75 protein-coding genes, 2 pseudogenes and 3 riboswitches (1 of these 80 cut by a window edge) are annotated in these 94,269 nt (G+C 51.9%); of the genes and pseudogenes, 59 read left to right on the plus strand and 18 right to left on the minus strand.

Annotation, left to right across the window (positions count from 1 at the left end; all coding sequences use genetic code 11):
• Together ACAN56_RS25990 and ACAN56_RS25995 are read left to right on the plus strand one after the other, a co-directional pair.
• Positions 1-1,220, plus strand: partial view of a SulP family inorganic anion transporter gene (locus ACAN56_RS25990; RefSeq protein WP_379146534.1) — the 3' portion only. The gene continues 556 nt to the left of window position 1, outside the view; 1,220 of the gene's 1,776 nt are visible here — the last part of the coding sequence; its start codon lies beyond the left edge, outside the window; it ends in the stop codon at positions 1,218-1,220.
• A gap of 204 nt (positions 1,221-1,424) precedes the next feature.
• Positions 1,425-2,126 (plus strand): DUF1361 domain-containing protein, encoded by a 702-nt coding sequence (locus ACAN56_RS25995; RefSeq protein WP_038585481.1) that lies wholly within the window; start codon positions 1,425-1,427, stop codon positions 2,124-2,126.
• On the opposite strand, the gene ACAN56_RS26000 is transcribed toward ACAN56_RS25995, so the two are convergent.
• Entirely contained in the window at positions 2,102-2,440 is a 339-nt protein-coding gene (locus ACAN56_RS26000) for an MGMT family protein (RefSeq protein ID WP_379146435.1), read from the minus strand. The two genes, ACAN56_RS25995 and ACAN56_RS26000, sit on opposite strands and share 25 nt — an antisense overlap.
• Before the next feature lie 78 nt (positions 2,441-2,518).
• On the opposite strand from ACAN56_RS26000, the gene ACAN56_RS26005 reads away from it, so the two are divergent.
• The 12 genes and pseudogenes from ACAN56_RS26005 to galU all read left to right on the plus strand — a co-directional run bounded on the left by ACAN56_RS26005 (position 2,519) and on the right by galU (position 14,737).
• Positions 2,519-3,028, plus strand: a complete 510-nt coding sequence (locus tag ACAN56_RS26005) for a DUF2569 domain-containing protein (protein WP_038585486.1) — start codon at positions 2,519-2,521, stop codon at positions 3,026-3,028.
• Positions 3,029-3,284: 256 nt separating this feature from the next.
• Complete coding sequence (locus ACAN56_RS26010) at positions 3,285-4,835, plus strand: spore germination protein (protein ID WP_379146437.1); 1,551 nt, start codon at positions 3,285-3,287, stop codon at positions 4,833-4,835.
• Positions 4,832-5,986 (plus strand): Ger(x)C family spore germination protein, encoded by a 1,155-nt coding sequence (locus tag ACAN56_RS26015; protein WP_379146439.1) that lies wholly within the window; start codon positions 4,832-4,834, stop codon positions 5,984-5,986. Before ACAN56_RS26010 ends, ACAN56_RS26015 begins: the two co-directional genes overlap by 4 nt.
• A gap of 1 nt (position 5,987) precedes the next feature.
• Complete coding sequence (locus ACAN56_RS26020; RefSeq protein WP_379146441.1) at positions 5,988-6,191, plus strand: hypothetical protein; 204 nt, start codon at positions 5,988-5,990, stop codon at positions 6,189-6,191.
• A gap of 27 nt (positions 6,192-6,218) precedes the next feature.
• Positions 6,219-7,325 carry a GerAB/ArcD/ProY family transporter gene (locus ACAN56_RS26025; RefSeq protein WP_038585495.1) on the plus strand — a complete coding sequence of 369 codons (1,107 nt, stop codon included), beginning with the start codon at positions 6,219-6,221 and terminating at the stop codon, positions 7,323-7,325.
• Positions 7,326-7,409: 84 nt separating this feature from the next.
• On the plus strand, positions 7,410-8,042 hold the full coding sequence (locus ACAN56_RS26030) for a DJ-1/PfpI family protein (RefSeq protein ID WP_197073648.1): 633 nt from the start codon (positions 7,410-7,412) through the stop codon (positions 8,040-8,042).
• A 37-nt stretch (positions 8,043-8,079) separates the two neighbouring features.
• Positions 8,080-8,712, plus strand: coding sequence for a hypothetical protein (locus tag ACAN56_RS26035; RefSeq protein WP_379146444.1), 633 nt, complete (start codon positions 8,080-8,082; stop codon positions 8,710-8,712).
• A 94-nt stretch (positions 8,713-8,806) separates the two neighbouring features.
• Positions 8,807-9,619: a phosphotransferase family protein gene (locus ACAN56_RS26040; RefSeq protein WP_379146447.1), complete on the plus strand. Its 813-nt coding sequence runs from the start codon at positions 8,807-8,809 to the stop codon at positions 9,617-9,619.
• Between the two features lie 24 nt (positions 9,620-9,643).
• Positions 9,644-10,189, plus strand: a complete 546-nt coding sequence (locus ACAN56_RS26045; RefSeq protein ID WP_379146449.1) for a DUF1697 domain-containing protein — start codon at positions 9,644-9,646, stop codon at positions 10,187-10,189.
• Between the two features lie 364 nt (positions 10,190-10,553).
• Positions 10,554-12,719: a glycosyltransferase family 39 protein gene (locus ACAN56_RS26050; RefSeq protein WP_379146451.1), complete on the plus strand. Its 2,166-nt coding sequence runs from the start codon at positions 10,554-10,556 to the stop codon at positions 12,717-12,719.
• Between the two features lie 81 nt (positions 12,720-12,800).
• The gene (locus ACAN56_RS26055) at positions 12,801-13,784 is read left to right on the plus strand and encodes a glycosyltransferase family 2 protein (protein ID WP_038585510.1); all 984 of its coding nucleotides are present in this window, start codon (positions 12,801-12,803) and stop codon (positions 13,782-13,784) included.
• A gap of 18 nt (positions 13,785-13,802) precedes the next feature.
• Positions 13,803-14,737: pseudogene (gene galU / locus ACAN56_RS26060) on the plus strand (UTP--glucose-1-phosphate uridylyltransferase GalU).
• Positions 14,738-15,393: 656 nt separating this feature from the next.
• Here galU and ACAN56_RS26065 read toward each other — a convergent pair.
• From ACAN56_RS26065 to ACAN56_RS26075, 3 genes are all read right to left on the minus strand, one after another.
• Positions 15,394-15,960 carry an FAD-dependent oxidoreductase gene (locus ACAN56_RS26065; protein ID WP_342481017.1) on the minus strand — a complete coding sequence of 189 codons (567 nt, stop codon included), beginning with the start codon at positions 15,958-15,960 and terminating at the stop codon, positions 15,394-15,396.
• Between the two features lie 207 nt (positions 15,961-16,167).
• Positions 16,168-17,802, minus strand: a complete 1,635-nt coding sequence (locus ACAN56_RS26070; RefSeq protein ID WP_379146456.1) for a sensor histidine kinase — start codon at positions 17,800-17,802, stop codon at positions 16,168-16,170.
• Positions 17,799-18,485, minus strand: coding sequence for a response regulator transcription factor (locus ACAN56_RS26075; protein WP_379146459.1), 687 nt, complete (start codon positions 18,483-18,485; stop codon positions 17,799-17,801). The genes ACAN56_RS26070 and ACAN56_RS26075 overlap by 4 nt, the downstream gene beginning before the upstream one ends.
• Positions 18,486-18,963: 478 nt before the next feature.
• On the opposite strand from ACAN56_RS26075, the gene ACAN56_RS26080 reads away from it, so the two are divergent.
• The 3 genes from ACAN56_RS26080 to ACAN56_RS26090 all read left to right on the plus strand — a co-directional run bounded on the left by ACAN56_RS26080 (position 18,964) and on the right by ACAN56_RS26090 (position 23,788).
• Positions 18,964-20,127 carry a glucose-1-phosphate adenylyltransferase gene (locus tag ACAN56_RS26080; protein ID WP_038585522.1) on the plus strand — a complete coding sequence of 388 codons (1,164 nt, stop codon included), beginning with the start codon at positions 18,964-18,966 and terminating at the stop codon, positions 20,125-20,127.
• 23 nt (positions 20,128-20,150) lie between these two features.
• Entirely contained in the window at positions 20,151-21,254 is a 1,104-nt protein-coding gene (gene glgD, locus ACAN56_RS26085) for a glucose-1-phosphate adenylyltransferase subunit GlgD (protein ID WP_379146462.1), read from the plus strand.
• A gap of 101 nt (positions 21,255-21,355) precedes the next feature.
• Positions 21,356-23,788, plus strand: coding sequence for a glycogen/starch/alpha-glucan phosphorylase (locus tag ACAN56_RS26090; protein ID WP_379146464.1), 2,433 nt, complete (start codon positions 21,356-21,358; stop codon positions 23,786-23,788).
• 102 nt (positions 23,789-23,890) lie between these two features.
• Here ACAN56_RS26090 and ACAN56_RS26095 read toward each other — a convergent pair whose 3' ends face one another.
• Positions 23,891-24,370 (minus strand): GAF domain-containing protein, encoded by a 480-nt coding sequence (locus ACAN56_RS26095; RefSeq protein ID WP_379146467.1) that lies wholly within the window; start codon positions 24,368-24,370, stop codon positions 23,891-23,893.
• A gap of 238 nt (positions 24,371-24,608) precedes the next feature.
• Between ACAN56_RS26095 and ACAN56_RS26100 the strand changes: the two genes are divergently transcribed.
• The 3 genes from ACAN56_RS26100 (at position 24,609) to ACAN56_RS26110 (ending at position 27,244) form a co-directional block, all read left to right on the plus strand.
• The gene (locus tag ACAN56_RS26100; RefSeq protein WP_038585534.1) at positions 24,609-24,908 is read left to right on the plus strand and encodes a hypothetical protein; all 300 of its coding nucleotides are present in this window, start codon (positions 24,609-24,611) and stop codon (positions 24,906-24,908) included.
• 274 nt (positions 24,909-25,182) lie between these two features.
• A complete protein-coding gene (locus tag ACAN56_RS26105) occupies positions 25,183-25,710 on the plus strand; it encodes a GNAT family N-acetyltransferase (RefSeq protein ID WP_379146470.1) in 528 nt (175 codons plus the stop codon).
• Positions 25,711-25,735: 25 nt separating this feature from the next.
• Positions 25,736-27,244 (plus strand): MDR family MFS transporter, encoded by a 1,509-nt coding sequence (locus tag ACAN56_RS26110; RefSeq protein WP_379146472.1) that lies wholly within the window; start codon positions 25,736-25,738, stop codon positions 27,242-27,244.
• Between the two features lie 146 nt (positions 27,245-27,390).
• Here the strand turns inward: ACAN56_RS26110 and ACAN56_RS26115 are convergent, their stop codons facing one another.
• Positions 27,391-27,858, minus strand: coding sequence for a MarR family winged helix-turn-helix transcriptional regulator (locus ACAN56_RS26115; protein ID WP_038585538.1), 468 nt, complete (start codon positions 27,856-27,858; stop codon positions 27,391-27,393).
• Between the two features lie 533 nt (positions 27,859-28,391).
• Between ACAN56_RS26115 and ACAN56_RS26120 the strand changes: the two genes are divergently transcribed.
• Entirely contained in the window at positions 28,392-29,159 is a 768-nt protein-coding gene (locus ACAN56_RS26120) for an ABC transporter ATP-binding protein (protein ID WP_081965661.1), read from the plus strand.
• Positions 29,138-30,448, plus strand: a complete 1,311-nt coding sequence (locus ACAN56_RS26125) for an ABC transporter permease (protein WP_156130800.1) — start codon at positions 29,138-29,140, stop codon at positions 30,446-30,448. Before ACAN56_RS26120 ends, ACAN56_RS26125 begins: the two co-directional genes overlap by 22 nt.
• Positions 30,449-30,576: 128 nt before the next feature.
• Here ACAN56_RS26125 and ACAN56_RS26130 read toward each other — a convergent pair whose 3' ends face one another.
• Complete coding sequence (locus ACAN56_RS26130; protein ID WP_038585542.1) at positions 30,577-31,839, minus strand: BaiN/RdsA family NAD(P)/FAD-dependent oxidoreductase; 1,263 nt, start codon at positions 31,837-31,839, stop codon at positions 30,577-30,579.
• A gap of 398 nt (positions 31,840-32,237) precedes the next feature.
• Here ACAN56_RS26130 and ACAN56_RS26135 point away from each other — a divergent pair, with 398 nt between their 5' ends.
• The 3 genes from ACAN56_RS26135 (at position 32,238) to nadE (ending at position 35,256) form a co-directional block, all read left to right on the plus strand.
• The gene (locus ACAN56_RS26135) at positions 32,238-33,746 is read left to right on the plus strand and encodes a two-component system sensor histidine kinase NtrB (RefSeq protein ID WP_379146476.1); all 1,509 of its coding nucleotides are present in this window, start codon (positions 32,238-32,240) and stop codon (positions 33,744-33,746) included.
• A gap of 160 nt (positions 33,747-33,906) precedes the next feature.
• The gene (locus ACAN56_RS26140) at positions 33,907-34,341 is read left to right on the plus strand and encodes a BrxA/BrxB family bacilliredoxin (protein WP_038585544.1); all 435 of its coding nucleotides are present in this window, start codon (positions 33,907-33,909) and stop codon (positions 34,339-34,341) included.
• A 105-nt stretch (positions 34,342-34,446) separates the two neighbouring features.
• Complete coding sequence (nadE, locus tag ACAN56_RS26145) at positions 34,447-35,256, plus strand: NAD(+) synthase (RefSeq protein ID WP_038585547.1); 810 nt, start codon at positions 34,447-34,449, stop codon at positions 35,254-35,256.
• Between the two features lie 115 nt (positions 35,257-35,371).
• Here the strand turns inward: nadE and ACAN56_RS26150 are convergent, their stop codons facing one another.
• Positions 35,372-36,190 (minus strand): alpha/beta hydrolase family protein, encoded by an 819-nt coding sequence (locus tag ACAN56_RS26150; protein ID WP_379146478.1) that lies wholly within the window; start codon positions 36,188-36,190, stop codon positions 35,372-35,374.
• A 268-nt stretch (positions 36,191-36,458) separates the two neighbouring features.
• On the opposite strand from ACAN56_RS26150, the gene acpS reads away from it, so the two are divergent.
• The gene (acpS, locus tag ACAN56_RS26155; protein ID WP_076112806.1) at positions 36,459-36,851 is read left to right on the plus strand and encodes a holo-ACP synthase; all 393 of its coding nucleotides are present in this window, start codon (positions 36,459-36,461) and stop codon (positions 36,849-36,851) included.
• 108 nt (positions 36,852-36,959) lie between these two features.
• Positions 36,960-38,351, plus strand: a complete 1,392-nt coding sequence (mutY, locus tag ACAN56_RS26160) for an A/G-specific adenine glycosylase (RefSeq protein WP_379146537.1) — start codon at positions 36,960-36,962, stop codon at positions 38,349-38,351.
• A 701-nt stretch (positions 38,352-39,052) separates the two neighbouring features.
• Here mutY and ACAN56_RS26165 read toward each other — a convergent pair.
• Positions 39,053-39,661: a superoxide dismutase gene (locus ACAN56_RS26165; RefSeq protein WP_340895018.1), complete on the minus strand. Its 609-nt coding sequence runs from the start codon at positions 39,659-39,661 to the stop codon at positions 39,053-39,055.
• Positions 39,662-40,258: 597 nt separating this feature from the next.
• Between ACAN56_RS26165 and ACAN56_RS26170 the strand changes: the two genes are divergently transcribed.
• From ACAN56_RS26170 to folE, 5 genes and pseudogenes are all read left to right on the plus strand, one after another.
• Positions 40,259-40,678 (plus strand): GNAT family N-acetyltransferase, encoded by a 420-nt coding sequence (locus ACAN56_RS26170; RefSeq protein WP_038585559.1) that lies wholly within the window; start codon positions 40,259-40,261, stop codon positions 40,676-40,678.
• A gap of 181 nt (positions 40,679-40,859) precedes the next feature.
• Complete coding sequence (gene lepB / locus ACAN56_RS26175; RefSeq protein ID WP_379146481.1) at positions 40,860-41,477, plus strand: signal peptidase I; 618 nt, start codon at positions 40,860-40,862, stop codon at positions 41,475-41,477.
• Positions 41,478-41,495: 18 nt separating this feature from the next.
• Positions 41,496-43,263, plus strand: a pseudogene (gene queG, locus ACAN56_RS26180) (tRNA epoxyqueuosine(34) reductase QueG).
• 103 nt (positions 43,264-43,366) lie between these two features.
• Complete coding sequence (locus ACAN56_RS26185; protein ID WP_038585565.1) at positions 43,367-43,618, plus strand: YneF family protein; 252 nt, start codon at positions 43,367-43,369, stop codon at positions 43,616-43,618.
• A gap of 50 nt (positions 43,619-43,668) precedes the next feature.
• Positions 43,669-44,262 carry a GTP cyclohydrolase I FolE gene (folE, locus tag ACAN56_RS26190; RefSeq protein WP_038585568.1) on the plus strand — a complete coding sequence of 198 codons (594 nt, stop codon included), beginning with the start codon at positions 43,669-43,671 and terminating at the stop codon, positions 44,260-44,262.
• A gap of 90 nt (positions 44,263-44,352) precedes the next feature.
• Here folE and ACAN56_RS26195 read toward each other — a convergent pair whose 3' ends face one another.
• Both ACAN56_RS26195 and ACAN56_RS26200 read right to left on the minus strand, forming a co-directional pair.
• On the minus strand, positions 44,353-45,528 hold the full coding sequence (locus tag ACAN56_RS26195) for a Fe-Mn family superoxide dismutase (protein ID WP_379146484.1): 1,176 nt from the start codon (positions 45,526-45,528) through the stop codon (positions 44,353-44,355).
• A 207-nt stretch (positions 45,529-45,735) separates the two neighbouring features.
• A complete protein-coding gene (locus tag ACAN56_RS26200) occupies positions 45,736-46,776 on the minus strand; it encodes an alpha/beta hydrolase (protein WP_379146487.1) in 1,041 nt (346 codons plus the stop codon).
• A 288-nt stretch (positions 46,777-47,064) separates the two neighbouring features.
• Here ACAN56_RS26200 and ACAN56_RS26205 point away from each other — a divergent pair, with 288 nt between their 5' ends.
• Positions 47,065-47,811, plus strand: a complete 747-nt coding sequence (locus tag ACAN56_RS26205; RefSeq protein ID WP_340895011.1) for an IclR family transcriptional regulator — start codon at positions 47,065-47,067, stop codon at positions 47,809-47,811.
• Between the two features lie 163 nt (positions 47,812-47,974).
• Positions 47,975-50,206 carry a response regulator transcription factor gene (locus tag ACAN56_RS26210; RefSeq protein ID WP_379146489.1) on the plus strand — a complete coding sequence of 744 codons (2,232 nt, stop codon included), beginning with the start codon at positions 47,975-47,977 and terminating at the stop codon, positions 50,204-50,206.
• A gap of 173 nt (positions 50,207-50,379) precedes the next feature.
• On the opposite strand, the gene acnA is transcribed toward ACAN56_RS26210, so the two are convergent.
• On the minus strand, positions 50,380-53,124 hold the full coding sequence (gene acnA, locus ACAN56_RS26215) for an aconitate hydratase AcnA (protein ID WP_341119433.1): 2,745 nt from the start codon (positions 53,122-53,124) through the stop codon (positions 50,380-50,382).
• Positions 53,125-53,390: 266 nt separating this feature from the next.
• On the opposite strand from acnA, the gene ACAN56_RS26220 reads away from it, so the two are divergent.
• The 9 genes from ACAN56_RS26220 to ACAN56_RS26260 all read left to right on the plus strand — a co-directional run bounded on the left by ACAN56_RS26220 (position 53,391) and on the right by ACAN56_RS26260 (position 61,138).
• Positions 53,391-54,419: an amidase domain-containing protein gene (locus ACAN56_RS26220; protein WP_379146491.1), complete on the plus strand. Its 1,029-nt coding sequence runs from the start codon at positions 53,391-53,393 to the stop codon at positions 54,417-54,419.
• A 19-nt stretch (positions 54,420-54,438) separates the two neighbouring features.
• Positions 54,439-55,530, plus strand: a complete 1,092-nt coding sequence (locus ACAN56_RS26225; protein WP_038585584.1) for a D-alanine--D-alanine ligase — start codon at positions 54,439-54,441, stop codon at positions 55,528-55,530.
• A gap of 49 nt (positions 55,531-55,579) precedes the next feature.
• Complete coding sequence (locus ACAN56_RS26230; RefSeq protein WP_038585586.1) at positions 55,580-55,897, plus strand: hypothetical protein; 318 nt, start codon at positions 55,580-55,582, stop codon at positions 55,895-55,897.
• Positions 55,894-56,901 carry a UV DNA damage repair endonuclease UvsE gene (gene uvsE, locus ACAN56_RS26235; RefSeq protein ID WP_341119435.1) on the plus strand — a complete coding sequence of 336 codons (1,008 nt, stop codon included), beginning with the start codon at positions 55,894-55,896 and terminating at the stop codon, positions 56,899-56,901. The genes ACAN56_RS26230 and uvsE overlap by 4 nt, the downstream gene beginning before the upstream one ends.
• A gap of 162 nt (positions 56,902-57,063) precedes the next feature.
• The gene (locus ACAN56_RS26240) at positions 57,064-57,942 is read left to right on the plus strand and encodes an inositol monophosphatase family protein (RefSeq protein ID WP_340895002.1); all 879 of its coding nucleotides are present in this window, start codon (positions 57,064-57,066) and stop codon (positions 57,940-57,942) included.
• A 22-nt stretch (positions 57,943-57,964) separates the two neighbouring features.
• Positions 57,965-58,255, plus strand: coding sequence for a hypothetical protein (locus ACAN56_RS26245; protein WP_052091784.1), 291 nt, complete (start codon positions 57,965-57,967; stop codon positions 58,253-58,255).
• Between the two features lie 106 nt (positions 58,256-58,361).
• Positions 58,362-59,648: a stalk domain-containing protein gene (locus ACAN56_RS26250; protein ID WP_379146495.1), complete on the plus strand. Its 1,287-nt coding sequence runs from the start codon at positions 58,362-58,364 to the stop codon at positions 59,646-59,648.
• 151 nt (positions 59,649-59,799) lie between these two features.
• Complete coding sequence (gene def / locus ACAN56_RS26255) at positions 59,800-60,363, plus strand: peptide deformylase (protein WP_038598485.1); 564 nt, start codon at positions 59,800-59,802, stop codon at positions 60,361-60,363.
• A 154-nt stretch (positions 60,364-60,517) separates the two neighbouring features.
• Positions 60,518-61,138 carry a hypothetical protein gene (locus tag ACAN56_RS26260; RefSeq protein ID WP_379146498.1) on the plus strand — a complete coding sequence of 207 codons (621 nt, stop codon included), beginning with the start codon at positions 60,518-60,520 and terminating at the stop codon, positions 61,136-61,138.
• A gap of 140 nt (positions 61,139-61,278) precedes the next feature.
• Here the strand turns inward: ACAN56_RS26260 and ACAN56_RS26265 are convergent, their stop codons facing one another.
• Positions 61,279-62,595, minus strand: a complete 1,317-nt coding sequence (locus tag ACAN56_RS26265; RefSeq protein WP_341119437.1) for a glutamate-1-semialdehyde 2,1-aminomutase — start codon at positions 62,593-62,595, stop codon at positions 61,279-61,281.
• A 197-nt stretch (positions 62,596-62,792) separates the two neighbouring features.
• Positions 62,793-63,845 (minus strand): LCP family protein, encoded by a 1,053-nt coding sequence (locus ACAN56_RS26270; protein ID WP_379146501.1) that lies wholly within the window; start codon positions 63,843-63,845, stop codon positions 62,793-62,795.
• Between the two features lie 102 nt (positions 63,846-63,947).
• Between ACAN56_RS26270 and bcp the strand changes: the two genes are divergently transcribed.
• Entirely contained in the window at positions 63,948-64,412 is a 465-nt protein-coding gene (bcp, locus tag ACAN56_RS26275) for a thioredoxin-dependent thiol peroxidase (protein WP_076112786.1), read from the plus strand.
• Positions 64,413-64,531: 119 nt separating this feature from the next.
• Positions 64,532-68,821 (plus strand): acyl-CoA dehydratase activase-related protein, encoded by a 4,290-nt coding sequence (locus ACAN56_RS26280; RefSeq protein WP_379146503.1) that lies wholly within the window; start codon positions 64,532-64,534, stop codon positions 68,819-68,821.
• A gap of 97 nt (positions 68,822-68,918) precedes the next feature.
• Here ACAN56_RS26280 and ACAN56_RS26285 read toward each other — a convergent pair whose 3' ends face one another.
• Positions 68,919-69,605 (minus strand): hypothetical protein, encoded by a 687-nt coding sequence (locus ACAN56_RS26285; protein ID WP_038585606.1) that lies wholly within the window; start codon positions 69,603-69,605, stop codon positions 68,919-68,921.
• 242 nt (positions 69,606-69,847) lie between these two features.
• On the opposite strand from ACAN56_RS26285, the gene ACAN56_RS26290 reads away from it, so the two are divergent.
• Entirely contained in the window at positions 69,848-70,294 is a 447-nt protein-coding gene (locus ACAN56_RS26290) for a MarR family winged helix-turn-helix transcriptional regulator (RefSeq protein WP_038585609.1), read from the plus strand.
• Positions 70,295-70,296: 2 nt separating this feature from the next.
• Complete coding sequence (locus ACAN56_RS26295; RefSeq protein WP_379146507.1) at positions 70,297-71,826, plus strand: DHA2 family efflux MFS transporter permease subunit; 1,530 nt, start codon at positions 70,297-70,299, stop codon at positions 71,824-71,826.
• A 79-nt stretch (positions 71,827-71,905) separates the two neighbouring features.
• On the opposite strand, the gene ACAN56_RS26300 is transcribed toward ACAN56_RS26295, so the two are convergent.
• Both ACAN56_RS26300 and ACAN56_RS26305 read right to left on the minus strand, forming a co-directional pair.
• The gene (locus tag ACAN56_RS26300) at positions 71,906-72,208 is read right to left on the minus strand and encodes a zinc ribbon domain-containing protein (protein WP_379146510.1); all 303 of its coding nucleotides are present in this window, start codon (positions 72,206-72,208) and stop codon (positions 71,906-71,908) included.
• Positions 72,209-72,326: 118 nt separating this feature from the next.
• Entirely contained in the window at positions 72,327-73,259 is a 933-nt protein-coding gene (locus tag ACAN56_RS26305; protein ID WP_038585614.1) for a helix-turn-helix transcriptional regulator, read from the minus strand.
• Positions 73,260-73,409: 150 nt separating this feature from the next.
• Here ACAN56_RS26305 and ACAN56_RS26310 point away from each other — a divergent pair, with 150 nt between their 5' ends.
• A complete protein-coding gene (locus ACAN56_RS26310; RefSeq protein ID WP_379146513.1) occupies positions 73,410-74,672 on the plus strand; it encodes an MFS transporter in 1,263 nt (420 codons plus the stop codon).
• Between the two features lie 155 nt (positions 74,673-74,827).
• Here ACAN56_RS26310 and ACAN56_RS26315 read toward each other — a convergent pair whose 3' ends face one another.
• On the minus strand, positions 74,828-75,457 hold the full coding sequence (locus ACAN56_RS26315; protein WP_038585622.1) for a DedA family protein: 630 nt from the start codon (positions 75,455-75,457) through the stop codon (positions 74,828-74,830).
• A 108-nt stretch (positions 75,458-75,565) separates the two neighbouring features.
• Between ACAN56_RS26315 and ACAN56_RS26320 the strand changes: the two genes are divergently transcribed.
• From ACAN56_RS26320 to ACAN56_RS26370, 11 genes are all read left to right on the plus strand, one after another.
• Positions 75,566-76,996: a polysaccharide deacetylase family protein gene (locus ACAN56_RS26320; protein WP_379146517.1), complete on the plus strand. Its 1,431-nt coding sequence runs from the start codon at positions 75,566-75,568 to the stop codon at positions 76,994-76,996.
• Positions 76,997-77,159: 163 nt separating this feature from the next.
• Positions 77,160-78,566, plus strand: a complete 1,407-nt coding sequence (locus tag ACAN56_RS26325; RefSeq protein WP_379146519.1) for a DUF58 domain-containing protein — start codon at positions 77,160-77,162, stop codon at positions 78,564-78,566.
• A complete protein-coding gene (locus ACAN56_RS26330; protein WP_379146521.1) occupies positions 78,535-80,916 on the plus strand; it encodes a DUF4129 domain-containing transglutaminase family protein in 2,382 nt (793 codons plus the stop codon). The genes ACAN56_RS26325 and ACAN56_RS26330 overlap by 32 nt, the downstream gene beginning before the upstream one ends.
• A gap of 218 nt (positions 80,917-81,134) precedes the next feature.
• On the plus strand, positions 81,135-82,673 hold the full coding sequence (guaA, locus tag ACAN56_RS26335; RefSeq protein WP_038585625.1) for a glutamine-hydrolyzing GMP synthase: 1,539 nt from the start codon (positions 81,135-81,137) through the stop codon (positions 82,671-82,673).
• Between the two features lie 378 nt (positions 82,674-83,051).
• Positions 83,052-83,151, plus strand: a riboswitch (purine riboswitch).
• A gap of 127 nt (positions 83,152-83,278) precedes the next feature.
• Positions 83,279-84,679, plus strand: coding sequence for an NCS2 family permease (locus ACAN56_RS26340; protein ID WP_038585630.1), 1,401 nt, complete (start codon positions 83,279-83,281; stop codon positions 84,677-84,679).
• A 175-nt stretch (positions 84,680-84,854) separates the two neighbouring features.
• Positions 84,855-86,858, plus strand: coding sequence for a glycosyltransferase family 39 protein (locus ACAN56_RS26345; protein WP_379146524.1), 2,004 nt, complete (start codon positions 84,855-84,857; stop codon positions 86,856-86,858).
• Positions 86,855-90,679 carry a glycosyltransferase family 39 protein gene (locus ACAN56_RS26350; protein WP_379146525.1) on the plus strand — a complete coding sequence of 1,275 codons (3,825 nt, stop codon included), beginning with the start codon at positions 86,855-86,857 and terminating at the stop codon, positions 90,677-90,679. Before ACAN56_RS26345 ends, ACAN56_RS26350 begins: the two co-directional genes overlap by 4 nt.
• 43 nt (positions 90,680-90,722) lie before the next feature.
• Positions 90,723-91,703: a glycosyltransferase family 2 protein gene (locus tag ACAN56_RS26355; protein ID WP_038585635.1), complete on the plus strand. Its 981-nt coding sequence runs from the start codon at positions 90,723-90,725 to the stop codon at positions 91,701-91,703.
• Positions 91,693-92,097, plus strand: a complete 405-nt coding sequence (locus tag ACAN56_RS26360; RefSeq protein WP_340894984.1) for a GtrA family protein — start codon at positions 91,693-91,695, stop codon at positions 92,095-92,097. The genes ACAN56_RS26355 and ACAN56_RS26360 overlap by 11 nt, the downstream gene beginning before the upstream one ends.
• A gap of 96 nt (positions 92,098-92,193) precedes the next feature.
• Positions 92,194-92,799: a class D sortase gene (locus ACAN56_RS26365; RefSeq protein ID WP_231578372.1), complete on the plus strand. Its 606-nt coding sequence runs from the start codon at positions 92,194-92,196 to the stop codon at positions 92,797-92,799.
• Between the two features lie 121 nt (positions 92,800-92,920).
• A riboswitch (cyclic di-GMP riboswitch) is annotated at positions 92,921-93,002 on the plus strand.
• Positions 93,003-93,075: 73 nt separating this feature from the next.
• Positions 93,076-93,158, plus strand: a riboswitch (cyclic di-GMP riboswitch).
• A gap of 13 nt (positions 93,159-93,171) precedes the next feature.
• A complete protein-coding gene (locus ACAN56_RS26370; RefSeq protein WP_340894981.1) occupies positions 93,172-93,978 on the plus strand; it encodes a transglutaminase-like domain-containing protein in 807 nt (268 codons plus the stop codon).
• Positions 93,979-94,269: the final 291 nt, after the last annotated feature.

Here is a 94,269-nt window from a genome sequence, read left to right on the forward strand (position 1 = left end):
TGCGTTTTGCACCCAAGGTGCCGGGATCGCTGATCGGGTTGTTGTTTGCAACGTTAGTTGCAGTGCTGTTCTTCAGCGGCAAGGTGACTACGATCGGCTCCGCATACGGCGATATTCCAAACACGCTGCCGAGTTTTCACTTTCCGGTGATCACCTGGGAGCGGATTAGGCAGCTGCTTCGTCCGGCGTTTATCATCGCCATACTGGGGGCGATTGAGTCGCTGCTGTCGGCAGTGGTAGCCGACGGGATGACTGGCAGCCGCCATAACAGCAACCGTGAGCTGATCGGCCAGGGTATCGCGAATATAGCCGCACCTATGTTTGGCGGAATCCCGGCCACAGGTGCTATTGCCAGAACCGCCACCAACATTCGCAGCGGGGCCGCATCCCCGCTGTCGGGAGTGATTCACGGTGTCGTAGTGTTCCTTATTCTTCTGCTGTTTGCGCCTTATGCTTCCAGCATTCCGCTTGCGGCCATGGCGCCAATCCTGATGGTGGTCGCCTGGAATATGAGCGAACGCAAGGAATTTCTGCACCTGCTGAAGCTCAAAACCGGGGATTCCCTGGTGTTGTTCCTTACCTTCCTCTTAACGATATTTGCGGATTTAACGATTGCGGTAGAGGCCGGGCTGGTGCTTGCAGTAATCCTGTTTGTGAAACGGATGGGTGAAGGGCATCTCGTATCTAAGGTGCTGCCCGACCCCTCATCGGTCAAGGTAGAGGCGCACATGGTAACGGAGAACCATGATTGCCCGCAAATCGGAATTTATAATGTGGAAGGCCCGCTGTTTTTTGGAGCAGCCTACAGATTCGAGTCAACGATGCCGGAGCTTGGACCGGACCTTGCAAAAATTATATTGTTGCGTATGGGCAAGGTGCCGTTTATGGATACCACCGGGGAGGCCAATCTGTCTGGGCTGGTGAAGCAGCTGCAGGCAGACGGAGGAAGGCTGATGATCTCCGGCATTCAGCCGCAGCCGCTTGATCTGCTGAAGAAGACGGGACTGTACGATAGAATTGGGGCCGCGCAGTTTTTTGACCATACTGGAGAAGCGATCAATGAAGCGCTGGAACTGATCAATCCGGACCGCTGCGCCGGCTGCAGGCATGGGGCGTTCCGGGAATGCGGCGCGTTGTGTGGCCTTGAAGAATCGCCGGGCCGCAGCGTCTTTAGAGCCCGCAAACCGGCAGTGGCGGGTAAACTGGGCAGCGAAGTTTAAGCACGCACTGCCGAACCAGCGGGAACAGCATGGGGCCCATCCCTGTGTTGCTAAATTTCATTATAATATAACAGCCCGGGTGCATTTTGCCCGGGCTGTTATATTATAATGGACTAATGACTGCCAGATTTGTACAATTACCGTAATGAATCTGTTCTATACTGGAACAGATCTCACTACGATTGATAAGGAGACCGCACCCTAATGAAGGAATTGAATTATCCTAAAGTATTCATGCTTTTGGCAGGACTGTCACTGGCGACGCTGGCTGTCTACCGTGTGGTTTCGCTGCGGACCGATACGTTTTTTGCTTTTTTGCTCTGGAACTTCTTTCTGGCCTGGATTCCCTTTTTATTCTCCATGGCCGCTTACGGCCTGGATAAGCGTAAGGTTTCCGGGCTGCTGCTGCTGCCGCTTGGCATAGCATGGCTGCTGTTTTTTCCGAATGCGCCCTACCTGATGACCGACCTGCTGCATTTGACGATCAGAAAAAACATATATTTCGTAGACGGAGTTGTTCAGAGCCGGTATTGGTACGATTTAATCACCTTGCTGCTGTTCACATGGAGTGGCTGGCTGACCGGTTTTTTCTCCCTGTACCAATTTCAAAGCGTCATCTTCCGCAGAAGCAATCTGCTGCTCTCCTGGATTTTTGTCCTCGCAGCCTGTGCGCTGGGCGGATATGGCGTATTGCTCGGCCGGGTATACCGGCTCAACAGCTGGGATGTTCTGACCGACCGGCATCAGCTCTACCAGCTGGTGGTTGACAGCCTGAACCGGCAATCGCTCTTCTTCAGCCTGTTCGTCGCAGCTGTTCTGCTGGTCATCTATGCTACGCTGTATTTCCTGCTGAATGGACTGGGCACAGGGAGTGTGCAGGCTTATTCCAAAGGCGGAAAAAGATAATCGTCCTGCTCCGGATGGAACTGAAACAACTCCAGGTCGATCACGCCATGATCATCAAAAAGAACGCCTTCTCCCAGCAGATACAATCTTTGTGTAGAGACCGCCTCGTCTTCGGCAAGAGCAATTTTGCCCTGGGAATTAACAACTCTATGCCAAGGCAGCTTGTATTTGCGGCTCATGGAATGGAGAATGCGCACGACCTGCCGGGCCGCCCGGGGGCTTCCTGCAGCACGGGCGATCCCGCCATAGGTCATAACCTTCCCCTCGGGGATGGATTGAATAATGCAAATAACCTTCTCTGTAAATGGTGTCATAAGGGCTCCTTAAGCTTAACGTAGGCAGTAGTATCTTTAGTATCAATACAATGAATTATAACAGAGGGGGCACGTGGTTTGGGAACATTGATACCCGATAAACGCGGGATGAAGCTGATGTCCAATGAGCCGAAAGGGATTGGCGGCTGGCTGGTGCTTGTACAGCTTGGACTTTTTCTTACTATTTTTACTTTGACTTTATCCGTCATCCATTTTTTCTTCACAACGCTTGGCGGAGAGGTTTGGGATACACTTACTTCACCGGATTCTAACGTTTATGATCAGCTATGGAAGCCGACACTGATTTTCGAATTGGCTGGCAACGTTGTCTTTCTTTTGTTTGCAGCTTTTCTGGTCGTGTTGATGTACCGCAAGAAAGCTTCTTTTCCGCGCTGGATAATCCTTTTTTATGCCGCCAATACGCTGTTTCATATCGTTGATTACGTGCTGCTCACCAATATTCCGCTGCTTGCCGAGTTCGGAGAGGATCCGGACGTGCAAAGTATTGCCAGAAGCCTGGTTCCGCTCATCATATGGATTCCTTACTTTATACGGTCGCGCAGAGTACACAACACATTTATCAATTAAGTACATAACACACTTTTTCAGAAGGAGCCGCAGCCGCGGCTTCTTTTTTGTGCAAATATAAGAATTTATATGCTTCACGCTATAAATTATCCTTCTATTTCTCGCTGAAACGGATACCGTCCTTTTGAGGACGGCGAAGCCGTTTCCACTTGTGAGAGGCAAGCTCATAATTTCCTCTACAGCAAAAAGTTGGGGAATAGGAGTTAGAGTGTCGGGGGATAATCAGATCAAAAGAATAGTGACGGGAGTGAATACTGTGAAGAATACAGAGGCTGTGGAAACAAGCGACCGTTCTTCCGGCAAAATATCTTCTTCCCGGCCGCTCAGTCCCTCATTGGATGAGACGGTGGCTCTATTCCGGCGTATCTTCAGCAACGACGGGACACTGAGAGTACGGATAATTGAGAATACACATAACACGCGGATCCGCTGTGGCCTGATTTATGTGGATGGGATGATCGACCGGAATTTGATTCAGAATGGCATTACCAAACCGCTGATGACCTACGAATTCCTGGACAAGGATCTGGGAACCCCGGCAGAGCTTATGGAACTTATCCGCCTTCAGATTATCAATATCAGTGACATTATGGTCTCTACGGATTTGGATGAATTAATAGGGGCCATAGTGGGAGGGAAAACGGTATTTCTGCTGGACGGATACGCCGGTGCGCTGAATATTAATGCCCAAGGCTGGCAGACCCGCGCCATTGAAGAACCTACGACCGACAAAGCGGTCCGGGGCCCAAGGGAAGGCTTCAATGAATCGCTGATGACCAACCTGACGCTGATCCGCCGCAGAGTGCAGAATTCCGATTTGAAGTTTGTATTTACCGACATCGGTACCCGGTCAAAAACCCAGGCCTGTATCTGCTATATGGAAAGCCTTGCTTCACCGGATATTCTCAAGGAGCTGCATGGAAGGCTTGCAAGGGTACAGCTCGACCATTTGCTGGATACCGGCTATCTGGCCGAGCTGATCCGTGATGAACCTTATTCGCCTTTTGAGATGATCGGCAGTACGGAACGGCCGGATTCGGTAGTGGGCAAAATCATGGAGGGCAGAATTGCCCTGCTGATTGAAGGAAGTCCGTTTGTTCTGACGCTGCCCTATGTTTTTGTGGAGAATTTTCAGGCCAGTGAGGATTATTATATCGGTTATATGTTCGCTACTTTCAACCGTGTGCTCAGAGTGATGGGAGCCTTCATGTCCATCAGTATTCCTGCGCTTTATGTCGCACTTGTTACTTACAGCCAGGAGATGGTTCCTACATTACTGCTGCTAAGCATTGCCACGGCACGATTATCGGTTCCCTTTCCCACAGTAGTCGAGGCAATTCTTATGCTGACCATCTTTGAGATTCTGCGTGAAGCGGGGGCGCGGATTCCCAATTCCATTGGCCAGGCGGTCAGCATTGTAGGCGCGCTGGTGCTGGGCCAGGCTGCGGTGGATGCACGGATCGTCAGTGCCCCGATGGTCATTGTTGTGGGTCTTACCGGGATTACTACCCTGCTGAATCCCCGGCTCACCGGACCGTTAATTGTAGTACGGATCCTTTTGCTGCTGATGAGTTTCTTTTTTGGAATCTACGGCTATTTCTTCGGCTTGCTCGGTTTGGTCATCCATTTGATGAGCCTGCGCTCCTTCGGAGTTCCCTATATGCTCGGGGTGGGCTCGATCCGGCCGCAGGATATCAAGGATACCGCCATCCGTGCACCTTGGTGGGACATGTATCTGCGTCCGGCGATCATCGGGGCGCGCAACATGAAGCGGAAGCCGCCCAAGAAACCGGTTAAGCGGTTATGAACAGGGGACAAAAAATACTGTCTGCGCTGCTCTCCGCAGTGCTGCTGTTTGTCATCTCCGGCTGCTGGAATTATTCCGAGGTGGATGATATGTCCATCGTGGCCGGCGTAGCCATCGACAGGAACAAGGCGGACGGCAAGCTGCAGATGACAGTGGAAATGGTGGACACCCAGGGTGGACTTCAGGAGAATCAGGCAGGCTTCAAGACGCTTAGTTTTACAGGAGATACTATATTTGAAATCGCCCGCGACATGATATCGATGACCGGCAAGAAGCTCTTCTGGAGTCACGCCAAGGTGATTATTTTCAGTGAAGAGGTTGCCCGGGAAGGCTTGATCAAAGCAATAGACTGGTACAGCAGGGATACAGAGACCCGATCCGATGTCTTTATTTTTGTATCAGAACAGAAAAATGCACGGGATGTAGTTAACCAGAACAGTAAAACAGAAGCGATTATGTCCTTTGAACTGGCACAGATGATGCGTGATGAGAAGTATGTCAGCAGCGCTCCGGTTGTGGAAATCTGGGATTTCATCGACAAGCTGGAGACCTCAGGTTATAATGCCGTCGCACCGCTGGTGTATATCAATGAGGAGAACGGGCAGAAAAATGAGCGTGTGGATGGAGCAGCAGTATTTGTAAAGGATAAAATGGTCGGGAAATTGACCGGGAAAGAGGCAAAAAGCATGCTTTTCGCCAAAAATGATATAAAAGGTGGTGTACTGGAGGTGAATAATGCGCAGGGGACTCCCGCTTATTCCCTTGAAATATTATCAAGCAGGACGAAAGTCAAACCTGCAATGATAGATGGTAAAGTTCATATACAGATCAATACAGTGACGCATACCGGGCTGGACGAAGTGATGACTGCAGCGGGTTTATCCAGCAACGAGAACATAGCGGCTATTGAAAAACGCGCAGGCGAGGAATTGCAAAAGGAGATACTCTCCTTAATCCATAAGGTGCAGCAGGAATACCATGCCGATATCTTTGGCTTTGGTGAAGCTGTTCATGAGAATCTGCCCAAGACGTGGACCAGGCTCCGCGAGCAATGGCCGGATGAATTTGTCAATCTGGATGTGGACGTCAGCTCCAAGGTGATTATTCAGAGCACTGCCAAAACAACGCGGGCGATTAAGCTGGGGGATTAGCATGGTCATTTATGTAGTGCTTATGTATGCCATTGTCGTGCTGGTTGACCCCTATGGTCTGCTCAAGCAAGGGAAGAAGCGGGACTTTTACGTTTGTTCCGCGCTGTGCCTGATCTCCTTCTCCCTGGCTTTTGCCTTGTCGATGCATTGGGGAATTCCCAGTCCCTCAGAGCCGATCGTTTATTTGATTAAAAAGCTGTTCTAGAATGCACTCCTGAAAGGAGGGGAAGACATGAGCAAAGAAATCGTACCGGCGGGACAGTCGATTAGCATAGCGATCCTGTTTATTATCGGCAGTTCACTGTTCATGGGAGTCTCGGGGCAATCCGGCAACAGCAGCTGGATCGGGCTGATTTTTGCCATTGTGCTCGCGGTTCCGCTCATGCTCCTCTACGCGAGGCTCCATGCGTTGTTTCCGGGCAAGGATCTGTATGATATGCTGCATGCGGTGTTCGGCCCTATTCTCGGGAGGCTGTTCTCCTGCCTGTATATCTGGTATTCATTGCATCTGGGATCGCTTGTGCTGCGGAATTTCGGGGAATTCAGCAAGACGGTAGCCTTAACCGCGACACCGATGTTTGCACCGATGCTGATCATCGGCCTCCTCTGCATTTGGGTAGTGAATGCGGGACTTGAGGTGCTTGGGAGAAGCGCCAAATTTCTGCTGCTGTTTACAATATTGGCGACTGCCTTAGCACAGCTGCTTTCCATTCCCAAGTATGAGTTCCATTATTTGAAACCGCTGCTGGAAAGCGGCTGGGGACCTGTCTTTACGGATGCAATAGGCTCCTTTACCTTTCCGTTTGGCGAAATTGTTGTTTTTCTCGGCGCGTTTAGTGTGCTCCCGAAGAAAGGTTCAGCGTTTCGGGTGCTGCTCAGCAGCCTGCTGATTGCAGGAATCATTATGATCTTCGTTACCTTGCGGAATTTGCTGGTGCTGGGTCCCGAGATTTTATCCAGCCTGTATTTTCCCTCCTATGTCGCGGTGAGCAGAATTAATGTGGGGGATTTTCTCACCAGAATCGAAGGTTCCTCCTCCATTACTTTTGTAACCGCGCTGTTCATTAAAACGAGTTTATGTCTGTATGTAACCAGTAATGGAGTAGCTAAAGTGTTCAAGCTGAAGAGCTACCGTTCCGTTGTGATGCAGATGGGCCTGATCATGGTCTACATGTCTGTCTTTATCTACAAGGATATTCTTCAAATGCAATACTTTGCCTATCATATCTACAAAATTTATGCCCTGCCGTTTCAGGTGGCCATTCCGCTGCTCTTATGGATTGTTGCCGAGTTTATGTCCAGAAAAGCGAGCCGCAGGCAGACAGCCCCGCAGCCGTAGTGCCGGATCTGAGAAGCTTAAACTCCACCACCTCCCGGGCCAGGCTTTTTTTGTGATTTCCCAGCTGCAGGGAAGATAGCTATAATGATAGTCATAGAGAATAGGATGTTTGAGACTGTAAAGGTGGAAGGGGCTGTTGGCTTAACGATGAATACATATGTACTTGTATATAACAGCTTTGTTCAGTTTGAGGTAGTTTTGGCTGCTTATTTTATGAAGACACAGAGCGAGGTCCACACCTTGGGGCTGAACAGTATGCCCGTTATTTCCTGTGAGGGCTTCTCGATTAACCCGTCAGCGGTACTCGGGAATATAGATGTGAACGCTATAGATCTGCTGGTTATCCCTGGGGGTGAAGTGGAAGAGCTTGCTGCGAATGAGGGGCTGCTTGCCTTGATCCGCAGCATGAACGCTTCAGGTAAACCGGTCGCGGGCATTTGCGGCGGGGTTACGGTGCTGAAAGCTGCCGGGGTTCTGGAAGGCAGATCCTATGTGGACAACCAGGAGGGCAGGGAAGCTGCGGAGAGTTCCAAAGGATTGCCGGACGCGGGAGCATCAGACGAGGTCAATGTAATCAGGGACGGAAATATTCTTACGGCTAAGCCCAACGGGTATGTTGATTTTGCGCTTGAACTCGGCAGGATGATGGACATTTATCAGGACGAGGCTGATCTGCAGGAAACGATTGATTTCTTTAAATATTTCAAATCCGTTTAGAACGGCTGATGACGGATAACGGGAAGGAGAAGGCATTATGAGTGTATCACGTATCGTTATGTCCTCACATTGGGGCAGGGAAGTCAGACATAAATATGTGGCCCAAGGCGAAGCGAAAGCACTCGCTGTCGTCTTTCCGGGGAAGGATTATTCCGTGGAGCGCTCGCTGCTCGATTATGCGGCCAAGGTGGCCCGGGAACATGGCTGTGATCTGCTGCTGCTGGAGTACGGCTATCAGAGTGCACGGGCGGACTTAAAGCGCGAAGACATGGATATCGTTATAGAGGAATGCAAGGCGGCGATTGCTGCGCTTCCTGCACTTCCCGAATATGAACAGCTGCTGTTCATCAGTAAAAGCATGGGTACGGTCATAGCCGGAAGAGTGGCGGCTGAAATGGGTGTTCAGCAGAAAACCTCCCATCTTTATTTGACACCGCTTGTAGACTCCATCCCCTGGATAAAGCAGAGCCGGGGCAGCATGATCTACGGCGGCAGCGATCCGCTGTTCAATGAACAGCATTCCGCCGAGATCACCGGACTGCAGAATATCAGGGTATACAGGATCGACGATGCCAATCATGCGCTGGAGGTAGGCAGCGTCAATGAGTCGCTGGCGGTGCTTCTGGTGATTATTAATTTCTATCATGAGTTTTTCCGCGATACATTGTAGCATTGAATAGCCATCTAATCTATCTCAAGGAGTGTATCAAATGATGCTGGATTTGAACGTATCTATTTGGAATAAACGGGAGGCGTAACATAAGATGCAGGGGAAGCTGGTTGGAAAAGGGCGAACGGCAGAGGTGTGGGAGCATGGCGAAGGAAGAATCATTAAACTCTACAACGGGGACATCCCCGAGCCGTATGTGGAACGGGAATATCTGGTCAGTAAATATGTATTTGAACAGGGTCTGTGCACTCCTGAGCCGCTGGAGCTTGTCGGGATTGACGGACGTAAAGGAATCGTATTTCAGCAAATTCAGGGCCGCTCCCTGCTGAGGATGATCAGCGGACAGCCCTGGCAGCTTGGCAAATATGCCAAACAGATGGCTAGACTGCATAATAACCTGCATCAGTTGGAGGGAACAGAAGACTTTGGCCGGCAAAAGGCGGAGCTGAGAAAAAGCATTATTGCAGCACCCATGCTCAGCATGGAGGAGAAGTCGGCGGTGCTGGACCACCTGGAAGGACTTCCGGAGGGGAATAAGCTGTGCCATGGAGACTTTCACCCCGACAATGTGCTTATAAATGAACAAGCCTGGATCATCGACTGGATGACCGGTATCATGGGGAATCCTGCCGGTGATGCGGCGCGTTCGGTGCTTCTCTTCAGTATGGGCGCCATGCCTCCGGGAGCCTCTAAGTTGGCGAAATTCGTTATAGGTTTTATGAGACAAAGGCTTACCAAAGGATATATCCGGGAATACCTCGCATTGTCGGGGCAATCCTATGCCGCAATAGACAGTTGGATTCTACCCGTAGCGGCGGCGCGCCTTGTTGAGGGTGTTCCTGTGCAGGAGAAGGAGCAGCTTGTCCGGGAAATCCGTAAACGTCTGAGCAAGAGTTCGGCCATTTGAATTACCTATGGGAAGAGGTGTGTTATGACTACATATATTGCGCTGCTGCGCGGCATTAATGTCGGCGGCAACAAAATCATTAAAATGCAGGATTTGAAAAGCATGTTCCAGGCACTGCACTTTGAGCATGTCCGCACCTATATCCAGAGCGGCAATGTTGTATTTGAAAGCACGGAGGGTTCAGGCCACCAGCTTGCTGCAGTGATCGGAGAGCAGATCCGGGAGACCTTTGGTTTTGACGTATCCGTAATTATCCGCAGTCTGGAAGAGCTGGAAGCAGCGATTGCGGGCAACCCTTTTCAGCTTACGGAAGCTGACGAGTTCAAGCGGCTGTATGTCTCCTTTCTGGCTGATGAACCTACGGCAGAGGCACTGGAGAAGCTGCGTCCCTACGAGGATGGAGCGGATAAGGTGCGGGTAACAGGCAAGGAGATGTACACGCTGTATGAGTTGAGTGTAAGCCAATCGCCGCTGTTTAAGGTTCAGCTGGACAAGCTTCTCGGGACGCCTATTACCGCCCGCAATTGGAATACGGTAAACAAGCTGGCTGCATTAGGACGTTCGGTTTAGAATGCAAATCACGTAATTATGGTTTTGCGGTTTATGCAATCTGCTGCATTTATGTACATAGCAGTCTTTAAACGAAGCCCTGGATTCCGGGGCTTTTTTTTGATGTCTTGATAGGTTTCCCCTCTGAATCTTCCTTGTATTACTCGCAGAAAAGAATCCTTCGGCGCGATACCAAGTACCGCCAGCACCCGGAAGCCTGTGTTATTTGGAAGGCTATGCCGCTCTCCTAGCTTTCAGCAAACATTCAGCCACATTTCATTATGAGTTAAGGTACGGATGCAATAATACAGCTAATCAAAGATTGGGCCGGGGGGCAGAGCACTGCCGGAATGATTGAGTTATAGAGGAATGGGAGTGGAGAGAGATGAGACTGCTTAAGAAGCTGGGTTCAGATGTTGTGCTGCTGTGCATCTTGCTGCTTGCAGCGTTTCTGTACGGCTATGGAATCTGGAATGATCAATATGTAAATACGTACTATACCACTGCGGTGGGCAGCATGATGCAGAGCTTTCACAATTTCTTCTTCGCATCGCTTGACTCTGCAGGTTCAGTAACGGTGGATAAGCCGCCGGTTACATTCTGGATTCAGACGGTCAGCGCCCTGATCTTCGGGCTGCATGGCTGGAGCGTCATCCTGCCTCAGGCACTTGGCGGGGTAGGATCAGTGCTTCTCGTATACCTGATGGTCAAGCCAACCTTCGGCAGAACCGCGGCGCGGTTAGCGGCACTGGCCATGGCTTCCACACCGGTAGCCGCTGCTGTCAGCCGGACGAACAATATTGATGCCATGCTGGTGTTCACGCTGCTGCTGGCAGCATGGTTTCTGTTCAAAGGAACAAAGACGAATAGAATCGGCAGTCTTCTCGCTGCATTTGGGCTAATCGGAGTTGCCTTCAATGAGAAGATGCTGCAGGCATATATGGTTTTACCGGCATTTTATCTCTTTTATATTCTAGCCGGCAAAGTGAACTGGAAGAAAAAAACCGGGGTGTTGGCAGCCTGCACCGCAGTACTGCTGGCGGTTTCGCTCTCCTGGGCCGTCATTGTCGATTCCATTCCAGCGAGCAAACGTCCCTATATGGGCAGCAGCGGCACCAACTCTGTATTAAATCTGGCCTTTGGATATAACGGGGTATCCCGTTTAACTGGTGACCGCAGTACTGGCGGCGGGGGCAGCGGTGGAATGCCAGCCAATGGCGGCGGAATGTTCGGCAGTGGCGGTGAGATGCCGGCAATGAACGGTGGGATGCCGGCGTTAAATGGCGAGATGCCGGGGATGAATGGAGCTGATGGCGAACGAAGTGACGGCCGGGGAACACCTCCGGGCCAAACCGACGGCTCTGCCACCGGAGGCCAATCCTCCGAGGATGGCGGAATGCCGGGGCAGGCACCGGGAGGTCGAACGGATGATGGAGGACGGCAGTTCGGCGGCGACGGGAGCCAAGGCAATCGCGGCGGCATGAACGGCGGGGGTGGCGGAATGTTCAATACGGGGACAGCCGGTCCCCTGCGGCTGTTCCAATCTGCTCTGTCCGGTCAAGCCAGCTGGCTGCTGCCATTCGTATTGTTCGGGTGCATCGGTATCTTTACCAGCCTGCGCAGAACAAACTTTACGCAGAAGCATAAGGAAGCACTGTTCTGGCTGGCTTGGCTGGTGCCGGTCATGGGATTCTTCAGCATCGCCGGATTCTTCCATCAATATTACCTGATTATGATGGCACCGCCGATTGCAGCGCTGGCTGGAGCAGGCTGGTCCCAGCTCTGGAGCTATTATAAGGAACGTTCAACCTGGCTTTCCTGGCTGCTGCCGCCGGCAGTTCTCACAACAGCAGCTTTTGAATGGTACATTATTCATCCTTATGACGATACCATCGGCAAGGGTTGGGCGATAGGGGTTCTGGCAGCAGGAATGATTGCCGCCCTTCTGCTCTTAATTCTTCGAATAGTTAAAGATAACAAAAAGCCATTTGCACAAGCTGCAGCCATCGCCGGACTGCTTGTACTGTTGATCGGACCGCTCTACTGGGCATTTACACCGATCACCTATGGCTTGAACAGCATGACCCCGGCAGCAGGACCTGACAGCAGCGAAAGCCGCGGAGGCGGAGGCATGGGCCCAGATGGAGCTGGAGCTGGAGGCGGAGGCGGCAGAAACAGTACCTCCGGTGTGAACGAGACTCTGCTGGCCTACCTGAAGGAGCATAATACCGGCGAGAAGTATCTGTTCGCCGCTATGGATTACGGAACGGCAGGCCCTTACATTATCGACGAAGGTGAATCGGTTGTGATCCTGAATGGGTTCAACAGTTCCGATGTGCCTTATACGACCGACACTCTGAAGGCGCTGGTAGAGAGCGGCAAAGTGAAATACTTCCTTGTTACCAGCGGCGGTATGGGCGGCGGACGCGGCGGCAATTCCGAAATCACGAGCTGGATTACCGAGAATGGTACAGAGGTGCCTTCAGCCGATTGGCAAGGTACAGTGACAGACAGCAATGGCGGAACCTTGTACGAGATTACCCTGGACTAATTCTGTTGCCGGATATACATGAAGCGCGCCGCATTACTTGTCCGGCGCGCTTCATCACTACAATTTGAGGAGGAGCTGCTCATGGGCTACAACGTGCGCTATTCCATAATTATACCGATGTTTAATGAAGAGGCAGTGATTCAGGAGACATACCGCCGGATCAAAAAAGTGATGGGAACGACAGGCGAGCCGTATGAACTGCTCTTCGTCAATGACGGCAGTACTGACAACTGTGCACAAATGATTGAAGAATACAGCTACTGGGATGAAAGTGTGAAGCTGATCGACCTTTCGCGGAATTTCGGGCATCAGATCGCGATAACCGCGGGTATGGATTATGCACTGGGTGATGCGGTGGTCATTATCGACGCCGATTTGCAGGACCCGCCGGAGCTGATTCTGGACATGATTACAGAGTGGAAGCAAGGTTATGAGGTTGTATACGCCAAGCGGATTAAACGCCGCGGCGAGTCCTTGTTCAAAAAGTGGACGGCAAGCGCCTTTTACAGAGTGCTGCGCTACTCAACGGACATCTCGATCCCGGTGGATACCGGAGATTTCCGGCTCATTGACCGCAAGGTCTGCGATGAGCTGAAACGTCTGCCGGAGAAAAACCGTTTTGTACGCGGCCTCGTCAGTTGGGTAGGTTTTCGCCAGAAGGCTATCGAATATGAACGCGATGAACGGCTCGCGGGAGAAACCAAATATCCCCTCAAGCGGATGCTCAAGCTGTCTCTGGACGGCATCACATCCTTTTCCTACAAACCGCTGAAGCTGGCGGGCTACTTGGGAGCGTTGCTGTCCGCATCCGGGTTTCTCTACCTTATGTATGTGCTGTACCTGGTGCTCTTTACGGACGAGGCCGTTAAGGGCTGGGCGTCGATGATCGGCATTACCTTGACCTTCAACGGATTCGTGCTTATTATGCTGGGCATTCTCGGTGAATATGTCGGCCGGATTTATGATGAGTCCAAGGGCCGTCCACTCTATATCGTCCAGGAGTTCTATGGCGGCAAAAAGCAGCAGGATGTGCGGGAGCGCAGAATGGCTCCGCTTAACAAATAACGAAGGGAGCGATCCAACGTGAAAATCAGAAAAGCTGTGATTCCCGCCGCCGGTCTGGGCACGCGCTTCCTGCCGGCTACCAAGGCCCAGCCGAAGGAAATGCTGCCCATTGTGGATAAGCCGGCGATTCAATACATCGTAGAGGAAGCGGTCGCTCCGGTATTGAGAGTATTATTATCGTAACCGGCCGCAACAAAAAATCGATCGAGGATCATTTTGACAAATCGGTGGAGCTGGAGCAGACCTTGCTGGAGAAAGGAAAACTGGACCTGCTCTGCGAGGTGCAGGGAATCAGCGAGCTGGCAAGCATTCATTACATCCGGCAAAAAGAACCGCTGGGGCTGGGTCATGCCATTCATTGTGCAGAGCAATTTATCGGAGAAGAGCCGTTCGCGGTGCTGCTCGGTGATGACATTATGGTGTCCGAGCCCCCGGCGCTCTCGCAGATGATGAGGCTGTATGAGCAGGCGGAGAAGACGATTGTCGGTGTTCAAAGGGTGCCAAGGCAGGAAGTCAGTAAATACGGGATCATTGCTTCAGGAGGTTCCATAGACGGTGTACATGCCGTAAGCGGACTGGTGGAGAAGCCTGTGCCGCAGGCTGCGCCTTCGGAATATGCGATTATGGGCCGGTACATTTTGCAGCCTTCGATCTTTTCGGTGCTGGCTAGACTTGAGCGCGGAGCTGGCGGTGAATATCAACTGACGGATGCTTTGCATGAAGTGTGCCGGAATGAAGGGCTGCTGGCCCTGGATCTGCAGGGCAAACGTTATGATATTGGCGACAAGTTCGGGTACATTCAGGCCACGCTGGAAATAGGGCTGCAGAGGGAAGCGTTGCGGCCGCAGCTCCTGCCGTATTTACGCAAGCTGCTCGGCAGCCTGGAGGGCAGAGAGGAAGCTCAGGCTGTATTGGGGAGTACGGCAGCAGGCAGAAGCAGCTGCATCCTTTGATGCTGAAGCCGGGGCAAACATCAGCCAGACCCAGTGTAAACTTAATAGGCTGTTCCGGATAATGATTGGCGTACAGCCATCATAATTTGGAGCAGCCTTTTGTGCAGGCCCGCAAATCGAAACTGTACATGTTACAAATTTAGAGTTTTCACGTGTGCCCTTTGCTGCTAAAGAAAAGTGGAGTTGTTCCCCCTGTTATCACGCCGCAGTGCAGTGAACGGGGAGGTGATCCGCATGAAGATTATTATTTGAACGCTTGAGTGAACGTAGTTGTATTTACTACAGCTATTGGGTGCGTTAAGGGCCGATTCTAGAGTATAAGTGTATTGGGTACAATTAAAAATAGTGAACCGTGGCGGTTCAGTGGAATTTCGTGAAAATAAATGTACGGAGTACAACTACCTCTTCGTAGGCCGCTAAACGTGGGGGAATAGCTGTACAAACTGCAATTATCGGACAAGTGGAAACGGCTTTGCCGTCCTTTTTTAAGGACGGTACCGTTTCAGCGAGAAATAGAAGGATAAGTTATCGTGTGAAACATATAAATTCTTATATTTTGAAAAAGGCCAACCGCAATCGCGGCTGGCCTCAATCCAGCTACGAGAGGGACTCTTGAAGCGAAGTATCCGCCCGGAGTCCCTCTCGTATGAATATAATTATGCCTTCAGCAGATCGTGATCGACATATCTTGCACCGTTCAATTCGCTGATGACATTAATGGCGACCTTCGCGCCGTCACCTGCGGTAATAATAGCGTGCACGCTTACTCCGGCAACGGTTCCGGCGGCCCAGATGCCTTCGACATTTGTTTTGCCTTCGGCGTTGACGGCTACCACGGTCTTGATTCTTGGCTCCGTGCCATCCTTGGTTTCCACACCGGCTTTAGCAGCCAAATCGGTCAGGACGCCTGTAGCCAGAATCACATGTTTCGCTTCATAAGTGGCACCGCTCTCGCTTTCAATGACAAAACCTTCACTGCCGGCGGTAAGACCGACAGCTTGATCAGCCACTAATTCCGCCCCGAATTTGACGGCTTGCTTGTGTCCGGTTTCCACGAGGTCAGGACCGCCGATTTCGGAGATTCCATAGAAATTCTCATACCACCCTCTGCGGGTCATTCCTTTGTCATTGTCAATCAGCAGCGTTTTTTTGCCCGCTTTGGCGGCGAAGAGGGCTGCACTGGCACCGGCTGGCCCGGCTCCGATCACGGCGATTTCGTACATGAATTCGACCTCCTAAAAGTTTTGTGAGCCTAGCATCCTTGAATCGACTTCGTACAAAACTCACTTCGAAAGCATAAGCTTAAGTTTTGTGAGCCTAGCATCCTTGAATCGACTTCATACAAAACTCACTTCGAAAGCATAGGCTTAAGTTTTGTGAGCCTAGCATCCTTTTCACACACTATTATAACGTTAATTACACTACATAAGCTAATCCAGCAAGCATGGAAGAGAGACTTTAAAGACAGTGCCTCCACCGAGAGTACTCTTCACGCTGATGTTCCCGTTATGTGCATCCACAATAGACTTTGTAATGGACAATCCAAGGCCAGAACCGCCGTATTTGCGCGTGCGCGAGGAATCGCTGCGGTAGAAGCGGTCGAACACATGGGGAAGATGATCAGCAGAGATGCCGGAGCCGTTGTCCCTGACAGTCAGCGTTGCTTCGGTGTCCCGGGCGTGCAGGGAGATATGGATCGTCCCCTGGTCGGCATCCGTATGCTGCACGGCATTGTGGAACAAGTTGAGAATGACCTGTTTGATTTTGTCGGGATCATACATGCCGCGGATGCCGTAAGAAATATCGAAGTTGACCTTGCGGTTCGCGGCCAGCACCAGGAGCTGCGGCTGCATTTCATCGATGACTTCACCCAGCAGCAGGTTCTTGACCCTTAGCTGAGGCGCGCCGTCCATACGGGCCAGCAGGAGCAGGTCTTCGACCAGCTTATTAATCCGTTTGGATTCACCGTGCATGCTGTTCAGTGCGCCGTAAAGCTGGTCTTTATTATCCGCAGCTCCCCGCAGCAGCACCTCCAGGAAGCCGTGAATCGAAGTGAGGGGAGTACGCAGCTCATGGGAAGCATCGGCGGCGAAACGCCGCATCTGTTCCTTGGCTTCACGTTCATTATGGAACGAAATTTCCAGACGCTCCAGCATCCCGTTGAAGGACTGGGACAGCTTGTCGATTTCTGTCTGTCCCTGGTTGACGGGGAAGCGTACGTCCAAATTGCCTGCGTCGATGATTTGCGCGGCTTCGCCCATATTGGATAAGGGAACCAGTGTTTTGCGCAGTGCAGGCAAATACAGGAACAGCCCGGCCAGCAAAGCAATTACCGCCAAGCCGGCGAAGATCATCAGCTGCTGCATGATTACATCTCTCAGCGGGCCGGTGGCTACGCTCATTTGCAGCAGCATTTTGGGTGCACCCGGCTTGCGCAGATTCATGAACACGGCCAGGTGTTCACTGCCATCCTCAGCGGTTATCAGCCGGTATTCACCCGTTTGCTTGTCCGTAGTATGTTTGAGCAGCTCATCATACTCTTTGTTCGTCATTCTTGGAGCAGCAGAATCGGAAAGCGTATCCTCCTGGAAATCCTTGAAGGTGCCGTCCGGGCTGTAAATGGCGATAGTTGTATGGGCATCCAGCAGGAGAGGACGCCTGTCACCGCCCATCCGCTGCCCGTCCGGGCTGGTGTTCTGGTTCTCCCCGGGTGCTGCGTTACCGCCGCTCGTGGCGGGGCTGGCACCAGGCAGTTCCGGCTTAACCATCCCGGGTGTGCCTGTTGTCCAAGAAGGGTCTGAAGCGCCTGAAATACTCAGGTCAGCCGGAGTACTGTTCCCGGAATTGAGAAACGTAAAATAGAACTCACGCGGCACGGACCGCAGCTGCGTTTCCATGGATTCCGCCCGGTTGGTGTAGATGAAGTTCCGCATCAGCACATACTGCAGCACACCGATCAGCAGCAGCAGCACGGACAAAATGATGAGCGAGATGGCCAGCAGCTGCTTGCGCAGGGAACGCGGAGACGGGAGCCTGCTGATGAAGCCCGAGAGGCGGGCAATCATACCAGGTCCACGCGGTATCCTGCGCCGCGCAGCGTGCGGATAATCTTATGCTCTTTATCGCCAAGCTTCTCGCGGAGAGAACGGATATAGACCTCCACGATATTTTCCTCTCCGCCAAAATCATATCCCCATACCTTGTCCAGAATCATCGGCTTGCTCAGTACCAGGCCATGATTGATGACCAGGTATTGCAGCAGCTCATATTCGGTAGGGGACAGCTCCAGAACCTCTTCCTTGTGGCGGATTTCCTTGCGGCGGCCGTCAACCCGGAAGGGGCCGCAGCGCACTTCCCCAAGCAATCCCGGGAACTGATTGCGCAGCCGGGCCTGGATCCGGGCCAGCAGCTCGTCGAAGCTGAACGGCTTGACCATATAGTCGTCAGCCCCGATGGACAGGCCCTTGACCCGGTCGTCCACTTCGTCTTTTGCAGTCAGCATGATGACCGCAATCTCCGCTTCTTCTGAACGCAGGTAACGGCAGACCTCAAAGCCGTCCATGCCCGGCATCATCACATCCAGAATGGCCACATGCGGTCTGAAATCGGCAGCAATTGCGATCGCGCTGACACCGTCAGGTGCAGTCATTACTTCAAATCCTTCGTTCATCAGACCCAGTTCCAGAAACTGCAGGATATGAGGCTCGTCATCTACGAGCAGTAGTCGCACGCCTTGGGCAGCTTTCATGAGTAGTACCTCCGTTTACAGTAAAAGATAGTTCATTATGACACATTACGTTGAACGTTTGCTGAAAGAAGCGCCTGCTTAAGTTCAATATCAGAATAGAATTTTAGTTCATGGTTAATCATTCTGGTTAATCTAATTATATGAAATATAAATGTTATTAATAAGGAATGTAATTACAATTTAAGGTTTTTGGAATTCAATAAAGGGTTTTGACGGCGACTCTAGAACACTTTACAATAAGGATACAAACCCGGTTTTTGGAGAGCTTTTCTCATGAATCCGGCAACTTGTCCCGATATCAGGTGTCCCCCCGTTTGTTAACCTTATCCAAATTTCCTATCAAGCACATTTCTTTCATTTTACTTCTTGCTGGTTCACTTCTTTTTGAATTCTATCTTGGGTCTATTTCGCACCACCAAACTTCATTCAACCTTATTTATTACATGCTTTACTACCCATAAGTCAAGGAGGCTCTTCCATGAAGAAAAAAGAAATGGTAGCCATGCTATTGGCGGGAGGCCAAGGGAAAAGGTTGAAGGGATTGACCAAAACGCTTGCCAAGCCCGCTGTTTATTTTGGGGGAACTTACAGAATCATCGACTTCCCCTTAAGCAATTGCTCCAATTCAGGTATTGATACAGTTGGTGTGCTCACTCAATATGAGCCGCTTGTACTGCATTCATACATTGGGGTAGGAAGTGACTGGGATTTGAACCGTAAGGATGGCGGTGTATTTGTATTGCCGCCGCATGAACGGGAGAATGGAAGCAGCTGGTACCGGGGAACGGCTGATGCAATTTACCGCAATCTGAAATTTGTTGATCAATTTGATCCGGAGCATGTGCTTATACTTTCCGGCGACCATATTTACAAAATGGATTACAATGCTATGCTGCAATACCACAAATCTAGAAACGCCGACTGCACCATCTCGGTTATTGATGTTCCGCTTGAGGAGGCCAGCCGCTTTGGCATTCTCAACACAGATGAAGATCTGAAAATTTATGAGTTTGACGAGAAGCCGGTGAAGCCGAAGAGCACGCTGGCGTCGATGGGCGTTTATATATTCAAATGGGAGGTTCTCCGCAAGCATCTGCTGGAAGACGGGGAGAATGCAGACTCCTCCCATGATTTCGGCAAAGATATTATTCCTCTGATGCTGGAGGACGACAAATCCCTTTTTGCCTATCCATTTGAAGGCTACTGGAGAGATGTAGGTACAGTGGCCAGCCTGTGGGAGGCCAATATGGATTTGTTAAGCGATCATCCGCCGCTGAATCTGAATGATCCCAATTGGCGCATTTTCACCCGCAATCCGAATCAGCCGGCACAATATGTAGCTCCTGGAGCGAAGGTATCGAGCTGCATTATTAATGAGGGCTGCATCGTGTACGGAGAGGTGAAGCATTCGGTGCTCTTTTACGGTGTGGAAGTGGGAGAAGGCAGCGTCATTACCGACTCCGTCATTATGCCCAAGGTCAAGATCGGCAAGAATGTACGGATCCATAAGGCTATCATCAGCGAAAATACGGTAATCGAGGATTATATGGAGATCGGAGTCGATCGGGAGAATGAGGACGAAATCCTGCTGATCGATAATCGGAGCAAGAAACGTAAATCAGTTGCAGCCAAAACCATATAACCATTAGAGGACGGTGAACCGGGATGAAAAAGCTTATGGGCGTAATCAATCTTGATCATGAACTGGATAAATTAAATGAGTTGACCTATTTCCGCTGCGGTGCTGCCGTGCCTTTTGCCAGCCGCTACCGGCTGATCGATTTCGTTCTTTCCAATATGATGCGGGCAGAGCTGGAAAGCGTTGGACTGTTTGTCCGCCGTAAATACCGTTCGCTGATGGACCATCTCGGCGACGGCAAGTCCTGGGATATGAACCGTAAGCACGGAGGACTGTTTATTCTGCCGCCCGACTGGAATGATCCGACAGACACCTCGCTTGGGGATTTGCAGCATTATCATAACAATCTGGATTTCTTCAAACGGGCCTCGGCCAAATATATTGTGTTCTCCGGCAGTCAGCATATCAACACTGTGGATTTCCAGGAGGTGTTTCAATACCATCTGGAGAAGGGTGCGGATGTAACGCTTGTCTACAAAACGATAGACCAGCTCCAGCCTGAGCATGATCCCTGCTTGCGTGTTGAGGTAGACGAAGAGAATGCGGTTACGAATATTCATCATGAGAAGGACCATCACAATGTGTATCTGGATATCTTTATCATGGAGAAAAAAATGTTCCTGGAGCAGGTAGAACATTGCATCGCCCATGGCGAGAGTTTCTTCTTCCGCGATGTGATCCAGAAGAACCGGCACAAATTCAAAATTGCCGCCTACGAGTACAAAGGTTATCATGCAGTGATCAATTCGCTGGAAAGCTATTACAAAAATAGTCTGGAGCTGCTCCGCCAGGACAATTATTTCAGCCTGTTCAAGGAGAATCCGGTGCAGACTAAGATTAAATATGAAGCGCCAACCCGTTATCTGGACAGCGCAGAGGTCAGCAACTCCCTGGTGGCCAACGGCTGTATCATTGCCGGAACCGTGGAGAACAGCGTGATCTTCCGGGGTGTGCAGATCAAAGAAGGCGCCCGAATCATCAATTCTGTCATCATGCAGAAATGTATAATTGAAGAAAATGCCGTGATTGAAAATGTCATTATGGATAAAGATGTACACTTAAGCAGAGACCGGATTCTGGTCGGAGATAACAAACGTCCATTTGTTATAGCCAAGAGCAGCAAAATTTAACCTCAGGATCAGTTGAACCGGGCAACACCCCGTTCAGCTGATCCTGAGTTTTCATAAATATGCATTCACAAAAATAAGGATCTGTCAGGAGGAACCCGCTGTTGTTCAACGATAAAGAAACCTTTAAACAAGCGTTCCGCGAGGCACTCATCAGGAAATTGGGCAAGCCGCTTGAAGAAGCTTCGAATGCTGATGTGTATAACATCATCGGCAATATGATCCGTGAGAATGCAGGCAAAAACTGGGCAGATACCAACCAGAAGTATAAGGTTGATAAGGAAAAGCAGGTCTACTATTTTTCCATGGAATTTCTGATTGGCAGGCTTCTGGGCAATAATCTGCTCAACATGGGCGTGCTGGAGGTAGTACGCGAAGGACTTGCAGAACTGGGCTTTTGTCTTCAGGATATTGAAGAGGAAGAAGCAGATGCAGGCCTAGGTAACGGAGGTCTGGGGCGTTTGGCCGCCTGCTTCATGGATTCGCTGGCCTCCCTGCAGTATGCAGGGCATGGCTGCGGCATCCGTTATAAATACGGCCTGTTTGAGCAAAAGATTGTTGACGGATATCAGGTGGAGCTGCCCGATTATTGGCTGCAGAACGATAATGTGTGGGAATTGCGCCGGGAAGACAAGCAGGTGGATGTGCGGTTCTGGGGACATGTGGAGACCCGTGAGGAGAACGGTGAACTGGCCTTCGAGCATAAGGATTATGAAGCGGTGCGGGCGGTTCCTTATGATATTCCGATTATTGGCGCGGACCGCAAGCATGTGAATACACTGCGGAACTGGAGTGCCGAATCGATCAACCCGTCTTCGAGAATAACCGGCTCCCTGGCTGGAACGGATTATCACAAGTTTCTGGAATACAAACGTTCGGTGGAATCGATTTCGGAATTCCTGTACCCGGATGATTCACAGTATGAAGGCAAGCTGCTCCGTCTGAAGCAGCAGTATTTCTTGTGCAGCGCAGGTCTGCAGAGCATTCTGCGGACGTACAGCAAGACGGGCCTGCCGATTGAACTGCTCCCGGACAAAGTGGCTCTGCACATCAATGATACGCATCCAACGCTGGTTATCCCGGAGCTGATGCGGATTCTGATGGATGAACACGGCATCAGCTGGAATCAGGCCTGGAGCATGACGACACGGATGGTGTCTTATACCAACCATACCATTCTCAGCGAGGCGCTGGAGAAATGGCCGATGGGGATGGTCCGGGAGCTGCTGCCGCGTATTTTCCTCATTATTGAGGAAATCAATGCCCGGTTCTGCGGCGAGCTGATGAGCAAATATCCCGGCGATCAGGACCGGATCAATCAGATGGCAATTATTCATGATGATCAGGTGCGGATGGCCCATCTGGCAATAGTAGCCAGCCATAGCGTGAATGGAGTGGCTGCGCTGCATACGGAGATTTTGCAGAAACGCGAGATGCGGCTGTTCAATGAGATGTATCCGCACCGTTTCAATAACAAGACGAACGGCATCACGCACCGCCGCTGGCTGCTGCATGCCAATCCCGAGCTGGCCGGACTGATCAATGATTCCATTGGCACACGCTGGATTCACCATCCGCAGGAGATGATCGGGCTAATTAAATATTGTGAGGATGCTTCATTCCAGGAACAGGTGGCCGGCATCAAACGCCGCAACAAGCAGCGCCTGGCGGAATACATCGGCAAGAAGCATGGAGTGCAGGTAGACCCGGATTCCATCTTCGATGTACAGGTCAAACGGCTGCATGCCTACAAACGCCAGTTGCTGAACATCCTGCATATTATGCATATGTATAATCAGCTTAAAGACAATCCTTCTATGGACATGGTGCCGCGCACCTTTATATTCGGGGCCAAGGCCGCACCCAGCTATCATTTGGCCAAACGGATTATTAAACTGATTAATACTGTGGCTGATGTCGTCAACAAGGATCCGGACATCAAAGGCAAGATCCGCATCTTTTTCCTGGAGAATTATTCGGTCTCTTTGGCGGAGAAGATTATTCCCGCTGCTGATGTAAGCGAACAAATCTCTACAGCAAGCAAGGAGGCTTCCGGCACCGGCAACATGAAGTTTATGATGAACGGTGCGCTGACCATCGGCACAATGGACGGGGCCAACGTGGAAATGCACGAAATGCTGGGTGACAACAACATGTTCCTGTTCGGACTGCGGGCAGAACAGGTGCTTGATTACTACCAGTATGGGGGCTATCATTCCCGTGATATCTATAATGGCGATGGACGAGTCAAGGAAGTGCTGGATCAGCTCATCACACCGGGGCCAATCTGCTGCCATACCCAGGAGTTCGATTCGCTCTATCAGTCATTGCTCGACAATAATGATGAATTTTTTGTGCTTAAGGATTTTGCCGGCTATGTGGAGACCCATGTCAAAATCGATCTCGCCTACCGCAACCAGAAGGAATGGCTGAAAAAGTCGATTATCAACATCGGCCACTCCGGCAAATTTTCCAGTGACAACACGATCAGCCGCTACGCCTCCGAAATCTGGAATATTAGTCCGGTCCGGCAGTAATCGGGCGTTGTCCTCAGCATAAGAATGATCAACAGCAAAAAGGCCGTCACAAACGCAGAAACTCCTGCGAATGTGGCGGCCTTTTACATGCAGCCGGGAAAATTAGATTACGTCCGAAACCATAGCCGCGAACCGCTCCAGGAAGCGGCGTTCCTCATCATCGAAGCGGTGCTTGAGCGGGCTGTCGATATCCAGCACACCCAGCAGCCGGTCCTCCTTAATCAGCGGCACGACGATTTCGCTGTTCGAAGCGGCATCACAGGCAATATGTCCCGGGAAGGCATGAACATCATCCACGACGAGCGTCCGGCGTTCGCTTGCGGCCGTTCCGCAAACTCCGCGGCCCATTGGGATACGGATACAGGCAGGCAGTCCCTGAAAGGGTCCAAGCACAAGCTCCTTGCCGTCAAATAAATAGAAACCGGCCCAATTGGTATCCGGTAGAGAGAACTTAAGCAGTGCCGAGGCATTCGCCAGATTGGCAACGGCATTTGGCTCCCCTTCCATCAGCGCTCCCAGCTGGGATAGAACCGCTTCAAAGCGCTCGCTGCGCGTTCCGTCGTAGGGCATAGCCTGAAACATGAAGCATCACCTTCCTGTACCTTGAGTCAGTATGAATCCATAACTGTAACTAACAACATAGTACAGCAACGTTCAATACGTCAAGCATTACCGGATTTATGCAGATTGCAGAGCTCACACCCTTACCGTAACAGTCCCCCGTGTTTCCACAAGCCATCACTAGGGTAATGTTTTTATAAGAATAAGCAGTGATTGAATTTACTAAAACTGGAGGCTTTTGGCCGGAAGGAGTGGGAATATGCGCGCCGATGTACAGAACTTGTTCGTAGGGATCCATATGCTTTATTTTGCACATGAGAGGGACCTTACAGTATCAGAAATGCAGCCTGAACTCGAGAATTTGGGGTACCGGGTGGCGGAACGTGAAGTGAAGCAGGAACTGGAACGGCTCTCCCAGGAGAACTTCCTGACTGCCCATGGCGAGGGATTCAGCATTACCGGGACGGGGATTGAAGAATTCAAGGCGATTCAGGAAAAGCTTCAGGTTCTCTGCACCGAGGTGCTTAAGCCGGTCAAGGCAGCAGGGGCCTCAGGTTAATCCTGAAGATTATGCTGATTTCCACTATACAACAGCATGAGCGAACCTTACGCACAAAAACAAACGTCTGCATCAGGGTGGGGCCAAGCCGCCCCGATAAAGGCGTTTTTCAAACGATTTCTCACTGAAACGGTACCGTCCCGCTTAAGGACAGTACCGTTTCTATGTGTGTGAAATTTATGTTTCTATTCAGGACATCCTTACATATGTTGTATACTTATAAGGTTGGAAGGGGACGAGAGCGTTGTACGTGTGCAATGGGATGGTACCGGCTTTGAGCGGAGAAAGAGTGGAACTGCGTGTCATGACCGAAGATCATGCCGCCGCATTATATGACCTCTGGTGTCATCCTGAGGTGGCCCCCTGGCTGGACATGCCCCCTCTGTCTTCGGCAGCTGATGCAGAGCATCTGATTGGATTACTGCGGCAAATGGCGCGGGAAGAAGAGAGTCTGCGCTGGAGCATCATAGGACCGGAGGGGGACGTAATCGGCAGCTGCGGCTATAACTACTGGCAGCTGCCGGGAGCGTACCGGGGGGAAATCGGCTGTGAGCTGTCACCGTCCCATTGGGGGCAGGGATATATGCAGGAAGCGCTGGAGCTTGTACTGGATTTCGGCTTCGGCACCATGGGGCTGAACCGGATTGAAGTATTATGCCATCCGGACAATGTCCGGGCGCAAAGGCTGTTTTCAGCACTGGGCTTCCGTAAGGAAGGACTGTTGCGGGAATACCGTCATACGTCCTCTGGCTTTCAGGACGTTATTCTGTATACGCTGCTGCGCAGTGAGGCTAGACGCTAATATATAGAGAGAGGATTTGGATTCATTGAAGTCTCCAGGAGAAACAGAACGCAAGCTCATTTTGATAGGGGTGCTGCTGGCTACATTTTTGGCAGCAATTGAAGGAACAGTAACCGGGCCTGCCGGACCGGCGATTGTTGGAGATTTCCAGGGGATGCAGTGGCTGAGCTGGATATTTACCGCCTATCTGCTGGCCATGGCGGTCACGACCCCGATATTTGGCAAGCTGAGCGATCTGATTGGCCGCAAGCCTGTGTTCATCGGTGGAGCTGTGGTGTTCTTGCTCGGCTCGCTGCTGTGCGGCATATCGCAGAGCATGGAACAGCTTATTATATTCCGCGGCATCCAAGGAATCGGAGCGGGAGCACTGATTCCGATGACCTTTACGATAATCGGTGACATCTACAGCATTAAAGAACGGGCAAAGACACAAGGGCTGCTTAGTTCGGTATGGGGGATCTCCTCTCTGGTTGGACCGCTGCTCGGCGGCTATGTTGTAGATTACTTAAGCTGGCGCTGGGTGTTTGTGTTTAATCTGCCTTTTGGCCTGTTATCGATTATATTTATTTCCCGCTATCTGAAGGAAGAACGGGTAAGACGCAAGACGAAGATTGATGTAGCCGGTGTGCTGCTGTTTGCGGCAGGGATGGGCGCTCTGCTCTTCGGACTGACGACAGGAGGGCAGAATCTGCCTTGGACATCTCCGCTGCTGCTGGCTATATTGGGGGCGGCAATTCTGCTGCTGGTAGTATTTCTGTTTGTGGAGCGCCGTGCTCCTGAACCGATGCTGCCGCTCACGCTGTTCTCTGTTCGGAATATTGCTGTATCCACCGGGGCCAATCTGCTGGTCAGTACCTTGATCATTGGCTTGTCCACCTATGTACCGCTGTGGGTACAAGGAGTGTTCGGAAAAAGTGCAGCCCTCTCAGGCCTGCTGCTCGCGCCGATGTCTGTAGGCTGGATGTTGGGCTCCATTGCCGGAGGACGGATGATCCTGCGCTCCGGCTCCCGCCGGACGGGCATGCTTGGACTGTTGCTGATTTCCATAGGGGCCATCGGCCTTGCGTTTATGAACGGGGATTCATCACAGTTGCTGCTTTTATGTCTTATGCTCTTCTGCGGAGTCGGGTTTGGCTATGCCTCTACCGTCTTTACCATTATCGCCCAGTCCTCTGTGGAGCATGAGCAGCGCGGGGCCTCAACGGCACTCAATACGTTCACCCGTTCACTCGGGCAGACGGTTGGGGTAGCAATTTTCGGTTCCTGGCTCAACCTTACAATTGACAGACGGCTGGCGGAACAGCCCGGCAGTGCAGTTACAGGGGATGACATCAATACACTGCTTAATCCGCATGGCGGCAGCACACTGACCGGGGAGGCCTGGAGCAGTCTGCATGGTGCGCTGGAAGGTGGCCTGCATTCACTTTTTATAGTGATGGCGGTATTCGCAGTCTTGTCCCTGATTATTTCTTCGGGTCTGCGGAGTGGTGTTCCTTCCATTGCGGAGGAGAATCCGGCGCTTAAGAAGGCTTAGTGAATAACACTTGTGTCAGAACCCTTCTATTGCTGCAAGAAACAAGAAACGGCTGAGGCATCCTTAACAGGACGGCTCAGCCGTTTCTACTTGATCTAGAGTTATTCTAAAAAGTGAATATATTCACAATCCTGTTGACCCGGACCCTATTTGCGTGGGAGCGGGGAGAGTTTCTCAGCCTGGAGACCCATCTTCTTCAAAAGAGTAATCATCTGTTCCTTCTCTTCATCACTCAGGCCACTGAAAGCGAGGTGCAGGCGCTCCGAATACTTCGGATACATTTCGTTCATCAGATGTTCGCCTTCTGAAGTCAGCTCGGCGAAAATAACCCGGCGGTCGTTTGCGCAAGGCTTGCGCTGCAGGTAGCCGCGTTCCTCGAGCTTGTCGATCACGTAAGTAACATTACCGCTCTGCAAGAGCAGTTTGGCGCCGATCTGCTGAATGGGTTGTGGCCCCTTATAGTAGAGGACCTCCATAACAGCAAAAGCTGTGGGATTGAAACCTTCAATCTTGCTTCCGGTAACGGCATGCTCGTTGATGCTCTTGAAAGACTTGGCAAAAACCCGGTACAAATGCAATGTCAGTTGAGTATCGCGTTCATAGGATTGTATCATGCTTCTCCACCCTCTATCGTTATCGTTAATCGTACGGGTTGCCCCGTACGGTACTAAATCATGGCTTGAATTGCACGGTTTAGCCGTGCAATGACTTGATATAGCTTTACAATACGTCAAACAATGGATCAAGAACATGTGATTTGTCACAATGAGCACACTTTTAATTATTAAAAATCAAACAATTTTTTTAGAGCGCGCAAAAGGTGCATACTAAATTAGTTTTTTTGGTGTGTGTCTCCGGCAGGAGGGCATTTTCAGCCTCTGGCGCGGCGGAGATTTACTCCCGGGGATTGATGAACAAACCGTTGGCTTCCCTTACTATAAATTACAAAGAAGCAAAGATTAGCATGGGGTGTGTTGCCTGATCAAGGTGTAATCTGGGGGTCTTTCCTTAAGCCGGAGAGGTCTCTTTCCGCACTTCGGGGAAGTAATGTTTGATGATTCTTCCCTTTTGTCCGTATAATGGATAAAAAAGAACGGTAATAGCAGCCGGGACACTTGTGAATTGACACTTAGGAGATGGAAGCCGTATGAAAGAGACAGAGTTTGAAGATGATTCTGCAGAGGGGTTCAAAGCTGAGGGCGAATGGGAAGAGGAAGATATTGTGCTCGATGTTTCCATTGAGGAAGCTGGTTACGAAGCGGGCGACAAACGGATTTCAGATGTTTCTTTCCAGGTGCGGCGCGGCCAGCTGCTGGGATTGATCGGACCAAACGGAGCAGGGAAAAGCACCACCATCAAGACGCTGCTCGGCTTGTTGAAATATGCCAAGGCTAAAGTGATTATCGGCGGAGAGAGTCAATCGTATGCATACGTGCCGGAACAGCCGGTATTTTACGAGGACCTGACACTGTGGGAGCATCTCGATTTGGCAGCTGCTGCCTATGGTTTGAGCTATGAAACCTTTGTGGCCACCGCCGAGAAGCTTCTGGTGCAGTTCGGTATGGGAAATGTGCGGGATGACCTGCCTGCAGGCTTCTCCAAAGGTATGAAGCAAAAGATGATGCTGATGCTTGGCTTCCTTGTCCAGCCCGATGTCTACATTGTGGACGAGCCGTTTATCGGGCTTGACCCCCGTGCCACGAAGGATTTCCTGCGTCTCCTGGAGGCCGAGCGGAAGCGCGGTGCGGGCGTTCTGATGTCCACGCATGTACTGGATACTGCGGAGAAAATCTGCGACAGCTTCGTGCTGATCTCCAGCGGGGAAGTAACAGCAACAGGCACTTTGGAGGAAATCCGCGACATTGCCGGATTGCCGGAGGGGTCGTTGTTTGATTGCTTCGACGAATTGACATGAGCAGTCAGGAACAGGCTGTTCTTAACCCTAAAACTTCCGGCAAAAAAGCCGGGTATGCTTTTCCTACGGCTCCGCAGCTGTTCCGGCGGCGCCTGATCTCCCATTGGCGTGAGCAATCGGCGATTATCCGTACGGCGGCCGACTGGACGGTCCTGCTCTACCTCGTTATTCCCGGCGGACTGCTGGGCGGACGGTTCTATTTCGGGTTCTGGAGCGGGGAAATGCCAACATGGACGACCGCGACCCCCTTTATGCTGCTTCCGCTGCTGCTGGCGGCTCTAATTGCTACCGGAGGTATGGTGCTGCTGCTCCAGGAAGGGGATTCGTTGTTTCTCAGGCAGCGGCAAAACTGGATCAGAAGCATTATGCTGCGGGGGCTTCTGTATAGTCTTACCGTAACTGCCCTCAAGATGGCTGCGGTATTTGCTATTCTGCTGCCCTTCATCGTCCGGGGGTACGGACTCAGCGGGGCAGCTGCCGCATCGCTTCTTGCAATGACCATAACCTGCAGCTGGTGCGTCAAACTGCTGGGACACCTTGTTAAAGTACAGCGCCAGGGCTTCCGCCGCTGGCTGTGGCTCATTCCGGCCGTGACTGTCCCCTGTGCCGCTTATGTCAGGGCTGCTATTTATTGGGACAGCCAGCCCTTGCTGCTGCTGGCAGCCGCTGCCGTATATGGTGCTGTGGTTGTATGGGCCATACGCTTCCGCTTGCGGCTGCACGCAACCTTTATGAGCGATGTGCGGGAAGACTACAAGCAGCGGATGAGAATTGCCGGTTTATTGCTGCGCGGCGTGCTTGATAAACCGCGCCCCACACGCTATAAACCATGGATTTTCCGCAAATCACAACCGCTCCTGGCTTCGAAGCAGCCGGAGAGCCGCTTCGCGGCGGCAGGCATTAAAGCACTTGTGCGCAATCCGGCACACCTGAAGCTCTATTTTGCGTTCATGGGCGTTTCCATGATAGCTATTTTTATCGTTCCAGGGGTTTTGAAATGGGGGTTGCTCATTATTCTGGCGTTATTAATGGCCTACTGGCTGACTTCTTTCTGGTTATTGTTTGCAGGGGACGACTATATCGGGATCCTGCCCTTTACCAAAGCTCAGAAAGCCGATGCCGGTTCCGCAGCAATACCGATTCTGCTAGTTCCTTTTACAGTGATCTGTTCTGGCGTGGTTTGCATTCCTTTGTATGGATGGTGGGGGCTGCTGCTGTTTATTCCACTCGGATATTTAATCGGGGTTTTCATTGCCAGAATGTTCAGCACGATGCGGTTTCAGAGATAGGGGCCGCAGACCCGCTAAATACAAAACAGCGTTACTTGCCGATTTACGCAAGTAACGCTGTTTTTAAATTAGAGGGGATGCTATTTGGGCGGGCTTTGTAGTCCTAGACGGTGGATTTCTCTCTGGTTCTAATGCTGTCCAGCTGCATGTTTGCCTGCTGTGTAACCTGTGGAGAAAGCAGCGGTAATATTGTAGCCGCCGGTATAGCCGTGAATATCCAGCACCTCACCGCAAAAATAAAGTCCCTGCATAAGTTTAGACTCCATCGTCTTGGGATCGATTTCCTTCAGATTGACACCTCCGCCGGTAACAAAAGCTTCAGCCAGAGACCGGGTGCCGTGAACATAGACCGGCATCCGTTTCAGAAGGGCGGCCAGCGCTTGCAAGGCGCTTTTGGGAAGATGATGGCCGGTGATGTCTCCGTCCACCCCGGCTTTGGCCAGCAGCAGCGGAATGAGGCGCTCCGGAATCAAACCTTTCAAGGAATTGCGGATGGCCTTCTTAGGCTCCAATTCCAGCTTGTTCTGCAGCTGGGACTCCACCTCCTGCGGGTGATGGTCGGGAAAAAGGTCGATGGACAGCTCAACTGTGTCCGTTCCGGATTTGCGCTGGACCTGGCGCAGGAACTGGCTGCACCGCAGCGCAATCGGGCCGGACAGCCCGAAGTGAGTGAAGATCATATCTCCCCGGTGGGAGATCACCCTCTTGCCTTTGGGATTCCAGACACTCAGCGTCACATCCCGCAGGGACAACCCCTGAAGTTCCCCTGACTTGATCCATTCCTCCCTAGAAACAATGGGCACTTCCGTCGGGAACAGCTCCGTAATTGTATGTCCGGCGGTGATCGCCCAAGGATAGCCATCCCCGGTGGAACCGGTCTGAGGTACAGATTTGCCTCCCGTGGCGATTACGACAGCGCCAGCGGCAACCCCCTTGCCTGATTTCAGGCGGATTCCTTCTACTTTACCGTCTCCGTACAGGACCTCCTGCACCGGGCTATCTGTCATAATCTGCACACCCAGGCTGCGAACTTTGCCGATTAGAGCGGAAACGACGCTGGAGGCCTTGTCCGACACGGGAAACATCCGCCCGTTGTCTTCCTCTTTCAGGGCGATGCCCAAATTTTCAAAGAAATCGACAATATCTCGATTATTAAAATGATCAAACGCGCTGTATAAAAAGCGGCCGTTGCCCGGGATATGGGCAATAAGCTCGGAGGTTTCCTTGACGTTGGTTACATTGCAGCGCCCGCCGCCCGAGATTCCCAGCTTCCGGCCCAGCTTAGCCCCTTTATCAATCAATAATACGGAGGCGCCGTGCTCCGCAGCGGCCACGCTGGCCATCAGTCCGGAGGGGCCGCCCCCAATGACGATTACATCATAGTTGCTCATGAATCTGCTCCTTTACATGCTTAAGGTATAGCGAATTTCAGCATTTTCGGTGTTCTACTAACGGCATCATACCATTCCGGCCGCGGTGTAGCCAGACCTGTGGAACCGGCATGTGATTATCGTTGTCAGAAAAGCCCGGCTGTGCTTTAATCTAAGGGGAAAGGGTAATTTGTCCAACTTGGGGAGTGATTGCAATTTTAGATGCGGTAAAGGATATTTTATTGCAAATCTTATCTGCCAGTTCCTTTATATTTCTATTTCAATGGTGGCTGGACCAAAGCCACATTATACGCAGAAATCGGCAATTTCCGGATGATCAGGCATTGCTGATTATTTGCTGTGCCATTAGCATTACCCTCTGCACCATTTTCTCAACAACATTATTCGGGGTTGTTTATTTGAACTTGGCTATATTGCCCGCTTATATCGGTATATTATATGGGAATTTCCGCTCCGGGATAAGTCTGGCTGCTTTTTTTATGCTCTGCACGGCACTGTTTTCGGTGCCACCGGGAATCGGCAATATGGTAGTTAATACTGGGGTTCTTATGTATCCGCTATTGCTTGGCTTTGTCCGGCCTTTTAAGAAGGGAAAGATTATTCAGAAGATAGGCATGCTATGGGCTATTCTGGCCCCCAGCATGCTCTTTATTGTGCTCATGCCCAAAATGAACGGCAAGAATATATATGAAACCCTTTCGGCAGACGCCTTTCTGGTAACTGTATATCTGTTTATTACCGTTATGCTCGGCGGATTATTTATATTTTGTATCGAAACCGCTTGGGATAGGCTTCAAATCAAGGAGCAGATGAAGGGAATCTCCGAGAAATTCAAGCTGGAATCAGAGAAGCTTCAGCAGATTACCGACGCAGTACAGCTGAATATTATGTCGATGGATGACAGCGGGTATGTGACAGAACTTAACGAATTTATGCTCAAGCTGATTCATCGCCATTATCCTGAACTGACAAGGGAGACTATAATGTCCCAGCCTGCAGGCCAGCTTTTCAGAAAATATATTGACGAGCAGACCTATTCCCGGCTGGAGAACATCGTCCGCAGCAAACAGCGCACCAATGCCAAAATTACATGTGCAACGAGTACATATCAAATTTATACGGAGCCTCTGCTGCGGGATTCCGGAATTCCTGGCGGCGTTGTGATGATCGTTCAGGATCTGACCGAGGAGGCGAAGCTCCGCAGCGAGCTTGATAATGTAGAGCGGCTAACGCTGGTTGGACAGATGGCTGCAGGCATTACGCATGAGATCCGCAATCCCATGGCAGTCGTTCGCGGATTTCTCCAGCTTATGAGAGAGAAGAGTCCGGGAGAGCTGGATTCATACTACCAGATCGTGATGGATGAGCTAGACCGGGCCAACGCTATCATCGATGACTTTCTGTCACTTGCACAGACCCGTGTATCTGATAAAGAAATGGTGCAGCTTCATCTTATAGTAGAAGAGCTGAGTCCTTTGATCTGGGCGGATGCCAATCTCCGGGGCCAGAGCATTGAACTCCGGCTAAACCCGTCATTGCCTCTGCTGATGCTGAATGTCAGGGAGATTAAGCAGCTTGTCCTTAATTTGGCACGCAACGGGATGGAGGCCATGGACCCGAAGGGGGTGTTGACCTTGGAGACACGTGTGAATGAGGATAGAGTTGAGCTGATGATTAAGGACACTGGAGGCGGAATTTCAACAAGCCAGATTGAGAATTTATTTGTCCCCTTCTTCACAACAAAAAATCATGGAACCGGGCTCGGGTTGTCGCTTTGTCTGAGTATTGCCGAGCGGCATAACGGAAAGATTGCGGTTGAATCGCAGGAGGGTGTGGGCACAGTGTTCACCGTATCCTTTCCTTTTGAGAAGGAAGAAAGTGCAGCAACGACTAGGCTGCTGAAGTGAACGTCCCTTGATAGAGGCACAAGTCACAGACGATGGGCTCCGCTGCAGCAGCAGGGCCCTCCCTTGCTTTCACAGAGTATGCATGTATAATAAAGTTAGTAAGTGCTGCTGTAATGCAGCCTGACCAAACACTTTACAAGGCAAAGGAGAGTGCAGAGGAATGTCCATGTCATTTAATCAATATATGAGAGATTCAATTCAGCCTATGCGCGATGACCTGACAAGTATCGGGTTCCAGGAGTTATTGACTCCAGAAGAGGTGGAAACCACTCTTCCAACCGCAAAGGGGACGTCGCTTGTTGTCGTCAATTCTGTATGCGGCTGTGCAGCCGGCCAATGCCGTCCTGGTGTAGCCCAAGCTTTGCAGAACGAAATTCTGCCGGATCATCTGTTCACCGTGTTCGCCGGACAGGAGAAGGAAGCCACTGCTAAAGCACGTGAATACTTCGCTCCATATCCGCCTTCTTCACCATCTATCGCTTTGATGAAGGATGGAGAGCTTGTTCATTTTATTGAGCGTCATGGGGTAGAAGACCGTTCAGCTGCCGAAATTGCTGCTGAATTGAAGGAAGTATTCAACCGTTTGTGCCAGTAATAGCGGTTAATTCATAGGATCTCGCAGTGGCCGGCAATCCGGCTGCTGCGGGATTTTTTCAAAATATAATTTATATGTTCAAAGTGATGAAACGGGGTGTGGTTTGTGAGCTTGCAAGAAGAGATTATTGCTGCCCTCGGCGTAAAGCCGGCCATTGATGAAGAGGCAGAGGTACGGAGGCGTGTCGATTTCCTGAAAGCATATGTACGGCAGGCAGGAGCAAAAGGGCTGCTCATAGCGATCAGCGGCGGGGTCGACAGTGCGGTGGCAACAGGCCTGTGCAAACGGGCAACCGATGAGCTGACCGCAGAAGAAGGCAAGGAGTACATCACCCTTGGCGTATTTCAGCCTTACGGTGTCCAGGAGGATATCGAGCACAGCTACGCGGTGGCTGAAGCTTTTGAACTGACACATAAGGTTGAGACCAATATTGAGGAAGCTGTTAACGAGATCGCACTTGAGGTTGAACATAGCCTGAAAGCGCTGGGCCAGCACCGTCACATTACACATCAGGGCAAAGGAAATGTGAAGGCGAGAACCCGCATGGTTATGCAGTACGCACTCTCCTTCGAGAATAATCTGCTGGTAGTGGGAACGGATCATGCTTCCGAGGCCATCACCGGCTTTTACACCAAATGGGGCGATGGCGCAGTCGATATTACACCGCTGAGCTCGCTGAACAAGCGCCAGGTACGCCAGCTTGCAGCTTATCTGGGAGTACCGGCGGATATCGTGACCAAAGCACCGACGGCCGGCCTCTGGCCCGGACAGACGGATGAAACTGAGCTGGGTATTACGTATGATGACAACAGCGACTATCTGGAGGGCAAACAGGTCAGCCCTGAGGTTGCCGGGAAACTGGAAGCTTATTACCGGAGAACGGCGCACAAGCGCAATGTAATACCGGGCATCTAGAAGGAGAAGTTTATACAAAAACCGCCGGAGATCTGAGTGCATACTCAGACTTTCCGGCGGTTTTGTGTGTAGTATTATATGATATGGCGGTCTTCCGTTGGCGGCGGGCCGGCGGTTATCCGGCCAGTACGCTGCGGATAAATTCGCGGGTAGCGTCGATCGCCTGTTCCAGCTGCGGAGTGGTCCCGGCAAAAGGATGGACACTGCCAAAGGTATGATTGCCCTCCGGAATTTGCACCCGCTCTATATCGGGCCGGAGGTTGACCAATTGCTCCGAGCCGCGGCGCAGCCGTTCGCTATCCTGGGTCCCTTGAATGAGGACAACGGGGAAAACGGCAGTTCTCATTCGCTCCAGAAGATTGTAGCGCCCGGCTTGCCGCTCCAGATCTTCAATAATGACGGCATCGAGCGGCATTTGCTGACCCGTGCGGCCATTGAGTACATGAGTCCGGCCGCTTTGTTTCATTTCGCGTTTTTGTTCATCTGTGAACAAATCCAGATCGGTGATTCCGTTCCAGGAGATGACTCCGGCAATCTCCTCGGGGTGGTCCAGTGCGTAAAGCAGACAATCGCCGCCGCCGCGGCTGTGACCCAGCAGGAATAAGGGCAGGCTGCCAAATTTATGATGCTGGCTGAGATAGGAGAGCAGAATCTCCATGTCTTTGATCTCGCGGTTATAGGTATTGCGGGCGAACTTCTCAAGCTCGGTGAAATTCTGCAGATCCTCACCGATTCCCGCATGGGAGAAATTGAAGGAGATCACTTCATGCTCCTGGCTGAGCGCGGCTGCGAGGTAAGGGAACATTCCCCAATCCTTAAAGCCCTTGTATCCGTGGGCAATAACAATCAAACTATTGGCTTTGCCTTGAGCTGGAAAATGTGAGCAGCGCAGGACGGCATCTTCTCCGGCAGGCAACTGAAAATTGCGGTTCATGGTCGATTCCCCTCTCTTTAGCTTTCAGAGATTATTATGTCTTCTTAATATAGAATTGAGATTCTGAGGTTAAGATTCATGATGAGGGAAGTAGCAGGATAGACTTCGGCGGTTTTTTCTTTTAAGATAGCAGAAAGAATCCGGGACAACCATAATCTATATGATTTACGGACAATGTATATGAAGATCATACCATTAACAAAGCTATTAAGGATAGCTATCAGATTGAAGCGGTTTATGACTGCACGTCCATAAGGAGCGTGGGATTTTGATATACGGGATCGGGCATGATGTGCTGGAAATCCAGCGGATTGAAGCATTAATGAATAAAGGATCTGGAGCGAAGTTTATCCGGCGTATCCTTACAGAGGCAGAGCTTGAGCTTCTGGAGCGGAGGGGCGGCAATGCTGCGGAGTTCATAGCCGGGCGGTTCGCGGCCAAGGAGGCGGTTGTGAAAGCGCTGGGCTGCGGCATCGGCCGGGAAGTTGGGTTTCAGGATATTCAGATCCTGCCGGATGCATATGGCAAACCGATAGTTACACTCTCGGAGGAGGCCTGGGAACGGCTCCGGCTGAAAGGACGGGAATACCTCATTCATCTTACCATTACCCACAGCCGTGAGCTGGCTTCGACTTTTGCGGTAATGGAACGGAGGGTTTGAGCGGCAAGGAAGGCTGGGAATTATAGTACGGGACTTGAATGAACTGACGGGCCGTGACTCCACTGATGCCAGTGTGAAGTGAATATAAAGAATCAAGGAGAATAAATGATGACAACGCATGAACAACAGGAGCAGGCGCAGCAAGACACTAAGTTGTTTTTTAGCCGTAATCTGCTGGAATGGTACCATGGGCAGAAACGTGATTTGCCTTGGCGGCGCCATCGCAATCCGTATTATATCTGGATCTCGGAAATTATGCTGCAGCAGACGAGAGTCGATACGGTAATTCCATATTTCAACCGCTTCATTGAGCGGTTTCCTACGGTGGAATCGCTTGCCGACGCACCGGAGGAGGATGTGCTGAAATGCTGGGAGGGTCTTGGTTACTATTCCCGTGCACGGAATCTTCAGCATGCCGCGCGGCAGGTGAAGGAACAATACGGCGGAATGGTTCCGAATGACCGCGATGCCGTATTCAGCCTTAAAGGAGTTGGCCCCTATACGGCAGGAGCTATTCTCAGCATTGCGTTCAACCGGCCTGAACCTGCGGTGGACGGAAATGTGATGCGGGTATTGTCCCGCTACTTTCTGATGGAGGATGACATCGCTAAGGGGCCGACGCGGGTGAAGATGGAGCGGCTGGCGGCGGAGCTGATCCCGGAGGGGGAGGCTTCGCATTTCAACCAGGCGCTAATGGAGCTCGGGGCGCTCGTCTGCACGCCGAAATCACCGCGCTGTCTGCCTTGCCCGGTGATGGAACACTGCGCCGCGCGCCTGGCGGGCTGCGAGACTTCGCTGCCCGTCAAGACCAAGGCCAAGCCGCCGCGCCCCGAGGAGCGGCTGGCGGCCCTTGTTACGGGCCGCGGCGAGCACGCGGGCCGGGTGCTGATCCGGCAGCGGCCATCCAGCGGGCTTTTGGCCCGCATGTGGGAGCTGCCGCACTGGCCGGCGCCGCCTGCGGAGGGCGGCGCTTCCGCTGCGCTGCTGCCTGAGGCGGCAGCGCTGGACCGGCTGCGCCGGTCACTGCGGCAGGCCGGGATCTTCGCCCGGCCTGAAGAGCACTGGATGGCTGCGGAACATACGTTCAGCCATATCGTGTGGACCCTGCAGGTGTACCACTGCAGGGAAGAGGACGCCCCGGCGCTGCCGCTGGCGGCGGAGGGACGGGCGGCATACGCGGCCGGGAATGCGGCTGCCGCCGTGCCCACGCAAGGCAGCGCTCCACCCGCAGATGGCACACAAGCTGGTGCTGCACTGGCCTCAGGCATGCCGGCAGCCGGTGTTGTGCGCGCCATGGACAGGCCAGATGCGTATGAAGTTGATCTCTTCTCCGCTGCGGACAGCCCGGTCGAGCAGTTCGCAGACGGCAGCGGAAATCCGGAGGATACCGGAGCCGTGCGGTGGATCAACCGCGAGGACATGGCGAACTACGCCTTTCCGAACGTTTTTTTGAAGCTGCTTAACCATTATTTTGATGAGCTGGAAGCACAGAAGCTGTAAGAGCGGAGAAGAGTGGCTTGATGAGGGGAATAGGACCGAATAGGCTGGCAGAACAGGCGGTACGAAATGGGGTTCTAGGGCGAACCGGAGCGAAGCGATTACCTGAGAGAGTGAGCGCGTGCAGGTAATGAAGCGGAACGGTTTATCAAGGCAATCTGAGCACAGGTAATGTCCAAAGTCTAGATTTCTAAACCGTATTGCAGCTGATCCAGCTCGCATCTCCCTCAGGTTCAGGTCGAGATGCAGTTCTGTTGCACTCTGTACAGCAGAATCTAGTGGAATAGGCGTTTTTGGCGATAAATCCAGAAATCTGTTGTACAAAATACAGCGGAATGTCATTTATTGCTGAGCAATGAGCATTCTACTGCAGAAAGTGCAATCACATAAAAATGCCTGATAGCAATCAGGCATGAGTGCTACGGATCAAGTTCAGTCTAGATAACAATTGGTTTGTACAAAAGCATTCGCTACTGTAGCGCTCCAAGCGTACGCTGCCGCATCACTCTGGGCCTATCAATGAAAAACGGCTGCGCTATGTCCTAACTGGACACGGCGCAGCCGTTTTCACATCTAGGGATAAGGTGGAAGCTGGACACCGCATCCTGCGTACAGCAACGGCCCCGTCCTTTAAAAAGGACGGGGCCGTTTAAGTTATAGATTAGAGTAGGCTGAGCAAGGCGCGGCGATATCGCCGCAGCTCCTTACTTCGCGCTTTCGTAACGTTTGCCGACTTCTTCCCAGTTAACTACATTCCAGAAGGCCTTGATGTAGTCAGGGCGTTTGTTTTGATAGTTCAGGTAGTAAGCATGCTCCCATACATCGAGGCCGAGGATAGGAGTAGCACCTTCACTGATTGGGTTGTCTTGGTTCGGTGTGCTTGTTACAGCAAGTTTGCCGTCCTTAACCACGAGCCAAGCCCAGCCGCTGCCGAAACGGGTAGTTGCTGCAGTAGCAAAATCTTCTTTGAATTTGTCGAATCCGCCCAGCTCGCTGTCAATCGCAGCTGCCAGTGCACCTGTAGGTGCGCCGCCGGCGTTTGGTCCGATGACTTCCCAGAACAGGGTATGGTTGGCGTGTCCACCACCGTTGTTGCGAACAGCAGTGCGGATGGCTTCAGGTACAGCGTTCAGGTCGGTGAGAAGCTCTTCGATGCTCTTGTTTTGAAGTTCAGGTGCTTTTTCCAGAGCGGCGTTCAGGTTCGTCACATAAGTATTATGGTGCCTGTCATGATGAATCTCCATCGTCAATGCGTCGATGTGCGGTTCAAGAGCGTTGTTCGGATAAGGAAGTGCCGGTAATTGAAATGCCATGGAAAAATCCCTCCTGAGTTTATTAGAATTGTATAGATAAAGAATTTTGGCAGTCTTGACGTCAAAACCCCTTATTTCCAATGCCTCTTATTGGTTATATCCGATAAGATACTTTTATTAAACCGTATCTGGAACAATAATGCAACATTAAACAAACATAAACGTTTAAAAAGTTGTGATTAAACAAACCTGACCGGAAGTGTAAATGCTGTGTTAAACTTATAGAATTCCGTGGAGACTTTGCTTTTATACCTTTGAATTTACCTTTATAAAGAAAATATGTAAACATGTTTCATGAAAACGCTTCATATCAAGCGCTTTCAAAAGAAAAATGGTGATATCGCGAGAAAAGTGTGCTTTAATAGAGTCAAAAGCAGGTATTCCTCGGTTTTTGGAGATTAGAGAAGTTACCGACCATTTTACATTAGGTTAATACTTCTTTGATCGCAAGAAAAGCTGCTTGAAATGATGGATTCGACAACATCCTCGAAATTCATCCATTTTTGCTTTTCTGATGCCTTTTTTCCTCTTTATACTGTTACGGGAACTCCTTCTTTTTGTTAAACTCTAAGCCATAGAAAAGGGAGATTTTAAAGAATGCACGTTCGTTCCTTTCAATTAAGCGACGTTACCCCTGTGACTGAACTGCTGCAGAGCGCATTATCGGAAGAATGTTTTGAAAGCACGATCGAGCCCTTCTCCAGACAGCTTTCTTGGGATTCAGATCTCATTGTAGTTGCTGAGGATGAAGAAGAAATTGTTGGTGCGCTGATAGGTACAATCGAGAAGAACCACGGCTGTTATTTCCGAATTGCCGTCCATCCCGACTACCGCCGCAGAGGAATCGGCAAAAGTCTTGTAACGGCGATGGAACACAGATTTCAGGCGCGCAAGGTCAGCGGTATTTTCGTAGCCGTTGATGAGCACAATTCCTTCGCATTGCCGCTGTATGAAGCTATGGGATATGATGAGAATCAAATCTTCAAATCAGTACGGAAGCTCAGCATCGTTGGATAATGTCTTTTATCATGGGCGCTGCGTAAGCGGAAACATTTACTAAATAGAGAACTATAGCGACTTGCATAGTCTGATCCATTATACTAAAGCATATCTCCCCGAAGTCCATTGCAAATGGCCGGGAGATATGCTTTTCTATTGTTATAGACTTGATCTACCAATCTGGGCAAGAAGGTGGCATATGGACCGGGAGCTTGAAGGGGAATTTATGCGAAGCCGCAAGCAAAGATACAGATCTGTCACACATCACGGTTCCAAACTGCAGCCGGGAAACAGATGGATTCTAGAACTGCGGGATTGGGTAATCACCGCGGCAATTGTATTTGGGTTCATGTCGCTTTTGAATTTATTTATTTTCAATATTTCTACTGTGGTCGGCCAGTCCATGCAGCCTACGCTGGTTGAGGGGGAGAAGCTGATCATTAACAAGATCACTTTGAGCTTTGCGAACCCGTCGCGGGGAGATGTTATTGTGCTGCATGATCCCAGCACCGGCCCGGACCGCAAGGAATATCTGGTGAAACGCGTCATTGGGATACCCGGTGATTTCATAGAGGTGCAGGGACATAAACTGTATGTTAACGGAAAAATGGCCGATGAGCCTTATATTGATACGGAAATTCAGGATCCTGATTTTTCGGGGCTGACTGTCGAAAAGGGAAGCTATTTTGTGATGGGCGATAACCGGCATGCCGGAGCCAGTAAGGACAGCCGTTACTTTGGCACTGTCCCGCAGAAGAGTATTGTTGGCAAGGCAGTTTATATCTGGTGGCCGCTCTCCAAACTGAATTCATTATAAGAGAAGGTGAAGGCGGAAATGAACATTAAAACTCAGTCATCCTATGCTCCTCCGCCTTCCATATGGGAAGATCTCAAAGCGGAGATCAAGGCTGCCGCTCCGGCGCTGGGCATAGATGATATCGGGTTTGCGACGGCGGAGCCGTTTCTATATTTAAAAAATATCCTGCAGGATCACCGGGACAAGGGGTATGAATCCGGTTTTGAAGAGCCTGATTTGGACAAGCGGACTATTCCGGCACTTCCGTCCGGTGAGACTCCGCTATCCATTCTGGCCATTGCGGTGGCCTATCCTTCCAAGATGGAGAATCCGCCCAAATCTGAGCCGGGTGCGCGCCGGGGGATTCTGGCCCGGGCTTCCTGGGGCCAGGATTACCATCATGTGCTGCGTGAAGCGCTGGGGAAGCTGGAGGCTTTTATCCGCGAGCGTGTGCCGGATGCCGTGCTGGAGAGTATGGTGGATACTGGCGTGCTGGTAGACAGAGCTGTAGCGGAGCGGGCAGGAATCGGCTTCAGTGCCAAGAACTGTGCGATCATCTCTCCCAAGTGGGGGTCATGGATCTATCTTGGAGAAATGGTGACGAATATTCCGTTTCCCCCGGATGCACCCGTGGAGGAAGGCTGCGGCGAGTGTACGAAATGTATTGACGCTTGTCCTACCGGGGCACTCGTTGGCCCGGGTCAGCTTAACGCCCAGGCCTGTATTTCCTATTTAACGCAGACCAAAGGGTTCTTAAGCGATGAGTATATGACCAAGATCGGCAACCGGCTGTATGGCTGCGATACCTGCCAGATTGTCTGCCCGAAAAATCGCGGGAAGAACTGGAACCACCGTCCGGAGCTGCTGCCTGATCCGGAGATCGTCAAGCCGCTTTTGCTGCCGATTCTTGAGCTCAGCAATCGTGAGTTCAAAGAGAAATTCGGCAGCAGTTCGGCGGCCTGGCGCGGCAAAAAGCCGATCCAGCGCAATGCGATTATCGCGCTTGGCAATTTCAAAGAGGCTGGCGCTGTACCGAAGCTGACCGAAATTGTACTACGGGAGTCACGCCCGGAAATGCGCGGGACTGCGGCCTGGGCGCTTGGGCGCATTGGCGGCGGAGAGGCGCTGGCGGCTGTTGAAAAGGCACTGTTGGCTGAAGAGGACAACCAGGTCCGGGAGATGCTTGAACGGGCGCTGGACAAGCTGTTGAAGCGGGAGGAGACGGAGAGCAATGAGCAAGCAGGCGGGGGGCAGTCTGGGAACTGAAACTGCTGTGTATTACAGTGAAATGGAATCGCCGATTGGCCCGCTGACCTTATGTGCAACAGAGGCGGGATTATGTCTTATAGAATTCGGGACATTTACCGGGAGCCGGGACAACCTGGAGAAATGGCTCAAGGTACAGATTGGAACTGTGATATTAATCGAAGATGAGTCCCGGCTGAAGCAGGCTAAAGCACAGCTTGAGGCATATTTTGCCGGTGGACTGCAGGACTTCACGCTGCCTCTGGATATGCGTGGCACGGCTTTCCAGCTTCAGGTATGGGAGGCGCTGCGCGGCATTCCCTACGGAGAGTCCGCTTCCTATAAGGATATTGCTGTGCGGATCGGCAATCCGCAGGCTGTGCGCGCTGTAGGCGGAGCTAATAACCGCAATCCTGTTCCGGTAATTGTGCCGTGCCACCGGGTAATCGGTGCGGGAGGAACGCTGGTCGGCTACGCCGGTGGCCTTGCGATTAAGACCCGGCTGCTGCAGCTCGAAGCAGAGCACGCCCTCCCGGATGACACCGGAACCTACCTCTTCTGACTCATGGGATTTACCAATTGCTGTCCAGTTCTTGAAATGCTATGATAGATTCGCATGCCCGCAGCGGGCGCTGCAGACAATTGAGTACAAAGGTGGATTCCAGATGAATATTGTATGGCCTATTATTACGCTTGTTGTTGGTCTGATCGGCGGATTCTTTATCGGTGTATATTATCTACGCAGACAAATGACAACGATGCAAAATGATCCGGAAATGCTGCAGAAGGTTGCGAAGCAAATGGGTTACAACCTGAACGGCAAGCAAATGCAGCGTGCGCAGCAAATGATGAAGAACAATAATCAGCCTGGACGTGCTCCTGTTGCAAACAAAGGGCAGCGGCGCAAGGGCAAGTAACACGGCCCGGATAGATGAAGGTATACGCGGGTGCGGAAGGGGGAGGTTTCATGGGGGGCATCAAGGAATACGTAAACGGCAAGGTCTCGGTGAACCGCGAGCAGATCGAGTACCATGTTGAGAAGATATTGGAGTTAATCGGAGAGGACACCGGCCGCGAAGGGCTGTTGGAAACACCGGCACGGGTCACGCGGATGTACGAGGAGATATTTGGCGGTTATTCAATAGATCCCCGAGAGGCGCTAGGTGTAACTTTTGATGAATCTCACGAAGAGCTTGTCATTGTAAAGGATATCGTCTATTACAGCCAATGCGAGCATCACATGGCTCCTTTCTTCGGCAAAGTGCATATCGGCTACGTCCCAAGCGGGCGTATTGCCGGACTAAGCAAACTGGCCCGTCTCGTTGAAGCGGTTAGCCGGCGTCTGCAGGTGCAAGAGCGGATCACGACTCAAATTGCCGACATCATGACCGAGGTGCTGAATCCTCATGGGGTCATGGTCGTCGTAGAAGGCGAGCATCTGTGCATGTGTGCCCGTGGGGTGAAGAAGCCCGGCAGCAAGACGGTGACCATGGCGACGAGAGGAAGCTTCCGTGAGGATGCTGCCGCACGCGCGGAGTTTTTGGCTTTGATCAAGGAATAGGATGATAGGGGAGATTCTCCCGGATTTGTACACATACAGAGCCCTGCTTTCACTTTAGATGAGAGCAGGGCTCTGTTTATTTCGAAGATCTCAAAAGGGCTGCCAGACCAGCTTGCGGGCGGCGGCATAACGCTGTGAGACATAAGGCCAATTGACGACCTTCCACCAGTCTTGAATATAGGCGGCGCGGTTGTTCTGATGCTTGAGGTAATAGGCATGCTCCCACACATCCAGGGCGAGCAGCGGCACAACATCCCATTGCGACAAATTCTGGTGTTTCTCAGCAGTGAGGATTTCCAGTCTGCGGCTGCGCGGACTCCAGACAAGAATAGCCCAGCCACCGCCTTCAACCTTATTCGCTGCTTCGGTGAATTGCGCTTTAAAGGCATCATAGCTGCCGAAGCTGCGTTCAATGGCATCCAGCAAGGCGCCGGTCGGACGCCCGCCGCCTTGTGGAGACATTACGTTCCAGAAGATGGTGTGAAGATAATGCCCGGCACCATTAAAAGCAAGCTCTCGTTCCCAATGTTTGACGAGATCGAAATCGTTGGTTTTTCGGGCTTCCGCCAGCTTGATTTCTGCTTTGTTCAGTCCGTCTACGTAGCTTTGGTGATGTTTGTCGTGATGGATGGTCATGGTCTTCTCGTCGATATACGGTTCAAGCGCATTATAAGCATAAGGGAGCGGAGGCAGCTTATGCCCGCCTATAGGCACAGAACCGGGTTCACGGGTTTGGGCTGCCGGGGTTGCCGGCCCAAACCCGTTGCCGCTGCCCTCTGCAGAAGCTACAGACGCAAACTCCGCTGGGTCGGCTGCGCTTTCCCGCATTAGAACGGATACCTGCCCGGGCGTGCTCAGTCCCCCCAGAACAGCAAGGAAATACTCGGACTCGCGAATAATATGCAGCAGTACAATAGCAGCCAGCGGCTGGGCTTTCACCGCCTTGCTGCTTTCGCACAGTGCATATAGCTGGCGGATGAACTCACGCGACTGGGAACAGACCGTCTGCAGCAGCAGCTCTGTTTCAGCAGCAAGTTCACGCTGTCCGGCAAATGCCGGAGTGAGCGAAGTTTCCAGCAGCCGCCGCGCGGCTTGCTCTGTGGCACCAAAGACGACAGCCCATTCATCGAGCAGTTTGACATAAGGCTCTTCCAAGTGAGGCACAATTGCTTTGATGACTTCGGTATGCTCTTTCTCCTGGGTCTTCCAAAATACAGTTTCTTCGAGTATTCGTGCTGGCAGCAGCGGTCCATATACATATAACATTACATGCAGTCCTCCCGTCCGATATCTTAAACGGTTCATTATATGAGCGGAAGCAGTGTCTTATGTGGCCTTGTCTGGAGAGAATAATATATAAGGGCTTTGCTAAGGCGGTAGCAGCTAAACAACAAAAATAGCGTGCAGAGTTGTATTTTATGAATACATTCTGCACGCTTTTTATTTTTGATAAAAGATGATGCCTTAGTGAGGTTATTTGCCGGCAATGGAAGTCTGCTCATTCTCCTGGCTCTTGGCCAAATGCACATTGCCCAGAAAAGCGGAAACACGGCGCAAATATTCGCGGGGATGCTCGCGGAACAGCAGCTCATGGTGGCTGTCCTCGACGATCCATGAATCCGAGTACGGGTTGCTCTGGTTGGCCGCAAGCTCTTCGGCAATCGGGTATGGCGCCTTATCATCCTTCGTGCCGTGCATGAACAGAACGGGGAAAGGATAGTCTTCAGCCTTTACCTTGGAATAAGGAATTTGATTTAGCCCTGTGCCGTTCAGTACCGGAAAGAGCAGCTCCATAATTTCCAGGGAAGGCTGGCGGGGAAGATCAATATTTTGCTTGATATTATGGTAAAGTGTATCCGGCTCCAACAAAAAGGTGCTGTCCAGAATCATCGCATCGACGTCCTCGGTAACTAGCCCCGCCTGAAGCGCTGTGCCGGCACCCATGGAGAAGCCCCAAACGACGATCTCTCCGGCTCCCCGGTCCTTGGCGAACTGTATGGCGCCTAAGAGCTGCTGGGATTCTTTTTTGCCGCCGGTAGCGATATCCTTGTTGGTCTGGGAAGCGAAGCCATAGTCGAACATAACGACGTTGAAATTCAGGCTATGGGCATAATGGGCCAGATCATACATCGGTACCCAGGATTCCTCGCGGTTGGCGCCGTAGCCATGACTGAAGACAATGGTTTTGGTAGAGTCCTTGGACGGGATATACCAGCCCTGCATCGTCCGGCTTCCGTCATGCGCCTGAAAGGTCACATCTTCATAGTCCAGCCCCTTGGCCAGTGAAGGGTTGGAGTACAGGGGAGCCACTGTCGGATTAGACAGCACCCAGGCAATATAGCCATGCAGGGCAATGAAGCAGAACACAAAGAAGAAAAATACGGACAGCAGCAATGCGACTACAATATGTTTAACGCGAATCACCCCCAGTGAAAGGTTGGGGGCGATGTCTGACTTATCCTCCTTGGTCTTGCGTGAGACCGGTCTGCCGGTACGGTGGGTTGCCAGATCCATAAGATCCACTCCTAAAATCGCAAAGTCAAAATCAAACTGAACTGTTTCATGTTATGAACTATTTCCATTTGTATCGGCATAATTAATTCATATGTTTAATCGTATGGGGACGCCCTCATAAAGTCAATGAATTCGCCGTTTTTGTAATCTAACTGTAAAGTGCGGCCCAGCCTTTTCCTGTCAGTTAATATACTGGACTTTCCTTGGGCTTTTGCTCTAAGATAGAATTAACTATGTACAATTATGTAACCGGGTTTCATTTAATGAAACAGGTAAGGGGAGATTGCTGTGGAGGATCGTAAACTGACTGTACGCGCTGTAGAGCGGGCGCTGGATATATTGCTGTGTTTTACGAAGGAGAATGATGATCTAAGCTTGACTGAGATTGCTGCCAAAATCGGCCTCCATAAGAGTACTGTGCACCGGCTGCTCACTACCCTGGAGGAGAAGGGCTTTCTGATGCGCAATGAAAGTACCGAGAAATACCGGCTTGGTATGCGGATTTGGGAGCTGTCGACCCATCTGCCAACGCTGGATGAGCCGGCGGCACTGCTGCTTCCGGCGATGGAGCGGCTGCGCGACCGGCTGGGAGAGACGGTCAGCCTCTATCTGCGCGACGGTCTGGAACGTGTGCGCATTCAGGCTGTGCAGAGCCGGCAGGCAATCCGCCGGGTGGCACAGATTGGTGCCCGGCTGCCCTTATCTGTTGGCGCTTCCAGCAAGGTGCTGGCCGCCTATGCGCCGCATGAGGTGCAGATCCGGCTGCTGGCAGATCCGGCTTGGCCGGAAACTGTAGATAGAAGCCTATACTTGGAGCAGCTTAAGGAAATTACCCGCCGGGGCTATGCGACCAGCTTCGAGGAGCGGGAACCAGGGGCTGCTGCAGTGGCTGTTCCTATTGTCGGCCGCAATGGCAGCGTAGTGGCAGCCCTTTCCCTGTCCGGCCCTGTCAGCCGCTTGTCCCGGGAAACTCTCGAGGAATATGCTGTGATTCTTTCGGAGAATGCAGCCGAAATGGGATTGATGATGGGGTAATCGGGAAAGTCTGGTTATGCAGTCGAATTATGGGGGTAAATTAAAGAGAAAGCTGCCAGAAGCAGTAATATTCAATTTGTAACTATAGGGAAAATGAACTATGATAAAAAATTATAGGTTTCAGATTTTATAAGTAATTATACTTTTTATTCCGGGGGGATGGGTGATTCCATTGAGCGCTGCAGTACCCGATTCATTAATGGAAGAGATTCAACAACTTCAAGACACATTCGGTGCTGTTACGAGTCAGGCTCTTGTGCTAACGGATCAGGAAGGAAACTTGATAACCCGTCCAACCATTGCAGGAAGGTTTTATAAGGAGATTATTGACTCCTTGCAGCACGTACACCGTCCCTTTGAGCAGACACTGCGCCGCTTGGGGGCCTTGTCACATCCTGCCGTCTTGGACCGGTGGATTCCCGGATTGAAATATATCATTACCCCGCTGGTTCCGGAGTACGGAGAGATTTATTATCTCTGGTCAGGCCTCTATATGGAGGAAGGTGCGAAGGAACTGGTATTGCAAGCCTTCGAGTCCAAGATGAAAAATCATCCGGAATATGATCAGCTAAGTGCTGAGCTAGCTGCCTTACCCGAGAGCAGTAGTGAACGTGTATTCGAGATCAGGGACAAGATAGCCGTTCTTGGCAGTATCCTGTGCAAATTAATAGGAGGCTCTGCCCTTAAGCCGGTGACGGAAAGAAACACTATGATGATTTCGCGGCTACTGACTCATCTGGAGGAGGATTTCCTGAAGATTGAAGAGGTGCTCCAGCAACTGGCAGGAACTTTTTCAGCCGCTGATTTGTATGCCTTTGCCAAGGAGAACGATGAAGGGCAATTCAAGGTGAATTATGCTGCGGGAAAAGAGGCACATCTTTTGCTGAATGCTGTATTTCCGCAAGGGGACGGTTTTTTTGGACAAGCGGTCCTTGGCAAAGATCCGAGACATTGGAAAGACATTGCCAAAGATCCAAGATCCCTTTACTTCACCCGGCGGGGAATGACGCTGCCGGAATGCCTGTCTTGTTATCCGGTTTTGATCAACAACGGCAAAAGGGCGCTTTTGCTGGCAATCAGCTTTGGAAGAAATGAACAGGTTCAGGGCTACGACCGGCAGGAGCAAATCGTTGCCTCTTTGCTGGGAATATCCGACTGGGGAGAAATGCTGCTGCACAGGGGAAAACTGCTTGAAGAAGGAACGTTCCTTCTTAAGGAAGCGGCTAGACTGCTGCCGCAAGCGTTGTCGAGGAAAGATCTGGGTATGCAACTGCTGGATGTTGTCATGGCCATGCCTTTCTATCCCTCATCCACGTTGGTTTACTTTCAGGAAATCGAGAGTTCGAACATTACGTATTTTTCCAGAGGCTGGGCCTCAGATGAGGATGCATTGTATGTCAAAGGGCTGGAGTCCCGCTACTCCCAGCAATCCTTTCTCTCGTCTGCTGTCATCTTTGAGATGGCAGGAGGTTCGGTTCTGCTCGAATGTCCGCTGCTATCCGGGAACGAGTTCAAAGGACTGTTGTCTGTCGGATTCAGGGGGCGAAGTGAAGCGGAGCAATGGCAGACCTTCATCGAATCGGTAGCCTGTCTGGCCACTGTTGCCATTCGTCTTCTGGAGAAGGAAGAAAGGTATATCGGGCAGGCTGAGGCCTTTATGACCGAACTGCGCCGTTACCTCCAGAATGCAAACACTGAACTGAGCAGTCTATCGCTGGACGCTTCCGATATGGCGGTAGATTTTGCCCGTTACATAGGCCTGACTGAAGAGGAAGCTGAAAGGGTGGGAAAGACGGCTCTGCTGTCTCCTTTCCATATTGAAGCGTTAATGGATTTTGGATATTACCCGGATGAAATCTCGCTGCTGCAGCAGGTGGACGAGTTGGCCTCTCAATTCTTTACTGTGGAAAAGCCTCCCCTGCCTCTATCCGGCCAGGTGCTTGCACTGACACTGCAGCATACAGGAAGAGGTGCAGATCAGAAACATCTGGGCAGCCCTCCGCACAAATGGATTGATCCATCCAGATACAGCAAGGACTACAATATTGCTTCCTGGATTGAGGATGAACGGATATCCTCGTTCCAGTCGTTTCTGCTGAGCCGGGAGGATTCGCGGCCTAAGAAGAGAATCGTATCGGCAGCGAGGCTGCTGGATAGCCCGGCATTGACTACACTCAAGGAAGAATGGGGGGTCTCACCCCGGGAAGAAGAAGTACTTGAGCTAATTGTCCACGGGAAGACGAATAAGGAAATTGCCAACACGCTGTTTATCAGCGAGCATACCGTCAAAAACCACCTGAGCCGCATCTTTAACAAGATGAACGTAACCGACCGCTCGCAAATTATTGCACTTATCTATAAGGTAATCCTCGATGCCGAACGCATCGAGATTTAGGCCTGATCCGAAGCTGCAGATACCGCTTGGATTGGAGGAAGCTTCACCACAGGGTAAGCTGAATAGCCCCCGACAATCTCCCTTACGGGATTGTCGGGGGCTATTCAGTCTGTTCAGCACCGTCAGGATGGAACACAAGCACAGTGGGTTCCATCCATCCTGACCAGCTGTAGTTATTCTACAGGCAGCGCAGTTTCCGAAGCGGCAGCATCAGCCAGCATCTGGCGGAGTACCGTCTGCAGAATGCCGCCATTGCGGTAGTAGTCGATGTCAACGGTGCTGTCTAACCGGGCAATGACCGGGAATTCAAACTGTGTGCCGTCCTCGCGGGTGGCGGTGACGGTCAGTTCCTGGCCTGGCAGCACGTAGTTGTCGAGTCCGGTGATATTGAAGGTCTCGCGTCCGGTCAGGCCCATGCTGCTCCAGCCGTGGCCTTCCTGGAATTGCAGTGGCAGAACGCCCATGCCGACCAGATTGCTGCGGTGAATCCGCTCGAAGCTCTCGGCGATGACCGCCTTGACCCCAAGCAGCAGCGTACCTTTGGCGGCCCAGTCGCGTGAGCTGCCTGTGCCGTATTCCTTGCCCGCGATAACGATCAGGTTCTGTCCAGCCGACTGGTACAGCATGGACGCATCATAGATCGACATCACTTCTTCGCTCGGCAGGAAGGTGGTTACCCCGCCTTCCGTACCCGGTGCAACCGCGTTGCGGATCCGGATGTTGGCGAACGTGCCGCGCATCATCACCTCATGGTTCCCGCGGCGTGAGCCGTAGGAGTTGAAGTCGGCGCGTTCCACGCCATGGCTGCGCAGATATTCTCCGGCAGGACCGGAGGTGGAGATATTGCCCGCCGGCGAAATATGGTCGGTAGTGACGGAGTCGGCAAGCAGTGCTAATACCCGCGCGTTGCTGATGTCCTTGATATCTCCGACACCATCCGCCAGATGCTCAAAGAACGGCGGGTTCTGGATGTATGTGGAGTTGTCATCCCATTCATACAGCTCGCCTTCCGGCACAGGAATCGAATTCCAACGTTCGTTGGCAGTAAATACATTCTCGTATTTACGCCGGAACATCTCGGGACTCAGGGAGAGGCTGATTGCTTCACGAATCTCTGCAGAAGTCGGCCAGATGTCTGCAAGGAATACAGGCTCACCCTGCGGATCATAACCCAGCGGCTCAGTCTTCAGATCAATGTTCACAGTGCCGGCCAGGGCATAGGCTACAACGAGCGGCGGGGAGGCCAGGTAGTTTGCTTTAACCTGGGCATGCACACGGCCTTCGAAGTTCCGGTTGCCGGATATTACTGCAGCTACTGTCATATCATGTTCTGAAATGGCCTGGCTGACTTCATCCGGCAGCGGGCCGGAGTTGCCGATACAGGTAGCGCAGCCGTAGCCGGCCAGATAGAAGCCCAGAGCCTCAAGCGGCTTCAGAAGATCGGCTTTTTCCAGGTATTCCGTAACCACAAGCGATCCCGGAGTGAGACTGCTCTTCACATAGCCTGGCTTAGTCAGACCGCGTTCCACGGCTTTTTTGGCCAGCAGCCCGGCTCCAAGCATAACGCTCGGGTTGGAGGTGTTCGTACAGCTGGTGATCGCTGCGATTACGACGGCACCGGCGCTGAGCTTGCTGGTGCTGCCATTCTTGTGCTGTACTTCCACGACTTCGGCAATCTTCTCATCACTGAGGCCGTAGCCTCCCTTGTCAACAGGGGTACGGATGATGCCCTCGAAGTTCTCTTTCATATGTGTCAGCTCGACACGGTCCTGCGGACGTTTCGGTCCGGCAAGGCTCGTAACAACAGAGGCAAGATCAAGCTCGATGACGTCGCTGAACTGCGGGTCCGGTGTATCCGCGGTGCGGAACATGCCTTGAGCTTTGTAATAGTCACCGACCAGCTCGACCAGTTCATCCGGACGTCCGGTGCTGCGCAGGTAGGCCAGCGTTTCTTCATCAACCGGGAAGAACCCGATGGTCGCTCCGTATTCGGGAGCCATGTTGGCTACGGTCGCACGGTCAGCAAGGCTGATGTTGGCAAGGCCCGGTCCGTAGAACTCTACGAATTTGCCGACAACGCCTTTCTTGCGCAGCATTTGCGTTACTGTCAAGGCCAGGTCGGTTGCCGTAGCACCTTCCATCAGGCTGCCTGTAAGCTTAAAGCCAACTACATCCGGTGTAACAAAATACAGCGGCTGCCCAAGCATGCCTGCTTCGGCTTCAATACCGCCTACACCCCAGCCGACGACTCCGAGGCCGTTGATCATAGTGGTATGGGAGTCTGTGCCGACCAGGGAATCGGGATAGACTACAGTTTCACCGTCAACGGACTTGGTAGTGGCCACGGACGCCAAATACTCCAGGTTGACCTGATGCACAATTCCTGTTGCCGGCGGAACAGCGCGGAAGTTGTTGAAGGCGGTCTGCGCCCAGCGCAGGAAGCGGTAGCGTTCTTCATTGCGTTCAAATTCTACATTCATGTTGTATTCGAGCGCATCGGCGGTGCCAAAGGCATCGACCATAACAGAGTGGTCAATGACAAGGTCAACCGGAACGAGCGGATTGATCTTCTTGGGATCGCCTCCCGCTTTCTTGACGGTATCGCGCATTGCAGCGAGATCGACTACCACGGGCACACCGGTGAAATCCTGCAGGACGATCCGCGCAGGAATAAAAGGAATCTCTTTATTGCGGTCTATGCCACCTGACCAGCCGGCCAGCTGTTTTACATGCTCTTCCGTGATCGCCCGTCCGTCATACTGGCGGACAGCCGCCTCAAGCAGTACTTTGATGGAAAATGGCAGGGATGAAATGCTGCCTGCGCCTTGTTCTTCAAGGGAATTAAGATGATAGTAGCGGTAGGTTTTGCCGCCTGACTCCAGGTTCTTAGCCAGGGAAAAATGGTCCTTGCTTGGCATATATGCGCCTCCTCGTTTCATCTGGTGAAACATCATTTCATATTGTTTGTATGTTAAGTATAACGGTTACAAAGGGGGGAGTAAAGTTTTTTTTCCTGCTTTTTCACCCAGATTTGCCCTGTCCGGCAGGCCATCTTGCGCTTTGCCTAAAGCTTGGAAATTAGCTTGGCCTGCTTGTCATTCACTGATTCCATCTGTATAGCCGCAGGTATTCCTTCATATACATAGGACAGCAGCCAAACAGGGATGAAGGGGCGGGAAACGGGATGGAATTAGAGTGGAAGAAAAGCTTGTATGTTTATGTGGATCAGTTAAACAAGGCACGGGTGGCACCGGGGGCCGAACCGCGCCGTACTGCCGTCATGGACCCGCGTTATCTAGTGGCCCAGGGGGAGCGCTCCCGGCGGCTTGCCCAGTGGTATAACCGCCGGGGGATTACTCCTCTGCGTGCGGAGACCGGGGTCAGGACGCTGCGCACCGTCCGCCAGAATCCGGGTGAGGTCGTAGCCGATGTAGCGCTGCACAGTGCACTGTATTATGAGAAGGGCGGAATGACGCACCGTGAGGATACGATCGAGACGGAACGTTTGACTTTTGTGCGGGAGGGCAGCGCCTGGGAGATAGCCACTGTGGAGCGCAGTGTGCAGGAAAGAAATACGCAGCGCAGAGCACTGGATGCGGATCCCGCACAGCGGTTGTCCAAATGGGGCGAGGTACTGCCTGCCCCGCAGCCGTCGCAGCCGCTGCTTAACCGGAATGTTCTCCGCGGGATTGCCGGATCGAAGGAGGTCCGTTACCGCCGGGAAGAAGCGGCGGCCTATGCTGACCGCTGGTGGAAGGACGGCAATCCGGAGTTTGAGGTTTTTGATGTGGACTGCACAAATTATGTGTCTCAATGTCTCTTTGCAGGGGGCGCACCTATCAACTATACTGGTAAAAGAGAAACCGGCTGGTGGTACAAAGGCTACAATGGAGCGCAGGAATGGTGGAGCTTCAGCTGGGCTGTGTCGGACAGCCTGCAGCGCTATTTGAGCGGGGAGCGGATCAGCGGACTTCGTGCTGAAGCCGTGGAGCGGCCGGATCAGCTGATGCTTGGCGATGTCATCCTGTACGACTGGGACGGCAACGGCCATTACCAGCACAGCACGATCGTCACCGCTTTTGACGCGGGCGGAATGCCGCTGGTGAATGCAAGAACGGTCAGCAGCCGTCACCGCTTTTGGGATTACCGTGATTCCTATGCATGGACCGACAGAACGGCCTACCGTTTTTTTCATATCAATGACTACTTATAATTCAGAAAGAGGTTAGGGCATGGGGAACACAAAATTAACCGTAGGACTGGTGTACGGCGGCAAATCCGGAGAGCATGAGGTATCGCTGCAGACGGCATTCGCGGTTATGAACGCTTTTGACTACGATAAATATGAGATTATTCCTTTCTATATTTCCAAACAGGGGCTGTGGAAGGTTGGCGAAACACTCACCGCCGCTTACAGCGGAATTGAGCAGTTGAAGCTTGCCGGGGCAGCCGGAGATATGGGCACAGCATTGAATGCGGTATTCAGCGGACTAGCGGGCGGGGAGAAGAGCATTGATGTGATGTTCCCGCTGCTGCACGGCACCAATGGGGAAGACGGTACGATTCAGGGCCTGTTTGAAATGGCGAATATTCCTTATATCGGCGCAGGCGTGCTGGCTTCATCCGCAGGTATGGATAAGGTCGTGATGAAGAAGCTGTTCGGTGAAGCGGGACTTGCGCAATGCGAGTACTGTTATTTCAACGCTGCCGTGTGGAAGCACAAAAGCCATGAGCTGATTATGGGGGTAGAGGATAAGCTGGGTTACCCTGTGTTCGTCAAGCCGGCCAATCTGGGCTCCAGTGTGGGCATTTCCAAAGCCGTAGATAAGGAAAGTCTAATCAAGGCTGTCGATTTTGCTTTCCGCTATGATACCAAGGTCATCATTGAAGAATTTGTTGATGCCCGTGAGGTGGAGGTTGCTGTACTTGGCAATGAGGAACCCGAGGCTTCCGTTCCGGGTGAAATCGTCTCTTCCGGAGAATATTATGACTATGCGGCAAAATATATCGACGGCAAATCGCAGATGCTGATTCCGGCTCCTGTCGACCCTGAGGTGGCGGACCGCCTGCGTGAATCGGCGATTGCTGCCTTCCGGGCGATCGAAGGCAGCGGGATTACCCGTGCCGACTTCTTCGTACGGAAATCCGACGGCCAAATTCTGATTAATGAAGTGAATACAATGCCGGGCTTTACGCCGTTCAGCATGTACCCGCTGCTGTGGCGCGAGACAGGTGTATCGTATCCTGCTCTGCTGGACCGCATGATCGAGCTGGCGCTGGAACGTTACAAGTATAAACAAGGCCTTAAATACGACAATGAATAAAATCAGGTGAGCGGCGGGATCCTTCCGGCCGGAAAGGAGAGACAACAGCATGGGTTTTCAATCGGAATTCAATTCGGTCTGCAAGTTCAAGAATGAGCAGGAGCTGTATGAACTGCTGGAGTACGGCCGCACCAAGATGGTGAAGCAGGGTTTTCGCGTGTATCCGACCGGCCAGAAGGTTATTGCCTATACACCGGAGAATGTGGCTGTGGCGATCGTCAAGATCTCCGCTTCGATCGCGGAGATCAACTTCCAGGGCAATGAGGTTACAGCGGTCGAGATGGAGCTGGTACGCAAGCTGAACGAAGAAGAGTCGCGGGTGCAGACGGCGCTTGCCTATGAGATGTTCTTCGGGGAAGAAGGATGATTGTCCGCTTTGGATATGTAGCCATGTCCACCGTCATCCCAGACTGTTCACCATCCAAGACAATGACGATGGCAAGCTTTGCGAAGCTGAACGACCGTGAAGCCGGGCTGCGGCGTCTGGAGACCCTTGCGAAGACGAACCTGCATAATACGCTGCGCCTGCTGAAGCATAATGCCGGCTCAGATATTATGGTGTACCGCATGACTTCCAAGCTGATTCCGCTGGCAACGCATCCTGATCTGCGGGACTGGAACCCTTTGGCCGTACTGGCTGAAGAGTTTGCCGAAGTGGGCAGCTATGTGAAGAAGCACGGGATGAGGGTGTCCTTTCATCCTGATCACTTTACGGTGCTAAGCACGCCCCGTCCCGAGGTGCTGGCGAGTTCCATCCGTGATTTGCAGCATCATACGGATATGCTCGTTGCAATGGGGCTGCCGGCAACGGCCAAGAGCAACATTCATATCGGCGGGGCCTATGGGGACAAGCCTGTGGCGGCAGCGCGGTTCCGGGAGCATTTTGCAGGGCTTGCTCCTGAACTGCAGGAGCGGGTTACGCTCGAGAACGACGATAAGACATTTAACGCGCAGGAGACGCTGGAGGTTGCCCGCAGTCTCGGGCTGCCGATGGTGCTCGATATTCATCACCAGTGGGTGAATAATGAAGGCGAGCTTCCATGGGAGCTGTGGCCGGAGATTCAGAAGACCTGGAAGAGTCCGCTGGCACTGAAGGATGTGCTTCCAGGCGAACTGCTGCCGCCTAAGATCCATGTCTCCAGTCCGCGCAGTCCTTCTGATCCCCGCAGCCATGCCGATGGTGTGGAACCGGCGCCGCTGCTGGCTTTTCTAAAGCGGATTGCAGCCGATACCCCTGCTGTGGATGCCATGATTGAAGCGAAATCGAAAGATGGTGCCCTGTTTGGTCTGATGGAGGCAATGAAGGAGCTGGCGGAAGCCGGCAACGGAATTACGATATTGGACGGGGCCAGTATTAATATTGAGCCGTAACCTGCACCATGCCAGAAGATTTGGGCAGGAAGCCTGGCAGGTTTGACTTGATAAGTAGACTGAAATAAGGTACGTTGAATGAAACTTAAGCAGCAGTGAGCCTGTGTGTAGCAGCAATGTTTCATGGGAGAGCGATTAAGTACAAGAAAGTGGAGTGAAGATATGAATCCTTTAAATCCTGAGAACCGGAAGGAACGGGAGCCCTATGTAGTTACAAGCAAAGGGCACACGGCGGCAGCGATTAACGCGGCAGCCAAAGCGGGGGAATGGATCAAGAGCAGACAAGGTCAAGTGAAGGAGCTGGGCAGCAAGACATCGGCCCAGGACCTGGTAACGGAAGTTGATAAAGGCGTGGAGCAGATGATCCGCCGGCTGATCCTGACCCATTATCCTGACCATGCTATCCTTGGAGAAGAGGGTGTTCAGCCGGGAACAGATTCGGTTGCTGCCGCTCTGGAAGAAGGACGGCAACACGAATACCTGTGGATTGTCGATCCGATTGACGGCACTACCAATTTTGTGCACGGATTTCCGTTCTACTGTGTTTCCATAGCTCTCGCCGTTAAGGGAGAACTTACTGTAGGTGTTATTTACGACCCTATCCGTGACGAGATGTTCGTCGCCGAGAAGGGTAAAGGAGCTTACATGCACGGCGTGCCTACCTCGGTTTCTGCCGAGACGGTGCCTGGGGACAGTCTTATTGCGATGGGCTTTCCGCCGGACCGCACCTTTGCGCAGCCGGCGAATATGGCGGGACTGCAGCAGATTCTGCCTCAGGTCCGCGGCATCCGTGCCGGAGGTTCAGCTGCGCTGCATCTGGCCTACGTGGCGGTTGGCCGGGTGGATGGTTACTGGGAGGTCGGCCTGAGTCCTTGGGATTGCGCAGCGGGCGTGCTGCTCGTGAGGGAATCCGGCGGCAAGGTTACCGATACCTTGGGTAATCCTTATGACATCGGCACTCGCCATGTTGTGGCGAGCAACGGTAAAATTCATGATTATCTGGTTTCATCCCTGAAGGAAGCCAAAGCAACGGGATTTTAGCTTTAAGGAGGCAACTGGAACCATGAGCCGTAATGATGATCTGGAGCGCAAGCTCAGTGAGCTTTTGGAAGACGGGGACATGGAGCAGGGCGACAACAAGGACAAAGAAATCCGTCAAATCTCGCCCAAGTATGAAATCCGGATCCAGACTACACTCGATCCTATTGTAGAAGAAACCTTGCGCTACCGTAAAATAGCTTATGAACTGGATGACCGTTATGACAGATATCTGGAGCGTGCAGGAAAGAGCCACGCTCCCCGCAACGCCGAGGGTACAAAGAACAGCACCGGGTCCGGCAGCGGACAGGAATAAGTCACCGGGCCAACAGCAGGAGCGGTTTCCCGATACGGGAAACCGCTCTTCTGCGCAGAGCGGCAGAATGTTAGAATGGAATTATATTACTTTTAGGAGGGGAACGATGCTGAATACATGGAGGAAAATAGCGGCTGCCGGAACAAGCGGTCTGCTGCTGCTCGCCATACTGGTTAGCGCAGGTGCAGGATACGCCAAGGCCGAGGAGGCTGCTGCAGCAACCCAGGGATCGGAGCAGGATATCTTTCGCATTGTAGCACTGGGAGATTCGATAACTGCCGGATATGAGCCGGGGATGACCGATGTAAACGTGAAACCCTACGGTTACGCAGAAAGACTGCTGGAACAGGGGTATTATCATGGAAGAAGCACACTCGGCAATTACGGTATTCTGGGGCTGACCTCAACAGGGCTGCTTAATTATACCGGTGCGATTAAAGACGGGGCTGTGATTACAGCTGAGGGTATTCAGGCAGGGCTGCCCGATCCGCGGATAGAGCAGTTTGCGGCACTGACTCCGCAGATCCGGACCGAGCTTGCTCAGGCGGATCTAATTACAGTCACGATCGGCGGAAATGATGTCAGCAGCCTATTCCTTCAGTACAAGCAACTGACGGAAGAAGATTTCCAGGCTCAGCTGGAGCAGCGTTTGAGCGCCTACAATACGAATGTGAAGACAGCGCTTGAGAACATCCGTGTCGTGAACCCGCAAGCAACCATTCTGATAGCCGATCAGTATCAGCCGGCTCCCAAATTTGCGGTAAAAGAGGCCTATCCCAAGCTGATGGGCGCAGCGGAGCGGTTGACAGCCATGGCGGACAGTATTGCGGCCAGTTTCGACCAGACCGGAGCACCGGTGCGTGTAGCCCATATTGCCAAACAATTCGTGGGTCTTGAGGGCTCGCTGACACATATCATATCGTTGGATTTTCATCCTACACAGCTGGGATATGAGAAAATCGCCCGGGTGTTTGCAGAACTGCAGTGGGGAGAATACCGCACACCGTCTGTTGCTGCAACAGCGCCGGGTTCGGCACCGATGTCGATTGTGGTAAAAGGCACAGAGCTTAATACCCCAAATAAGCCAGTCATTAAGAACGGCCAGAACTTTCTCGCACTGCGTGATGTTCTGAATGCTGTGGGTGCCAGTGGAAAGTGGGACAGTAAGACAGCCAGCGCAACAATTGTTTACGGTGACCGGACGGTGGTTATTACCATTGGCTCGAAGTATATTAAGGTCAATGGGGAAGATCAAGCAATTGATACACCGGCGTTTCTGCAAAAGGTCGGCAAAGAGGAGAAAACTTACCTGCCGCTTGCCGCACTTGCTACGGGACTCGGTTTCGACGTGAAATACAGCAGCCAGTTGAAGACTGCTTTCATAAATCCATAAAGCTGCATAAGATAATAGTGTAACGCCTTGAGCAAATACTTATAGGTGCAAGTAGCAATTTATAAATCATCATTATGAATTTAGCCCGCATGGCAAAGGTGGATGAGTGTTGTTGTCTAGTACAAAATATAGTGCAGATTATGTGATCACGATGGATGATATTATTCGGGAAGGTCATCCTATTCTCCGCAGTGTAACCGAGCCGGTACAGCTGCCGCTGCAGGATGCTGACCGTGAAGCGCTGCAATGCATGATGCAGTTTCTGAAGAACAGCCAGGACCCGGAGGCTTCCGCCAAACATAAGCTGCGTTCCGGCATTGGCTTATCCGCGAATCAGATCGGCCTTCAGAAGCGGATGTTCGTGATGTACCTGAAGGATGACAAGGGCAAGATTGTGGAGCATACCTGGGTGAATCCCAAGATCATCAGCCATTCGCTGGCGATGGTGTATTTGCCGGAGAGCGAGGGCTGCCTGTCTGTGGACCGGCCGGTTCATGGTTTTGTTCCGAGATATGAGACGGTAAAGGTAAAAGGCTATGATCTGAACGGCAAGGAAATCGTCCTGAAGTTCAAGGGTTACCAGGCCATAGTGATTCAGCATGAAATGGACCACCTGGACGGGATTATGTTCTATGACCGGATCAACCAGGAGAATCCGTTCAAACTTCCGCAGGATGTAGAAATCCGCAGCCTATATGATCAGAAAGCAAACTGAAGAGAGCTGCTGATGGCAGAAAGCTGTTGTCTTTAGGGATGACGGCTTTTTGTGCTGTCTATCTAGATTTCTTATAAATGGGAAAAAAGTGATATAATATCACAATCATAGCTAGGATGGAAACAGATTACACTGAACCTGGGAGGGAAAAGAAATGGGCTGGAGCAGGATGCCACTACGGGGAATACCGAATGATTACAATGATGAGGCCAGAGTAATTGATGAACAGATCTTAAGACTGGTGCAGCAGCGCAAGGCGCTCTCCGGAGGGAGGGCGCTTTTTCCGGAAGAGGAAACCTTGAAGGAACTGGCGGCGGAGTCTGGTCTTGAGGTTTCGGAAATATCGCTGATTCTAAGCAATCTGAACGAAGCCCGGCCCAGACGGCATTTCTGGGATGAGCCCGGGCCGCTGCTTGGGGTGCTGGCAATAATGAAGACTACGCTGGATGGCGATTTTGAATATATGCTGACCCACTCCATGCAGTATGAGAAGCTAAGCATCGTCACCCTGGAAATCAAGTGCTTGAAAGAAACGGTGGAGCATGTCCATATTAATCCCATGCTTAAGCTTGCTGTTCTAAGTGAGACAAGCTATGAAGTAGAAAATCACGGTGCAAACGGCGGCGGAGCGCATGTTCACATGCAGTTCATGATCTCTCCGCCGCTTCCGGAGGATCTCAGCACCACACAGTTTTCTCTGGTGCCCGGAAGCAGCAGATTCCAGCGTCCCGTCTTCGAAGAGGTCAAACTGGACAAGCAGATTGATTTCTATTGATCGGCTGGTTTGATTCCCACACTTGAATACGGCTATGCAAATAACCCACTGCGGTAAGCCGCAGTGGGTTTGAATTTGTTAATGGAAGCAGGTCTAGTAAGCTTAAGTAATCAGTGCTGCAGCCGGGCAGGTGTTTATGATTATTTCTCTGCCGCCATTGCCTGGAAGGAAGCTTCCGCAGCTTCCAGTGTTGCGTCAATATCGGCATCCGTATGCGCTGTGGTCAAGAACCAGGCCTCATATTTGGACGGGGCAAGGTTGATCCCGCGGTTCAGCATATGGCGGAAGAAGCTGGCGAACATTTCGCCGTCCGTATCTTGAGCTTCCTCGTAGTTGGTGATCGGGTGAGCGCAGAAATGGGTGGAGAACGCCCCGCGGATCCGGTTGATCGTTAACGGAATGCCGTGACGGTCTGCCGATTGCTGCAGTCCCTCTGTCAGCCGGATGGCGAGCCGTTCCATTTCCTCATATACTCCTTCACCCTGCAGCACCTCAAGACAGGCGATACCTGCCGAGATGGAGGCAGGGTTGCCGGCCATAGTTCCGGCCTGGTAAGCGGGACCGAGCGGCGCAACCTGCTCCATCACATGCTTGCGGCCGCCGTAAGCGCCGATCGGAAGACCGCCGCCGATGATTTTGCCGAGCGCGGTCAGATCAGGTGTAATATCTTCGTGATTATCAAGGCCTGCATAAGTTTGTGTAGAACCGTAATGGAAACGGAAAGCGGTGATGACCTCGTCATAAATGACAAGCGATCCGTTATCATGGGCCAGCTTGCACAGCCCCTCCAGGAAACCGGGCTCCGGCATAACCATACCGAAATTGCCGACGATCGGTTCCACCATAACAGCGGCTACATCGCCGCCCCATTTCTCCAGCGCCTCGCGCAGTCCGCCAAGATCGTTGAACGGAACGGTGATGACTTCCTGGGCGATGCTGCCGGGAACTCCGGCGCTGTCAGGAATGCCCAGTGTAGAAGGGCCGGAGCCGGCAGCGACCAGTACAAGGTCGGAGTGGCCATGGTAGCAGCCGGCGAATTTCACGATCTTACTGCGCTTGGTATAAGCGCGGGCCACCCGGATTGTAGTCATAACGGCTTCCGTTCCGGAGTTGACGAACCGCACTTTATCCATAGAAGGGATTGCTTCCTTGAGCATTTTGGCCAGCTTGATTTCAAGCTGGGTGGGTGTGCCATACAGGATGCCATTCTGTGCGGCTTCCGTAATCGCCGCTGTGATATGCGGATGGGCATGGCCGGTAATAATCGGCCCGTAGGCTGCGAGGTAATCGATGTACTCGTTGCCGTCCTCGTCCCAGAAGCGTGAGCCTCCTGCGCGTTTCATAAATACCGGCGCGCCGCCGCCAACAGCCTTGAAGGACCGGGAGGGGCTGTTGACGCCTCCGACGATATGCTGAAGGGCTTCCTGATACAACTGTTCTGATGTGGTACGGTTCATGAATAATCATCCTTTCATATGTCTTGGGCAAGGGAACGGGCGAACTGGCGGCGGATGCCGCTGTTCGCCCGTCCTGAGGCCAAGCATGGGTTGTTGAAAATATAAGAATTTATATGTTTCACACGATAACTTATCCTTCTATTTCTCGCTGAAACGGTACCGTCCTTAAAAAGGACGGCAAAGCCGCTTCCACTTGTTTAATTGTTCTCTGCGCTTGCGGACGGACTGCTGTCCGGGGAAGCCTCAGTCGATGGCGTCGGCTCAGGTGCAGTCATGGTATCCTGCACGAATTGCTTCAATTTATCTTCACTGCTGATGCCGATAACGGAGGAGCCTCCGCTTGTTGTCTCTTCTGTCAGCAAGTTCATCGGCGGTATTTGTTCACTACCGCCCATCGAGCCGTCATAGCCGACGGTGGCAAGCTTCCACATATCGCCCATATCCATGTTGGTATCGATGTATGGGATCACCTCAGACAATATGTTAGGCAGTTTAAGAATGGAAGTGGTGCTGATTACCTTGTCCGAAACAGCCTTAAGGAAACCCCGCTGCCGTTCTGTCCGGGTGAAATCAGATGTCGCATCATGACGGAAACGCACATATTGCAGCGCCATGTTGCCGTCAAGATGCTGAAAGCCTTTCTTCAAATCAATGTCGAATTCCGGCCCGTCGGCTTTTGTCTTGTAGACCATATCTTTTTCAACCTCGTAATCCACCCCGCCGACGGCATCCACCAGTTTGATGAAGCCCTGGAAATCGGTATAGACATAATATTGAATCGGGATGCCCAGCAAGTCGCTTACTGTCTGCATCGCCGTATTGGGTCCGTGTGTAATTGCCGTATTAATACGTTCTTTGCCATGTTCTGGTATAGATACATAGGTATCACGGAGAATGGAGAAGACATAGAACTTCTTTTTCACCGGATCAAGGGAGGCAACCAGCATCGTATCCGAGCGGGGGACTTCGCCTTTCTTCACTCCACGGGCATCCACGCCCATAAGCAGGATATTTACAGGCTCCGTGCCTTCCCATTTAGGAGGCTCAGCAACATCCGCCGAAGGGGAGGGAACAGATGCGAACGGCGATTTATCACCCGTTTTGTGCATGTTGTCGAGCTGGTTGTAGACGGAGGAGAAATAGTAGACAATTCCGCCGATCACTACGAGAAGTATAATTGCCAGAGTCCAGAGCAGCGGTTTCTTCTTCGATTTGCCGGCTTTTACGTGCCGTTTCTTTCTTGGAGGCATTTCGTTCTTCCTTTCGCATTTGCATTCTCTACATTATAATTTCTTTTAGGAATACAAGCAATTTCGGAATATTCCCCCAAAAACTTTAGGAGTGAACCATTAATGAATGGAATTGAAATCGGTGATGAAGTCCCTGACTTCAGCCTTCCCGCCTCCACGGGCCGGAACATCAGCTTAAGCCAGTATCGCGGCCGCAAGGTGCTGCTTTATTTTTACCCGAAAAATATGACCCCCGCCTGCACACAGGAGGCTTGCGATTTCCGTGACGCCCACGACCGGATTGCCGCGCAGGGTGCCGTGGTACTCGGAATCAGTGCCGACAATCTGGCCTCGCATGCCAAGTTTGCCCTGAAGAACGGCCTGCCTTTTCCGCTCTTGTCCGACGAGGAGCATAGTGTAAGCGAGATGTTCGGGGTGTGGCAGCTGAAAAAGCTGTACGGCAAGGAGTTTATGGGCATCGTGCGCTCCACCTTTCTTATAGATGAGCAAGGCAAGCTTGCGGCAGCGTGGAGAAAAATTCGCGTTAAGGGTCATGTGGAGACAGCATTGAGTGAAATCACGAAATAATTAAGTATGCTAGTAGTGAATTGTAAATGTCTGTTACATTTTTAACAGCCTTCCTAATGCGCTCTCATGATATAGTTGCCTCATATTACTTCAAATTTGGAGCAAGGCATGGTGATGGCATGATGATACTGCGTATTGGGCTGGACGTCGGATCAACTACGGCCAAATTGGTTGTTATGGAACGAAGTACAATTATTTATCAGGATTACGTGAGACATTATAGCGATATAAAAAAAGCGGCTCTATCCCTCCTGTCAGACGTACAGCACAGGTTCCCGGATAGAGAGGCAGCATTGACTGTAAGCGGTTCCTCGGGGCTGTCCTTATCAAAGCTTGGCGGAGTACCCTTTGTCCAGGAGGTCATCGCCTGCACCAAAGCGATCAGCGAGCTGATTCCGGGGTGCGATACAGCGATTGAGCTTGGCGGGGAGGACGCCAAGATTATTTATTTAAGCGGCGGCATCGAGCAGCGTATGAACACTGCCTGCGCCGGCGGCACCGGAGCGTTCATCGACCAGATGGCTTCGCTGCTGCAGACCGACCCTGCCGGACTGAATACGCTGGCAGAGAAGCATGAGCGGATCTACCCGATCGCCTCGCGCTGCGGCGTATTCGCCAAGAGCGATGTGCAGCCGCTGCTGAACGAAGGGGCGCGGCGCGAGGATGTTGCGGCTTCGATCTTCCAGAGCATCGTGAACCAGACGATCAGCGGCCTCGCCTGCGGCCGTCCGATTCGCGGACGGGTGGCTTTCCTGGGCGGACCGCTGACGTTTCTGCCCGCCTTGCGGGAACGTTTCGCAGAGACGCTGGGACTGAAGGAAGGGGAGGTGCTGTTCCCGGAACGCTCGCAATATTTTGTCGCGATTGGTTCGGCGCTGTCACAGAGCGACCCGCTCGTGCTGCCGCTGCCTAGCTGGCTGGAACGGATTGAAGCGGTGGACTTCAAGGCGGACCGTGCAGAGGATGCCGAACTGGCGCCTTTGTTTGAGACGGATGAGGATTTAGCCGAGTTCCGGCTTCGCCATGGCAGGGCCTCGGTTGCCCGCGCTGAGCTGGCTTCATACCGCGGACCTTGCTATCTCGGCATTGATGCCGGTTCGACGACAACAAAGCTTGTCATTACCGGCTCCGCCGATGAAATCCTCTATACCTTTTACGGAAGCAACAAAGGCAATCCGCTGCAGTCCGTCACTGATGCGCTGAAGGAGATTTACCGGATTCTGCCGGAAGGCTGCTATATCGCCGGCTCCTATGCGACTGGTTACGGCGAAGGATTGGTTAAGGCCGGGCTGCGTACCGACGGCGGTGAAGTGGAGACAGTGGCCCACTATAAGGCTGCGTCCAAGTTCATGCCTGAGGTAGACTTTATTCTGGATATCGGCGGACAGGATATGAAATGCATCAAGATCCGCGGAGGGGCAATTGACAGCCTGATGCTGAATGAAGCCTGCTCGGCGGGCTGCGGCTCTTTTCTGGAGAGCTTCGCCTCCGCGCTGGAGCTCGGTATCGAGGAATTTGCCAAGTCCGCGCTGGAGTCTAGCAAACCGGTGAATCTGGGCTCGCGCTGTACAGTATTTATGAATTCCAAGGTGAAGCAGGTGCAGAAGGAAGGGGCTTCCCTGGCTGACCTGTCCGCAGGACTCGCCTATTCCGTAATCAAGAACGCTTTGCAAAAGGTTATCAAAATCCGCAACCCCGAGGACCTCGGGCGCAATATCATTGTGCAGGGCGGTACCTTCTATAACGAAGCGGTACTGCGAGCTTTTGAGCTCCTGACTGGCCGGACTGTGGTCAGACCTGATATTGCCGGTGTTATGGGGGCCTACGGCTGTGCGATTATTGCCAGAGAACATGCCGGCTTGGACGGCTTCAGCACGATTCTTGGTCCGGAAGAGCTGGAAACCTTCCAATACCAGGTATCGCCGGGCCGCTGCAGCCGCTGCGCCAACAATTGTGCACTGACCATCAGCCGTTTCCCCGATAAGAGCTTTCACGTCACCGGCAACCGCTGCGAACGCGGTGCGGGTGGCAAGAAAGAGAAGAACAACCTGCCGAACCTGATGCAGTATAAATATGAACGGTTCTTTGACTATGAAGGGCTGCCGGAAGAACAGGCAGAGCGGGGCACCGTCGGTATTCCGCGGACCATGAATATGTTCGAGAATTATCCGTTCTGGCACACCTTTTTTACGACACTGCGCTACCGGACAGTGTTGTCGCCGAAGTCGAGCAAGAAGCTGTATGAGAGCGGAATGGATACGATCCCTTCGGAATCGATCTGCTATCCCGCGAAGATGGCCCATGGACATGTGCAGAGCCTGATCGGCAAAGGCGTTGATTTTATCTTTTATCCGGCGGTTGTGTATGAGAAGAAGGAGGACGATGCGGCACAGAATCACTTCAACTGCCCGGTGGTTGCTTCTTATCCTGAGGTTATCCGCAATAATATGGATGGTCTCAAGGAAAGTGGTGTTCCGCTCGTCAGCCCGTTTCTGACCTTTGACGATATTTCGGCCCTGACCAAGAGCCTGATCAAGACCTTTATGGATATTCCGAGAGAAGAGATAGCGGCAGCGGTACAGGCTGGAATTGCCGAAGCCGAGCAGGCCAAAAATGATCTGCGTACGAAGGGCGAAGAAACGCTGGCGTTTCTGACATCTACAGGGACAAAGGGGATTCTGCTCTGCGGCCATCCCTACCATGCCGATCCTGAAATCAACCACGGCATCGCCGATATGATTACCGGAATGGGGCTCGCCGTGCTGACCGAGGATTCGGTCTGCCATCTGGACCGCAGCGAAGGCGATGTGGCTGTGGTGAATCAATGGACGTACCACGCCCGGATGTACCGTGCCGCCCGTCTTGCAGCCGGCAGAAATGATCTGGAGCTGGTGCAGCTCACCTCCTTCGGCTGCGGCATCGACGCGATCACTTGCGATGCCGTACAGGAGATTATGGAGCGCCACAATAAGGTATACACCCTGATCAAGATTGATGAGATCAGCAATCTCGGCGCTGCGCGCATCCGGCTGCGGTCGCTGCAGGCAGCGATGCGCGAGCGTGAGAAGGGCGATGTGCAGCCGCAGCTCCTCTATAAGACACAGGCCAATGTTCCGTTTACGAAGGAAATGAAGGAGACCTATACCATTTTGGCACCGCAGATGTCGCCGGTTCACTTTGAGTTGTTTGAACGGGTCTTCCGTGACGCAGGGTACCGTCTCAAGGTACTGGAAACCACCGGTCCGCAGGAGACCGAGGAAGGCCTCAGATTCGTCAATAATGATGCGTGTTATCCGGCGATTGTCACCATCGGGCAAATCCTCTCGGCCCTGAAGAGCGGCGACTACGATCCTAACCGGACAGCGGTCATCATGTCGCAGACAGGCGGGGGCTGCCGGGCTACCAACTATATCTCGCTGCTGCGTAAGGCGCTGAAGGATTCCGACCTGGGGCAAATTCCCGTCATCTCTCTCAATGCTTCGGGAATGGAGAATCAGCCGGGCTTCCGCATCCACCTCAAGCTGGCGAACCGGCTGATCGCCGCTGCTTGCTATGGTGATCTGATGATGCGGCTGCTGCACCGTTTCAGACCCTATGAGCGGATTCCGGGAAGCGCGGAAGCCCTCTACCGCAAAGGGATGGAGCGCTGCAAGATCAGCCTGTCGACGTTCTCCTTCCGGGAGTATAAGCGGGTGATCCGCGAGATCGTCGCCGAGTTCAGCCGCCTGGCGGTCACACCGGCAGTGAAGCCGCGGGTGGGCATTGTCGGCGAAATATTGATTAAGTTCCATCCGGACGCCAACAACCGGATCATTGAGATGATCGAAGCCGAAGGCGGCGAAGCAGTAATGCCGGACTTCCTCGATTTTATCTTTTATTGCGTGTACAATCCGATCTACAAAGCGGAGCAATTCGGCAAGAGCAAGAAGCTGGGTTACATCAATCCCATGCTGATCTCTTACCTGGAAATCTACCGCAAGCCGGTTAAAGTGGCGCTGGAGGAAGCGGGACTGGCCAAAGGCCGCGAGAATATTTACGGCCTCGCGGAGAAGGCCAGCCGGCTTGTATCTGTCGGCAATCAGATGGGCGAAGGCTGGTTCCTAACGGCGGAGATGATGGATTTGCTGGATAACGGTGTGAATAACATTGTCTGCATCCAGCCGTTTGCCTGTCTGCCGAACCATATTACCGGACGCGGCTCTATCAAAGGACTGAAGGAGCTGTATCCCGGGGCCAATATCGCCGCTATTGATTATGATGCCGGGGTCAGTGTAGTGAACCAGGCCAACCGGATCAAACTGATGATGTCGATCGCCTGCGGTCTGGAAAGCGGCAGCAGTTCAACTGCTGCTGAAATTTCAGGACCACAGCGGCCGGTGGTGGTGGGGAGTTTAGGGAGCGGGGTATAAGAGAAGTGCAATTTATATAGTGCAATCCATATTAAAAAGCGGGTCCGGGGCAATTTCCCCGGGCCCGCTTTATTTTATAAGAAACATTAGAATGATCTTATTTCTGCAGCTTAAGCTTCACGCGCATCGCTTTGTTGAGGTGGATGAAATTATGCCTTGTGGCTGGCATCAGCACCAGACCGGCGATGTTTTTATTTCCCCAATAATCAATCAGCCATTGCTCCGTATCTTTTACCGCCCCTTCCTCCGATATTCTTCTGATCCTGGCAGGACTCAGCTTTGCCCTCAATTGCTCCGAGCTCAGTGAAGGAAGGATACTCCGCGTTCTGCCGGCAACCGCTCTCCTGTACTCAAATAAAGACTCGATATGAACTGACGAGCTGAAACCGGAAATTTCCTCATCGGTCATGCCATTGCCTGAATGAAGGTAAACCGTCTGTAATTTGTCGGCGAAATGCGCCTCGTGAAGAACCTGCCCGCTGCCGGCGGCAAGAATATTCATTGTGATATCTTCAATTCTCGCGCTGTGCCAAAGATGCCACACTATAGAATTTTTACTGCCGGGGGTATGTACTGGATAGCTGCGTAGAGTCTGCTCGCGGATATCTTTCAGTAGTTCGTCTTCATAGGTTGGCTGCTCCGGATGTTCCCCGTTTGACGCGTACAGAGAGGCATGCAATCTCAGGAATAAAGCAACCGCATTCTCATGCTCCTCCGGCCTCTTCAAGAGTCCCGTTAAAGTTTTATGTCCGTCACTCCAAATTTTCCGCTGTTCAGGATTCATTGCACAATCACCGCTTTCGAGTATTGTCATCCATCTAAATTATATCTAAAATTCCCAAAGCTGGGCGCTCTGGAAGGGTGTCTATTCTGGGGCGGCGGAGAATGTTAGTTAAATGAAAGAAAGAAAGAAAGAAAGAAAGAGTTTTTCAGAAATTTTCAGTAATTGATTGACGGATAAATAGGTAAAGAGTAAAATAGTTCGTATACGAAGTATTTATTTATCAAACTAACGGGGTGATGGTGTTGGAGGAAAAAGAACAGCAGCTTGATGATATTCTGACCTCTTTCCGCTGTATCAATCATAATTTCCAGCAGCTTTTGTGGAAGGACGCAGAGGAGCTGCAGATTACCTCCACCCAACTGATGGTGCTGCGCAAATTGGCTATGCACCCAGACATCGGAATTACCGAGCTTGCCGACCTGCTCCATTTGGGGAACAGCGCTGCTAGCGGAGTAGTTGACCGTATGGTAAAGGCAGGGCTGATCACCAGACAACGCTCGCAGAGCGACCGGCGTATATTCAATCTGGCGGTGACGGATAAAGGTCAGGAAATCAGGGAACGAAGCAAGCAGTCCATGAGAAAACATTTGCAGCCGCTGTCCGACATACCTCGAGAGGATGTCAAGGAACTGCTGCGGCTTCATGGTGAAATCGTAAAAATTTTGGTACAAGGGAGAGATAAAAAGTAACCATGAGTACAATAACTGCTAACGCTGCTGCGGAAACTAAGGCTATACGCAAAGGGCCTATCATCGCAGCGCTCTTAATTGGCGCTTTCGTCGCGTTGTTGAATCAAACGCTGATGAATGTGGCGCTTCCGAAAATGATGGAGGATCTTAACATTGTCGCCAATACGGCACAATGGCTGACCACAGGGTTTATGCTTGTGAACGGTGTGCTCATTCCAATCAGTGCTTATCTGGTGGAGAAGTTTACCACCCGCCAATTGTTTACTACGGCAATGATACTATTTTCCATAGGTACGCTTGTCTGCGGTATCGGAACCGGATTTGAAATGATTATGGTCGGCAGAGTAATCCAGGCCGTCGGTGCCGGTATTCTGATGCCGCTGATGAACATTGTGTTCCTGCGTATCTTCCCGATTGAAGAACGCGGTAAAGCTATGGGGCTCATGGCGGTAGCGATGATTTTTGCCCCGGCAATCGGACCTACCCTCTCGGGCTGGGTTGTGCAGAACTATTCGTGGCGGGTACTGTTCTTTATTGTACTGCCGCTGGCTATTTTCTCTACACTGCTTGGGATGAAGACTATGCAGAACGTCGGAAAGCTGACTTCTCCGAAGCTGGATAAGACCGGCGTCGTGTTCTCAACCCTTGGGTTCGGCGGACTGCTGTACGGCTTCAGTGATGCCGGAACAGACGGCTGGGGCAGCACGACTGTTATTGCCTGTCTGATCCTCGGAACCCTGGCATTGGCCCTGTTTGTATGGCGCGAGCTTACCGCCGACAAACCGCTGCTCGAATTCCGCATTTTCCGTTATAACATGTACTCACTTACAACGGTAATCAATATTATTATTACCATGGCCATGTATGCCGGTATGATCCTGCTGCCGATCTATCTTCAGACCATCCGCGGCTTTACACCGATGGAATCCGGGTTGATGCTGCTGCCGGGTGCCATTCTGATGGGGATTATGTCTCCGATTACCGGGATTATCTTTGATAAGATCGGTGCAAGATGGCTGGCGGTTATCGGATTGCTTATAACCACCATTACCACATGGGAATTCAGTCAAATTACGGATTCCACAACCTATACACATCTGATCCTGACGTATACGGCGCGGATGTTCGGGATGTCGATGCTGATGATGCCGATTGTGACAGCCGGACTTAACCAGCTGCCGCAGCGGCTCAGCTCGCACGGTACAGCGATGTCGAACACGCTGCGTACAGTCGGGGGAGCACTTGGGATGGCGCTGTTTGTCAGCCTGATGACCAACCGTACGAAGAGCAATATTACGGAAGCAGTAACCAGCGGCGCGGTCTCACAGACCGATAAGGCGGCGATGCTCAAACTTACGCAGGACGCGACGATCAATGGGATTACCCATGCATTCGCCGTGGCAACCTGGGTGACCGTAGTGGCTCTGGTGCTGGCCTTGTTCATCAAGAAGACTTCACCGCAGCCGGACTTCCTGAAGACGGAAGAAGCCGAGTCTTTACAACCTCAAGCCGTTAAATCTCAACAAGCATAACTTGTGATGTACTAAAAAAGGGACTAACCAGCACCGGCGGGTGTATGGCTAGTCCCTTTTGTTATGAAGAAGAACCCGCTTACTCCACCGCGGCAGCCGTCTTCCAGCGTTTCAGTGAAGGAAGCGTCTCGGCGAGCAGCTTGTGCGCGGCAGCCTCATCCATGCCTTCCTCTACCATGAATCCGGTGCAGAGATCGGTCATACCCTGCAGCGTTATGTCAGGCTGCTTGAATTCTCCGGCTTCGTAACAGTAGATACAATAATCCTCATTCTTAGTGCCATCCTGCTCGCTGCCCAGCAGCTCCGCTTCAGGCATTGGCATTCCGCAGCTCTGGCAGAATACGGCCTCATGTTGATGGGGCGAAGTCTCTTCTATATTCATATCAACACACTCCCTTAGATTTCGCGGGACGAGTACCGCCCGCATTCCAGTCCAGTATAAACCAACAAACTAGACAGCATTCAGTCAGGTTTGTTGGAGCGTTGCTAGCGTTTGCGAATTATTTGTATTTTGCTGCGATGCCTGCGGCAAGTTCTCCCATCCGGACGCGGATATGCTCCGGCTCCAGCACCTCAACCGAGGTTCCGAACCCCAGCAAAAAACCGTAAAGCCAGTTATCCTCCGGATAATGAACCCTAACGGTGTACCCGCCGTTGCCGTCCGGCTGAAGTTCAGTCGAATCAAAATAATCTTCGGCGAGATGTTTGCCTGCCGCTGAGAAATGCAGTACCACTGGCAGTGAGTCAGCGGGCCGCATCCACCCTTTAGTCCAGGGGAAATCCTTCAGGGGGATATCCTGCCGGACATACACCCGGTCTTCCTTTACCAGCGCTTTCATACGCAGCAGCTTGAATAAGCGGAACTCTCCGTGCTTTGCACACAGGCCGTACAAATACCAGGCTTGCCCTTTGAGCACCAGCGTGTAAGGTTCCACAGAGCGCTTGCTCATCCTGCCGTCGGCGTTTACATATTCGAAGGCGACAGCGACTCCTTCTTCCAGCGCTTCCTTGAGCAGAGTCAGCCGTTCTTCCAGGGGGCCATTCAGCCCCCAAGGAGAGAAATCGACGATCAACTGGGTTGTTTTGCTGCGGAAGGCGGCGGATTGGGCAGGGGGGATTACACTGCTGATTTTTTCCATCAGCAGTGTGTGTTCTCCTCCGACATAGGAAGAGACGCTTTGCAAAGCGGTGAAAATATCGGCCAGCTCACGCTCCGTCAGCAGATTGCGGTCCAGGCGGTATCCCTCCATGAGACCAATTCCGCCGTTTGCACCCTGATAGGTTACGACAGGGATGCCAGCATTGTTAATGCTGTCGATATCGCGGTAGATGGTGCGGGCGGAGACCTCGAACATGTCGGCCAGCTCCTTGGCCTGAATGAGCGGGCGGTTCATCAACAGGATTACTATGGAGAGCAAACGATCTATTTTCAAAAGATGAGTCCCTTCTTTCCCGGAGAGTTGCAGTCAACCCTCATTCTATAATCTTGGCCAAAGAAAGAAAATAATACATTGTCATAAATATATTATTCGATTAATATCTAATTAGATATTTATTTAATTTAGATTGTGAGGGTTCATGAAATGACACAAACCGGAAATGGATTATCTGTTCTGCGCGGGCAGGGGTATTCCAGGCTGTTCGCAGCCGGATTAATCAATGGAATAGGCGACCGGTTCAGCAGTGTGGCCATGCTGGCGCTGGTGCTTCAACTGACCGGATCGGGAATGGCGGTAGGCATATCGCTTGGTGTAAGGGTGCTGCCCTATCTTTTTATGGCTCCGCTCGGCGGGATGCTGGCAGGCAGGCTGCCGCGCAAAACGATTATGATGGCCGTTGATATTATGCGAGTGCCTGTAGCCTTGTCCTTTCTTTGGATCAATGGGGAGGACCGGCTGTGGCTGCTGTATGCGGGCAGTTTTATACTCGCAGCGGGAGAGGCGGTTTACAGTCCGGTCCGCAAGTCTTCTATCCCGCTCCTGGCTGCTCCGGATTCATTGCTCCGCATTAATGGCCTGGAACAGCTGATGAATGGCTCTGTGCTCATTCTAGGGGCCTTTACGGGAGGGCTGGTGTCCCTTTGGTTCGGGCCGGAGACGGCATTCGTCATGAACGCCGCATCTTTTCTGGTTGCAGCTTTATTGCTATGGGGTTTGCAGTTTCCGCATCATGCCGGGGAAACTGAAGCGGGAACAAAACATGATGATTCCGCAGGACAGAGCGAACTGCAGCAAGGCAAAGCAGGGCGCCTGCGGACGCTTAAATACGTGGCAGGGGGAAGTCTGGTGCTGCAGGTTATTATTGCTTATGAGCTGCTAGTGCCGGTTATCAACGGCTGGGACAATGTACTGATCAGTGTGTATGCCGTGCAGGTGTTTCATGCCGGGGATGTCGGAGTCGGGGCATTTTATGCGGCACTTGGCATCGGGCTTAGCCTCAGTTTTTTTGCCGGCCGTCTGCTGAAGAAGAGGCTGCTCGTGGTGGCACTGGCAGGATTGCTGGCGGAAGGCTTACTGCTGATGGGGATCAGTGCCAGCAGCCATTTTGCGGCCGCATTTCTCCTGTATATTCTGCTGTCTTTATCGGGTGGAGTTGGCAATGCCTGTCTGGACACGCTGGTGATGAGAGAGACGCCGTCTTCCATGCAGCCGGTTATTTTCGGAATGCTATCGGCGGCGGGCGGTTCACTGATTGGGGTATCGATGCTAAGCGCAGGCTGGTTGCTTGACTACGTGGAACCCAGGCAATTAGGGTTTGCCGGAGGTGCCGGTTTTGCCGGAATTGCGCTGCTGCTGGGAGGATATTACCTGGTTCGCAGCAAACGGAAGAGTCTGTCCCGTATTTAAAGTCAGTAAGTTCATCTCGAGTTGCATAAGAAAAGCAGCTGTCGATGCTCTTCGAAGGGTTCTTCGAATTATGCGTCAAACGGCTGCTTTTTTAATGTTTCAGGTTGCGTGGCGTCCCCGGAAACTCTCTATGTTTTTTGCATTATGCTTAAGATTTAACCTTTGACCTTGCGCCGCAGCAGGCGGGCGGAAATGCCCCGGCGGTAGCGGTAAAGAAAGATCAGGGCTGCGATAGCCAGGATTCCGGAGACGATCCATAGGGCATACAGCTCAAACAGGTGGAAGATGCCCATCCACTGCGGCCCGAACAATTTGCCTATGCCCAGAAAAGCCAGTACCCAGAGCAGCGCTCCTCCATAGGCATACAGGGCAAACTTGCGGAAAGGCAAAGCGATAATACCGGCGAAATAGCCGGTGAAATGCCGGACGCCGGGAATGAAATAGCCGATTGAGATCAGAAAGCTGCCGTACCGCTCGAACCAGCGCTGCGTTTTCTCCAGCTTGGCCGGTGAAAAGAGAAACCATTTGCCGTAGCGCTGGATAAACGGCATCCCTGCCTTGAGCCCGACGAAATAAGTAATGGTCATCCCGCTTGTTGTTCCTGCAAAAGCCAGTACTATCAGTGTCATGAAATCAAGCTTGCCGGTGTAGGAAAGAAAGCCTGCAAAAGCCATTGTTGTTTCCCCGGGAAAGGGCAGCGCAATAAATTCCAGCAGCAATCCGAAGAAGAGCACACTGTATCCGTAATTGGCGAACAATTCCTGTATCCATCTCAACATTTCCATAATATTGTCACTCTCCAAGGGCCGCATGCCTAATTCTATTTTGAAGCTTGTCTTCATACAATCTACCAAATGGTTCTGGAAGTGAATAGAATGCTGGAGGTAGAGAAGATGAAAGATAGCAAAAGTACCCAGATCCGCCGGATCCTTATCCGCGGGCTGCTTGCTATGGCAATTATATTATTGGTAAAGCCTGATTGGGAAACTGGACAGTCTTCGGCATCGTCGAAAATGTATCCTCTACAGGCTGGGATAATTGATCCTGTACTCTCTAAGAATAATCTTCCGGCTGCTCAGACGCAAGATTTGCCTGCCCCGCCCGTGAATTCAGGCGGCTCTGCCTCACCTGCACCGGTTGTCTCCACGGCAATAACATCGACCCAAAATCTCCAGAATCCAGAAGATTCGGCAGCTATATCAGCGTTAGTCAAATCCAAGGATGCACCCGCAGCAGCTGTGGTGGCGGCAGCCCCAAAGAAAACACAGAAGACAGTCTATCTTACGTTTGACGACGGGCCCAGCAAAGTCACTGCCAAGGTGCTGGAAATACTGCGCCAGCAGGAGGTGAAGGCGACCTTCTTCGTGCTGGGAGAGCAGGCCCGGAGCCGCCCCGAGCTGATTAATGCGATTTGGGAGCAGGGGCATGTCATCGGCAATCATACCTATAATCATAATTATCATGATTTATATAGCGGATTCACAGAATTTTGGACGCAAATCAAGCAAACGGAAGAGATTGTCAGAGAGATTACCGGGGTCCGTCCGCAGCTTGTCCGTGCGCCGGGAGGCACCTTCGGCCATTTTGATGCAACCTATTTCGACCTGCTGAAGCAGGCGGGCTACTCGGTAATGGACTGGACAGTGGACAGCGGAGATTCCAGACGCAGGGGTGTGCCGGCGTCGGAAATCCTGCAGGGATCGGTGGCGGACATGTCTTCCTCCCAAGTCATCCTGCTGCTGCATGACGGTGCGGGACATGAAGAGAGTGCCAAAGCACTGCCCAAGATTATTGAGCGTTATAAGGCTGCCGGATATAACTTTGGTCAGCTGGATGCAAGTCAGCAGCCTGTACACTTCAGAGTATCTGCAACTATGGCAGGCGCCAACCGCTCGAAACCTCCACAGGATTGGATTCATTCTAACATTGTGCCGAATGCCGGATTATTTGCCCCCGGCAAGCCGCTGGTCCTGGAGGTGGGCAGTCTGGAGACCAAACTGGATCCGGGAGAATACAGAATCAGCCAAGGGCAATACATGGTTCCCCTGCGCGCGGTCATTGAACGGCTGGGCGGGCGGGTTAGCTGGGATAGCGCCAGCCGCAGCGGACTGATTGCCTGGAACGGGCGGAACCTGACAGTGGATGCATTACAGAAGCAGCTAAAACTTGCTTTGCCTGACGGAAGTTTGGAAACAAGAGGGGCAGAGGTGCAAATGATCGGTTCCTCTCTCTGGATATCCCTGCGGGAATTGCTCACAACAGCGGGGCATTTGCCGCAGGAGGCCCGCGCGACGGCAGAGGAGCGCAGAGTTAGAACAACTTAGGCAGCCCTTCGGCATGCCGTTCAAGAACGGGACCAAAGTAACCTCCAAGGGTTTGGGCACTCTTTTTCGTGGGAAGAATAGACAGTAATAGGCTCCGAAAGTACTTCCTCGTTGATCGCGGCAGCAGGGCGGAGCTAGTCTATGCCGAAGGAAGGGTTTCCCCTTGTCCTCTTCATCATTAATAGAGCAAGAAAAAAATATGCAGCAGCAGAAGTCTGATTCCCCGGGTGACATGATCCGGCCTGTCCCGCGAAACCGCAGTGCTTTAAGTGCTTTAGGTGAATGGCTGCGGATGCTGGCTATAACGGCAGTCATCGGTGCTTTATATGCATGGCGTGGAGGTGCGTCTCTGCTGTTCCTCTTGTCGGCAGCCGGAATTCTTATGTTCGGCGGACTCCTGCTGCAGCTCTGCGGTCCACGGAAAGTGCAGATTGTCCGCCGTATATCCCCTTTGCGTCCGGCAGCCGGAGATACGCTGACTGTAGAAGTGCAGCTTAGCTTCTCTTCACGGATTCCACTCCCGTGGATGATCATTGCCGATTACTGGGGCGGACGGCGGCATCAGGAATTGCTGTTTCCCGGGTTCCGGCGCAAATTCACCTATTCTTATGAGCTGCAGGAAGTCCCCCGGGGAACTCATCGGCTTCAGAGCTGCAGCATAAGCTGGGGAGATCTGCCAGGGCTGTTCACAGGCGGAACCAAGCCGGAGTTCAAGGACAGCTTCAAAGTGCTTCCCAGACCGCTCTATGTAGGGGCAGCTGTGCCGGGGAGCGGCCTGCTGGCCGGGGATATGATGCTCATGGGCAGGGGAAGAGACAGCGGCAGTGAAGCGGCAGATCTCCGTGAGTATGCCCCGGGTGATCCGCTTAGCCGGATTGACTGGAAGAACAGCGCCCGTAAGGGAACGCTGCAGAGCAGGGTGCCGGTGCGTGAACAGGGCCGGATGGCTTGTATCGTTCTTGCCAACAGCCCGGACAATTATGAGATTCCCTACGGAGCACTCACTCCGCGCGGGCTGCGTGGCACAACAACTCCGGCATTCGAAAAAGCTGTATCTGCAGCAATGGGCCTGATGCTTGCAGCGGAGCGCTCCGGCACATATGTGCAGCTGTTCAGCGGCGGATGGCCGGAAGGTATGGCCAGACATGAGGGACTCGGCAAAATTCCTGCCAGAGTGCAGGATATGCTTACAGAAATTGCTCCCGACGGTACCCGAAGCCTGAGCGACCTGCTGGAAGATGCTTCACGGAGCTGGATCCCGGGGATGACAGTAACGGTGATCACAGGAAGGCTGGAGGAGGAATCCGCGCGGACGCTTGCCCGGTTCCTGGTACAGGGCGTGAAGGTGGAGATTTATTATGTGTGGGACCAGCCTGCTCCGGTAAATCAGCAGCAATCAACGGGGATGAAGGAATGGCCGCGGGATTGCACACAGCGTAATACCGGGACGGTAGGGGGCAGTCTGGAGCGGCTTGGAGCGCGGATCTACTGTCTGGAGAATTCCTCTCTGTCATACGGGTACAAGGGGGCGGATTTCCATGAATCTCCGGGGAAACGGACAGAACGGTAGATATCGGGGGACTGCCGGAATATCGGCTGATTCTTCCAGCGCCTGGAAGGACGAGGGGCCGTTCGGCAAACCGGCAGTGACGGTTAAACCGCAGGCGGTGGATGGACAAGCTGAGAACAGTTATACCGATAACAGGGAGGACATCCCCCTGCATTATCGTTTGCTGTTCTCTTTGGCCATTATGGGAATGTTTATGGCATGGCTGCTTCCGTTGCACAGATCCACAACTTTGCCCTCTACTGCGGAATTGCTCGGAATCCTGATGTTCTCTGCTGCGGCACTGCTGCTATGGGGCTGCTTTCGGCTCCCGGGATTGCTGCAGCTCAGTATCCGGTCTATTCTGATTGCTCTGACTTGGCTATACACCTGCGCCAGCAGTGAAGGAATAGCGCAATTTGGCCCTTATGTTGCAGGAATTCCGGAGGACGCCGTCCTGTTGTTCACGGGACAGATTTCGAAGCTAAGTGAACACAGCCGGCTGTTGATTCTGGTATTGGGCTGGGGTTTGCTGGTTTCTTCCGTGCAGCAGCTGGCGCTGTACAGAGGAAGCACGGCTCTGTTCGCAGCTGTGACTGTATGTTATCTTCTGATGCTGGATATAGGATTTGGGGTAAAGACAACCGGCGAAGTGCTGGTTTCTGCGGGACTGATTCTGTGGATGCAGGGCATGAGCGGGCTGCTGCGCCTGAAGGAGCGAACCGGCCGGGTCAGTCTTCCCTATGCCCGCTGGGGAGGGTGTGCTCTCGCAGGGGCAATGCTGCTGACGGCAGCATCCTGGATAGGCGGCCAGCTGTATGGAACGCAGCCGGCTGTACCTATTACTCTGAAGCCGGTGTTTAACCAATTACAGGAATGGGCGAGTGGACAAGTTCAGCGGCAGACGGAGGATGAAATCCGGCTTGAGGCAGGAACTACAGGTTACGGTTCGGGCAAAGGTGAGCTTGGGGCACCGCTATCCCCCAGTACGAAAGCCGTATTTACGGTCACATCCAGCCGCCCGGCTTACTGGAGAGGAGAAAGCTCAGCTTATTATGACGGCCGCCGCTGGAGCAGGGAAGGGACGGCATACCTACCGCTTAGTTTAACGAGCTTGCCTGCCGAAAGCTTGCCGGTATTCGCCAATGACGAAGACCGGACATTGGTACAGGAAATCCAGTTTGCCGAGCCTTCCTCCGGCAACCTGCCGCTGTTCAGCGCCGGAACCGTGGTGAACGTGGAACAGGTGAGGCTGGCGGACGGCAGCCGGCTAGGCTATGTGCTGGCGAACCGGGAGAAGAACAGCTTCCGGCTGCCTGAGACGGAAAGCTCTGCGAAGATTGCCGGGTATACAGTGAGCTCTCTGCTGCCGGAGAGTGATCCGGCTGTGCTTCGCGCTCTGGGCAGCGAGGATCCAGAGTCCATTGCCGATAGCTATTTGCAGCTTCCCGCGGCAATGCCGGAGCGGGTCGCCGCCTTGGCACAGCGGCTCACAGCTTCTGCCGTAAGCCGCTATGATGCCGTTCTCGCTGTACGCGATTATTTGCAGAGCGGCTACTCTTATAGCCTGCAGACGAGGATCCCGCCAGCCGGCGCCGACTTCGCCGATGATTTCATCTTCACGACGAAGCAGGGCTACTGCGTGCATTTCGCCACGGCGATGACGGTGCTGCTGCGGAGTAGCGGCATTCCGGCCCGTTATGTCCAGGGCTATGGACCGGGGACACCGGAGGCCGGTTCCCTGCCGCAGCGTTATGCCGTTACCCAAGGCGATGCCCATGCCTGGGTGGAGGTCTATTTCCCCGGCGCCGGCTGGATCCCGTTTGATCCCACCCCCGGCGCTGCCCTCGCCGCCGCAGGTCGGGCGGCGGCCCCCGCTGCGGCTGCATCTGCGCCGCAGGGAACCCCCGCGTCCGCAGCTGCCGGCGCGGACATCCTGCCCGCCCTGCCGCTGGCGGGCGGGAACCCCGCGCCGCCCGCTGCTGTGGCGGCGATTGTACTTGCCGCCGCCTGGCGCTGGCGGCGCAGCCTGGCTTTGCTGCCGGCTGCGCGCCGCGCCGGCAGTGTGAGCCGCGAGCGGCAGCTGCGCGCCGCCGCTCTGGCCTGGCACGGGCTGGCGGCGCGGTACGGCCCGCCGCTGCCCGGTGTGACGGCCAGGGAGTACGCAGCCTCCCTGAATATAGAGGACGCGGGGCTGCGCGCCGCCGTCCGGGTGTTCGTCCGCCAGTGGGAAACCCTGGCGTACAGCGGCACGGCACAGGCGCAGCGTGCCACGCCGCGCCCCGGCCCGGCGCAGCCGCCGCCGGATGCAGCCGCTGCGGAGGCCGCAGGCTTTATCAGCCGCTGCCTGCTCATCATTTTCCGCCTGACCTGAGGCTTTCTGGCGGGCACCGGCTGGCCAATAAATCCTTGCAGGCCGCATGGAAGCGGATACCTTGACCAAAAGATGCCATAAGTCTTTTCCGCTCTCCTCAGATCGTTCAAGCGGCCGGATGAACTGCGCCAAAAGCATAAGAGATGCGTGCCCTCCTTTCCTTGACGATGAGATTTATCCATGAGTATAATGAATCCAATAATCAAGGGAGGCACGTAATGAACAAGCCAAATGAAATGATCGTCGTTCTCGATTTCGGGGGACAGTATAACCAACTTATCGCGCGCAGAATTCGGGACTTAGGGGTATACAGCGAGCTTCTGCCGTACAATACGCCAATTGAGAAGATCAAAGCACTTTCGCCGAAGGGGATCGTATTCTCCGGAGGACCAAGCAGTGTGTATGCTGAGGACGCACCACATCTGGATCCGGCTATTTATGATTTGGGACTGCCAATTTTCGGTATTTGCTACGGCATGCAGCTCATGGCTCAGCAGCTCGGCGGCAAGGTGGAACGTGCAGCCAAACGCGAATACGGCAAAGCTGATGTCGATTTCGAAGCGGGTGCTGTGCTTGCCGCAGGCCTGGAGAGCAAACAGATGGTCTGGATGAGCCACGGCGACCATGTAGTGGAGCTTCCATCCGGATTTAAGCTGGATGCCGGTACGGAGAGTGCGCCGATTGCCGCAATGAGCAATGCTGCCCGCAAATTCTTCGCGGTGCAGTTCCATCCGGAGGTTCGCCATTCCGTGAACGGCAATGAGATGATTTCGAACTTCCTGTACGAGATCTGCGGCTGCGAGGGCAAATGGACGATGGAATCGTTCATTGACGATGCCATCAAGGATATCCGTGCCAAAGTCGGGGACAAGAAGGTGCTTTGCGCACTCAGCGGCGGTGTGGATTCCTCCGTTGTGGCTATGCTGATTCACCGGGCTATCGGCGATCAATTGACCTGTATGTTTATCGACCACGGCCTGCTGCGCAAAGGCGAAGCAGAGAGTGTAATGGAGACATTCGTCGGCAAATTCGATATTCATGTCGTGAAGATCGATGCCCGCGAGCGTTTCCTGGGCAAGCTGGCCGGTGTATCCGATCCAGAACAAAAACGTAAAATCATCGGCAACGAGTTTATCTATTGCTTTGACGAAGAATCGGCCAAGCTGGGTGACTTCGCATTCCTCGCCCAAGGTACACTGTACACGGATATTGTGGAGAGCGGAACAGCAACAGCACAGACTATCAAATCGCATCACAATGTCGGCGGATTGCCGGAAGACATGAAGTTCAGCCTGATCGAGCCTTTGAACACGCTGTTCAAGGATGAGGTCCGTAAACTGGGAGAAGAGCTGGGCATGCCGCGTGCCATCGTCTGGCGCCAGCCATTCCCGGGTCCTGGACTTGCTATCCGCGTATTGGGTGAAGTGACCGAAGAGAAGCTGACGATTGTCCGCGACTCCGATTACATCCTGCGCGAGGAAATCATCAAGGCCGGTTTGGACCAGGAAATTTGGCAGTATTTCACTGCACTTCCTAACATGAAAAGTGTCGGGGTTATGGGAGACGAGCGCACTTATTCCTACACCGTGGGCATCCGTGCAGTAACTTCCATCGACGGTATGACCGCTGACTGGGCACGTATTCCGTGGGATATTCTTGAGAAAATCTCCGTACGTATCGTCAACGAAGTGGATAACGTGAACCGCATCGTTTATGATATTACCTCGAAACCGCCTGCAACGATTGAATGGGAATAGCAATAGCTGAATAAGAGTATATCCAGAGCCGGAACACCATTTTAACAGGGTGCTTCCGGCTTTTTTTGTTGAATGTAAGAAAATGAATTTCGTGTCAGGTGGTAAAATGATAGCATGCAGTTGCACGCACACATTAACGATTGAATGGAGAACGGATGCTCCATCATCTCCTGCAGTGAGGAAGGTATTACAAGACTGCGGGAATTCGCAATGAAAATAGAGAAATACCGCCCGTATCCTATGAGTGAGGTTCCGGATTAACCATTCCTGCAGATTTTGTCATGAAAATGTTTGATTTACGAACAATATTAAAAATATAACGCGCATTGTTCGTATTTGCCATTGACAACTTATGTGATGTACACCTAAAATGATAAAGCGTTGAGCAACATAAATATTCGTATAATTTCGGGAATCGGCCCGAAAGTCTCTACAAGGTCACCGTAATGACCTGGCTACGATTAAGAAGAGCGAGTTCCCGGAATCTTTGGCCTTTGTGCTGAAGACAGGCGGGTGAATCCTCTTTTTTCGGGCCGGTGTCTACCAAGATACCGGCTTTTCTGTTGCGCGCGAGATACTCACATAGATCTTAGGGGGAGAACAATTTGAATCGCTTTTTCAAGTTGAAAGAAAACGGCACCACAGTACGCACAGAGATTATGGCCGGTCTGACCACATTCATGGCAATGGCTTACATTCTCTCGGTTAATCCCGGGACTTTGACGGCTTTTGGCCGGATTGACATGGGCTGGTATTCCGTGTTTCTGGCTACAGCGCTGGCAGCTGGTATTTTTACAATTGCCATGGGACTTTTCATTAATTTCCCGGTAGCTCTGGCGCCTGGTATGGGCCTTAATGCATATTTCGCATCCGTGGTTTTATCCTCGGCTACAACTGAACATGAATTTACCTGGCAGATGGGTCTGACTGCCGTATTCATTTCCGGTATCATCTTCATCCTGCTGACGGTAACGAGGGTGCGGCAAATGTTGCTCACAGCCATCCCTGACAATCTGAAGCATGCCATTACCGTTGGGATCGGGATGTTTATAACCATTATCGGCTTGAAGAACAGCGGTCTTATGACTATCGGCGTTGAAGCCGGCAGCGACATTGCTGCTAACAAGTTCACTGATGTTTTGTCCTTCGAAACTGTTATTCATATGGGCAGCCTTGAAAATACCAATGTCCAGCTGGTCATCATCGGCTTGCTGCTGATTTCCATTCTGATGGTGCTGCAAGTCCGCGGCGCGATTTTGTTCGGAATTCTGGGAACTACTGTTGTCGCCATCCTCATGGGTGCAGTTGATTTCAGCTCGCTGAACAATCCACAGACGCCTTGGGTTCCTGATTTCACACAGCTGAATTTCTGGGAATTTGACTGGGAAGGCATTATGCACACCGGTATTGTTTCCGCAATTGCCACCTTTACGTTCGTAGAATTGTTTGATACCTTTGGCACGCTTGTCGGTACTGCTGAACGTGCGGGAATTATGAAGGACAAGGAAGATGGCAAGAGACGTGTCGGCAATGCGATGTTTGTTGATGCAGTTGCTGTTGCCGGCGGTGCGATGCTGGGTACTTCCACCACTACTGCTTATGTAGAAAGTGCTGCCGGGGTTGCTGAAGGCGGCCGGACAGGTCTGACTGCCGTAACAACCGGTGTTTGCTTCTTGCTTGCTCTGTTCCTTGCTCCGGTGGTTGCGCTAATTCCTGGTTCCGCTACGGCAGCGGCATTGATTGTGGTCGGTGTGCTTATGGCACAATCGATTCGCGAGATCGACTTTCAGGATATGGTTTATGCTATTCCAGCCTTCCTGACTTTCGTCATCATGCCATTCACTTACAACATTGCCAACGGCATTTCGTTCGGGATTGTTACCTATGTAATCCTGGCTTGTGTAGCCAATCTGGCCGGCAAGAAGAAATACGATATCCACTGGATGATGTGGGTGCTCGCCGTTCTAATTGTGCTGCGCTACGTGTTGATCGGCAGCCAAGGCTAAGTCTACTTCTAATATAAACCCGAATATTACGGCTCCTTCAGTGATGAAGGGGCCGTTTTGCTGTAGCAGAACAAGAATCAAAGTACCTGTATCTTGCGGTTTCGGCCAGGGACATCGACCGGTCCCGGTCTTTTCTTCAACCGGCATTTAGATTATATTGTTGAAGAGGTGATTAATGTTGTCCGGCATTGTTAATAGAGCGTACAGCTCCTGGAAGAACAACCCTTGGCCATTGCTGATCTTCCTGCTGGGGGCCATCATGCGGGTGATATACATAGGGAGTATCCCTCCGGGACTTAACCAGGATGAAGCATCCATAGGCTATGATGCTTATGCCATCCTGCATTATGGGATAGACCGCAACGGCGTTCATCTGCCCATTCATCTCATTTCCTGGGGCAGCGGGCAAAATGCACTTTATGCCTATTTATCGCTGCCTTTTCTCCTGCTGTTCGGGCTGACACCACTGTCTGTGCGGGCGGTAAGTATCGTGATGGGGCTGCTGGGCATGCTATTTTTCTATTTAATTATGAGGCAGCTGTTCCCATCGAAAGTGGCCGGTCTTGCCGCCATGTTTTTTATCGCGATTAATCCTTGGCATATTATGATGTCGAGATGGGCGCTGGAGTCCAACCTGCTGCCTACCCTGGTATGTATTGCGGTATATTTTGGACTGAAATCCTTCCGCAGCGCCAAATGGACTTACGGTTTTACAATCATGCTTGCCCTGTCGCTTTATGCTTACGGAACAGCCTACTTTTTTGTACCTTTATTTGCCTTAGGCACCGCACTTCTTCTATTGTATAGTAGGGCGCTAAAATTACGGACATTATTGTGGAACTGCGCACTATTTATCCTGCTGGCCCTTCCCATATTTTTATTTGTAGTTATCAACCGCTATGAACAGCAGGGGATAGCGACTCCATTCTTTTCTATTCCCAAATTAACTATGCCGCGTGTAGAAGAGGTCTCTTCCGTATTCAGCGGACAGCTGCTGCAGACCGCGGCAGACAATTTTAGTGCTTTTGGCAAAATACTACTCAGCGGAAGCGACGGCCTGCCGTGGAATTCAATCTCACCGTATGGCTATGCTTATCCGATCGCTTTGCCTTTTGCTATAGCTGGCCTTCTTGTGATGATTCATGCGCTGCGGACACGCGGCCGCGAGGGTATCCCGCATGCGGTTGTGCTGCTGTGGCTCTCCCTTGCCGTACTCATGGCCTTTATCACGAGTGTGAATATCAACCGGATCAACATTATCTTTTATCCGTTGATCCTGCTGGTTGCAGCAGGGTTTACATGGCTATACCAAAAATTAAAAATTGCAGGCATCCTGTCTGCTCTTGCTTTCACCATTTTGTTCGGGTCATTCACGAATGCATACTTCCGTGATTTCCCCGGGCGTATCGGTCCGGCGTTTTATGATTCGCTGGGTGAGGCGATACAATATGCATCTGAACACAGTACAGAAGACGTCTACATTACGGATGAAATCAATATGCCTTATATCTTTGTGCTGTTTTACGAAAGAATCAATCCGCATGATTTTCTGGAATCTGTTGTCTATGCCAATCCGGGAGCGGCGTTTCAGCAGGTATCTGCCTTTGGCAGATACAGGTTCGGCAAACCGGACGTTGTGACTGGGAATTCGGCATATCTCTTCAGGAACGGAACCCCACTCCCTGACGCCGTGGCAGGAGAGGGGACGGTCAAGCATTTTGCCAATTATAGTGTTCTTCTCGTTAAAGAGTATGCAGACGGGGGAACGCCCCTGGACACAACAGCGGATAAGGAGTTTTCAAACGGTGGTTTTGAAGAGGGGGCTGCAGGCTGGAGTTTTTCAGAGGGAACGGGGGTTGCCAGCAATAACCCGGGTGCCGGAACTTATCTTGCCTATCTTGATGCCGGTGGTGACAAAAGTGTCGTGCAGGCTTTTACAGCACCAACAGAGCCGGGGGAATACAAGCTGTCAGCCATGGTCAGTGCCGGCGGCGAGGGTGGAAAGATCGGATTGCGGGTGAACGGTATCGTGCAGGCTGAAGCAGAGCTGACCAAGGGAGACGAATACCATCAGATTACACTGCCGCCTGTTGCTCTAAATCAGGGAGATCGGGCAGAGATTTTTATAACCGGCGGGAACGGCTGGATTAACATTGACGAGGTGAGGTTGGAACGATGATCAAAAATACACGCGCGGCTGCTATCATTGTTTTGATGCTGTTATTGTTTGTGCTTCCGGTAACAAGCATCTATGCAGAAGGAAACTTATTGCAGAATCCAGGCTTTGAAGATGGGGAGGAGGGTGCACCCTCCAGCTGGACCAAGGATGCATGGATATCCGGAGACGGCTCCGGCGTATTGTCGGTTCAGTCCGAGGAGGTTCATTCCGGCAGTAAAGCCGCAGTCATTGAGAATCTTGAACCGAATCATCTGAAATGGGTGCAGAATATAAGCGTTGCTCCAGACAGCTATTACAAGATCTCGGGGTTTGTCAAAATCGCAAGCGCCGCAGGCCAGGGGCTGGGGGCTAATATATTCCCGGTCGGCATCGGCAGCGGGTATCCCGCTACAACCGATACTGCCGGAGACTGGCAGTATCTTGAGTTTATCGGTCAGACCGGGAAAGAGCAGACCGAACTTGGCATAGGTGCAGCCCTTGGCGGATATGCCAATTTGATTCAAGGCAAAGCTTATTTCGATGATTTGGCTGTAGAACAGCTGGATGCCGCCCCTGAGGGAGCTGGCGTCATTTCGCTGGATAGCGGCGCCGCCGCCCAGGGAGGTGACAATCCGGCAGAGGAAACTCCGCATAAGGTATCACCGGCCAAGCTGCTGCTGATCTCGGCGTTATTCAGTGTGTTCTTCGCTTTTCTATATAATAGAGCCTTCAGGAGCGACAGACTGCTGAAGCAGCCGGATGTGATTTATACAAGATGGCTTTATCTCATCGTTGGAGCTGCTTTAATCCTGCGGGTCTGGATTGGCCTGACTGCGCAGGGCTATCAGAATGACATGAATACCTTTATAGCCTGGGGCCAGCGCATGGTGGATTTGGGTCCGGGCAAGTTCTATGAGGAGGGTTATTTTGCAGACTATCCTCCAGGGTATTTATATATATTGTACCTGTTGGCCTCGATCCGCGGTTTATTCGGCTTGGCGCATGGCTCAGGCGGGGAAACGCTGCTCTTTAAACTGCCGGCGATCCTTTCCGATCTGGTGCTGGGGTATTTGATTTACAAAGGCGGCCGCAAAAAGCTCGGATCAGGCATGGCAATCGGCTTAACGCTGCTCTTCCTGTTTAATCCGGCGGTGCTGATGGATTCTGCTGCCTGGGGACAGGCAGATTCGTTCTTTTTAGTGTTCTTGCTGCTTAGCATTGCCGGGGCCTCCGATAAAGCCTTTGTGCGTGCAGCGATATTTTTTGCCTTGGCCACGCTGATCAAACCGCAGGCACTTATCTTCACACCAGTCCTGCTGTTTGCCTTCTATCATCACCGGGCCTGGAAGCAGCTTGCGGTGGGCGCTCTTTACGGACTTGGGATCTTTGCCTTGCTGGCGGCACCATTCTTCTGGAATAACGGCGGGTTAGGCGCGCTTATTGATCTGTATAAGAGCACGCTGTCTTCCTATCCGTATTCTACGGTTAATGCGTTTAATCTCTATGCACTGACTGACCCGATGTGGTCCCCGCTCGATTTTACATGGCTTGGGATTACGTACCGGGTCTGGGGTTATGTCTGCATCCTGGCAGCAGTAGCCGTGGCGGCGTATTATTCCTTCAAGCGGGACCGCAAGGAGCTGTCCAAATCTTTCTTCATCGGCATGGTGCTGATTGTCATTATGTTTGTACTCGGAACCAAAATGCATGAGCGTTACATGTATCCGGTTCTGATTCTCTCGCTGTTCGCTTATATTGAAAGCCGGGACCGCCGTTTTCTGACGCTGTTTCTCGGATTTTCGCTGACGCAATACATTAATGTAGGCTACACGCTTGCCCATCTGAACGCCGGAAATAATCCGCCTTCGGACGGAATTGTTCTGGTTACGTCGATTGCCAATCTCGCTTTGTTGTTATATATGCTGTACATTGGGTATTCGTTGTATATCCGTAACGAAACGAAGCTGCTTCCGCTGCCTTCTGCCCCTGCGGAGAAGTATGAAGCTGATATGAAACTCGCCGAGGAGCTTCGTCCGCTTCCGCAGCCGGGTAAGAGATCCAGGTTCAGAATGCAGCGTAAAGACTGGATCTGGATGCTGGCTATTACTGCCGTCTACGCAGCCCTGGCTCTTTACCACCTGGGCTCATCAAAAGCTCCCGAAACCTTATGGGAACCGGCTGCCAGCGGCGAAAGCTTTTATGTCGATCTGGGCCAGAGCCGCCAGTTGGAGCGTGTCAACGTATTTGGAGGTGTCGGGACCGGTAAATTCAAACTGGAATTCAGCCAGACGCCGGATGCCTGGAGCAGTCCGCTCGATGTGAATGAGGATGTCGGCAATGTATTCATCTGGAAAAGCCAGCCGCTGAACGTTGCGGCAAGATACGTGAAGCTTACGGTGACTTCACCGGGCTTTACCTTAAATGAAATGGCCTTCTACGAGCAGGGGGGCGGGAAAACTCCGCTTCCGGTTACAAGTGTCACCCCGGATGCCGGTGCAGCGCCAAAAAGAGGCGTCCCCTCCAACCTGTTTGACGAACAGTCAATCATACCGGAAAATACCGGTTTCATGAACAGCACCTATTTTGATGAGATTTACCATGCACGGACAGCTTATGAATACACGCATGGCATCGTCCCTTATGAGAATACCCACCCGCCGCTCGGCAAGCTTCTGATTGCTATCGGCATGGAGGTATTCGGTGTTAATCCGTTCGGCTGGCGGATTATCGGTACATTGTTCGGAATCGCTATGCTGCCGCTAATCTATATCATGGCGCTGCGCCTGTTCAAAAAGAGCATTTACGCCGCCCTTGCCGCAGGACTCTTCGCACTGGATTTCATGCATTTTACGCAGACACGGATTTCTACAATTGATGTATACGGCGTATTCTTCATCATGTTAATGTTCTATTTCATGCAGCGGTATTTCACGATGAATTTCTACCGTGTTCCGCTGCGCAGGACACTTGTCCCGCTGTTCTGGTCCGGATTGTTCTTCGGCATCGGCGTCGCCTCCAAATGGATTGTGCTCTATGGAGGAGCCGGGCTGGCCATTATGCTGGCGCTCGCCTTATTTGAACGCTATAGGGAACATAAGGCCGCTGGGCGTGTGCTGGCTGAAGGCAAATTAAGTGACCAGGAGCTCAAGGACGCCTGCCGGACGGCAGATAGTTCCTTTTGGAAGAACACCATCGTTACGCTGGCCAGCTGTGTTGTTTTCTTTGTAGTTATTCCTGCCGTTATCTATAGCCTGTCCTTTATCCCTGCGCTGTCCGTAACAGCCGAAGGGTTTACTGTAAAAGGCTTGATCGATGCGCAAAAGAATATGTATAACTACCACAGCCAGCTTGTCGCCACGCATCCGTTTGCTTCCTCCTGGTGGGAATGGCCGTTTATGAAACGGCCGGTATGGTTCTTCAGCGGCGGCGAAGGATTGCCGGAAGGCAAGGTAAGCAGCATAGTCACCATAGGCAATCCGCTAATCTGGTGGACCGGGATCTTCGCGATGCTGGCTACGGTATGGCTTACCATAAAACGGAAAGACAAAAGCATGTACATGATCTGGATCGGCTTTTTCTCGCAGTATGTCCCTTGGATGCTTGTACCGCGTGAGACGTTCCTATACCATTATTTTGCGATGGTACCGTTCATGATTCTTGCTATTGTATATATCATGAAGCTGCTGGACAGCAAATATCGGGAAGCTAGGTACATCCGGTATGCATACGTGGCTGTCGCAGCGCTGCTTTTTGTACTGTTCTATCCGGTGTTGTCGGGAATGGTGGTTGACAAAGAATATGTGACGGATGTGCTGCGCTGGTTCCCTTCCTGGGTATTCTAGGAGGGGAGCGCGTAGTGCTACAAAACTTTTAGGAGGAACAAAGGTGAAAGCCAGATACAGTGTAATTGTCCCCATGTACAATGAGGAAGAAGTTATTCAATATACGTATGAGCGGCTTAAGAAAGTCATGGACGAATGCGGTGATACCTATGAACTGATCTTCGTTAATGACGGGAGCCGGGATCGCACAGCTGAGATCATGAGTGGAATCAGCAGCAGCGACGAGCATGTTAAGCTGATTGACTTCTCCCGTAACTTCGGTCATCAGGTCGCGATTACGGCCGGAATGGACTATGCGCAAGGCCAGGCTGTTGTGGTGATTGACGCGGATCTTCAAGATCCGCCCGAGGTCATTTTGCAGATGATTGCCAAGTGGAAAGAGGGCTATGAGGTAGTTTACGCCAAACGGCTGAAACGGCATGGGGAGACTATTTTCAAGAAAGTGACCGCCAAGCTCTTTTACCGTCTGCTCAGCAGCATGACCAGTGTGGAGATTCCCACCGATACAGGCGACTTCCGGCTCATCGACCGTAAAGTATGCGATGTGCTGCGTGGACTCAAAGAGAAAAACCGCTATGTCAGAGGTTTGGTGAGCTGGGTCGGCTTCCGGCAGACGATGGTGGAATATGTGCGGGAGGAACGTTTTGCAGGTGAAACCAAATACCCGCTGAAGAAAATGATCCGGTTTGCGGTTGACGGCATCACCTCATTTTCACATAAGCCGCTGAAAATAGCCTCATATGTAGGCTTCTTTCTCTCCTTCTCCAGCTTTGTGTATCTGTTCTTTGTATTGTTCCAGAGAATCTTTTTTACCTCATGGACGGTTCCGGGCTGGGCTTCCATCGTCGGTGTGAATTTGTTGTTTAACGGCATCGTGCTGATGCTGCTTGGCGTAATAGGTGAATATATTGGACGGATATATGATGAATCCAAGGATAGACCGCTGTACATCGTGCGTGAGACCAAGGGTTACCGGGGCGGGGAGCATGAGGAGCGGCAAGAGGACAATGATTATGGCAGATAGGAAGCTGAATGCGGGATTTATCCAGTTTTTAAAATTTAATGCTGTAGGCTTACTGAATACGCTAATTGATTTCGCCGTATTTACCTTGCTGCATTCTCTGGGTATGATGAACACCCCGGCACAGATTATTTCTTATAGCGCAGGGACAGCGAACAGTTTCTTTTGGAACAAGAAGGTGACCTTTAAGGATAAGAGTCAGGCTAACAAGGACAGTTTTGACCGTATGCAATTAGTCCGATTCATCATACTGAACCTGGTTGTACTGGGGATATCAGTGCTGCTGATGCATCTGCTAACGGACAAATTTGGAGTTCAGGTGCTGATTTCCAAAGTGCTGGTTACGTTCGTCACCGTCATCATCAATTTCTTTGGTAGCCGTAAATGGGTATTTTAAGTCAGATGTTGGGCCGTGGAGTTTCTTTATCTTAAAGATCGGGGGGATTTGATGCGTAAGTTTTCCTATTTGATCATAATTGCAGGAGTTCTAGTCATGCTGTATCCAAAAGCGAGCGAATGGTATAACGACCGGCAGCAAGAGAAGCTGCTGAAGGAGGCTGAACAGGCTTATAGTGAGCTGGCCCCTTCGTCAGAGCCCGATCTGAAAAAACAGTACGCCGAGGTCACTGCACTGCTGGCAGAAGAATCAGCTGGGGATGAACCAGTGCAGGCTGCTGAACCGGCAGAGCAGGAAATAGAGGTCGGCGGCAAAGTGACCGGAATTATCACAATCGACAAAATCGATTTGAAATTGCCCATATTGGAAGGGGCGACCAAAGCCAACATGAAGCATGCCGCAGCCCATATGAAGGAAACCGCTCCAATCGGTGAAATAGGCAATGCTGCCATAGCTGCACACAGGTCTAGGACTACAGGGAGATTATTCAACAGACTGAACGAAGTAAAGGTCGGAGATACCATTTCCGTCAAGACAAGCGATCAGGAGTATAAATACGAGGTTTATGATATCTCGATTGTTGAGCCTACGGATGTGTCTGTACTGAACGGGAATAAACAAGATAAGATCCTTACCCTCATTACATGTGATCCTTTGGTAAATCCGACCCATCGACTGATTATCCACGCTAAAGCGGTTTGAAGTAAGAGAACAGATCATAAAATGCGAAAATTATAAAAATTTAAATGAATTAAGTAGAAATCTAGTGATTTAGGTCTTGTAACTAGGCATTAATATGATACTATATAACTATAAAAGCTAAACACGATAACGGCAAACCTATCGAAAGGTAGGGACGCAAAGCTAAAGGGCCTTCCCTGTAAGGATGGCAGCCAGCTACCGAATGAAGAGGCTTTTTTTGTTTGTTCTTAAGATGAATCTAGTATATTCCAATAGTAGTAGGAACAGATAAAGCTTAAACGATAACGGCAAACCTATCGAAAGGTAGGGACGCAAAGCTAAAGGGCCTTCCCGGGTATGGATGGCAGCCAGCTACCGAAAGGGGTTTTATCCATGAAGAAGTTCTATTATATGTTCTTGACCTTGTTCGTCCTGGTTACTTCAGTTCAAGTAAGCACAGCTAACGCTTCCAGCGTAGAGTCGGGCTGGTTAAATACATCGCAATTGAGCCAAGGGGTTGTCCAAGTTTCCTATGATGTTCCCAAGGACAAACGTATCAAGCTCATGATTACTAAAGACAATAAGAGCTACTCTTATAACTTATATGCCTCCAAAGCTACAGAAACGTTTCCACTGCAGCAGGGGAATGGCGCTTATAAAGTGTCAGTCCTAGAGAACACCAGCGGCAACAAATACAAAGTGCTTTCTTCCGAAACCGTAGACCTGAGCATGAGCAACACCAACGCCGTATATTTGAGTTCCGTACAGAATGTGAAATGGAATTCTTCCGATAAAGCAGTACTGAAAGCTAAGCAGCTTACGCAAGGGCTGACCACTGATGAAGCAAAGGTACAAGCTATCTATAATTACATCGTGGCGAATGTAAAGTACGACTATACCTTAGCGGCTAATGTTACGCAGGATTATATCCCGAACAACGACAACACACTCGCTAGTAAGAAAGGGATTTGCTACGATTATGCATCTTTGTTCGCCACCATGCTCCGCAGTGAAGGAATTCCGACAAAGCTGGTAATGGGCAATACGAGTTATGTATCTGTATATCATGCCTGGAATGAAGTATTGCTTAACGGCAAATGGGTAACGATTGATACGACAGTGGACGCCGGATTGGGTAAGAACAAAGAATCAGGCTTCACCAAAGCGTCGAGCAAATATACAGCAGCTAAGATCTACTAATCCTGTAGAATGATGATTACCCTAAGATAACCCGCTTAATATTTAAGCCGGTTATCTTTTTTTTGTTTAAGGGGTTGCTTTTTTATATTGATGTGGGGTATTATAGGTAAGCGTTGTTAGAGCGCACCCAAGTAAATAAGAAATGGCTGAAAAGTTGTTTCAAAAAAAAGCTTGCGTTTCTAAATCAAACGTGATATATTATAAGAGTTGCTGGTGACGAGATAATCGACACTGACAACGAGCTTGATCTTTGAAAACTGAACAACGAGTGAGTATGGAAATCACGCAAGT

Origin of the sequence: Paenibacillus paludis, assembly GCF_042610515.1 — a bacterium.
GTDB lineage: Bacteria > Bacillota > Bacilli > Paenibacillales > Paenibacillaceae > Paenibacillus_AQ.

Bases quoted from the DNA above. Each gene is read 5' to 3' on its own strand.
- ACAN56_RS25995 (WP_038585481.1), top strand. From the start codon at position 1,425: ATGAAGGAATTGAATTATCCTAAAGTATTCATGCTTTTGGCAGGACTG.
- ACAN56_RS26000 (WP_379146435.1), bottom strand. From the start codon at position 2,440: ATGACACCATTTACAGAGAAGGTTATTTGCATTATTCAATCCATCCCC.
- ACAN56_RS26015 (WP_379146439.1), top strand. From the start codon at position 4,832: ATGAACAGGGGACAAAAAATACTGTCTGCGCTGCTCTCCGCAGTGCTG.
- ACAN56_RS26020 (WP_379146441.1), top strand. From the start codon at position 5,988: ATGGTCATTTATGTAGTGCTTATGTATGCCATTGTCGTGCTGGTTGAC.
- ACAN56_RS26025 (WP_038585495.1), top strand. From the start codon at position 6,219: ATGAGCAAAGAAATCGTACCGGCGGGACAGTCGATTAGCATAGCGATC.
- ACAN56_RS26030 (WP_197073648.1), top strand. From the start codon at position 7,410: ATGATAGTCATAGAGAATAGGATGTTTGAGACTGTAAAGGTGGAAGGG.
- ACAN56_RS26035 (WP_379146444.1), top strand. From the start codon at position 8,080: ATGAGTGTATCACGTATCGTTATGTCCTCACATTGGGGCAGGGAAGTC.
- ACAN56_RS26040 (WP_379146447.1), top strand. From the start codon at position 8,807: ATGCAGGGGAAGCTGGTTGGAAAAGGGCGAACGGCAGAGGTGTGGGAG.
- ACAN56_RS26045 (WP_379146449.1), top strand. From the start codon at position 9,644: ATGACTACATATATTGCGCTGCTGCGCGGCATTAATGTCGGCGGCAAC.
- ACAN56_RS26050 (WP_379146451.1), top strand. From the start codon at position 10,554: ATGAGACTGCTTAAGAAGCTGGGTTCAGATGTTGTGCTGCTGTGCATC.
- ACAN56_RS26055 (WP_038585510.1), top strand. From the start codon at position 12,801: ATGGGCTACAACGTGCGCTATTCCATAATTATACCGATGTTTAATGAA.
- ACAN56_RS26065 (WP_342481017.1), bottom strand. From the start codon at position 15,960: ATGTACGAAATCGCCGTGATCGGAGCCGGGCCAGCCGGTGCCAGTGCA.
- ACAN56_RS26070 (WP_379146456.1), bottom strand. From the start codon at position 17,802: ATGATTGCCCGCCTCTCGGGCTTCATCAGCAGGCTCCCGTCTCCGCGT.
- ACAN56_RS26075 (WP_379146459.1), bottom strand. From the start codon at position 18,485: ATGAAAGCTGCCCAAGGCGTGCGACTACTGCTCGTAGATGACGAGCCT.
- ACAN56_RS26080 (WP_038585522.1), top strand. From the start codon at position 18,964: ATGAAGAAAAAAGAAATGGTAGCCATGCTATTGGCGGGAGGCCAAGGG.
- glgD (WP_379146462.1), top strand. From the start codon at position 20,151: ATGAAAAAGCTTATGGGCGTAATCAATCTTGATCATGAACTGGATAAA.
- ACAN56_RS26095 (WP_379146467.1), bottom strand. From the start codon at position 24,370: ATGTTTCAGGCTATGCCCTACGACGGAACGCGCAGCGAGCGCTTTGAA.
- ACAN56_RS26100 (WP_038585534.1), top strand. From the start codon at position 24,609: ATGCGCGCCGATGTACAGAACTTGTTCGTAGGGATCCATATGCTTTAT.
- ACAN56_RS26115 (WP_038585538.1), bottom strand. From the start codon at position 27,858: ATGATACAATCCTATGAACGCGATACTCAACTGACATTGCATTTGTAC.
- ACAN56_RS26120 (WP_081965661.1), top strand. From the start codon at position 28,392: ATGAAAGAGACAGAGTTTGAAGATGATTCTGCAGAGGGGTTCAAAGCT.
- ACAN56_RS26130 (WP_038585542.1), bottom strand. From the start codon at position 31,839: ATGAGCAACTATGATGTAATCGTCATTGGGGGCGGCCCCTCCGGACTG.
- ACAN56_RS26140 (WP_038585544.1), top strand. From the start codon at position 33,907: ATGTCCATGTCATTTAATCAATATATGAGAGATTCAATTCAGCCTATG.
- ACAN56_RS26150 (WP_379146478.1), bottom strand. From the start codon at position 36,190: ATGAACCGCAATTTTCAGTTGCCTGCCGGAGAAGATGCCGTCCTGCGC.
- mutY (WP_379146537.1), top strand. From the start codon at position 36,960: ATGACAACGCATGAACAACAGGAGCAGGCGCAGCAAGACACTAAGTTG.
- ACAN56_RS26165 (WP_340895018.1), bottom strand. From the start codon at position 39,661: ATGGCATTTCAATTACCGGCACTTCCTTATCCGAACAACGCTCTTGAA.
- ACAN56_RS26170 (WP_038585559.1), top strand. From the start codon at position 40,259: ATGCACGTTCGTTCCTTTCAATTAAGCGACGTTACCCCTGTGACTGAA.
- lepB (WP_379146481.1), top strand. From the start codon at position 40,860: ATGGACCGGGAGCTTGAAGGGGAATTTATGCGAAGCCGCAAGCAAAGA.
- ACAN56_RS26185 (WP_038585565.1), top strand. From the start codon at position 43,367: ATGAATATTGTATGGCCTATTATTACGCTTGTTGTTGGTCTGATCGGC.
- folE (WP_038585568.1), top strand. From the start codon at position 43,669: ATGGGGGGCATCAAGGAATACGTAAACGGCAAGGTCTCGGTGAACCGC.
- ACAN56_RS26195 (WP_379146484.1), bottom strand. From the start codon at position 45,528: ATGTTATATGTATATGGACCGCTGCTGCCAGCACGAATACTCGAAGAA.
- ACAN56_RS26200 (WP_379146487.1), bottom strand. From the start codon at position 46,776: ATGGATCTGGCAACCCACCGTACCGGCAGACCGGTCTCACGCAAGACC.
- acnA (WP_341119433.1), bottom strand. From the start codon at position 53,124: ATGCCAAGCAAGGACCATTTTTCCCTGGCTAAGAACCTGGAGTCAGGC.
- ACAN56_RS26220 (WP_379146491.1), top strand. From the start codon at position 53,391: ATGGAATTAGAGTGGAAGAAAAGCTTGTATGTTTATGTGGATCAGTTA.
- ACAN56_RS26225 (WP_038585584.1), top strand. From the start codon at position 54,439: ATGGGGAACACAAAATTAACCGTAGGACTGGTGTACGGCGGCAAATCC.
- ACAN56_RS26230 (WP_038585586.1), top strand. From the start codon at position 55,580: ATGGGTTTTCAATCGGAATTCAATTCGGTCTGCAAGTTCAAGAATGAG.
- uvsE (WP_341119435.1), top strand. From the start codon at position 55,894: ATGATTGTCCGCTTTGGATATGTAGCCATGTCCACCGTCATCCCAGAC.
- ACAN56_RS26240 (WP_340895002.1), top strand. From the start codon at position 57,064: ATGAATCCTTTAAATCCTGAGAACCGGAAGGAACGGGAGCCCTATGTA.
- ACAN56_RS26245 (WP_052091784.1), top strand. From the start codon at position 57,965: ATGAGCCGTAATGATGATCTGGAGCGCAAGCTCAGTGAGCTTTTGGAA.
- ACAN56_RS26250 (WP_379146495.1), top strand. From the start codon at position 58,362: ATGCTGAATACATGGAGGAAAATAGCGGCTGCCGGAACAAGCGGTCTG.
- def (WP_038598485.1), top strand. From the start codon at position 59,800: ATGGATGATATTATTCGGGAAGGTCATCCTATTCTCCGCAGTGTAACC.
- ACAN56_RS26260 (WP_379146498.1), top strand. From the start codon at position 60,518: ATGGGCTGGAGCAGGATGCCACTACGGGGAATACCGAATGATTACAAT.
- ACAN56_RS26265 (WP_341119437.1), bottom strand. From the start codon at position 62,595: ATGAACCGTACCACATCAGAACAGTTGTATCAGGAAGCCCTTCAGCAT.
- ACAN56_RS26270 (WP_379146501.1), bottom strand. From the start codon at position 63,845: ATGCCTCCAAGAAAGAAACGGCACGTAAAAGCCGGCAAATCGAAGAAG.
- bcp (WP_076112786.1), top strand. From the start codon at position 63,948: ATGAATGGAATTGAAATCGGTGATGAAGTCCCTGACTTCAGCCTTCCC.
- ACAN56_RS26280 (WP_379146503.1), top strand. From the start codon at position 64,532: ATGATGATACTGCGTATTGGGCTGGACGTCGGATCAACTACGGCCAAA.
- ACAN56_RS26285 (WP_038585606.1), bottom strand. From the start codon at position 69,605: ATGAATCCTGAACAGCGGAAAATTTGGAGTGACGGACATAAAACTTTA.
- ACAN56_RS26295 (WP_379146507.1), top strand. From the start codon at position 70,297: ATGAGTACAATAACTGCTAACGCTGCTGCGGAAACTAAGGCTATACGC.
- ACAN56_RS26300 (WP_379146510.1), bottom strand. From the start codon at position 72,208: ATGAATATAGAAGAGACTTCGCCCCATCAACATGAGGCCGTATTCTGC.
- ACAN56_RS26310 (WP_379146513.1), top strand. From the start codon at position 73,410: ATGACACAAACCGGAAATGGATTATCTGTTCTGCGCGGGCAGGGGTAT.
- ACAN56_RS26315 (WP_038585622.1), bottom strand. From the start codon at position 75,457: ATGGAAATGTTGAGATGGATACAGGAATTGTTCGCCAATTACGGATAC.
- ACAN56_RS26320 (WP_379146517.1), top strand. From the start codon at position 75,566: ATGAAAGATAGCAAAAGTACCCAGATCCGCCGGATCCTTATCCGCGGG.
- ACAN56_RS26330 (WP_379146521.1), top strand. From the start codon at position 78,535: ATGAATCTCCGGGGAAACGGACAGAACGGTAGATATCGGGGGACTGCC.
- guaA (WP_038585625.1), top strand. From the start codon at position 81,135: ATGAACAAGCCAAATGAAATGATCGTCGTTCTCGATTTCGGGGGACAG.
- ACAN56_RS26345 (WP_379146524.1), top strand. From the start codon at position 84,855: ATGTTGTCCGGCATTGTTAATAGAGCGTACAGCTCCTGGAAGAACAAC.
- ACAN56_RS26350 (WP_379146525.1), top strand. From the start codon at position 86,855: ATGATCAAAAATACACGCGCGGCTGCTATCATTGTTTTGATGCTGTTA.
- ACAN56_RS26360 (WP_340894984.1), top strand. From the start codon at position 91,693: ATGGCAGATAGGAAGCTGAATGCGGGATTTATCCAGTTTTTAAAATTT.
- ACAN56_RS26365 (WP_231578372.1), top strand. From the start codon at position 92,194: ATGCTGTATCCAAAAGCGAGCGAATGGTATAACGACCGGCAGCAAGAG.
- ACAN56_RS26370 (WP_340894981.1), top strand. From the start codon at position 93,172: ATGAAGAAGTTCTATTATATGTTCTTGACCTTGTTCGTCCTGGTTACT.